The organism is Heyndrickxia sp. FW510-T9 (assembly GCF_058781025.1).
The window spans coordinates 129,665-217,551 of the sequence record NZ_JBYSWK010000002.1 but is presented as its reverse complement, the minus strand read 5'-3'; the positions used below and the strand labels follow the sequence as shown (position 1 = coordinate 217,551).

At 35.3% G+C, this 87,887-nt stretch carries 76 protein-coding genes, 1 tRNA gene, 1 pseudogene and 1 riboswitch; of the genes and pseudogenes, 61 read left to right on the top strand and 17 right to left on the bottom strand.

Annotated features, from left to right (window positions below; all coding sequences use genetic code 11):
- The first annotated feature begins 46 nt into the window (after window positions 1-46).
- Together AC3WJF_RS02345 and AC3WJF_RS02340 are read left to right on the top strand one after the other, a co-directional pair.
- On the top strand, window positions 47-1,495 hold the full coding sequence (locus tag AC3WJF_RS02345; protein WP_492449485.1) for an ArnT family glycosyltransferase: 1,449 nt from the start codon (window positions 47-49) through the stop codon (window positions 1,493-1,495).
- Between the two features lie 308 nt (window positions 1,496-1,803).
- Complete coding sequence (locus AC3WJF_RS02340; RefSeq protein WP_492449484.1) at window positions 1,804-4,260, top strand: SH3 domain-containing protein; 2,457 nt, start codon at window positions 1,804-1,806, stop codon at window positions 4,258-4,260.
- Between the two features lie 144 nt (window positions 4,261-4,404).
- Here AC3WJF_RS02340 and AC3WJF_RS02335 read toward each other — a convergent pair whose 3' ends face one another.
- From AC3WJF_RS02335 to speG, 3 genes are all read right to left on the bottom strand, one after another.
- Window positions 4,405-5,724 (bottom strand): amino acid permease, encoded by a 1,320-nt coding sequence (locus tag AC3WJF_RS02335; RefSeq protein WP_492449500.1) that lies wholly within the window; start codon window positions 5,722-5,724, stop codon window positions 4,405-4,407.
- A 260-nt stretch (window positions 5,725-5,984) separates the two neighbouring features.
- Window positions 5,985-6,620 carry a LysE family transporter gene (locus AC3WJF_RS02330; RefSeq protein WP_492449483.1) on the bottom strand — a complete coding sequence of 212 codons (636 nt, stop codon included), beginning with the start codon at window positions 6,618-6,620 and terminating at the stop codon, window positions 5,985-5,987.
- Window positions 6,621-6,826: 206 nt separating this feature from the next.
- Window positions 6,827-7,342, bottom strand: coding sequence for a spermidine N1-acetyltransferase (gene speG / locus AC3WJF_RS02325; RefSeq protein ID WP_492449482.1), 516 nt, complete (start codon window positions 7,340-7,342; stop codon window positions 6,827-6,829).
- Window positions 7,343-7,513: 171 nt separating this feature from the next.
- On the opposite strand from speG, the gene AC3WJF_RS02320 reads away from it, so the two are divergent.
- Window positions 7,514-9,211: a methyl-accepting chemotaxis protein gene (locus AC3WJF_RS02320; protein ID WP_492449481.1), complete on the top strand. Its 1,698-nt coding sequence runs from the start codon at window positions 7,514-7,516 to the stop codon at window positions 9,209-9,211.
- Window positions 9,212-9,537: 326 nt separating this feature from the next.
- Here the strand turns inward: AC3WJF_RS02320 and AC3WJF_RS02315 are convergent, their stop codons facing one another.
- Both AC3WJF_RS02315 and AC3WJF_RS02310 read right to left on the bottom strand, forming a co-directional pair.
- Entirely contained in the window at window positions 9,538-10,857 is a 1,320-nt protein-coding gene (locus AC3WJF_RS02315) for a TrkH family potassium uptake protein (RefSeq protein WP_492449499.1), read from the bottom strand.
- 1 nt (window position 10,858) lies between these two features.
- Window positions 10,859-11,518: a potassium channel family protein gene (locus AC3WJF_RS02310; protein WP_492449480.1), complete on the bottom strand. Its 660-nt coding sequence runs from the start codon at window positions 11,516-11,518 to the stop codon at window positions 10,859-10,861.
- Window positions 11,519-11,803: 285 nt separating this feature from the next.
- On the opposite strand from AC3WJF_RS02310, the gene AC3WJF_RS02305 reads away from it, so the two are divergent.
- Window positions 11,804-13,081, top strand: coding sequence for an ArsB/NhaD family transporter (locus AC3WJF_RS02305; RefSeq protein ID WP_492449479.1), 1,278 nt, complete (start codon window positions 11,804-11,806; stop codon window positions 13,079-13,081).
- Window positions 13,082-13,146: 65 nt separating this feature from the next.
- On the opposite strand, the gene AC3WJF_RS02300 is transcribed toward AC3WJF_RS02305, so the two are convergent.
- Complete coding sequence (locus AC3WJF_RS02300; RefSeq protein ID WP_492449478.1) at window positions 13,147-13,497, bottom strand: DUF2680 domain-containing protein; 351 nt, start codon at window positions 13,495-13,497, stop codon at window positions 13,147-13,149.
- A gap of 188 nt (window positions 13,498-13,685) precedes the next feature.
- Window positions 13,686-13,769, top strand: a riboswitch (cyclic di-GMP riboswitch).
- A gap of 245 nt (window positions 13,770-14,014) precedes the next feature.
- Here AC3WJF_RS02300 and AC3WJF_RS02295 point away from each other — a divergent pair.
- Complete coding sequence (locus AC3WJF_RS02295) at window positions 14,015-14,977, top strand: sensor domain-containing diguanylate cyclase (protein ID WP_492449477.1); 963 nt, start codon at window positions 14,015-14,017, stop codon at window positions 14,975-14,977.
- An 80-nt stretch (window positions 14,978-15,057) separates the two neighbouring features.
- On the opposite strand, the gene AC3WJF_RS02290 is transcribed toward AC3WJF_RS02295, so the two are convergent.
- Complete coding sequence (locus tag AC3WJF_RS02290) at window positions 15,058-15,963, bottom strand: TetR/AcrR family transcriptional regulator (RefSeq protein WP_492449476.1); 906 nt, start codon at window positions 15,961-15,963, stop codon at window positions 15,058-15,060.
- 191 nt (window positions 15,964-16,154) lie between these two features.
- Between AC3WJF_RS02290 and AC3WJF_RS02285 the strand changes: the two genes are divergently transcribed.
- From AC3WJF_RS02285 to AC3WJF_RS02270, 4 genes are all read left to right on the top strand, one after another.
- Window positions 16,155-17,681: a DHA2 family efflux MFS transporter permease subunit gene (locus AC3WJF_RS02285; protein WP_492449475.1), complete on the top strand. Its 1,527-nt coding sequence runs from the start codon at window positions 16,155-16,157 to the stop codon at window positions 17,679-17,681.
- 772 nt (window positions 17,682-18,453) lie between these two features.
- A complete protein-coding gene (galU, locus tag AC3WJF_RS02280; protein WP_492449474.1) occupies window positions 18,454-19,341 on the top strand; it encodes a UTP--glucose-1-phosphate uridylyltransferase GalU in 888 nt (295 codons plus the stop codon).
- A 65-nt stretch (window positions 19,342-19,406) separates the two neighbouring features.
- Window positions 19,407-21,098, top strand: coding sequence for a DUF6044 family protein (locus tag AC3WJF_RS02275; protein WP_492449473.1), 1,692 nt, complete (start codon window positions 19,407-19,409; stop codon window positions 21,096-21,098).
- Between the two features lie 150 nt (window positions 21,099-21,248).
- The gene (locus tag AC3WJF_RS02270; protein WP_492449472.1) at window positions 21,249-21,551 is read left to right on the top strand and encodes an MGMT family protein; all 303 of its coding nucleotides are present in this window, start codon (window positions 21,249-21,251) and stop codon (window positions 21,549-21,551) included.
- A 151-nt stretch (window positions 21,552-21,702) separates the two neighbouring features.
- On the opposite strand, the gene AC3WJF_RS02265 is transcribed toward AC3WJF_RS02270, so the two are convergent.
- The gene (locus tag AC3WJF_RS02265; RefSeq protein ID WP_492449471.1) at window positions 21,703-22,023 is read right to left on the bottom strand and encodes an ArsR/SmtB family transcription factor; all 321 of its coding nucleotides are present in this window, start codon (window positions 22,021-22,023) and stop codon (window positions 21,703-21,705) included.
- 295 nt (window positions 22,024-22,318) lie between these two features.
- Between AC3WJF_RS02265 and AC3WJF_RS02260 the strand changes: the two genes are divergently transcribed.
- On the top strand, window positions 22,319-24,454 hold the full coding sequence (locus tag AC3WJF_RS02260) for a heavy metal translocating P-type ATPase (RefSeq protein ID WP_492449470.1): 2,136 nt from the start codon (window positions 22,319-22,321) through the stop codon (window positions 24,452-24,454).
- 38 nt (window positions 24,455-24,492) lie between these two features.
- Here AC3WJF_RS02260 and AC3WJF_RS02255 read toward each other — a convergent pair whose 3' ends face one another.
- A complete protein-coding gene (locus tag AC3WJF_RS02255) occupies window positions 24,493-24,918 on the bottom strand; it encodes a GtrA family protein (RefSeq protein ID WP_492449469.1) in 426 nt (141 codons plus the stop codon).
- Window positions 24,915-25,925, bottom strand: coding sequence for a glycosyltransferase family 2 protein (locus AC3WJF_RS02250; RefSeq protein WP_492449468.1), 1,011 nt, complete (start codon window positions 25,923-25,925; stop codon window positions 24,915-24,917). The genes AC3WJF_RS02255 and AC3WJF_RS02250 overlap by 4 nt, the downstream gene beginning before the upstream one ends.
- 269 nt (window positions 25,926-26,194) lie before the next feature.
- Here AC3WJF_RS02250 and AC3WJF_RS02245 point away from each other — a divergent pair, with 269 nt between their 5' ends.
- From AC3WJF_RS02245 to AC3WJF_RS02225, 5 genes are all read left to right on the top strand, one after another.
- Entirely contained in the window at window positions 26,195-26,797 is a 603-nt protein-coding gene (locus AC3WJF_RS02245; RefSeq protein WP_492449467.1) for an RNA polymerase sigma factor, read from the top strand.
- Entirely contained in the window at window positions 26,790-27,296 is a 507-nt protein-coding gene (locus AC3WJF_RS02240) for an anti-sigma factor family protein (RefSeq protein WP_492449466.1), read from the top strand. Before AC3WJF_RS02245 ends, AC3WJF_RS02240 begins: the two co-directional genes overlap by 8 nt.
- A gap of 12 nt (window positions 27,297-27,308) precedes the next feature.
- A complete protein-coding gene (locus AC3WJF_RS02235) occupies window positions 27,309-28,151 on the top strand; it encodes a bactofilin family protein (protein ID WP_492449465.1) in 843 nt (280 codons plus the stop codon).
- Between the two features lie 332 nt (window positions 28,152-28,483).
- Window positions 28,484-29,695, top strand: coding sequence for an MGDG synthase family glycosyltransferase (locus AC3WJF_RS02230; RefSeq protein ID WP_492449464.1), 1,212 nt, complete (start codon window positions 28,484-28,486; stop codon window positions 29,693-29,695).
- A 232-nt stretch (window positions 29,696-29,927) separates the two neighbouring features.
- Complete coding sequence (locus tag AC3WJF_RS02225; protein ID WP_492449463.1) at window positions 29,928-30,650, top strand: polysaccharide deacetylase family protein; 723 nt, start codon at window positions 29,928-29,930, stop codon at window positions 30,648-30,650.
- Between the two features lie 189 nt (window positions 30,651-30,839).
- Here AC3WJF_RS02225 and AC3WJF_RS02220 read toward each other — a convergent pair whose 3' ends face one another.
- Window positions 30,840-32,126, bottom strand: a complete 1,287-nt coding sequence (locus AC3WJF_RS02220) for a VTT domain-containing protein (protein ID WP_492449462.1) — start codon at window positions 32,124-32,126, stop codon at window positions 30,840-30,842.
- 313 nt (window positions 32,127-32,439) lie between these two features.
- Here AC3WJF_RS02220 and AC3WJF_RS02215 point away from each other — a divergent pair, with 313 nt between their 5' ends.
- Window positions 32,440-33,024 carry an undecaprenyl-diphosphatase gene (locus AC3WJF_RS02215; RefSeq protein WP_492449461.1) on the top strand — a complete coding sequence of 195 codons (585 nt, stop codon included), beginning with the start codon at window positions 32,440-32,442 and terminating at the stop codon, window positions 33,022-33,024.
- A gap of 171 nt (window positions 33,025-33,195) precedes the next feature.
- Here the strand turns inward: AC3WJF_RS02215 and AC3WJF_RS02210 are convergent, their stop codons facing one another.
- The 3 genes from AC3WJF_RS02210 to AC3WJF_RS02200 all read right to left on the bottom strand — a co-directional run bounded on the left by AC3WJF_RS02210 (window position 33,196) and on the right by AC3WJF_RS02200 (window position 34,727).
- Window positions 33,196-33,669 (bottom strand): DinB family protein, encoded by a 474-nt coding sequence (locus AC3WJF_RS02210; protein WP_492449460.1) that lies wholly within the window; start codon window positions 33,667-33,669, stop codon window positions 33,196-33,198.
- A 104-nt stretch (window positions 33,670-33,773) separates the two neighbouring features.
- Window positions 33,774-34,010: a ferredoxin family protein gene (locus AC3WJF_RS02205; RefSeq protein WP_492449459.1), complete on the bottom strand. Its 237-nt coding sequence runs from the start codon at window positions 34,008-34,010 to the stop codon at window positions 33,774-33,776.
- A 186-nt stretch (window positions 34,011-34,196) separates the two neighbouring features.
- Window positions 34,197-34,727 carry an NADPH-dependent FMN reductase gene (locus AC3WJF_RS02200; RefSeq protein ID WP_492449498.1) on the bottom strand — a complete coding sequence of 177 codons (531 nt, stop codon included), beginning with the start codon at window positions 34,725-34,727 and terminating at the stop codon, window positions 34,197-34,199.
- A gap of 271 nt (window positions 34,728-34,998) precedes the next feature.
- Between AC3WJF_RS02200 and AC3WJF_RS02195 the strand changes: the two genes are divergently transcribed.
- From AC3WJF_RS02195 to AC3WJF_RS02035, 33 genes are all read left to right on the top strand, one after another.
- A complete protein-coding gene (locus tag AC3WJF_RS02195) occupies window positions 34,999-35,613 on the top strand; it encodes a helix-turn-helix transcriptional regulator (RefSeq protein WP_492449458.1) in 615 nt (204 codons plus the stop codon).
- A gap of 204 nt (window positions 35,614-35,817) precedes the next feature.
- Window positions 35,818-36,513, top strand: coding sequence for a response regulator transcription factor (locus AC3WJF_RS02190; RefSeq protein WP_492449457.1), 696 nt, complete (start codon window positions 35,818-35,820; stop codon window positions 36,511-36,513).
- Window positions 36,514-36,515: 2 nt separating this feature from the next.
- A complete protein-coding gene (pnpS, locus tag AC3WJF_RS02185; protein WP_492449456.1) occupies window positions 36,516-38,288 on the top strand; it encodes a two-component system histidine kinase PnpS in 1,773 nt (590 codons plus the stop codon).
- A 281-nt stretch (window positions 38,289-38,569) separates the two neighbouring features.
- A complete protein-coding gene (locus tag AC3WJF_RS02180) occupies window positions 38,570-39,478 on the top strand; it encodes a phosphate ABC transporter substrate-binding protein PstS family protein (RefSeq protein ID WP_492449455.1) in 909 nt (302 codons plus the stop codon).
- Between the two features lie 275 nt (window positions 39,479-39,753).
- Window positions 39,754-40,701: a phosphate ABC transporter permease subunit PstC gene (gene pstC, locus AC3WJF_RS02175; protein WP_492449454.1), complete on the top strand. Its 948-nt coding sequence runs from the start codon at window positions 39,754-39,756 to the stop codon at window positions 40,699-40,701.
- Window positions 40,701-41,585 (top strand): phosphate ABC transporter permease PstA, encoded by an 885-nt coding sequence (pstA, locus tag AC3WJF_RS02170; protein WP_492449453.1) that lies wholly within the window; start codon window positions 40,701-40,703, stop codon window positions 41,583-41,585. Before pstC ends, pstA begins: the two co-directional genes overlap by 1 nt.
- Window positions 41,586-41,607: 22 nt before the next feature.
- Entirely contained in the window at window positions 41,608-42,438 is an 831-nt protein-coding gene (pstB, locus tag AC3WJF_RS02165) for a phosphate ABC transporter ATP-binding protein PstB (protein WP_492449452.1), read from the top strand.
- 25 nt (window positions 42,439-42,463) lie between these two features.
- Window positions 42,464-43,237: a phosphate ABC transporter ATP-binding protein PstB gene (gene pstB / locus AC3WJF_RS02160; protein ID WP_492449451.1), complete on the top strand. Its 774-nt coding sequence runs from the start codon at window positions 42,464-42,466 to the stop codon at window positions 43,235-43,237.
- A gap of 49 nt (window positions 43,238-43,286) precedes the next feature.
- A complete protein-coding gene (phoU, locus tag AC3WJF_RS02155; RefSeq protein WP_492449450.1) occupies window positions 43,287-43,943 on the top strand; it encodes a phosphate signaling complex protein PhoU in 657 nt (218 codons plus the stop codon).
- Window positions 43,944-44,269: 326 nt separating this feature from the next.
- Entirely contained in the window at window positions 44,270-44,914 is a 645-nt protein-coding gene (locus tag AC3WJF_RS02150) for an HD domain-containing protein (protein ID WP_492449449.1), read from the top strand.
- 66 nt (window positions 44,915-44,980) lie between these two features.
- Complete coding sequence (locus tag AC3WJF_RS02145; RefSeq protein WP_492449448.1) at window positions 44,981-45,229, top strand: CsbA family protein; 249 nt, start codon at window positions 44,981-44,983, stop codon at window positions 45,227-45,229.
- Between the two features lie 386 nt (window positions 45,230-45,615).
- A complete protein-coding gene (gene uvrB / locus AC3WJF_RS02140; protein ID WP_492449447.1) occupies window positions 45,616-47,595 on the top strand; it encodes an excinuclease ABC subunit UvrB in 1,980 nt (659 codons plus the stop codon).
- 7 nt (window positions 47,596-47,602) lie between these two features.
- Window positions 47,603-50,470 carry an excinuclease ABC subunit UvrA gene (gene uvrA / locus AC3WJF_RS02135; protein ID WP_492449446.1) on the top strand — a complete coding sequence of 956 codons (2,868 nt, stop codon included), beginning with the start codon at window positions 47,603-47,605 and terminating at the stop codon, window positions 50,468-50,470.
- Window positions 50,471-50,810: 340 nt separating this feature from the next.
- Window positions 50,811-51,209, top strand: a complete 399-nt coding sequence (tagD, locus tag AC3WJF_RS02130; protein ID WP_492449445.1) for a glycerol-3-phosphate cytidylyltransferase — start codon at window positions 50,811-50,813, stop codon at window positions 51,207-51,209.
- Window positions 51,210-51,402: 193 nt separating this feature from the next.
- Entirely contained in the window at window positions 51,403-53,541 is a 2,139-nt protein-coding gene (locus AC3WJF_RS02125; protein WP_492449444.1) for a CDP-glycerol glycerophosphotransferase family protein, read from the top strand.
- Window positions 53,542-53,856: 315 nt separating this feature from the next.
- Window positions 53,857-55,065, top strand: a complete 1,209-nt coding sequence (locus AC3WJF_RS02120; protein ID WP_492449443.1) for a CDP-glycerol glycerophosphotransferase family protein — start codon at window positions 53,857-53,859, stop codon at window positions 55,063-55,065.
- A gap of 233 nt (window positions 55,066-55,298) precedes the next feature.
- On the top strand, window positions 55,299-55,697 hold the full coding sequence (gene tagD, locus AC3WJF_RS02115) for a glycerol-3-phosphate cytidylyltransferase (protein WP_492449442.1): 399 nt from the start codon (window positions 55,299-55,301) through the stop codon (window positions 55,695-55,697).
- Between the two features lie 188 nt (window positions 55,698-55,885).
- Window positions 55,886-56,695, top strand: coding sequence for an ABC transporter permease (locus AC3WJF_RS02110; protein ID WP_492449441.1), 810 nt, complete (start codon window positions 55,886-55,888; stop codon window positions 56,693-56,695).
- 16 nt (window positions 56,696-56,711) lie between these two features.
- Window positions 56,712-57,521, top strand: coding sequence for a teichoic acids export ABC transporter ATP-binding subunit TagH (gene tagH / locus AC3WJF_RS02105; protein ID WP_492449440.1), 810 nt, complete (start codon window positions 56,712-56,714; stop codon window positions 57,519-57,521).
- A gap of 241 nt (window positions 57,522-57,762) precedes the next feature.
- Window positions 57,763-58,887 (top strand): DUF4097 family beta strand repeat-containing protein, encoded by a 1,125-nt coding sequence (locus tag AC3WJF_RS02100; protein WP_492449439.1) that lies wholly within the window; start codon window positions 57,763-57,765, stop codon window positions 58,885-58,887.
- A 33-nt stretch (window positions 58,888-58,920) separates the two neighbouring features.
- Window positions 58,921-59,277, top strand: a complete 357-nt coding sequence (locus AC3WJF_RS02095; RefSeq protein ID WP_492449438.1) for a phage holin family protein — start codon at window positions 58,921-58,923, stop codon at window positions 59,275-59,277.
- 272 nt (window positions 59,278-59,549) lie between these two features.
- Entirely contained in the window at window positions 59,550-60,485 is a 936-nt protein-coding gene (hprK, locus tag AC3WJF_RS02090; protein WP_492449437.1) for an HPr(Ser) kinase/phosphatase, read from the top strand.
- A gap of 65 nt (window positions 60,486-60,550) precedes the next feature.
- Complete coding sequence (gene lgt / locus AC3WJF_RS02085) at window positions 60,551-61,366, top strand: prolipoprotein diacylglyceryl transferase (protein ID WP_492449436.1); 816 nt, start codon at window positions 60,551-60,553, stop codon at window positions 61,364-61,366.
- A gap of 31 nt (window positions 61,367-61,397) precedes the next feature.
- Window positions 61,398-62,342 (top strand): nucleoside recognition domain-containing protein, encoded by a 945-nt coding sequence (locus AC3WJF_RS02080; protein ID WP_492449435.1) that lies wholly within the window; start codon window positions 61,398-61,400, stop codon window positions 62,340-62,342.
- A gap of 267 nt (window positions 62,343-62,609) precedes the next feature.
- A complete protein-coding gene (gene ppaX / locus AC3WJF_RS02075; RefSeq protein ID WP_492449434.1) occupies window positions 62,610-63,263 on the top strand; it encodes a pyrophosphatase PpaX in 654 nt (217 codons plus the stop codon).
- On the top strand, window positions 63,260-63,796 hold the full coding sequence (locus AC3WJF_RS02070) for an acyltransferase (protein ID WP_492449433.1): 537 nt from the start codon (window positions 63,260-63,262) through the stop codon (window positions 63,794-63,796). The genes ppaX and AC3WJF_RS02070 overlap by 4 nt, the downstream gene beginning before the upstream one ends.
- A 226-nt stretch (window positions 63,797-64,022) precedes the next feature.
- Window positions 64,023-65,540: a tetratricopeptide repeat protein gene (locus tag AC3WJF_RS02065; protein WP_492449432.1), complete on the top strand. Its 1,518-nt coding sequence runs from the start codon at window positions 64,023-64,025 to the stop codon at window positions 65,538-65,540.
- A gap of 245 nt (window positions 65,541-65,785) precedes the next feature.
- Window positions 65,786-66,724 (top strand): thioredoxin-disulfide reductase, encoded by a 939-nt coding sequence (trxB, locus tag AC3WJF_RS02060; RefSeq protein ID WP_492449431.1) that lies wholly within the window; start codon window positions 65,786-65,788, stop codon window positions 66,722-66,724.
- 607 nt (window positions 66,725-67,331) lie between these two features.
- The gene (locus AC3WJF_RS02055) at window positions 67,332-67,790 is read left to right on the top strand and encodes an NUDIX hydrolase (protein WP_492449430.1); all 459 of its coding nucleotides are present in this window, start codon (window positions 67,332-67,334) and stop codon (window positions 67,788-67,790) included.
- 145 nt (window positions 67,791-67,935) lie between these two features.
- Window positions 67,936-68,847 carry an RNase adapter RapZ gene (gene rapZ / locus AC3WJF_RS02050; RefSeq protein ID WP_492449429.1) on the top strand — a complete coding sequence of 304 codons (912 nt, stop codon included), beginning with the start codon at window positions 67,936-67,938 and terminating at the stop codon, window positions 68,845-68,847.
- The gene (locus AC3WJF_RS02045; RefSeq protein ID WP_492449428.1) at window positions 68,825-69,787 is read left to right on the top strand and encodes a gluconeogenesis factor YvcK family protein; all 963 of its coding nucleotides are present in this window, start codon (window positions 68,825-68,827) and stop codon (window positions 69,785-69,787) included. The genes rapZ and AC3WJF_RS02045 overlap by 23 nt, the downstream gene beginning before the upstream one ends.
- A 64-nt stretch (window positions 69,788-69,851) precedes the next feature.
- Complete coding sequence (gene whiA, locus AC3WJF_RS02040) at window positions 69,852-70,805, top strand: DNA-binding protein WhiA (protein ID WP_492449427.1); 954 nt, start codon at window positions 69,852-69,854, stop codon at window positions 70,803-70,805.
- A 19-nt stretch (window positions 70,806-70,824) separates the two neighbouring features.
- Window positions 70,825-71,082: an HPr family phosphocarrier protein gene (locus AC3WJF_RS02035; protein WP_492449426.1), complete on the top strand. Its 258-nt coding sequence runs from the start codon at window positions 70,825-70,827 to the stop codon at window positions 71,080-71,082.
- A 378-nt stretch (window positions 71,083-71,460) separates the two neighbouring features.
- Here the strand turns inward: AC3WJF_RS02035 and clpP are convergent, their stop codons facing one another.
- The gene (gene clpP, locus AC3WJF_RS02030) at window positions 71,461-72,060 is read right to left on the bottom strand and encodes an ATP-dependent Clp endopeptidase proteolytic subunit ClpP (RefSeq protein WP_492449425.1); all 600 of its coding nucleotides are present in this window, start codon (window positions 72,058-72,060) and stop codon (window positions 71,461-71,463) included.
- A 246-nt stretch (window positions 72,061-72,306) separates the two neighbouring features.
- On the opposite strand from clpP, the gene AC3WJF_RS02025 reads away from it, so the two are divergent.
- A tRNA-Arg gene (locus AC3WJF_RS02025) sits at window positions 72,307-72,378 on the top strand.
- Window positions 72,379-72,967: 589 nt separating this feature from the next.
- Window positions 72,968-73,585, top strand: a complete 618-nt coding sequence (locus AC3WJF_RS02020) for a hypothetical protein (protein WP_492449424.1) — start codon at window positions 72,968-72,970, stop codon at window positions 73,583-73,585.
- Window positions 73,586-73,988: 403 nt separating this feature from the next.
- Here AC3WJF_RS02020 and AC3WJF_RS02015 read toward each other — a convergent pair whose 3' ends face one another.
- Both AC3WJF_RS02015 and AC3WJF_RS02010 read right to left on the bottom strand, forming a co-directional pair.
- The gene (locus AC3WJF_RS02015; protein ID WP_492449423.1) at window positions 73,989-74,420 is read right to left on the bottom strand and encodes a hypothetical protein; all 432 of its coding nucleotides are present in this window, start codon (window positions 74,418-74,420) and stop codon (window positions 73,989-73,991) included.
- Between the two features lie 299 nt (window positions 74,421-74,719).
- The gene (locus AC3WJF_RS02010) at window positions 74,720-75,769 is read right to left on the bottom strand and encodes a phosphodiester glycosidase family protein (protein WP_492449422.1); all 1,050 of its coding nucleotides are present in this window, start codon (window positions 75,767-75,769) and stop codon (window positions 74,720-74,722) included.
- 193 nt (window positions 75,770-75,962) lie between these two features.
- On the opposite strand from AC3WJF_RS02010, the gene rpoN reads away from it, so the two are divergent.
- From rpoN to AC3WJF_RS01960, 10 genes and pseudogenes are all read left to right on the top strand, one after another.
- Complete coding sequence (rpoN, locus tag AC3WJF_RS02005; protein WP_492449421.1) at window positions 75,963-77,294, top strand: RNA polymerase factor sigma-54; 1,332 nt, start codon at window positions 75,963-75,965, stop codon at window positions 77,292-77,294.
- A gap of 345 nt (window positions 77,295-77,639) precedes the next feature.
- Entirely contained in the window at window positions 77,640-77,873 is a 234-nt protein-coding gene (locus AC3WJF_RS02000; RefSeq protein ID WP_492449420.1) for a glutaredoxin family protein, read from the top strand.
- Between the two features lie 248 nt (window positions 77,874-78,121).
- Window positions 78,122-79,153: a sugar-binding transcriptional regulator gene (locus tag AC3WJF_RS01995; protein ID WP_492449497.1), complete on the top strand. Its 1,032-nt coding sequence runs from the start codon at window positions 78,122-78,124 to the stop codon at window positions 79,151-79,153.
- 100 nt (window positions 79,154-79,253) lie between these two features.
- Window positions 79,254-80,261, top strand: coding sequence for a type I glyceraldehyde-3-phosphate dehydrogenase (gap, locus tag AC3WJF_RS01990; protein WP_492449419.1), 1,008 nt, complete (start codon window positions 79,254-79,256; stop codon window positions 80,259-80,261).
- A gap of 168 nt (window positions 80,262-80,429) precedes the next feature.
- A complete protein-coding gene (locus AC3WJF_RS01985; protein ID WP_492449418.1) occupies window positions 80,430-81,614 on the top strand; it encodes a phosphoglycerate kinase in 1,185 nt (394 codons plus the stop codon).
- 27 nt (window positions 81,615-81,641) lie between these two features.
- Window positions 81,642-82,403: a triose-phosphate isomerase gene (gene tpiA / locus AC3WJF_RS01980; RefSeq protein WP_492449417.1), complete on the top strand. Its 762-nt coding sequence runs from the start codon at window positions 81,642-81,644 to the stop codon at window positions 82,401-82,403.
- The gene (gene gpmI, locus AC3WJF_RS01975; RefSeq protein ID WP_492449416.1) at window positions 82,396-83,931 is read left to right on the top strand and encodes a 2,3-bisphosphoglycerate-independent phosphoglycerate mutase; all 1,536 of its coding nucleotides are present in this window, start codon (window positions 82,396-82,398) and stop codon (window positions 83,929-83,931) included. Before tpiA ends, gpmI begins: the two co-directional genes overlap by 8 nt.
- Window positions 83,932-83,958: 27 nt before the next feature.
- A complete protein-coding gene (gene eno / locus AC3WJF_RS01970) occupies window positions 83,959-85,251 on the top strand; it encodes a phosphopyruvate hydratase (RefSeq protein WP_492449415.1) in 1,293 nt (430 codons plus the stop codon).
- A 385-nt stretch (window positions 85,252-85,636) separates the two neighbouring features.
- Window positions 85,637-87,184, top strand: coding sequence for an immunoglobulin-like domain-containing protein (locus AC3WJF_RS01965; protein WP_492449414.1), 1,548 nt, complete (start codon window positions 85,637-85,639; stop codon window positions 87,182-87,184).
- 288 nt (window positions 87,185-87,472) lie between these two features.
- A pseudogene (locus tag AC3WJF_RS01960) lies at window positions 87,473-87,583 on the top strand (hypothetical protein); the annotation flags it as partial.
- Between the last annotated feature and the right edge of the window lie 304 nt (window positions 87,584-87,887).

Below are 87,887 nucleotides of genomic sequence, written 5' to 3'. Positions count from 1 at the left end.
ATTTAGTTTTTAACAATAGCAAAGTTTTACAACAAGGAGTACGAATATGTATCATTCTAAGCGAAAGATTGCCTTCATGTTTCTTGTTATAATAACCATTTTATTAGCTTTATCTACCTATAACATTTTTTATAATCTTGGTTCATTTTCTATATATAGTTGGGATGAGGCACGCCATGGAATTAGTGCTTATGAAATGATAAGAAATAGGAATTATATTGTAAATACATTTCAGTATGAAAATGATTATTGGAATTTAAAACCACCGCTTAGTTTTTGGTCGATTATGTTGGGTTATAAGTTGGTAGGCTTCAATGCATTAGGACTGAGGTTAATATCGGCAATATGTGCAATGCTGACTATTATCATGGTGACACTCTTTGTATATATAAGACATGGAAGGATCGCCTCTCTTTTATCCTTATTAACATTATCCACCTGCACTCAATTTTTAATTAATCATAGCTCAAGAACTGGTGACGCAGATTCTCTATTTGTCTTTTTATTTACATTGTCCATTTTATCTTTATTACTTTCAGAACAAAGTGATAGATGGCTCATATGTGCTGGGATTTCATTTTCATTGGCTTTTTTAACGAAAAGCTGGCATGCAGGTAATATAGCAGTCATTATGTGTTTGTATCTATTGCTTACTGAAAGGTACAAAAAAATCTCCTCCAAATTATGGATGCTTTTAGGTATCAGTATGTTTGGTCCCATTCTTATTTGGATGATAGTTAGATTTCATTATGATGGAATAGAGTTTCTTAAGACAATGATTGAATATGATTTACTAAAAAGATCAGCTGGTACCATTGAGGGACATGTCGGAAGTATTTTTTATTACGCTCAAGTATTAATTCGATTTTTCATCTTCTGGCTATTTCTTTTAGTAGGGTTGCTAGTCGTATGTATCCTAAATAAAAGCTTTTCCATTAAAGTTTTCAAGCATCCATATGTAATAGGGTTATGTTTATGGGTAATTATTCCATTGTTTTTATTTACTTTTTCCAAAACAAAAATAAGATGGTATATTACTCCTATTTATCCGCCGCTCTCAATCATGATAGGGATTTTAGCAAATAAGGTCTGGATCCAAGGGAAATGGGTGATAAGAAGTACGCTTTTGCTAACTTTTCTTTGTATTTCTACTTATTATGAAGAGAAGATTCATTCATTTATTAATGAGCCACGGAAAAATTTACAGCAGCATTTACTTGAAAAAACACGTGGAATGAGTGAAATGAAGGGGTATATTCTTTATATGTACAAACCAGACAAGCGCATCAAATGGGAACAAAATATTTTACTGACAGCAGAGTTAGTGAATGATTATAAGGTGGACGACGGAGACTTTTACTCATTTTTGAGTAATGAAAAGGCGGTTCTTTTAACAAAAAGAGAATGGGTTACGAATGAATTTATACAGTCACATCGTTTAAGGATTATCCAATCAAATAAATGGGGGTATCTATTAAAAAAAGAAGAGGAATAAAATCAGAAGCATCCGAAACTTTTTCGCATTAAAAGCGGAAAAGTTTTTTTGTTTTTGGTCAAAAAACCCCAGATTTTGTCGATATTAAAAATAAGATTATTACGTTATTATTAAATTATTAGTGAATTATTAAATTATTTTTAAATTATTAAGTTATTATTAAGTTATGATTATATCAAGAAAAGCAGAATCGCCTTGCTCATCCGCAAACCGATAGTCGATGGTGAAATTTGAAGTGCCAATTTCACTTGGAGTTAGACAAAATGGAAGTTTTATAGAATAGATGATAACTAGAGGGGACCGATCTAATGAAAAGTTTCAGTAAGGCTTTTGTTTTATCCGTTGGTATTTTTACTGGTGTTGCTTCCATGCCTTTAGGCGTTCTAGGAAGTACGAAAGTGGAGGCAAGTACTTCTATTAAACTAAATAATGTACAATTTCAAACGACCGATAATGTTTATTTACGCAGTGGTGCAGGTACACAATATAAATCGATATTAATCATTCCCAAAAATAAACTCATTAAAGTAACGGAACAAAAAGGCACTTGGTCGAAAGTGACGTATTCCTATAAATCTGGTAGTAAAACGATTACCAAAAAAGGATGGTCTGCGACTAGATATTTGAAGGAATATTATCAATACACCTCTATTAAAAGTTATTTTTTTACAAAAGCGAAGACAAAGCTCTATCCAACTCCAGATACAAAGCATAAGGAATCTTTTACTGTAGCAAGCAATGATGGTTTTTATTCCACGCAAAAAATCATCAACAGTACCGGACAAACTTGGTATCGTGTATCTTATAAAGGGAAAAATGTGTATGTAATAGGCAGTAATGTAAATACTAATTCTTTTACAAGCATCAAAACTGCCAAATATCAGGCTAAACGAAATACTTATTTGTACCAATCCTATGGCTCTGACTTTAAAACGGGCATCCAAATACCGGTAGGAGAAATATTGTCGTCTACCAAGCATATTGGGGATTGGTATGCAGTTACTTACAAAGGAACAGCAGGATATTTGTATATTGGTGATTTTTCCCCTTATAAGGACGTGCAATATCAATATATTGATACAAATCTAGACTACTATATTACTAATGGTATTACGATGTTATATTCTTCTCCAGATAGAAGTAAAACAGCTACGTTTACAGTTGGCGGCAATAATGGCTTTGCTTCCAATCAGAAGGTATTAAACAAACAAGGGGAAACATGGTATCGTGTAACATTTCAAGGACAAACAGTATATGTTAATAGCCAAGATGTTACTCTCAATTCTTTAACTAAATTGCCTGCTTCCAGTCTATTTAATACTAATTCAAATACTCCGGTATTTGCATCATTTGGACCTGATTTCGAGATCCTTACAAACATTCCTAAGGGAACAATAATAACAGCAACGGAAAAAATAGGCAATTGGTATGGTGTCACCTATAATGGAAAAAAAGGATATGTGAATAGTTCAAATATCACCGTATATCAGTCAATTGCTGAAACAGCTATAGATTCGGTAACATTTTTAACAAACTCAGTTGTCAGTCTTAATCAAGTCGCTAATGTTGCCTCTAACATAATAGCAACTATCCCTAATTCAACGGTGGTAGCGGTGACAGCAATAACCGCAAATGACTGGTATAAAGTCAGCTACAATGGAAAGATAGGATATGTTCCTAGCTCTAGCATCATGCAGGTAAAGACAGGTGATCCAATTACGAGCAGGGATAGCTATCAATTCATCGATTTACGTACACCATCACCTGTAACGGCAACGCAAATTAATGATTATGTAGCAAACTATGTAAAATCCAGCGGAAAACCGAGCGTTTTGACAGGGAAGGGCCAGGCTTTCATTGATGCAGGCAAAAAGTATGGAATAAATGCTCTCTATCTAGCTGCACATGCGATCCATGAGAGTGGCTTTGGAACTTCTGCTATTTCCATTGGCAAAAACAATTTATTTGGTTTTGGATCGTACGATATTACACCATTTGTCGCATCATACCGCTTTCCAACAGTGGATCTCTGTATTGAATATATTGCTAGTCAATTAAAATCTACTTATTTGAATCCGAGTAATTGGAAATACAATGGAGCATATCTAGGATTCTCTACAAAAACTATGGATAATACTCGAATTGATGCAAATAGTGAAGGAATGAATTTCTATTATGCCAGTGATCCAAATTGGGGCTATGCTATTGCAAATATCATGCAGAAAATTCTTCCATACGATAAGAACTATTATAGTAAAGCCAAAATTGATACAACACAACTACCGGTAGTACCGACACCTAATTGTAGCGATGTGTTTCCTCTTAATACGCAGGCTATTAGTAATACAGATATTGTATTAAACAGTGCTAAAGGTGCAAGTGATAAAGCTAAAACACTGAAAAAAGGCTCTATCTTTACACTGCTCGAAAAAACGAATGACTACTGGATAAAGGTACAGGTTGGCAATACTACTTATTGGACAAGTGCCATTAAGTTTGATAAGTATAATAACTATATGACAGTTAAAAACTTATTCCGAACAACTGCATCATTAAATATACGAAAGGACCCGTATAGTTCCGTTAATAATATTATTTCAGTTTTAAATATGAACGCTTATGTATCTGTCGTTGTAAAAGCAGATGGAACATTATCAATGGATTCCTCTAAGTCATGGTATCAAGTATATCTTCCTGATGGTTCTACTGGATGGGTAAGTGCAACATATGTTGTTCAAGAGCTGCAAAAGGCTGTAGGTAAATAATAAATATATTTGTAAAAGCGGGAAACCTTATGGTCCCGCTTTTTTTCTTTAACGAAAAAATTTATCATGTGAGCTGGTTATATACCTGTAATATCAAACTAGGAGAACCACCAACTCAATGCCACATAAAATAGGACAAAAATTTTAAGGGTGAGGTGAATACTTCTTTAATTTAATTATTATTAATGACACACAAACAATCACCAACGCAACTCCAATACTCAAGAATAAACCTGGCCTTATTTCATTTTCTAATATAGTGCCGGCTATAGCAGCTACAATAAAAATGCAGCCAATAACAGACAATATTTTTTCCCATATTTTTATTTTCAACAGCCGATATGCAGAAATAATGATAAAGAACCAATTGAACAACAGTAATATGCCTGCAGCGGTAGTAATATACTCATATATTTTCCCAGGTAATAGTAAAGCAGTTACTATAGAAACTAGAAGTCCGATTGCAGCAATACCGAGTGAAGGAAAAGGGAGGTCCTTCCACTTTTTCATTTTTATTGCGAAAATAGCTGGTGCATCTCCCTCGTTAGCTAATGTAACTAGAAGTTGGGTAACGCCAAATAGAGACGCCGTCATTGTAGAAAATCCTGCAATAATAATCACACTGTTAAACACATGTGGGAAGAAGGGAAGATGATAGTCTTCCATTACTTTTACAAATGGACTTTCTTCCTCATTAAAGGCTTGATAGGATTCCATACAGACAGCAAGTCCTAATGAAAGCACATAGATTATTGAAAGAACCATCAACATAATTGTTCCTGCTTTTGGTGCTTCCGCTTTCTTTTTTAGCTGCATCGCCATTAGTCCTATGACTTCGATTCCGCCAAATGCATAAAAAGCATAAATAAGTGCAGCGCCAAAGCCTTTCCACCCATGGGGAAAGAAGGCTTCTGTAGAACGTGGAAAGCTTGGATGATCTCCATTTCCATTTATCCACCCGAAAAGAGCAGCTCCTGCTAATATAATAAACATGATAATAGCTGCTGTTTTTAGAATAGCTGATATATTTTCAATTTTGTCAAAGCCCTTTGTTCCTAATAAGACTACGATGACAGAAAGAATTGCATATCCTGCTGAAAATAACCATAATGGAACCTGATTGAACCAAAATCTGGAAAGAATCGATAAAGCAGTTAATTGGCTACCCATAATGAGGATATTCGAACACCAATAATTCCAACCGCATGAAAATCCAGCCCAATTTCCATATGCTTTTTTCGCATAATAACAGAAGGAACCTGGATGCGGATCTTCAGCCGTCATTTTAGCTAGCAGATTGAAAACAATATAGGTGCCAATTGCCGCTAATATAAAAGAAATGACTATGGATGGACCCGTTGTTTTAATACCAATGCTGGAACCGAGAAAATATCCTGTTCCAATCGTACAGCCGACACCAATTAAAGATAGCTGCCACCAAGCTAAATCTCCGTGCTGATCCATCTTGTCCCCATTCGTTGCTTGTATGCTCTTTTTCCGCAATCAAAAACCTCCTTATTTCTAGTATTACTGTTTGCAAAAGGAGGTTTGCTTATGTAAGAAAGGCTGATTTTGTATAAGTGTTACTTTTCGTACTTTGTATAAATTCCTAATAGTTTCGGGGCATCTTTCCATAAATAGATGTCCCATTCTTAGCTAAATGAAATAACTTATAAGATTTACGATTACAAAATCAACAAAGATTAAGCTTTAAAACACTCACTTTAGAAAACTAATGCTTTTATCCCTTGACTTCCAAAATAGATTCCAAATGCAATCATGGAAATACCGGACAAATAAGAGATAATCTTGAGGAAGCGTGTATGCAAAAATTTCCTTGATCCACTGGAAAGAATAGCGATAACAACATCCCAAAGTGTTAAGCCTAGAAAAATCATGCTTGTACAAATGACAGTTTCAACCGGCCTATATTTGGTGACTATTTTGGCGAGGACTGAGCCGTATATTCCAATCCAAAACATGATCGTTAATGGATTGGTAATGGACATGAAGAAGCCTGTTAAAAAACACTTAAATAAAGAATCTTTATTCCGATTAAGGTCGAATGTTAACTTATTTCCACTTATGATGCCTTCGATTCCTGTATAAATTAAAACGAATGCTCCGAAAAGCCATAAAAACACTTTGATAAACTGGATATTTAAGAAAAAGGAAAATCCTAAATAAACTGCGAGCATAAAAATACCATCAGCCATTACGGCTCCGGCTCCAACTATCCAAGCATGAAAAAATCCATTCTTAATTCCTTTATCTATTTGTGCAGAATTAACCGGACCTATTGGTGCCGCTAAAGTTAATCCTAAAAAGACATAACTAAGTAGTAACCCTCCGCTTAACAACAGAAATCCCCTCCGAGTGTGAACTTGTACATTTTATGTGAAAGGTTAAGTTTATAAAACAAATTTCTTGTTGGAAGGTTATGTTTATTAAGAGCCACTTGTTTACATATGAGTGTTTTTAATCGAATGATTATTAATAAACATGTGCATGAGGAGTGGTTCACTACCATCAACATATCTTTTAACAAAACCTAAGATTTTGAGAGCTAAGAAAGGTCTAAATAATCCTTCTGAAAAATACACATCCTAATTGCATTGTGGTATGTCCCATCCACGAAGAATTCATCTTGAAATTCCCCTTCTTCATGAAACCCAACTTTTTTATATATATGGATCGCCTTTTCATTAGACGAATCAACAATGAGATAAAGCTTGTGCATGTTTAACACGGAAAAAGCATAGTCCATCGCCATTTTAGTAGCAGTAAAGGAATAGCCGTGATTTTGATGTTTTGGATCAATAATAATCTGAAATTCCGCCCGTCTATGTATATAATCTATTTCCACTAATTCCACGAGCCCAATCATTTCATCCTCTTTCTCTAAAATAAATCTTCGTTCACCCTGATCATGTATATGCTTGTCATAAAGATCCTGAAGCTCAACAAAAGCTTCATACGGTTCTTCAAACCAATAAGACATGATTTTTGCATTGTTATTGAGTTTATGAATAAATTCTAGATCTTCTCTTTCTAGCGGTCTTAGTCTAATGTCAATGCTCATTCCATTAATCCTCCATTTGCACGAGTTACGATAACATTAATATGACATAAACCGTTAATTCCAATACATTATGTTTCTTTCAAAAAGTATCTGCTAAACATTTCTCGAAATATGTCGAAATAATGGATAAGAGATATTTTATACTATATTTAACAAGGAGATATGCACTTCATGAGATGGACCATTCAAAAAAGGATATTATCGGGTTTTATAGGGGTTTTGATATTACTTGTAATATTAGCAGGAATTTCCTATTACGAATTGTCAGCTGTAGATAAAACGTATAGCGACTTATTAACAGAAAAATCCCAACAAGTCGATTTAGCGGATCGTCTGGAAACGCAGTATTTTAAGCAAAGCGCGAGTATTCGAGGTTACCTGCTAACAAGTAGTCCTACATATTACAATCAATATCAAGTTGCAGACGGTGATTTCGAAGACACCATGAAAAAGCTAAGCAATTATATTAAAAGTTCTCTTGGAAAACAACTTTATAGTAAAGTAGCAGATACAGATGATCAGTTTACTGCAGCAGTGGAGCATCAAGTACAATTAAAAAATGAAAATAAATTAGACGAACTTACTTTGTACACGACAAGTACAGTAAAGGATATAACATTATCCTTTCAACAAAGTATTGAAGCACTTGCGAAATACCAACATGATGAACTATTGAAGACTAATAGAGAAACAACTGAAAAAGTCCATAAAATTCAAATGTTGCTTATCACCATATCCGTTATTACTTTCATCATTGCGATTATTATCGCTATTATTATGGGGCAAATGATTTCTAGGCCAATTAAAAAAGTGTCTGAAAAAATGAAAGTCGTTGCAAATGGCGATTTAAGTGTGGATCCGTTAAAGATAAAATCTAAGAATGAACTTGGTGACTTAGCAAATTCTTTCAACAAAATGGTTCAAGATCTTTCAACCGTTGTCCGCAATGTCGCCGACTCTAGTTTGCAGGTTGCTTCAAGCTCAGAACAGCTTACTGCTAGTGCTCAACAAAGTACAAGTGCTGCAGAGCAAGTGACTCGTGTTATTACAGAAAATGCGGAAGGGACGGAGACTCAGCTAAGAACCTTCAAAGAAATGACTGCCTCGGTAAACGAAATGGCGGAGGGCATGGATCAAATTGCTGATGCAAGTGAGGAAATGCTACATTCTGCAGAAGAAACTCGGGCACTTTCCAACCAAGGTGCAGAATCAATTGCAAATGTGGTCACGCAAATGAATGAAATCCATGTTTCGGTTAAAGAAGCAACAACAATTATTCACACACTAGGAAAGCGTTCTGATGAAATTAGAAGGATTACCGATATTATCACTGGGATTGCCGAACAAACCAATCTTTTGGCATTAAACGCAGCTATTGAAGCAGCTCGCGCTGGTGAACAAGGAAAAGGATTTGCAGTCGTTGCCGATGAAGTTCGAAAATTAGCAGAGGAATCAAGCAGATCTTCAGACCAAATTTCCAAAATGATTACAATCATTCAAGAGGAAACGAACAATGCTGTATTATCGATGGAGTCTGGAAATGAAAAAGTGCAAACAGGCTTATCCTATACGAACGAAGCGAATGATTCATTTACTAGAATTGCGAAATCAATTGATAATGTAACGGGCAAGGTAACAGATGTATCAGCATCTGTGGAGGAAATCCAAGCTATCACCACACAAATTGTTTCCGCAATGCAAAATGCCAAGGGAGTTACCGAGCAGGTTGCAGCTGGCAGTCAGGAAAATGCAGCGGCTTCCGAGGAACAGTTAGCAACAATGCAAGAAATCACAAGTTCTGCCGAATCCCTATCCCATTTAGCGGATGAACTGCAGGTTGTTATATCAAAGTTCAAATTAAGTAAATAAAAAGTGCATCAAAAGGTCGTTGTTTTTGGCAGCGACCTTTTGCGCACTCTTTTTGAAAAGGTAAGAAAGTATAAATTTTTTATCATATAGATTGTTTTATTAGTGTTGTCTCTGTCTAGCTCCAGCGCCTATCGGCTAGCGGATTTCTCCGTCTCCTCCCTACGATAAGTCAACATCAGGTGAAATTGGAAGTACAAATTTCACTCGGTGAAAATGGTAGTTCAATTTTCAATAGCTCGTGAACTACCTCAGCACGGTTTCCTTTATCTCAGTCGAAGACTACGAAATCCGTACGCTAGAGCTGCGGCGCTTGCGCTTTTCTTAGTTCAACCTGTTAAAATGTCTTCGTTCGGATAGCGAATGCTTGATGGTTCCGATTTTGCGATGGATACAGCAAGGGTTAATGGTCCGAGTTTGCCCATAAACATCATCATCACAATAATAAGCTTACCGATTATAGTTAGCTTAGTAGTTAATCCCATTGTAAGACCAACTGTTCCAAATGCCGAAATAACTTCGAATAGAATCACAAGAAATGATGCTTTTTCCGTTAGACACAATATAAACACGGACAGTAAAATGCCAAGTATTGCAATGCTAGAAATCGCTAATGACTTTAATAATATTGCATTTGTAATAGAACGTTTCGCTATTACAATATCCTTTTTTCCTTTTATAAAAGTCATAACAGCAACGACAATGACGATGAAAGTGGTTAATTTAATCCCACCTCCCGTTGATGCACTGCCCGCTCCTACAAACATTAGCAATAAGAATAATAATGCAGTAGGTTGTTTTAAACCACTAAGATCGATGGTTTCAAATCCAGCAGTTCTTGTTGTTACCGCTTGGAAATAGGAACCCCATATTTTATCTGGAGTAGATAGATGACCTAATGTAAGTGGATTATGATACTCCAGAATAAAAATAATTATTGTTGCGAGTAAATTTGTCGCAATTGTCCCGATAATCATGATCTTCGAGTGCAGACTGAGTTTCCGGAAGCTTTTTTTATACCAAATATCAGAAATGACAGTAAACCCAATTCCACCAAGGATTATGAGAGCGGTAATGCCAATATTTACGATTGGATCGCCAACATACCCGATTAAATTATTTGACCATTGTGCAAATCCCGCATTATTAAATGCAGATATGGAATGGAAAAAACTATAAAAGGCACCTTTCCACAATCCGTACTCCGGGATCCATCTAATAGATAAAAACAACATGAAGATAAATTCAATCCCGAAGGAAAACAGAAAAAGGTTGCGAACAAGCTTAATGACACCACCTATCGATGTTTGGTTTAAGCTTTGCTGGATGAGAATGCGTTCTTTTAAGCCAATCTTTTTTCCGAGCATGATAAAAATTAACAATGCAAATGAAACGATTCCTAAACCGCCCAGTTGAATTAAGCTTATAATGACAAATTGACCAAACAATGTATATTCCTTTGCAGAATCAATTGTAGAAAGACCAGTCACCGTCATTGCAGATGTTGCGGTAAATAAAGCATCCACCCATCGAACGTAATGGAAGGATGCAATCGGTAATTTTAAAAGACAAGTTCCTATAAGAATTGCTGTAAAAAATACTAAAATGAGTAGCTGGGCAGGGTTAAGGTGAATAACTCTTGCATTTATTTTAGACACCTTCTTCCTCTAACCTCGTTATATCATCGTTTTTGCCAATAACAATCAATACATCCCCTCTATAAATCTTGTCATCTGCCATAGGAGAAACAACTATTTCCGTACCTCTTTTAATAGCGACAATATTACATCCATATTTCGCTCGGACATCGAGTTCGGCTAATGTGCGAAGATTGATTTTCTCGGTTGCCATGATTTCAACAATGCCATATTCCTTCGAAAGTTCGATATAATCTAATATTTTTTCTGAAACAATATGATGGGCAATTCTTTTTGCCATATCTCTTTCGGGATTAATGATTCTATCAACACCGATTTTCTCTAATACTTTTTCATGATACGCATTTTGAGCCTTTGCCCAAACTTCTTTGACCCCCATATCTTTTAATAATAATGAAGTAAGAATACTTGCTTCAATATCATCCCCAAAGGATACAAAAACTAAGTCAAAATTGCGGACTCCTAAGTTTTTTAAAGTTATCTCATCAATTGTATTTGCTTGCACTACAGCAGTTGCAAATTGTGCAAGCTCATTCACTTTATCAATATCTTTATCTACAGCGAGTACTTCAGTTGATAATTTGTTAAACTCCCTCACTAAATTTCCGCCAAAGCGACCTAATCCAAAAACAGCAAATTGTTTTTTCTTCATTTCTAATCCTCTCCTGATTATCAACAATTTTTATGTATTTTTCCCTTTTGCTTAATTCTTATGAAAATGGGATAACCTTCTAGTGTATCCAACTTTAACAATATCATATATGAATGGTTAATTGTTGCAAAAAGTGGAATTTTTTGATACCATTAATGATAATTGAATATGAACGTGTAATATTGGAGGAGCCTGTCATATAGGGCTCCTTTTTGCGTTTTTTAGGAATGATTTTATTTTATTGATAAAAAATAACATTGTATTTAGTAAGAAAAGGGGATGTATATGCCTAACGAAGCGATTTTTGCTGTTATTATTTTTCTATTAACTTACGGGTTAATTATTTCAGAAAAGATTCATCGAACCATTATTGCCATGATTGGTGGCGGATTAATGGTTTTACTTGGGATCGTGGATCAAGAATCTGCTATTCATCATATTGATTTTAATACAATCGGTTTGTTAATTGGGATGATGATTATTGTTTCGATTACAGCTGAAACAGGAGTCTTTAAATTTATTGCCATTTGGTCCGCCAAAAAAGTAAAAGGAAGACCGCTTTCCATTTTAATTGTTTTATCAATCATCACAGCGGTCGGTTCGGCGTTTCTAGATAATGTAACGACGGTGCTCCTCATGGTTCCCATAACATTTAGTATCACAAGACAGCTTAGTATTAATCCGATGCCATTTCTTATTTCGGAAATACTGATGTCTAATATTGGTGGAACGGCAACGATGATCGGAGATCCGCCAAATATAATGATCGGTAGCGCTGTTGAATCGATCACCTTTATGGATTTCATTACAAATTTGGCTCCTATCGTGATGCTGATCATGGTAGTTACCATGATATTATTGATACTCTTTTATCGAAAGGGGCTTCATGTCACAGATGAGATAAGAGAGAGGATTATGCAGCTTAATGAAAGAGATGAAATTACGGATAGAACGCTCATGATAAAATCGTTAGCGGTAATGGGACTAACGATCATAGGTTTCTTTATACACCAAATAATCGGTGTTGAATCAGCAACAATTGCTTTAATGGGTGCATTTCTTTTATTAATAATGGCGGGAGAAAGTTATCTTGAAAATGCATTAACTAAAGTGGAATGGACTACTATTTTCTTCTTTATCGGGCTCTTTGTCCTTGTTTCAGGTCTTGTCGAGACGGGAGTTATTGCAAAGGTTGCTTCGTATGCAATTAATTTAACTGGTGGACAGGAGACGGCTACATCCTTTCTGATTCTTTGGTTAAGTGCGATAGCATCAGCATTTGTGGACAATATTCCCTTTGTTGCAACCATGATTCCGCTAATTGAACAAATGGGGACCCTTGGCATTCATGATTTGGAGCCGATTTGGTGGAGCTTAGCTTTAGGCGCATGCCTTGGAGGCAATGGAACATTAATTGGTGCGAGCGCCAACCTCATTGTTGCCGGTATGGCTGGGAAGGAAGGCTATAAGATTTCCTTTATCAAATTTGCCCTCATCGGACTACCAATTATGTTCATCAGTGTCGCGATTTCCATGGTCTATATTTATATCAGATATCTTTAATAGTGCTAGACACCCGAAAAATAAAAAAACCAATGAAACATTGGTTTTTTTTGTAAGTCTATTCATTAATCGTCATCATCATCATGGTCGTGATCGTGATGATGGTGGTGATGCATTTTATCCCAGTGAGTGAGAGGACCATGTTCTTTTATTTCTTTAGAATGCTCATCTATCATTTCAAGGATCTTATTGCCCTTTTCTTTTGGCAGAACACCGTATTCCATATACTTTATAATAAGCTGTTTTTTCTTACTTAGTATATCAAGATGCATTTTAGTTAATTCTGCTTGTTGTTGCTTTGTTAGCTTAACAGCCTGTTTTTGGTGATCAGCATTTAGTGGTTCTGCATGAACAGGAAGCCCTAAAATGAGTAAGAATAGTGGCACTATTAATAATGCCTTCATTTTGATTAACACGTAGTTCATCTCCTTTTCTAATAGAATATTTATATACTCTGCAATTTTTATAAAATGATGCATTTTTTGTAAAAAAATATGGAAAAAAATTTATAATCCTAAAGTACTATAAAATGTGCATTATTTTGGTAAAAAAATTGATAATTTTTCCTAAAAAGTATATAATTAAAATATACTAATAATTAAAATAACGATAATGGCAAACTTATTGAAAAATAAGGACGCAAAGCTACGGGCCTAAGGTAAATTACTATGGTAGCCGGGTTACCGAAAAATGAGAAAATACTTTAAGAGGTAGTTTCGTTTTCGGACTACCTCTTTTCTATTTATAAGGATCTTTTCTTAAACTTTATTGTTTTTGTATATAGAAGCCTCTGGTATTGACTATATTTTTTTAAATGAATACATTTTTTTAGAAAAGATGCCCCGAAAGGTAAACCTTGTTAAGAATTTAAAACAAATTACGAAAAGTACCATTTAATAAGTAATGCCATTAAACAATCTTGGGGGAGAAGGCATGATAGGCTTTGGTATTGGCATTGTTGGACTTATCATCGGAGTGATTTATTCAGAACCGTTAAAAAGAAAGGTATTGAAAAGATTTTACGAGAATACAGAAAATGAAAAACGGATCTACAATCTAGTGGAAAGTTCAAAAGACATTATTTATTATTGCGATGTAAAACCACAGCTGAAATATCGATATATAAGTCCTGCATTAGATGATATGTTGCGACCTAATCTTGTAAAAGATAGTATAAAAAATCCTTACACAGTCTTCGAAATTATTCATCCTGATGACTCTCATATTTTAAAGAAAAAAGTATCTGGAGAAATTGATTTTAATAAACCGATTGTTATGCGATGGAAGGATCAACATGGTATGTACAAATGGTTTGAGGAATATTCAACCCCGATATACATGAACGGCGAAATCGTTGCCATTCAGGGGATTATTCGAAATATCGATGAAAAAGTACTCTTACAACAGGAACTAGAATATAAAATTGAACATGATGCAATTACAGGTATATATAATCGTACTTTTTTTGAAAAGCAGAAGAGAATTTATAATGAAGAAACAGATGAATCCGTTGCTATCATATTATGTGATCTGGATGAATTGAAATGGATGAATGATAATTATGGGCACCAAATGGGTGATAAATTGATCATTCAAACATCGAAACTACTTGATAGTTTTTCCAATGAAACGGTTCTGCTTTCAAGAATCGGAGGAGATGAATTTGCCTTTCTGTTAACGAAAATCGATCTTATTTCTTTGTGCGATTTTACAGAAAATTTACGAAAAGAAGTTGCAAACTACAATATGAAACATCCTAATTTCATGATTAAAATTTCAATTGGTTATGCTTATGAAGTCTCATCTATTGGGAAGATGGATGAACTATTTATTAGGGCTGATCAAAACATGTATAAAGAGAAAAATATTCGTAAACCGGTTGAGATTAAAGCTTGAATAAGAAAGGCAGCTTGTAGCGAACAAGCTGCCTTTCGATCTGATTAACATGGAAATTACAAGGAATCCATTCGATAGAATTAGAGATTCGCTTGACTAAAATAAGCATGAATAAACTTTCTCAACCTGTTATACTCCTTCGAAATCGGCTCTGCTTTCTCATTTGCTAAAGAATCGAGAGCACTTTCAACCAAATAGTGGCGAGGGTGCCTAGATTGCAGCATTTCTTCCTGAACAAAGTCCAGTAATTCTATCCACTTCAACTGTTGCTGCTCCACATGAAGATCTTTTCTAATCATTATTTTTAAATCATTAATTGATTGTTCAAGAGTATTTCTGAAGTTTCTAAGGTCATCGTTAGAAGTAGGAAACCAAGCTGCCATTAGCTCAGGGTCATATAATTGATCCCCGTTAGATGCTACTTCTTCAACCATGTTTGAAAGACGGTTCATACAGTAACGGATCACTTGATGAATGGTAAGTCCTGGTTGTTTTTGCTTAAAGAAATAATGAAAATAATGATGTAGCATACCTGTAAACATGATAGTGCAATCTAACAAGTATGGCCTCTTACTTTCTCCAAAAATATCAACAAGACGATGAAAAGTCCAATTAAGCTGTGATGATTGCGCTTTTTTTAAAAAATCCTTAAAATCAACGTCATTTGATACAAATACTTCTTCAAATAAAGCAAACAGCTTACTTTGTTTATTTAATTTTATTTGCAGCTCGAGTTGTTTAATAAATATATCAATATTCGATCGTTCTTTCCCAATCAAAAGTTTATTTCGTTCTATTTCTAATTTTTCTTGAACGGAATGAAAAATAGCCATAAGTAATTCATTTTTTGAAGAAAAATAATTATAAAAAGTGCCTTTTGAAATACCACTATATTCTAAAATATCCTGTATAGATGTAGATTGAAATCCTTTTTCGATAAATAGCTGATGAGCTAATTTGATGACATGCTGCTTTCGATCATTCATTTAAATCACCTTAAAATAAAATTAGACTCATGGTCTAACTTAATACTATCGTAAATGAATATTGAAAACAAACCTAATAAATGACAGGAATTTTTAGTTGCAAAAATAGAACGATGGGTTTAATATATTCATTATGCTTTAACGATTTGTATAAAAAAATGGACTATTGGTTCATTGAGGGGAGATAAGAAGTGGAAACAACTTTAGAGACGAAAAAACCTCCATATGGGATTATTGTCATTCTTTTAATTGGAGCGTTTATTTCTATATTAAATGAAACACTATTAAATATTGCACTACCGTCTATTAGGAAAAGCTTTGATGTTACCATGCCAACAGTACAATGGCTTGCTACAGGTTACATGCTTGTGAATGGGGTCTTGATCCCCGCAACAGCATTTCTTATTCAAAGGTATTCAGTCCGTAGACTATTTTTAGTCGCAATGAGTTTATTTACGATAGGTACAATTGTAGCTGGTTTTTCACCAGAATTTTGGGTTCTTCTTGTTGGACGTCTTGTTCAAGCATCAGGTTCAGCTATTATGATGCCATTATTAATGAATGTGATGTTAACTTCATTCCCTATTGAAAAAAGGGGAGCTGCAATGGGGTTATTTGGATTAGTAATGGTTTTTGCTCCGGCAATTGGACCTACTTTGTCTGGATGGATTGTAGAGCACTACTCTTGGAGAACACTTTTCCATGTCGTGATGCCAATAGCTATTTTGGTTGTAATCCTTGCCTTCTTCCTTTTAAAAGATAAAAAGGAAAAAGTGAATATTAACCTTGATCCATTATCGTTTATTTTATCATCGATCGGATTTGGAGGAATTCTTTACGGATTTAGCTCCGCTGGTGATAAAGCTTGGAGTTCTCCAGAAGTGTATGTAACACTAATTGTTGGTGGAATTTCATTAATTTGCTTTATATGTCGTCAATTTATGATTCCAACACCTATGTTGGAGTTTAGGGTATATAAATATCCGATGTTCTTATTATCATCAGCTATTTCTGTGGTGCTAATGATGGCGATGTTCTCAGCCATGCTATTATTGCCAATGTATATTCAAACTATCAGAGGAATCTCACCACTCAAATCAGGTTTAATGATGCTACCCGGGGCACTATTAATGGGAATCATGTCCCCAATTACAGGGAAGCTGTTTGATAAATTTGGTGGTAGAGTTTTAGCGATTACTGGATTAGGAATCACTATTATTACAACTTATTTCTTCAGTACCTTAACATTAACCACTACGTATACGGAATTAATATTACTTTATACTGCTCGTATGTTTGGAATGTCGATGGTAATGATGCCAGTTATGACAAATGGATTAAATCAATTACCACAACACCTAAATCCACACGGTACGGCAATGAACAATACGTTACAGCAAGTATCCGGTGCAATTGGTTCAGCACTATTGATAACAGTAATGTCAAATCGTGCTAAAACACATATTCATGACTTAGGCGCTGCAGCTATGAAAAAACTAACTAGTCAACCTGATGCTGCACAAATGGCTGCAATGAACAAACATATTGCTTTGCAAGGAATGGTAGAAGGCATAAATGATTCCTTCAAAATATCGATTTGTATCGCTTTAGTTGCCTTTATTCTTGCCTTCTTTATGAAGCGTGTGAAACCAGCGGGTGTAGTAACGCAAGATAAGGATGCAAAACAAACATTTACGAAACAAGCAACAGAAAATTAAGAGATGCTAAGAACAGACAATTTTAATAACGTTGTCATTTTAGAACTATTAACAATCAAATAATATAGTAAAACACACTGGTTTTCACACTTGAAATCGCAGTGTGTTTTTTTTATTGCAATAGCCTGGATAGGTGATCGAAAATGCGCTTCGTTTGAGCCTTCATTACGGTAACTAAAAGTCTGGTTAAAATACCGGAAATGCGTTTGCACCTCCATTAGGGTCCCCAAAAGCCTGGATAGGTGACCGAAAATGCGCTTGCACCTCCATTAAGGTAACCAAAAGCCTGGATAGGTGACCGAAAATGCGCTTGCACCTCCATTAAGGTAACCAAAAGCCTAGTTAGGATACCGAAAATGCGCTTGCACCTCCACTACGGTCCCCAAATGCTTCGATAGGTTACCCAAAATGTTCGATTAAACTAATTTTAGTCGTCAAGCCTATATGTGATTTGTCATGAAAATTTTGTGGGTTAGGACTCTGCTAAATGAGTCAGTTATTTTTCCTGTTTTTTCTCATTTCACCATAAAAGTGCCCGTTGCTTGATATGATTGTTTTTAACGAAGTACCTAGCATCCGTTTGAACTTTCTTCCTCTATTACCAGTCCATTCATTAAAAGAAATATCCTATACATAAAAAAGTTGAGATAATCAGGAAAAAACAAGTGAAAAAATGGTCATAATGGCGAATAACCACCTAATGAAAAAAAAGACTAAATGACAAGTACCCATCAATATATATAATAAAGTCCGTTTTTTGGAGGAGAAATGCGTGAAAAAACAAATAAAGAAAGCAATCATCCCTGCAGCGGGTCTTGGGACACGATTTTTGCCTGCAACAAAAGCAATGCCAAAGGAAATGCTTCCGATTGTTGATAAGCCTACGATTCAATATATTGTTGAAGAAGCATTTCAATCAGGTATTGAGGATATTATTATTGTCACTGGAAAGGGAAAACGTGCGATTGAAGATCATTTCGACCATGCGGCAGAATTAGAATTAACATTGTTAAAAAGAGGAAAACTGGATCTATTAGAAAGTGTACAAAGACCCTCTAAATTAGCAAATATTCATTATATAAGGCAAATGGAACCGAAAGGATTGGGCCATGCCATTTGGTGTGCTAGAAAGTTTATTGGGGATGAACCATTTGCTGTTTTATTAGGGGATGATGTAGTCCAATCGGAGGTTCCTTGCACAAAACAATTAATGGGAGTATATGAGCAAACAGGATTTAGTGTTGTAGGGGTGAAGCAAGTTCCGAAAAATGAAACAAATCGTTATGGAATTATTGCACCTTTAAGTAAACATGGCAAGCTTTATGATGTAAATTATTTTGTAGAAAAACCAGACATCGAAAAAGCACCATCGAATTTAGCGATTATGGGGCGCTATATATTAACACCTGAAATTTTTTCGATTTTAGAAAAGCAAAAAAGCGGAGTGCAAGGTGAAATTCAGCTTACTGATGCAATTATGGAATTAAGTCAAAGCAAAAAGGTGCTTGCATATGCATTTGACGGCATGAGGTATGACGTTGGGGAAAAACTAGGATTTATCTTAACAAATATTGAATTTGCCTTGAAGCAGCCTGAACTCAAAGAAACTTTAATGAAAAAAATGCGTGAATTAATGGAGTCGGTTGAAGAAACTCTATAAAAATATGTTTGAAGATAAGTATGTTACTACAGCTTCAAAAAAAGGATTGGTGTGTGGATTAAGGAATGAATGTAGAAACAGCTTCAAATTGGATGAAGGAAAAGAAGTTATTAGTCATTGCAACAATAATTTTAATAGTGTTTATCTCTCCTATATTTATTTTAGGGGAGAATAGCCATATACGTGTTCATGATAATATGGATTCCAATATTGCCTGGTATAAAGTATTGAGGGAAAGCGGGCAGCTTTTTGGTCCGCTTAATTCGATCATCCCGCAAATCATGAACGGCTTGCCAAGGAATTCCTTTGGTACAGAATTTAGCGGAATACAGTGGCTTTATGAAACACTTCCACCGATAACAGCATATGGAATTAGCCAAGCATTAATACGGATCTTTGCCTTCATCGGGATGTATCTTTTGTTAAGAAGGCATTTTATCCGAGCAGAAGATGCTTACCCAATTCGGGTATGGGTCTCATTAGCCTTTGCCTTAACTCCTGTTTGGCCATCTGGAATGTTAAGCACACTTGGACTGCCACTCGCTTTATGGGCTTTTTTAACGATTCGTGAACGAAAAGGAACATGGAGGGAATGGCTAACCTTAACGCTATTACCATTCTACTCCAGCTTCGTGCTAGGATTTTTCTTTTTCTTAGTAGCAATGGGGTTCCTTTGGATTCGTGATTTGCTTGTTAAGCGTGATTGGAACTTTAAATTTTTCGGAAGTATTACCTATATGACATTGCTATATTTAGTAATTGAATACCGACTTGTCTACTCGTTAGTGTTCCCAACCGAACCGACTAGCAGAGATGAATTTGTCAGTTCTACGCTCGGGTTTTGGCATTCTATTCGTTTAACCTTTAAAAATTATTTCCTAGGACATACCCATGTGATGACGCTTCATACATTGGTGATTGTTCCTCTTTCGTTTATCGTCCTTTGGAAATTATGGAAAGACAAGAACTTTAGGTCAGAAAAACGATATATTTATATTTTTATTCTTAATTTCGTTCTGTCTTTATGGTATGCATTCTGGTTTTATAAAGGCTGGGAGCCATTTAAAGCAAGAATCAATTTATTGAATACCTTTAATTTTGCTCGTTTTCATTTTTTGCGTCCGCTTATAATCTATATGATGTTTGCAATTGGCTCCTATATTTTGTGGAAAAATGGCCGTAACTGGCGGGAATTTGTAAAGATATGCTTAGTCATGCAGATTATTGTTTTATGTGCTTCCAATCCGGAAATTTATTATCGTGTAGCAGGAACACCATCCTTTAAACAATTTTATGCAGTTCATGAGTTTAAAGAAATCAGTGATTATATCGGAAAGCCTAAGGAATCATATCGGGTAGCAAGCATTGGTCTTCATCCCGCAATCGCACAATATAATGGATTCTACACGATTGATACATATAATAATTTTTATCCGTTATCTTATAAGCATCAATTCCGAAAAATCATAGCAGGAGAGCTTAATAAAAGCCCTACCTTAAAGAAATATTTTGATACATGGGGAGGAAGATGCTATATTTTTGTTGCGGAACTAGGAAAAAAATACGATTTTCGAAAAGACTCAAAGAAAAAAATCCATCATCTTGACTTAAATATTGATGCCTTCAAGAAGCTTAGGGGGCAATACATTTTGTCTTCTGTCCCGATATTGAATGCGGAACAGGATGGACTTCATTTTCTTAAATCATTCGATGACAAAGACGCTGTATGGAAAATTTATTTATATGAAGCGAAATAACTTGTTGGAAGTACTTTAAGGTACTTCCGTTTTTATGATATGTTTAGTCTATGGCTAGCTCCAGGCACCTATCTGCTAGCGGATTTCTAGGTAACGTCGGTGGCAAGGAGCTTACGCTTTTCGATTAACAAGCGGAGAAAGGGATGAAAGATGACACCATTTACAGAGCAAGTTATCAGGATTATTCGTATGATTCCAGAGGGAAAGGTGATGACCTATGGCCAAATTGCTGCACTTGCTGGTAGTCCAAGAGGAGCAAGACAAGTAGCTAGGATTCTTCACTCCATGAGCAAAAAGCATAAGCTACCATGGCATCGAGTTATTAGTTCAAAAGGAGAGATCTCGTTAAAAGATGACGAACAAAAAATGGCATTACAATTTGAAGACGTTGAAGTAACGAACTGGTCGATTAATTTGTTACGCTATCAATATCATCCTGATAAAGAATATTAATGCCTAACATTTTAAAAATAGTTAGGCATTATTGTTTATTATCGAAATTTTAAAATTCAACCATGTGGATAACTTTTAGGAAAATTGTCTATGTCTAGCTACAGGTGAAATTTGTACTTCAATTTCAATAGCGCCTATCGGCTAGCGAATTTCAAGTATGATAAGAGTGTTCAATTGCTTTTCTTAATAATTCCATAACATGTTCATCATCATGGGCGTAGTAAATGGTTGTGCCTTCTCTGCGAAATTTCACGAGTCTAACATTTTTTAAAAAACGCAATTGGTGCGAAACCGTTGATTGGAGCAATCCAAGAGAGTCAGCGATTTCGTTTACCGAATGTTCACCAGAAAATAATAAATTTAAAATTCGTAAGCGTGTTGGGTCCGATAATGCTTTAAATGTTTGGGAAACCATAAACAATGTTTCTTCATCAAGGTCATAACTTTCGATTGGTTCATTTTCCTCGTTCATATTTATCACCTCTGAAAGTTCATTTATATTAGTATAAAAAAATCCTTCCTATAAAACAACGAATTTTCATTACAGTAATTTGAAAAAAAGAAAATTTCATAAAAAAAAGGGCGATGTTTTTCTATATTGTATTGACACCATTTAGATTAGTTACATATAATAAAAACAAATATATTATATGAGTAAGTGTTCATATATGCATTTTGCCTATAATATTTCAATCAATATATATTCATACTATCAATAAAAAACCTTTTTAACGTTGCTATTCCAAGGTGGGGGAGAATGAGAAACGATGGAAGCACTACAAAAGAAAATGATAAAAAAAGAATTCACACTTGAGGGATTGGATTGTGCAAATTGTGCCATGAAAATTGAAAAAGGGGTTCGAGATATTTCTGGTGTACATTCCAGCACAGTAAACTTTGCTACAAAAACCCTTTCTTTAGAAGTGGAAGAACTACAAATAGACAAGATAATAAGTGATACGATGGCAAAAGTAAAAAGATTAGAACCTCATATTCATGCTAAAGAAAAAGGTGAGCATGAGCATCATGATCATACACATGAAAGTTTTAACCGAAAGATATTAATTCGATTAGGCATAGGTGCGGTTTTAACTGGAATCGGGATGTTCGCTCCTGTAAAAGGATATACAGAGCTAGCGTTGTTTATTATCGCATACCTTATTGTAGGTGGAGATATCGTTTTACGTGCAGTTACAAATATTATTCGAGGTCAAGTATTTGATGAACACTTTCTAATGGCATTGGCGACGATTGGTGCCTTTCTCGTGAAGCAATATCCAGAAGGTGTTGCTGTTATGCTCTTTTATCAAATAGGAGAGCTCTTCCAAGGAATGGCTGTCAATCGCTCGAGAAAATCCATCCAATCTTTAATGAATATTCGACCTGATTACGCAAATGTGATGGTAAGCGGTAATCTAATCAAAAAATCTCCTGAAGATGTGAAAATCGGCGAAATACTAGTAATTAGACCAGGTGAAAAGGTGCCATTAGATGGAATAGTTATAGAAGGAAGCTCAATGGTTGATACCTCTGCCCTAACTGGAGAATCTATTCCTCGTGAAATCAAAGTGGGAAGTGAAATTTTAAGTGGGTTTATGAATCAAAATGGCCTACTAACAGTAAAGGTTACAAAAATATATGGAGAATCTACTGTTGCTAAGATCTTGGATCTTGTGGAAAATGCCAGCAGTAGAAAAGCACCGACAGAGAATTTTATTACTAAATTTTCTCGGTACTATACCCCTGTTGTTGTAATCGTTGCCCTAGTGTTAGCGTTCATTCCACCGCTACTTTTGAGTGGAGCAACTTTTTCAGATTGGATTTATCGTGCTCTCGTCTTTTTAGTTATTTCTTGTCCATGTGCTTTAGTGGTTTCCATTCCACTTGGTTTTTTCGGAGGAATTGGCGCAGCATCCAAAGCGGGAATTTTAGTTAAAGGTAGTAACTATTTAGAAGCATTAAACGATGTTAAATATGTTGTATTTGATAAAACAGGGACACTTACAAAAGGTGTTTTTCAGGTTACGAAAATACAAACGGCAAACAATGTTTCAGAAGAAAGTTTATTAAAGTATGCTGCTTATGCAGAGTCACATTCCAATCATCCAATTGCGGAATCTATTCGAAATGTGTTTAAAGAAAAGATAAATAATGAATTCATTACTGATTTTGAAGAAATATCAGGTTTTGGTGTAAAGGTAGTCGTGGATGGAAAAGAAATACTTGCAGGAAACGCAAAATTAATGAAAAAACTACAAATTCCTTTTGAGAAGCCATCTGAGGTAGGCACCATTGTCCACATTGCTATCGATAAAATGTATGCTGGATATATAGTAATTTCTGATGAAGTGAAAGAGGATGCAAAAAATACGATTCAGTCCTTAAAGAAACTAGGAATAAAGAAGACAGTTATGCTCACAGGTGATGTGCAAAAGGTAGGAGAAACAATCGGCGCTACACTTGGAATTGATGAAGTACATGCAGAATTATTGCCTCAAAACAAAGTCGAAGAAATAGAAAAATTAGATAGTCAAAAGTTATTGAAAGAAAAGATAGTTTTTATTGGAGATGGAATTAATGATACACCTGTTTTAACAAGAGCAGATGTAGGTATGGCAATGGGGGGACTTGGGTCGGATGCAGCCATTGAAGTAGCAGATATTGTTATCATGACTGATGAACCATCTAAAATAGTAACTGCGATTAAAATAGCGAAACGAACAAGAAAAATAGTGTGGCAGAATATTCTCTTTGCCCTTGGAATTAAGGCTGTTTTTCTTCTGTTAGGTGCTTTCGGGATTGCAACGATGTGGGAGGCAGTCTTTTCCGATGTCGGAGTTACGCTGCTTGCGGTATTAAATGCGATGCGAGTTCTCCGAACAAATAATCTTGCAACACAATAAGGCAGCCTTGGGCTGCCTTTCGTCAATTTTTGATGAAATTAATGATTGCATTCTTTCACAACTGTTTCCGGTTTAAACACAAAATACTTTTGCCCGAAATAATTGCTAATGGTGTATATCCCAGTTCCAAATAAAACGGCTGCATCTTTTGTATAAGTAATCGGCATAAAAGATAGCTGTGTAAAGATAAGAAAGGCAAGCTTCTCGCCGACAAAATAGGAAAAGAAGTAACAAATTAGAATGACTACAATAAAGCGGAATACACTACTTCCGAAAGCTTTCTCACTTTTAAATGTAAAGGATCTGTTTAAAAAATAACTAACACAGCAACCGATTGTATTTCCTGAAAAAGTGGAAAGCCAGTATGAAAAATGAACAATATGAAGAAAGATATACATGGTAGTTAAACCGACAATGGTATTTATTACTCCGACTAATAAAAAGCGAAAAAAAGAGTAGTTCACCCTTTTTTCCTCCGAATCATGTTGAATCTTGCTCCAACTTCATTTTGAACGATTTCATTTGTATATAAATCCGTTTCAATGGAAAATCGTGGTCGCCTTTTTGTCTCCTCATATATCTTTCCAATATATTCTCCTATTAGTCCGACACTCATTAATAATAGTCCGCCAAGAAACCATATGGATACCATGAGCGAAGTCCATCCAGTGTTTGCATGTCCCATCAATTTAATTACGATTGCATAAAGGCCAACACAGCTGCTAATTAAAAATGATAATAAGCCAATAAAAGTGATGAAACGAATTGGCGCTACACTAAATGATGTAATCCCATCAAATGCAAAGGAAAGCATTTTTTTTAATGGATATTTTGACTCACCAGCAAATCTTTCTTTTCTGTCGTAATAGACTTCAGTAGTTTTTAGTCCAATTAATGAAACAATTCCCCGCAAAAACAAATTTTGCTCTTTGTAGCGGCTTAATTCATCCAGTGCTCGTTTACTCATTAACCGATAATCAGCATGATTATAGACTACCTTTACTCCCATTTTTTGCATGAAACGGTAGAAGCCTTGGGCAGTCGCTCTTTTAAAGAGCGTATCGGTTTCTCTGCTTTTACGCACACCATAGACGACTTCATAACCATCGTGATATTTTAAAATAAAATCTTTCATAATAGAAATATCATCCTGTAAATCTGCGTCAATGGAAATTACACAGTCCGAATTTTTCCCTGCGATTTCTAGTCCGGCTAATAACGCCTTTTGATGTCCCACATTGTGAGCTAATTTTAGTCCGGTTACAAAAGGGTGAACTCCATTTAGCTCTTGGATGATAGACCATGTTCGATCCTTGCTGCCATCGTCAACATACAATATTTTACTTTCTTCCATTATGAGTTTTTCTTTTATCAATAGAGAAATCATTTCCGATAATTGTTTCGTTGTTTCATGAAGTACTTCTTCTTCATTGTAGCAAGGTACAACAATGGTAAGTACTGGACTATTCATGTTAATTTCTCCTTTAAAAACGGTAATATTATACTAAACTAAATATTATTTATGTAAATAGACGGTTAGTATTTAGGAAAAAGTTCAATGTGGTGAAAATTTCTTTTGAAATACATAAAACATTGTTTACCACCTATACTATTTTTTGTAAGATTATACGAAATTATACTTCTTCAATAGGTAAATTTTTAAAAACGATTTGAACTTTTTAAGATATTCGAAGGTCTTTTAATATAACATTCCATGAATAATCGGACTGTAGGAAACGAATGGATGTATCGGCCTTAGCTGATTGGCTTTCGCTTTTCTTTCAAGGAGTTGAAGCTGTGGACCAAGACTTAACAATATTAATAAAAGAAGCAAGGGGTGGAAGTGAAGAGGCATTTTCAGCACTCGTTTCAATGTACAAGGGTCAAGTGTTTCGCCATGCATATGCGATGATACACGACCGGCAGGAGGCTGAGGATGTTGCCCAAGAAGCTTTTGTAAAGGCGTATTACTCATTAAGTAAGTTGGATAATGATTTTGCCTTTGTTTCTTGGTTAACAAGGATCGTTTCCAATCTATGTTTTGATAGGTTGAAGAAAAGTAAAAAAAATAAAACTGTTCAAATGGAAAATTTAGAGCAAAATTCAATCCACCATTCTTCCTCTCCAATCGATAAAACTAATACGAAACTTGTTATTCAGGAGAGTATGAAAAAATTATCCTTCGAGCATCGTACTGCGCTCGTTCTTCGTGATGTACAAGGATATTCATATGAGGAGATTAGCGGGATATTAAAAATTCCAATTGGAACGGTAAAATCCCGAATTAACACAGCTAGGGGCATGTTAAAGAAAGAACTTTCCAGAGGTGATGAATATGAATGAACATGTTGATGAACTCCTCTCAGCTTATTTAGACGATGAATTGAGCGAAATAGAATATATGAAAGTAAAAAATCATCTGGCTACTTGTAATAGATGTAGTCATGCATTACAGGATTTGCACGACATGAAAGAGGAGATCTCCTTATTATATAGTTCTATCGAGATTCCTGATTTTCAATTTGAAAATGCCGTGATGACTAGAATAAAGGAGCTTGGTTCTAAAAATTCTATCTATTATAGATGGGTTGTCGGATTGCCAACATTATTTATAGCAATCATCATTGCTATTTGTTTATTTGCTTTCAGTGATATTGTATTTGTTGGAGTAACAGTCGTTTCGGAAATGATTAAAATTGCAGTTAGCTTATCACATACCCTCGTTTCCGTGTTATCGTCCATTCCGTTTTTATTAGAGGCTTTTGTTATTACCACGATCATTATCGTTGGATTATCCGTTTGGTCCGTGCGCTACTTATTACGGACAAAAACAGTAGAATAAGGGGATGTACGGATGAAAGGATTTAAGATTATAGTTAGTTGCTTTGTTATGTTATTCGTTTCTTCCCTTCTACTTGCGCCAGTGTTGGCTGCGGAAAAAAATATTGTGAATCAAAAGGAAACAGTCATACCCAAAAAAGAGAAAGTAGAAAGTGTGATTGTCCTTGGTGATAATGCAACGATCGATGGGGAAGTTAGAGTAGCGGTTGTTGTTATTAATGGAAACTTGCAAATTAATAAAACAGCCAATATAAAAGGGCCAGTACTTGTTATTGGTGGACAAATTAATCAAGAAACTGGCGCAAGAGTGACAGAACCAATTATTTCGTTGAATCTGAATGATCAAACAAAAAATAGTTTTATCCTTGGTGGCTTACTGTTTTTGGCATATTGGATTGTCCGAATTGCTCTAAGTATCCTTTTGGTTCTGATTACGGTCTTAGTAGGAGTAGCAACCAAGCATAAACTTTCAACTCTTCCGGAAGGTCTCAATATGAAGCCGGGAAGAATGATTATTACCGGTTTTATTTCAAGCTTAGCGCTGCTTGCGATATGTGTCCTTTTAACCATCTTAATTATCGGAATTCCGGTCGTCATTCTTATTTTATTTGGAGTCCTTCTCTCTCTTATAATGGGACTTGTATATATGAGCAGTCAATTAGGAAATCAATTACGTATGTTTGATGGAAAACCAAAATGGTTGGTGCTTTTAGCTGGGGCAACAGTAATTATTGCATCGATTAATTTTCCACTTTTCGGAGGAGTAATCCTTTTAGTTATTACATGGTTTTCCTTAGGTATGTCGGTGACGTGGCTGTATAATAAACTTTCGAATCGGAAGAAAATTTTAAACTAATACCCTTAGCAATATGTTAAGGGTATTTTTTACTTTTAAGAGATGAACTTTTTTTTTATTAGCAAAGTCTATTAATAAGAATCCGTTAAAATTCAAAGGATAATACCAAAGAATATATTCTCCTTTAATCGATTCTATCCATTAAGGTTGTTTTCGTACAAATTGTTTTAAATCGCTTATTATGAGAAAACTATAACAGTATAGTTTTGGGCATCTTTTCTTTAAAATTCATCATTTTTATAATGTGCAGGAAATTTTATTAGGATCTTGCTTAAAAAAGCAGCAAAGTTTAAGAAAAGAGCCTTTATTAAAGGCTAATAAGGAGAATTCATATGGTCATGAAAAAGAAGGAAAAAATCTTGATTTTATCAGGAACATTTGGACAAGGGCATCAACAAGTTGCACATGCTATTCAAGAAGCTACTGAACTTCGCCTGCAGAACTTCGAGTCCATTGTAGTGGATTTCATGGCGTGGGCACATCCTAATGTTTATCCGATTAGTCATTTTGTATATATGAAAAGTATTCAAAAACTACCGCAACTTTACGGTTATTTATATCAAAAAACACATGATCGAAATGCACTTTCAATTAGCTTAAATACAATCATGTCTACTGGAATGGGTAAAATGCTGAAGCTTTTACAACAAATTAAGCCGACTGTTGTAGTATGTACATTTCCATTTGCGGCAGGAATTGTTTCGAAATTAAAAAAATATGGTCTTACGAATGTTCCGCTCGTGACTGTGATAACCGACCATTCTACACATAGTTATTGGATTCATCCATTTACTGATCATTATATTGTAGGCTCAAATGGTGTCAAAGAGGAAATAATTCAATTAGGTATTGCCAGCGAACATATTTCCTGTACAGGTATACCGATCCGTACAAAATTCCTGCAACCAATGAAACGGGAAACATTGATTCAAAAACATGGTTTACATCTAGATCTTCCTACAATTTTAATAATGGGGGGCGGAGATGGATTAATGGGAGAAGGACTTTTAACTGCGGAAACATTGGATTCCTTGCCTTTTAAGGCCCAATTTATGATATTGTGTGGACACAATGAAGAATTACGGAAACAGTTAGAAGGGGAATTAAATTCTTCCAAACATCATATTATTTTATTTAAATATATTGAACATGTCCAAGAATTAATGTCATTATCTGACTTGATCGTAACGAAACCAGGGGGAGTCACGACTTCAGAAGCAATTGCGATGGAATTACCAATGATTTTGTACAAATCTCTTCTTGGTCAAGAACAAGATAACGCCTTATTTTTAACGAAGGCAGGTGTTGCGGTTCAGGCGAAGGATTCGGTTTCACTAATTACAACGATTTCAACCTTGTTAAATAATCATCAAACAATATCAAATATGAAAGAAAATGCCAGAAGACTTCAGAAAAAAGAAGCTGCTTTTGATGCACTCGACATTATTACAGAGTCTATGATGAACCAAAGACCATTTTTCGAAGCAGAGTTATCACGAATGACTATATGGAGAACAAATCGATTAGTGAGGATGTTCGTATAGAATGTTGGTTTTCGCTAAGGGTTATTAATCCTAATGTAGACTAGTTTCTGGCATCTTTTCTTAAAAAGGATACCTTTCTTAAATCGAATGAAAAAGTTTATAGGATGCTCTCTTACAAAAAAAACAATGTTTAAGAATAGAGCCTTTATTGAAAAGAGCAGGAGCCTTCTATAGTTATATTTAAAAAGAAAAATGGAAATGGACACATTAGATTAGAGAGGGATGCTGGCTGATGAGATTAATTTTTTTACTCCTTACCATTATTCTTTTATATACGGCCGTCCCCTATATCTTATCCTTTTGGATGGGCTTAGGAGTTCTACGGAAGGACAAAGCAAAGTCTGGACTTGCATTTACTTTTGATGATGGTCCTGATCCACGATATACGGGACAACTTCTAGATTTATTAAAAAAACATCGAATCAAAGCTACATTTTTTGTCGTTGGTTCGAAAGCTGAGAAACATCCAGATTTGATTTTAAGAATGCATAATGAAGGTCATTTAATTGGGATTCATAATTATGTACATCGTTCTAATTGGCTTATGATGCCTTGGACAATCAGACGTGATCTAGAGAAATCAGCTACCATTATTGAGGAAATTACAGGTGGAAGACCAATTTACTACCGTCCACCATGGGGCCTAATGAATTTCTTTGATTTCTTCTTAATCAATAAATTTGGATTAATATTATGGTCCATGATGGTTGGAGACTGGCGCAGTAAAGGTGGAAGCGAAAAAATCATCCGTGGTATTCTGGATAAAGTAAAGCCCGGAGATATTATATTATTGCATGATAGCGGACAAACGTTGGGAGCAAATGAAGAAGCCCCGGCTAATACAATTGAGGCATTAAAGCATGTATTTACAGTCTTACAAAAGCAAGGATATCACTTTACACGAATAGATGAGATGTTGGCAAATAAGATTCATATTGAACAATCACATATTTAACCTTTTAGGAGGACCGATCTTTTGTTCGGTCTATTTTTTTTCCTTTTGGCTTTGTTAAATAATATTGTTGTGATTAATACAGCCTTACGTGTACACATAAGGCTGAAAATCAACAAAAATCATTAACAAAGCCTTCATTGCAAAGAAAATATATAAAAAGAACCCGGAATTCTCTCCCAATTTCTTATTTTACTGCTGATGTAGTTTAATTAAATTCAGTAGTCTTGATAGTTCGTTTAATAAAATTACTAAGCAAATCCAAACTCCGCCAAACGTATACCCTGCAACAAGGTCACTTGGACGCTGGTACCCTAAATAAATATTGCTGGCAGTAATCACAAGTAAAATTATTATTTCCAAACTAACTATAATGGTATTAAGCAAGCTATTCTTACTATGACGGACGATAACGTACATAAAAAACGCAAAAATTACAATCGAAAGCAATGTCTCTTCACTAGGGAAGTTCTTACTTACTACACTACCTTGTGTAATTAATTTAAATAGTCGCGGCAACCCTTTGCTTAATAAAACACCGCCAATAATTCCGATTCCAAAATATTGATACTCTAATAATTTATTCTTTCCTTTAAATGCTATCCAAATGACTGTTAGAATACCAACCATTAAAAGAGATTTCCAAGACGTTAATTTGCTGAAAAGTTTCATTAAGTGCGTCCAATTTTGATTGAAAATGGATAACACAATCGTATTTGCAATGGCATTGAACTGCTGGAACTCGTTTGCCATAAAATCTTGAATTAATCCAATCATTAGACTGAATAACGCAATAAATATAACGGTTATGAAAAAAATAAGCAACTTTATTTTAAGAAAGCTTTTAAAACGTTTAAAGGTATACTCAAATAATAAAATAAGATTTTGCTTTATTTTTTCTTTATTTGTTTTAATTAGGTAGTACAGCAGATAAATGATCCCGATAATGACACAACCAATAATGACATATATCTTTGCCTGCTGATGAAATTGCTCCCATTTTGGACCAAAAATATTTCCTAATGTGATAATGGTTCCAACCCATAGAAAGACGCCAATATAAGCAAAAATCGCATATGACTTAAAGGAAATTCTTGTTACTCCAGAAAAGATACTCGTAATATGGCGAACACCGGGAATAAAATAAGAAAACAATAATAATCTTTTTCCATACTTTCGATTCCAATTCGCCATTCTATCCATTTTGTCTGGACCCATATGGATTTTAGTCCCATATTTATTGAAAAAAGGTGCACCTAATTTATATCCAATCCAATAGGAAATGGTAACTCCAATGATACCGCCTAGTCCGCCGAAAAGAATAGTTAATAATAAATTCATCTTTCCTTGATATACGCGATACCCGACATAACTCATCAGTATTTCGTTTGGTATTGGGACGATAATAAGTTCTAGCATAAGTGAAAAAAACAATACTATATAACCGTACTGGTCTATTAAATGAATAAGTAAATTCACTTTTTATTCCTCCATGCCTAAAAACAATTTACGATTAAAATGACAAGTTTTTCAACGGAAAAGTTCGAGAAAAATGTAGTTTTATTTGTTTTTCTTTTGTAAAATAATATGTATTCTACTATTAGTGTGGATTTATAAAACATAACCTAAACACAAATGTTATTTGGTAATTTTCACACTATTATTTTATATGAACTTTCTGTTTAATAGTAGAGTCTCTTATCTTGAACAAACAGTTTTATGAAACATATAAAATTATTTCCGTCTAAAGATGTAACGGGATTAAAATAAAAAGAAAGTAGGAATTATTGGAATGAATTATCAACTATTTCAAGCTATCCACAATCTATCAGGTCATTCTGCTATTTTAGATAACTTGATGATTTTCTTCACGAACTATGCACTTGTGATTTATGCACTTGTCCTCCTTGCAATCTGGTTTTTAGGTGGCAATAAAAGTAAGAGGACAGCACTATATGGGTTAGGGACAGGAATTCTGGCTTTAGTAGTGAACGTAGTAATTTCTAAAATTTATTATGAAAATCGTCCTTTTGTTGACCACCCTACCGTCCATACGTTAATTCATCATGCTCAAGATGCATCCTTCCCAAGTGATCATGCAACTGGATCTTTCGCTATTGCTTTTGCGCTATGGGCTCGCAATCGAAAAATTGGGGTACCTATGATTATTTTAGCGATTATTACAGGATTTTCCCGTGTGTGGGTAGGGGTTCACTATCCGTTTGACATAGTAGGAAGTATTATCGTAGCTTTAATTGTTACCTTCATCGTATTGAAATTAGAAAGATTTCTAAATCCAATTTTGGATGCTATTATTAAGTTTTATAATTCATTATTTGGCCGAAAATCGAAAGGGAAATCCAAAAGGTCTATTTAACGATTGAAATCCTAAACTTTTGTTTAGGATTTTTTTGATGGTTTTAACTTTCACCATTATTAAAATTTTCAACAAGCATATATACAAAAGGAATTGATGGGGGCTGCTTTAACAAACAATGGTTTAGTGTCATTTGAATCATTATTTTATTTAAAAGAGGGTGATTAATAGTCACCCTTGCAATCCTCTACCAATCAAATTTGCAGAAACAGGCTTGCTACCTATTTCTCTTGCCCAAACAGACAATTGGCCAATATGGTGGATTTCATGAGCTATGACATGGCGGAGGATTTCTCCGACCGTAAAGTTTTGGATTGATCCATCTCCTCTTTCCGTTGGCACAACCCTTTTTTCCATTTCTTCTGTTAATGTTAGCAAATAGCTTTCCACTTCATGATGAAATTCAGAAGATAATTTCATCACTTTATCTAAGGATTGATAATTTTCGAACGGCTCTTCAAATTCGCCTTTTCCTTGTAAATGTTGGATCCAGCTATATTCCACATCTACAATATGGAACAAGGTATGTAGAATTCCTCCAATACCACCAGTTCGTGCTTTCAACAGTTCTTCTTTTGGTATAGCTTTACACCATTCAAACCATTCTTCTCTTACTTGCCAGTTATACCGAAACAAAGTCAGCATGTGGAAACACTCCTTTCTAACTTAATTATTCGGTGTTTTTAGTGATTTTCCTGCAAAAAATAAAACGCCCAACTTTCTCAAGTTGAGCGACTGTCATATGAATATTATGAGCTAAAGTATTGACGAGCCTTTTCCAAGAATGGTACATCCTCATCGAGTAATTCTTCTTCATGGAAGATTGCATCAACTGGACAAACTGCTTGGCATGCACCGCAATCGATACAAATATCTGGATCAATATAAAATTGATCTTTTCCTTCTGCAATACAATCGACCGGGCAGACTTCTACACACTCAGCTGCTTTTTCACCTTGACATGGGGATACAATGACATATGCCATATTGAAATAACCACCTTTTCCTTGCACCTATTGATGAAATTCAGCATAGGTGAATTTCTAAATTAGGTAAAATATTTTAACGAGATATGATTTTGACATACCCCATAGATTATCCTTCTATATATTATCATATTTTAATGTGCCTAAATTAATCTTAACTTATTTTTCTAATTCATAATAGGAGTTTTAGAAACTTTTTTGCATCATTATTACTTGTTTAGCAAGAATATCAATTCTATTCAATACATTTGGATCTATGATTTCATAATTACCATTAAAATGTTCATCATGGGCATACACATAGTTTGGAGCCACATAAGATCGGAAAAAGCCAGCAATCGGCTTTAATTGATTTTCGATCACTAAATAATGCTGATATGTTCCGCCGTTTGCAATAAAGCCAATCACCTTCCCAGTAAAGGCCGAAACGGGTACGAGGTCAAATAAATTCTTCAATGCCCCAGTCATCGATGCTTGATAAATAGGTGTTCCGATAATAAAGGCATCTGCAGAGGTAACAATATCGATTACTTTTTTTGTATCGCCTGTATAGTCTGCAGGGTTTCTCCCGTCACAAAATTGAACATTATAGTCTTTTAAATCCAACAGTTCGGTGGTTATTTCTGGATATTGCTCCTTAGCTGACTGTAATACTTTTTCTACGATAATTCGTGTTTTTCTACCTGAAACTGAGCCGGAAATACCAAGTAATTTCATCATAATCTCCTCATAGCAAATATGTTTTTTCCTGATGTGTACCTATATTGTCTATCTTCAAAGCGCATGCACTTTTCTTATAGGCTTTGCTTAATTGTGTTGTTGGCTGATAATTAATAATAAATCATTAATAGAGCCTTTTTATAAAATATGCTATTACATTATTTTTATTGAATATTTTTATACATTTTTGTATAAAAAGTTGATATAATAAATGTACCAAAAAGATTTTAGTAATTCAATTGAAAAATATTTAGCGGAGGTGATGGATTTGTCTACAAAAGATGAAATCATGCATCTGATAAAAAAATATAAAAAATTATCCGTATCTGAATTAGAAACTCATCTTGGCATTACTGGGATGGCAGTACGACGTCATTTAAATCAGCTTGAAACAGATGCCTATATTCACTCTGAAACAATTCGAAAAAATATGGGACGTCCTGTTCAACTCTATTCACTAACAAGAAACGGTGAGGAGTGGTTCCCAAAAAATTACTCGACGATGACCGTTGATTTCCTCCGTGATATCGAAGAATTAAGTGGACCAGAAATGGTCGATGCCCTTTTCAAAAAAAGAGAAGCACGATTAGAGGAAAAATATAAAGCAAGAATAGAGGACAAGGGCCTAAAGGAAAGGGTTGCCGTTCTCGCTGATATCCAAAATGAAAATGGCTACATGGTAGAATGGAATGAGAATGAAAAAGGAGATTTTGAATTTGTTGAATATAATTGCCCTATATTTAAAGTAGCAAGCAATTATCATAAAGCATGTTCATGTGAACATTCCCTGTTCCAAAAAGTATTGCAAACTGATAAGGTCGAGCAAGTATACTGCATGGCTAAAGGCGGGGATTGCTGCAAATATATAATTAAATCGAGTTAATGAATAGCGGGGAGATCCTCGCTATTTTTTTTATGCTTTGGAAATAAATAAAATTTAATACTAAGGGTAACCTTTTATAAAAGTTATCTACGTCTAGTTCAAATGACTTGCATATTTGTTCTTTTTCATAAATTACTTTCCATTTTTAATGACTGCATTGTAGAATGTAATCGAATAGGTCTATTCGAAAGAGGGGAAATTGTAATGACGAAAATATTAGTTGTGGATGATGAACCATCTATTGTAACATTGCTGAAATTTAATTTGGAGCAGTCAGGTTTTACCGTAATTACAGCGCATAATGGAAAGGAAGGCTACACAATTGCAACCGAGGAAACGCTTGATCTTATTGTGTTAGACTTAATGCTTCCAGGAATGGATGGAATGGAAATTTGCAAGTCATTACGTCAAGAGAAAATAAATACTCCTATATTAATGTTAACAGCGAAAGATGATGAATTAGATAAAATTCTTGGCCTTGAGCTTGGTGCCGACGATTATTTAACGAAACCTTTTAGTCCAAGAGAAGTAGTTGCGAGGGTGAAAGCAATCCTCCGCAGAACTAGAACAAGCGAGGAAATAGAACCAACTAGTGAAAAATTATTAAAGATTGGTGATCTTCTTATTCTGCCTGAGCAATTTGAAGCACGTTTTAAAGAGGAAAAACTAGAATTAACTCCAAAAGAATTTGAATTATTATTATATTTAGCTCAGCATTCAGGAAAAGTATTAAGTAGAGATCAATTATTAAATGCAGTCTGGGATTATGATTATGCCGGTGATACACGTATCGTCGATGTGCATATTAGCCATCTTCGTGAAAAAATTGAAGAAGATACAAAACAACCCCAGTATATTAAAACGATAAGAGGTTTCGGTTATAAAATGGAAGGTAATTAATTATGAAAAAGCTTTGGCTTCGTATTTCACTAACATTTTTAATCTTATTGTTTTTTGTTTTACTCGGAATGGGATTTTTTATTGCGGATATGATGAAAAAAACATATATGGACATGACGAGGCAACAATTGCTACAGGATGCTAATTTAGTATCGAAGGTGATTGATGTGTCTACGTTATCTAGCAATAATCCATCTATGCAGCAAACAATCCAGCGTTTTTACGCGAAAAATCAACCACGTATCACCATCATTGATACTTCTGGTCAGGTTTTAGCAGATTCCGAAGATGATCCGAAAGATATGGAAAATCACTCAAATCGGCCAGAGTTTAAAAATGTTGTAAAAAAACATAAATCATTTGGAGAATCCGTCAGATTTAGTCATACGTTAGGCTTTAATATGATGTACGTAGCCATCCCCATTCACCAGAATCATAAGATTATTGGGGTAATTCGTGCAGCATATACACTAGGGAAAATCGAACAAGCTATTGTGAAGCTTTGGATAAGCCTTGGATTAGCCATGGGTGTCACGCTCATTTTATCCAGTATGATCGGAATAAAATTAGCAAAGGGCATTTCACGACCAATTGAAGAAATCATCTATGTTGCCAGGCGCTTATCGGAAAAAGATTATAGCAGTAGAGTCCGCTTAAAAACATCGGGTGAAATTGAACAACTATCAAATGCTATAAATGTTCTAGCGATTAGCTTGCAAAAACAAATGGATGAGATTCAAGAAAATCAACAGAGATTATCCGGCGTCTTAACCAATATGGTTAGCGGCGTGATGTTGATTCAGCCAAATGGAAGAATTGCGCTTGTCAATCCAGCAATGGAACAAATCATTGGCACGGAAAGCTCTGAACTGAAAGGAAAATTACATATTGAAGCGGGTAAAAACTTTGGGTTAAGTCAATTAATCGAGCGATCCTTAAAAGAAGGCATGAAACTCCATGAGGAAGTATATATTTATTTTCCTAAGGAAAGAATTTTGGATGCCCATCTCGCACCGCTAGTAGGTGTTAATGGAGATATTAATGGGGTCATTACAGTTCTTCATGACATTACGGAAATAAGACGTCTTGAAAAAATGCGCAGTGAATTTGTGGCGAATGTTTCCCATGAACTGAAAACACCTGTGACATCATTAAAGGGATTTGCCGAAACATTGCTGGATGGAGCGATGTACGATGAAAATTTATGCAGATCCTTTTTGCAAATCATTTATGACGAAAGTGATCGTTTACATCGCTTAATTGCGGATATTTTACATTTATCAAAAATTGAACAGCATCGACTTCCATTACATCCGGAAGCGTTAAATATTATCGAGGTAATAGAGGAAACAGTGGCAACATTGCAGGAAAAAGTGTATAAAAAAGAGATTATCTTAATCCTTCCAGAGCGCAGGATGCTGTTCTTAGAAGCTGAGAAGGATCGAATCCGACAAATTATTTTAAATCTAGTCGCCAATGCCATAACTTACACACCTGAGCATGGGACTATTGAGATAAAAGTGGATGAAACAGATACAAATGTAAAGCTTGTTGTTAAAGATACAGGGATTGGGATTGCAGAGAAAGACTTGCCAAGAATTTTTGAACGTTTCTACAGAGTCGATAAGGCACGATCACGTGATTTAGGAGGTACTGGACTTGGCTTAGCGATAGTAAAGCATCTTGTTGAATCCCATCACGGCTCGATTGCTGTGAATAGTAAAGAAGGAAAAGGAACCGAGTTTATTATTACATTACCGAAAAAACAACCATGAAGGCTGTCTAAATTAGGCAGTCTTTTTTGGTGGGGAATATAGTTCTTTAGTCCTAAAACGTGCCGTTTAGGATCAATTTCGGGCTATTTAATACTAATTTCGGACTGTTTCATCTTCATTACGTGCCATTCATCATAATATTTGTGCCATTCAAAGAATGCCTCTCTTGAAAATTTATTAAAACCTATCTTTACAAACTCTTAACAATTCATTAATACCAAGTTAACACCCTAGTATTATCTTAATCTTGTAAGAAAAAATAACTAGGGGGCACTAATAAAATGAGAAAAAGGTTAGTAGCAATGCTAGGAATGTTATTAATGTTTGCTTTTATAGCAGCAGGATGTGGAAACGACGATTCTTCAAAATCTAATGCTTCAACTACAAATGATAAAAATGATAATCAAGCAGTTAGCGGTTCAATTACTGCGGTTGGATCTACTGCGTTACAACCACTTGTAGAAGAAGCAGCTAGTCAATATATGGGTGAAAATGCCGGAACTACTGTAAACGTTCAAGGTGGCGGTAGTGGAACTGGTTTAAGTAAAGTTGTCGAAGGTGCCGTTGATATCGGTAACTCAGATTTATTTGCAGAAGAAAAAGATGTAGATGCAAGTAAAGTTGTTGACCATAAAGTAGCAGTAGTTGGTATGGGACCAGTTGTAAACAAAGGTGTAGGTGTTACAGATATTAAGAAGCAACAATTAATCGATATCTTTACTGGAAAAATCACGAACTGGAAAGAAGTTGGCGGTAAAGATCAAAAAATCGTCATCATCAACCGTAATGAAGGCTCTGGTACAAGAGCAGTATTTGAAAAAATGGCATTAGATGGCGCAACTCCAGTAAAAGCACAAGAACAAGAATCATCTGGGACAGTTCAAAAAATTGTGAGCGAAACTCCAGGAGCGATTAGTTATCTAGCATTCTCATATTTCAATGATTCAATTCAAGCGTTAAAAGTCGACGGAGTAGAGCCAACACAAGAAAACGTGGAAACAAATGACTGGAAGATTTGGGCTTATGAGCATATGTATACAAATGGCGAACCGAATGGACTTGCTAAAGATTTCTTAGATTACATGTTAAGTCCTAGCATCCAAACAAAACTTATTCCACAGCTTGGATATATTCCAATGACAGGAATGAAAGTTGAACGTGATGCACAAGGAAATGTAACTCCAAAATAAGGTAAGATTAGACCCCTTCATCGAATAATGATGAATGGGTCTGATGTTCTTTAAATGTCTAGCTCCAAGTGAAATTGGCACTTCAAATTTCACCAGCGCCTATCGGCTAGCGGATTTCTACGTCTCCTCCCTACGATAAGTCAACATCAGGTGAAAATGGTAGTTCAATTTTCAATAGCTCGTGAACTACCGAGCACGGTTTCCTTTATCTCAGTCGAAGACTACGAAATCCGTACGCTAGAGCTGCGGCGCTTGCGCTTTTCTAATAACCTCTAATGAAAGGGGAAAGCATGTTGGAAGTAAAAGAAGTAAAAATGGCAGAAAAAAGCTGGAACACAACAACTAAGCTTTGGACAGAACGACGAGGCAGAATTCTTACTTTTTCGTCTGTCTTTATCATGATATTAGTCGCTATTTCCATCATTTCTTTCGTGGCTACAAAGGGTCTTAGTACATTTTTTGTGAACCACGGAAGTTTTATTGATTTTATTACAGGAAAGGATTGGTCACCGGGGAAAGTGGATGAATTAGGAAAACCATTAATCGGTGCACTTCCTTTAATAATAGGATCTTTTGCAGTTACTTTTTTAGCCGCACTTATTTGTGCCCCTTTATCTATAGGTGCTGCTGTCTTTATGACAGAGATTTCACCGAAATTCGGCAAAAAAATTCTGCAGCCGGTGATTGAGCTTTTAGTTGGGATACCTTCAGTAGTTTATGGATTTGTAGGTTTGTCTATTGTAGTTCCTTTTCTAAGAAATGCTTTTTCTGGTAGTGGATTTGGAATTTTAGCAGGAACGATTGTATTATCAGTCATGATTCTACCAACGATTACAAGTCTTTCCGTTGATGCTATTCAAGGGGTGCCTAATTCATTGCGTGAAGCATCGCTATCTTTAGGAGCGACGCGCTGGCAAACTATTTATCGTGTTATTTTAAGAACAGCCCGACCAGGATTACTGACAGCAATTGTATTCGGAATGGCAAGAGCTTTTGGTGAAGCATTAGCTGTTCAAATGGTTATTGGTAATGCGGCTATTTTGCCTCATTCATTAGTAGAGCCTGCCTCAACCTTAACAAGTATTTTAACGATGGGGATGGGAAGTTCCATTATGGGTCAAGTTGAAAATAATGCTCTTTGGTCTCTAGCTCTCGTTTTACTATTTATGTCTTTATTCTTTATTTTAATCGTTCGAATGATAGGCAGAGGGAGGTCCATTTAATGAATGCAAAATTAGCAGACCGTATTGCAACTGCAGCCTTTTATTTAATCGCTGCGTTCATTGTTATCCTTCTAGCGGGGTTGCTTGGATATATTGTTATAAGAGGAGTCGCACATATAAATTGGCATTTTATTACTTCTCCGCCACAGGCAGTGCAGGCAGGAGGAGGAATTGGACCTCAATTATTTAATTCCTTTTATCTCTTGGTGTTAACAATGGTTATCAGCATCCCTCTTTCATTAGGTGCAGGGATTTATATGGCTGAGTATGCGAAGAAAAACGCTTTTACAACAATCTTAAGAACTGCTATAGAGGTTCTTTCCTCGTTACCATCCATTGTTGTAGGACTTTTTGGATTTTTGTTTTTCGTTATGTATATGGGCTGGGGATTTTCCATCCTTTCTGGGGCACTTGCTTTAACCGTGTTCAACCTTCCACTTATGGTACGGGTAGTAGAGGATTCTATTAGATCAATACCAGGTACACAAAGAGAAGCAGGGTTAGCATTAGGTGTTTCACGCTGGGAAGCCATTAAGCATGTACTAGTTCCGGCCGCTATACCAGGTATTGTGACTGGGGTTGTTTTAGCATCAGGTAGGGTTTTTGGTGAAGCTGCTGCTCTAATTTATACAGCCGGAATGAGTTCGCCTATGCTAGATTTTACAAATTGGAATCCATTAAGTCCTGCATCACCACTCAATCCATTAAGACCTGCAGAAACACTTGCTGTTCATATTTGGAAAATTAACGGTGAAGGAATTATGCCCGATGTTGCTGCTGTTTCAAGTGGTGCAGCCGCACTTCTAGTAATTGTCATCTTAGTCTTTAATATAGGTGCACGTTGGTTTGGAAAATTACTATATAAACGGATGACATCCTCATAATGGTAGGAAGGAGAACGATATTATGGTTTCCACAGTATTAAAAAAGGAAAAGAAATCTTCAATATATATAGTGGATGAAAATCCAATAGAAAAACCAAAAGAGTTAGCAATCGGAACGGAAAATATTAATGTTTTTTATGGAAAGAACCAAGCAATTCATAATGTTTCACTGCCTTTCTATAAAAATCAGGTTACTGCACTTATTGGACCTTCAGGTTGCGGTAAATCAACTTTTTTACGAAGCATCAATCGAATGAATGACGAAATTCAAGGCTGTCGTATCGAAGGGGAAATTCTCTATAACGGAATAAATCTAAATGACCCAAAAGTAAATATATTTGAAGTTCGAAAAAATATTGGGATGGTTTTTCAAAGACCGAATCCATTTCCTAAGTCCATTTTTGAAAATGTTGCATTTGGACCAAGGCACCATGGTGAAAAAAATAAACGAGTCCTTCAAGAGATTGTTGAAAAAAGCTTAAAGAAGGCAGCACTTTGGGATGAGGTAAAGGATCGTTTACATCGTTCAGCCTTAAATCTATCTGGTGGCCAACAGCAGCGTTTATGCATTGCTAGAGCTATTGCCATGGAACCAGATGTCCTACTTTTAGATGAACCAGCATCAGCCCTTGATCCAATTTCAACAGGGAAAATAGAAGAACTAATTACAGAGCTTAAAAATGATTTTACGGTTGCTATTGTTACACACAGCATGCATCAAGCAGCTCGGATTTCAGACCATACAGCCTTTTTCTACATGGGAGAACTAATTGAATTTGGTGCAACAAAGGATATTTTTACGAATCCAATGCAAAAACAAACTGAAGATTATGTCTCAGGGAATTTTGGATAACTTCTAAAAGTAGGTGAAGAGAAAAATGACAGTATCAGCCTCCGCAACTTCGATTATTCAAACAGATTCGGTAAATGTTTATTATGATAATTTTAAAGCGTTAAAAGATATTCAATTAAATATTAAAGAAAAGGCAGTTACAGCTTTGATAGGTCCGTCTGGATGTGGGAAGTCTACATTCTTAAGAACCTTGAATCGCATGAATGATTTAATTTCTGGATTTCGTGTAGAAGGAAATATTTTCATAAAAAATGAAAATATATATGATTCCAAAGTAGATGCGGTTGATTTGCGTAAGCAGGTTGGTATGGTTTTTCAACGGCCAAATCCATTCCCAATGTCTATCTACGATAATGTTGCATATGGTCCGCGGATTCATGGAACAAAGAACAAGAGGATCTTAGATGAAATTGTGGAAAAAAGCTTAAAAGCTGCTGCCCTTTGGGATGAAGTGAAAGATCGCTTGAATACCTCTGCAATGGGATTATCAGGGGGCCAGCAACAGCGTCTAGTTATTGCAAGAGTTTTAGCTATACAGCCGGAAGTAATATTGATGGATGAACCGGCATCAGCACTTGATCCTATTTCAACATCAAAAATAGAGCAGCTTATTTTGGATTTGAAAGAGAAATATACGATCGTGATTGTTACTCACAGTATGCAGCAAGCTGCCCGTGTATCAGATGAAACAGCCTTTTTCTTAAATGGTGAAGTAGTGGAATTTGATGAAACAAAGACGATTTTTACAAATCCGCAAAAACAACAAACAGAGGATTACATTACTGGTCGTTTTGGTTAAGTAAGGGGAAAAACAAATCACACGTTTTCAGTCGAAGGGAGAAATGACGGTGGCTAGACGTATTTTTGAGGATCTATTAACAGAGCTACATGAAAATTTATTAAAGATGGGTCTTTTAGTGGAGGAAGCAATTTATAAGGCAATTAAATCTTTAGTGGAAAAGGATCCTGACCTTGCCTTAGAAGTAGTTTTGGATGACCAAAATATAAATGAACTTGAATTGAAAATAGAGCAAAAATGCTTTGAATTAATTGCTACGCAGCAGCCGGTAGGGACAGATTTACGCAGGATTGCGACGATGCTCAAAGTATCAGCAGATTTGGAACGAATGGGTGACCACGCAGTAAGTATTGCGAAATCAACTATCCGTCTAAAAGATGAAACGTATATAAAGCCATTAATTGATATACCGAGGATGGCTGAATTGGTCAAAGAAATTGTTCATGATGCGCTTAACTCCTATGTAGAATTAGATCGCGATGCAGCCATTGCAGTTTCGCAAAAAGATGATCGCATTGATCAATATTATGCAGAAATATTCATAGAATTAGTGGATATTATGAAAGAAAATCCGGCTTGGGTTAACCAGGCTACCCATCTTTTATTAGTTGCACAGCATTTAGAAAGAATCGGGGATTATGTAACGAATATTTGCGAGTGGATCGTCTATTTAAAAACAGGCTCTTTAATAGATCTAAATAAATAAAACAAACTGGTATGTAAATGTTGGCAGACCTACTGAAGCAAGCATATATGAGAGACGAATAGCAACGAAAGACGAGCAGGTGGCTTGTTTGGCCAGCGAATGTAGTTCATTAAAGTTTTTGTTGTTTTTATAGTACTTTAGTCCTGATTCGTGCAGTTCATTAACCATTTCATGCGGTTAAAAATTGAATTCGTACAGTTCAAACATAATTTCGTGCAGTTCATCTATTTTTGACACATAATAAAAGTTAACCTCATCAACACTTGATGAGGTTATATTATTTTTGATACAATCACTAGAAATATTTATAGATAGGAATGATATAAATGGGTGTTCATCAATATTTTAAAAGCTTATCGGATCTTGAAAAGCTATACCGCTGTCCAGGAAAATTTAAATTTCAGGATCATTCTGTTGCTAGTCATTCCTTCAAAGTAACAAAAATTGCTCAATTTTTTGGTACAGTTGAGGAACAAGCGGGAAACCAGGTAGATTGGAAGTCTTTATATGAAAAAGCTTTAAATCATGATTATAATGAACTCTTTACAGGTGATATAAAAACTCCTGTTAAATATGCCTCTAAAGAATTGCGGGACTTATTTAGCCAAGTAGAGGAGCAAATGTCTAAAAAGTTTGTTTTAAGAGAGTTTCCGCAGGAACTGCAATCCATTTATTTAGAGCGCTTTAAGGAAGGGAAGGATAACACGTTAGAAGGGAAAATATTATCTGTTGCCGATAAGGTTGATTTACTTTATGAATCCTTTGGTGAAATCCAAAAAAGCAATCCAGAAAGCTTATTTCAAGAAATCTATGAAGAATCGTTAATGACTATTCTACAGTTTAAAGAAATGATAAGTGTCCAATATTTTTTAAAAGAAATTTTACCTGACATGCTGAATGAAAAGTTTATTGAGCATAGTGAATTGAATAGCATTACTAAAAAAATCATAAAAGCTAGCTTATCCGACTAAATTCCGCTTTTACATTAACCATTTTTTCGTTATGATAATAAAAGTGAATTATATGGAGGAATGAATATGATCGGAAAAATTATTGCTGCCATTTTCTTGCCGGGAATATTAGTAGTCTTTTTTGCTAGGGTTACTTATAGTAAGATTATTGGTCTTCTATTAACGGTAGCTTTAATAGTTGCGTCTGTCTACAAGGGGTATACTCATACAGAGGCATTGTATATTATAGATGCAGCCTCGTTAACCGCCGGCTATTTCTTTTCTGCCAAAATGGGCCCAAGAAAACAAAAAAAACATCCAAATCAAAACGCTTAATGCTTTAATTCTTTTTTTGCATTAAGCGTTTTTTTGCTTTCCTACTGAACAGCCTCTATTCATTGAAAGTTCTACTCACTTTCTCCACCTGAAAAAATAAAACCGAAAATTTGTTCGCTTTTTTGTGGTTAAAAACTTCATGTTTGTGGTAAAATAAGTACTATGATTATTAATGGAAAATTCACAAGGTTGTTTTCGCATAGATTGTTAAATTTCGAATAATTGCCTAATCCGTTCTAAATATATTGACGGGGCATCTTTTCGAAAAACTCAATTCAAATTACTTGGTAAATTTATTTTAGACTATTAATTTTAGTTTGAAATATTACCAGGTCGAAAAGAGCCTTTAAATAGATATATTTCTAGTATGGATGGGAGGCTTTGGCATGAAGGAACAATTTGAGCTTGTTTCAAAATATTCACCACAGGGAGATCAGCCGGAAGCGATAAAGCAAATCGTCGAGGGAATTCAAGCTGGTAAAAGGTATCAAACATTGCTTGGAGCAACTGGGACAGGAAAAACATTTACGATCTCGAATGTGATTAAAGAAATAAATCGGCCAACATTAATCATTGCTCATAATAAAACATTAGCTGGTCAATTATATAGTGAATTTAAAGAGTTTTTTCCTAATAATGCCGTCGAATATTTTGTTAGCTACTATGATTATTATCAACCTGAGGCATATGTTCCACAAACGGATACATATATCGAAAAGGACTCCAGCGTAAATGATGAAATAGATAAACTGCGGCATTCCGCTACATCTTCATTATTCGAAAGAAATGATGTAGTGATTATTGCCAGTGTTTCTTGTATATATGGTTTGGGTTCGCCTGAGGAATATCGGGAAATGGTGCTTTCCTTACGAACCGGAATGGAAATAGAACGAAATCAATTGCTCCGGAAGCTTGTGGATATTCAGTATGCAAGAAATGATATCGATTTTCAACGGGGAACATTTCGAGTCAGAGGAGATGTAGTTGAAATTTTTCCGGCATCCCGTGATGAACATTGCATGCGTGTCGAGTTTTTCGGTGATGAAATTGACCGCATTCGCGAGGTGGATGCCCTAACAGGTGAAATTATCGGAGACCGGGATCATGTTGCTATATTTCCGGCATCCCACTTCGTTACTCGTGAGGAGAAAATGCGCATTGCGATTGAAAACATCGAAAAGGAATTGGAAGAACGGTTAAAAGAATACCATGAGAATAACAGATTATTAGAAGCGCAACGACTGGAGCAACGAACAAGATACGATCTTGAAATGATGAGAGAGATGGGTTTTTGCTCGGGAATTGAAAACTATTCCAGACACTTAACATTACGCCCGGCAGGATCTACGCCTTACACCTTAATGGACTATTTTCCGAAAGACATGTTGATAGTTATAGATGAATCACACGTGACACTCCCGCAAATTCGCGGAATGTATAATGGGGACCAAGCGCGAAAATCAGTGCTTGTAGACCATGGATTTCGTTTACCATCAGCACTAGATAATCGTCCGCTTACATTTGCTGAGTTTGAGGATCATGTGAATCAAATTGTGTTTGTTTCTGCAACTCCTGGTCCATATGAATTAGAGCATACACCTGAAATGGTCGAGCAAATTATTCGACCAACAGGATTACTTGACCCAAATATCGTTGTCCGACCAATTGAAGGACAAATTGATGATCTGTTGGGAGAAATAAATGATCGTGTTAAACGGAATGAACGGGTTCTTGTTACAACCCTAACGAAGAAAATGTCTGAAGACTTAACGGATTACTTGAAGGAAGTTGGTATCAAGGTTCAATATTTACATTCAGAAGTAAAGACGTTAGAACGAATTGAAATCATTCGCGATCTTCGTCTTGGAAAATATGATGTATTGGTAGGTATCAATCTTCTTCGGGAAGGCTTGGATATTCCGGAAGTATCATTAGTAACCATTCTTGATGCTGATAAAGAAGGATTTTTACGATCTGAGCGCTCTCTTATTCAAACCATAGGCCGTGCTGCTCGAAATGCAAACGGTCAAGTAATTATGTACGCAGATCGAATGACGGATTCGATGGTAAAAGCGATTGAGGAAACAAAACGCAGGCGTTCCGTTCAAGAAGAATATAATGAGAAGTACGGCATTACGCCTAAAACGATTCAAAAGGATATTCGTGATGTGATACGTGCGACACACGCAGCAGAGGAGCAAGAAGAATATACTCCTAAGGAAAAATCAAGGAAGCTTACAAAGCAAGAACGTGAAACATTAATTGCAAGTCTTGAAAGAGAAATGAAGGAAGCAGCAAAAGCTCTTGATTTTGAACGGGCAGCCCAGCTTCGCGATACATTATTAGAGCTAAAAGCGGAAGGATGATGCCCAAATGGCAAAAGATAAAATCATTGTGCAGGGAGCAAGGGCACATAATCTAAAAAATATAGATGTAACGATACCGCGTGATCAGCTTGTTGTAGTAACAGGCCTTTCTGGCTCAGGAAAATCATCCTTGGCATTTGATACAATTTATGCGGAAGGACAAAGGCGATATGTAGAATCGTTATCAGCCTATGCAAGGCAGTTTTTAGGACAAATGGATAAGCCTGATGTGGATGCAATTGAAGGCTTATCCCCGGCAATTTCTATCGATCAAAAAACAACCAGCCGTAACCCGCGCTCTACGGTTGGAACTGTTACGGAAATTTATGACTATTTACGTCTATTATTTGCCCGTGTTGGTAGACCGATTTGCCCGAATCATGGGATTGAAATTACATCACAAACGGTGGAGCAAATGGTGGACAGAATCATGGTATACCCAGAAAGGACGAAACTTCAAGTCTTAGCCCCAATCGTGTCGGGTAGAAAGGGTACTCATGTAAAAGTATTTGAAGATATTAAAAAACAGGGCTTTGTTAGAGTGCGGGTTGACGGAGAGCTGCGTGATCTTGGGGAAGAAATTGACCTTGAGAAAAATAAAAAGCATTCCATCGAAGTGGTAATTGACCGTGTAGTAGTGAAAGATGGGGTTGAAGCCCGACTTGCTGATTCATTAGAAACAGCATTACGACTAGCGGATGGGAAAGTGATTATCGATGTGATTGGCAAAGATGAGCTACTTTTCAGTGAGCATCTTGCTTGTCCGCATTGTGGTTTTTCTATCGACAAAATGGAGCCACGCATGTTTTCCTTCAATAGCCCATTTGGTGCGTGTCCCGAATGTGACGGCTTAGGGACTAAACTTGAGGTCGATATAGAACTTGTTATTCCTAATAAAGAATTATCATTAAAAGAAAACGCAATTGCACCTTGGGAGCCTGTTAGTTCGCAGTATTACCCGCAACTACTAGAAGCAGTCTGCAAACACTATGGAATTGATATGGAAATACCAGTGAAAGATATCCCGAAACATCAGATGGATATACTTTTATATGGTTCTGGAAATGACTCCATCTATTTCCGTTATGAGAATGATTTTGGTCAAATACGAGAAGGAAATATACGTTTTGAAGGGGTAATTCCTAATGTAGAACGTCGCTATAAAGAAACAAGCTCCGATTATATCCGGGAGCAGATGGAAAAATATATGGCACAGCAAGCATGTCCGAAATGTAAAGGTTATCGCTTAAAAGAGGAAACACTTGCAGTCAAAATTAATCAAAAGCATATCGGGGAAGTAACTGAATTTTCAATTGAAAATGCCGATCAATTTTTCAATAGTCTTGATCTGACGGAAAAGGAAATGAAAATAGCAAATCTTATTCTCCGTGAGATAAAGGAAAGGCTCGGATTTTTGGTGAATGTTGGATTGGAATATTTATCATTAAGTAGAGCTGCAGGAACCTTATCTGGCGGTGAAGCCCAGCGAATTCGGCTAGCCACGCAAATTGGTTCCAGGTTAACAGGTGTTCTCTATATTTTAGATGAACCATCCATCGGGTTACATCAGCGTGATAACGATCGTCTAATTAGTACATTGAAAAATATGCGAGACATTGGCAATACACTCATCGTCGTAGAACACGATGAAGATACAATGCTTGCTGCAGATTACTTAATTGATATTGGTCCTGGAGCGGGTATTCATGGAGGAGAGGTCATTTCCGCTGGTACTCCAGAACAAGTGATGAATGATTCAAATTCCTTAACAGGTCTATATTTATCAGGTAAGAAATTCATTCCTCTACCTGTTGAAAGAAGAAAACCTGACGGACGCTTTATTGAAATTAAAGGTGCGAAGGAAAATAATTTAAAAAATGTGAACGTAAAAATTCCACTTGGAACATTTGTTGCCGTTACTGGTGTATCTGGTTCAGGTAAAAGTACGCTTATAAATGAGATTCTGTATAAATCACTTGCTCAAAAGCTTTATCGTTCCAAAAGCAAGCCCGGTGAACATAAGGACATCAAAGGAATAGAGTATCTTGAAAAGGTAATTGATATTGACCAATCACCAATCGGAAGAACACCGCGTTCAAATCCTGCTACTTACACGGGTGTGTTTGATGATATAAGAGATGTATATGCTACAACAAACGAAGCGAAAATTCGCGGGTATAAAAAGGGGCGATTTAGCTTTAATGTAAAAGGTGGAAGATGCGAAGCATGTCGCGGAGACGGGATTATCAAAATCGAAATGCACTTCCTTCCTGATGTGTATGTACCATGCGAGGTATGTCACGGAAAACGATATAATCGTGAGACTCTAGAAGTAAAATACAAGGGAAAAAGTATTGCGGAAGTATTGGATATGACTGTTGAAAATGCCCTTGAATTTTTTGAGAACATCCCAAAAATTAAACGGAAGCTCCAAACGATTGCAGATGTAGGACTAGGCTATATACAGCTTGGGCAACCTGCAACCACCTTATCTGGTGGAGAAGCACAAAGGGTGAAGCTTGCATCTGAACTACATCGCCGCTCAACAGGTAAGTCGTTTTATATATTGGATGAACCTACTACAGGCCTACATGTAGATGATATTGCAAGACTTCTTGATGTCTTACAGAGACTTGTAGAAAATGGTGATACCGTTCTTGTTATTGAACATAATCTAGATGTTATCAAAACCGTTGACTATATTATAGATCTTGGTCCCGAAGGTGGTTCAAACGGTGGAACGATTGTAGCTACTGGAACTCCTGAGAAAATTGCTGTGGTGCAGGAATCCTATACCGGGAAATATTTAAAGCCTATCTTAGAACGAGATGCTGCTAGAATGAATAATAAAATTAAGATGATAGTGAATCAATAGAAAAAATCTATTCCGGATATTATTTCGGAATAGATTTTTTTCGTTCTACCCTCTAGTAAACAATTTATAAGGAAAACTATAAGCATAATGAAATAAACTCGTTTGTAGAGATTCATTATTCTATTAGTTAAAAATATATGGTCTCTTGTCGAATATTTAAATAAAATGCAGTTTCATTACAGTCCTTCACCTTTATTGTCGATTATGTTACATTTCCTTTATAAGAATTGAATTAAATTGTAAATTACATTATAATTTTCAATATGTTTTTGGGAAATTAGTTAGCTGTCACTCTTACAATAAAAAAATAAAATAATATATTGATAAGGAGTTTGTTACAGTGAAAAAAATACTAACATATGGAACTTTTGATTTATTACATTGGGGACATATAAACCTATTAAAAAGAGCAAGAGATTTAGGTGATTATCTAGTAGTAGCTTTATCATCTGATCAATTTAATGAAATAAAAAATAAGAAATCGTATCACAGTTATGAGAATAGAAAAATGATATTAGAATCTATAAGATATGTTGACGAGGTAATTCCAGAAAATAATTGGGATCAAAAAATACAAGATGTAATCGACCACAATATTGATGTCTTTGTAATGGGTGATGATTGGAAAGGACATTTTGACTTTTTAAAAGAGTATTGTGAAGTAATTTATCTACCTCGAACAGTAGGCATTTCTACTACAAAGATAAAGAAAGATTTATTTAGTGTGAAAAATAGTTAAGAAGTAGAGGGATCAATCGATCCTTCTTCTTTTTTATTTCAAACCTAAGCAGACTAATGAAAACATGATATAATAATTAAAGTTTTTATTAAGAAATGAATAAGTTTATTTGATTAAAATGACAATAAAAATATACGATGAAGAAATGAATGACTTCTTTGTTAGGTAAGCTGAAAGGAAGGGAGAACACCAGATGGTGACTCAAAATGGACAAAAGAGTATTTTGCATAGAATAAGTTATCAAGGTGATAATTTAGTATTAGAATTACACCATCATCTAAGTCCTAATGAAAAAGCAGATTCTATTAAGGAATTCATTTTAGTAGAGCGACATTCTGAAAGGCAAATCTCTTTCTCCTTAGAACAAGTTGGTTTCAATGGTGAAACATTGTTTTTAAAATCAGTATTGCCTAGCTCTATTTTTGCGGATTTAATAAATAATGGTTTATATTGGGATGCATATATTCAAATTGAGAACAAAGATATAGAAGAAGGATTTCAGCGACTTCGGATTAGAAGCAGTATTCAAGAGTTAGAATTATTATTTTATTATGATAAGCAAAGAGAAAAACTATTAATCCCTTATACGACTAACAAAGGGAGTCTTTCTATAAAGATTAAAGAATTAATGATTATTGCGAGAGTAGAAAAAGCGACTCTTTCCAAAGATGGAATTATGGTTGTAGAGGGCTATAGTTATCATCCGGATTATGATGGCAGAGAACTAGCATTAAAGAGACAATTTGTATTAAAAGACAAAGATGACACGATCAAGGCAAGCTATAATGTTACAGATGTTAATAGGAAAGATTTAAATGCAACCTACGGACATCATGGATATGATTTTGAACAATCCGGATTCCGTGTAGAAATTAATGTACACGATTTATTGAAGGAGCATTTTGAAAATATTTCTTTGACAGCTACCATGGAATATGTATTAAACGATTTTGAAAAAAGTATTGCGGAAAGCTTTTCATTAAAATTCAATGCATTAGAAGACGACTTTACCCCATCGGCTAACATTGTTAAGTTTGGAAATAGAAAACAAAAAATCCGGTTATCACGGACAAAATCAGTAGGAATACTATTTGTATCTTCTCGTGAGTATATTTTGAAGCAAGAGGTCAAAAGAAAGATAAAGAATGCTCTATATAAAATTAAAAAATGTTCCATAACACAAGAAATATACAAAAATCTTTTTCTAATTATTGGAATGTTTCCAGCTAAAAAGAACTTAATTATATTCGAAAGCTATCTTGGAAAGCAATACAGTTGTAATCCACGTGCTATTTATGAATACATTAAAGAAAATTACCCTGAGTATGAGATGTATTGGGGGATTGATAACCGATTCATTGGTAATTTTATCAATAAAGATGTAAATTATTTGAAACGTTTTTCTATTCCTTGGTTATTTAAAATGGCTCGAGCGAAATATTGGGTTGTCAACAGTCGATTGCCATTATGGATTCCAAAACCAAAGCATACGGTATATTTACAAACATGGCATGGGACGCCACTAAAAAAATTAGCAGCTGATATGGATGAAGTTCATATGCCTGGAACAACAACAACGAAATATAAACGAAATTTTATTTTTGAGGCTGGCAGATGGGATTATTTAATTTCTCCTAACTCGTACTCTACGGAGATTTTTGAACGCGCCTTTATGTTTGGAAAAAAAATAATTGAGTCTGGATACCCTAGAAATGACTTCTTATTTCAGGCAAACAATCCCGAATCTATTCGTAAATTGAAAGAAAAATACGGAATTCCTTTAGATAAAAAAATCATATTATATGCTCCAACCTGGAGAGATAATCAATTTTCTGGAAAAGGAAAATATAAGTTTGATTTGGAACTAGACATAAACGATATGCAAGAGAGACTTGGAAATGAATATATTCTTATTCTTAGAATGCACTATCTTGTATCTGAGAACCTAGATATTTCCTCATATGAAGGTTTTGCATATGATTACTCTCAGCATGAGGATATTAGAGAATTATATTTAATTTCCGATATTTTGATTACAGATTACTCTTCCGTATTTTTTGATTATGGTAATTTAAAACGACCAATGCTTTTCTTTGTATATGATATTGATTCCTATCGCGATAATTTAAGGGGCTTCTATTTTGATTTTGAAAAACAGGCACCAGGCCCATTGCTTAAAACGACAGAAGAAATCATCTCTTCAATAAAGCAGATTGAAAAAGACGGATTCTCATTATCCCCTTCTTATCAAGCTTTCTATGATAAATTTTGTTATTTAGAATCGGGACAATCTTCTAAGAGAGTAGTCGAAGAAGTGTTTAATAAGAAATAGCTTCACCAAGTATTTTTTAACAATAAAAGGGAAGGGCTTCCTTCCCTTGTTTTATTATTGCTCTTTTTTTACAATGTTTAATTATACAAAATTATTTAATTATTAAAAGAAGTGTAATAATATTTAATTAAATAAAATTATTCTGAGCTCTCCTTCATAATCAGGTATGTATTTGTTGGCCTAGCTGCTTTCACTTCGCTTTTAGTCGGCACATCTAAGGCTTGTAGAAATTTGAGGAGCTAATTTCACTTGGTCAAGCACATCGACCAATAATCTATTTTTTACACATAAAAAGCAAATTAAGGTGATTTTGTTATGAAAAAAAAATGTAAAGACCTCTTTATATGGTTATATTTATTTGGTTTTAAAGTGTTTTTTAATATTTTTAATATACTTCCGGTAAAAAATCGGTACACCTTTATTATTTCATTTGGGGATAATTGCGATTATATATATGAAGAATTAAGAAAAAGAAATGAAAATTCGGAAATTGTATTTTTATATAAGAATTCCTGTAGCTTAAACATGGACAAGTACAAGGATATTAGGAAGATAAAGTTTGAAACTGCTAATATTATTTCTACTATACAATCCATTTATTATCTGGCTACATCTAAATTTGTTATTGTAGATAATTACTTTGCTTTTTTATCATGTGTCGATTTTAAAAAAGAAGTAGAATGCATTCAAGTTTGGCATGCAGTAGGAGCCTACAAGAAATTTGGTTTAGAGGATCGAACGATCACAAATAGGAGTGAAGGTGATCGGAAAAGGTTTATTGAGGTATACAAACGATTTCATAAAGTGGTAGTAGGGTCGGAAAGTATGGCAGAAATATTTGTAAAAGCATTTAAGCTTCCTGAGGAAAACATTTTAAGAAGTGGAGTTCCGAGAACGGATTTTTTCTTTGATGAAGAAAGAAAGCAGAAAGTGATCCAACAATTGCATGATAATAATCTAGAATTAAAAAATAAAAAGATTATTTTATATGCACCTACCTATCGTGATGGACAGCTTCATTCTTTTGATTTAAATATAGATCTTAATTTATTGTATAAAGAACTAGGTGAGGAATATGTTCTTATTCTTCGCCTTCACCCTGCGGTAAAAAACCATTTGGACATTGATGCATCCTATAAAGGATTTATTTATGATTATTCTTCCTACAAGGATGTAAATGAATTATTATTAATAACGGATATTTTAATTACAGACTATTCTTCTATACCATTCGAATATGCAATCTTAAATAGACCAATCATTTTTTATGCTTATGATTTACTGGAATACGAACAGGAGCGAGGTCTCTGGTACAAATATAAAGAAACCATTCCTGGGCCAGTTGCTTATCAAACAAGCGATATTATTAACCAAGTAAAAACAAATTCATTTGATTTTGAGTTGATTAAGCAATTTGCACAAAACTGGAATGAATATTCAAATGGAAATTCAAGTGAAAACTTAGTAAATTATTTACAAAATGTCGAAACAGAAAAAGCTGTAAAAATGGTAATAACAAAGTAAAAGTTTGAGAAGAGTATGTTTAACACAAAAGATAATAAAATAAATTTAAACAATTACTAGTGGGTAAAACGGAAATGAATTTATAATAATCACATCGGACGGAATAAATTCTGTCATAATATGTATTTGAAAGTACTTGAAATTCGTTTATAATATATAGGATGGTTTTGTCTAAGTTGCAAACTAATTAAAATGAATTTCTCTTTGCCGTCAAACCAAGAGGAGAGGTTGAAATGAAAAAAGTAATTACATATGGAACCTTTGATCTACTTCATTGGGGACATATCAACATTTTAAAACGAGCAAAAGAACTTGGTGACTATTTAATTGTTGCGTTATCTACAGATGAATTTAATAAATTGAAAGATAAAAAATCCTATCACAGCTACGAAAACCGAAAGTTCATTTTGGAATCTATTCGTTATGTGGATGAAGTAATTCCAGAAAACGACTGGGAACAGAAGGTGTCCGATGTTATCGACCATGATGTGGACATTTTTGTGATGGGTGACGATTGGAAAGGTCGTTTTGACTTTTTAAAGGAATATTGCGAAGTAGTGTATTTGCCAAGAACAATGGGGATATCTACAACAAAGATAAAAAAAGATTTAATTAATATAAAGAATGGCTAGTTATTAATATTATGGTTAATTAGGGGGGTGGAGATTGCCCTCTTAAATTTCTTCTAAACATAATATCCTTAATTTTCATAAATGCATCTTACATATAAAGATTGTTATCTCACTACATTTTAACCTGAACTGAGAATTTTATAACAATCTTCATATAAGTTGCTTTTGTTTGTAGGAAGGACAATTACATGAGATCTATTTTTACTGTTATCAAGGAACAAATTTCAAGTTTTTACCTTATTAGCAGATTATCTGCATATGAAGTGAAAAGTAACAATAAAAATCATTACTTAGGGATTATGTGGGAAGTAATCAATCCGATGATCCAAATTACGGTGTATTGGTTTGTTTTTGGTCATGCAATAGGGAGAAAAGGTGAATGGGGTGTAGAATATTTTCCTTGGTTAATTTCCGGGTTTGTTGCGTGGTATTTTATTAATCCAGCTATTTTGCAAGGAACAAGATCGATTTTTTCACGTATAAAAATGGTTGCTAAAATGAGTTTTCCATTAAGTGTAATAACATCATATGTTATTATCGCAAAATTCTATCAGCATTTAATGTTATTGGTTGTTATTATTATATTGCTTTGGTTTTATGGATATCCTATATCTATTCATTATGTAGAATTGCCTTATTATATGTTTGCAGCAATTGCTCTTACTTTTTCGATATCTTTAATCACCTCTACACTTGCAACGATTGTAAGGGACGTACAGATGATTGTCCAAGCAGTTATGCGTATGATGATTTATTTAGCACCGGTCCTGTGGGCACCATCTTCACACAGTTTAGGAAATTTAACAACTAGTGTGCTAAAGATTAATCCTATCTTTTATGTTATTGAAGGGTACAGAAATTCATTACTTGGTAAAAGATGGTATCTTATAAGCGAATGGCATTACACTCTATATTTTTGGGCGGTAGTTGCTGTATTATTTTCAATTGGTGCTGTATTACATGTTAAATTTAGAAACCGATTTGTAGACTTTTTATAATACGGATGTGAGAAATATGGAAAAAACGGTTATCCTCCATAATGTGGCCAAGAAGTATAAAATGTATAAACGCACATCTGATAAAGTGTTAGATATTCTTTTGCCGAACGGTTATGGTGAGGATTTCTATGCCCTTAGAAATATAAGCTTTGAAGCTGAAGAGGGCGATGTTATTGGAATACTAGGAGTTAACGGCTCAGGGAAATCAACCTTGTCCAATATTATTTCTGGAATTATTCCTCCTACAAGAGGAAGTATTGAGATTAAAGGAGAAGTAGCATTAATTGCTATTAATTCCGGGTTAGATAGCCAATTAACAGGTAGAGAGAACATTGAATTAAAATGTTTAATGCTTGGCTTTAATAAGAAACAAATTAAAGAATTAGAACCTGAAATTATAGAATTCGCAGAACTTGGAAAATTCATTGACCAGCCTGTCAAAAATTATTCAAGTGGAATGAAATCCCGTCTCGGTTTTGCCATTTCAATCAACATTAACCCAGATGTATTAATAATTGACGAAGCATTATCGGTTGGAGATAAAATTTTTGCAGATAAATGTGAAGAAAAAATGAATGAATTTAAAGAAAAGGGGAAAACCATTTTCTTTATCAGCCACTCCATTAAACAAATCAAGAGTTTTTGTGATAAAGCATTGTGGATTGAATATGGGGAAGTCAAAGCTTTTGGAACGATTGAGGATGTTGTACCAAAATACGAAAAGTTTCTAAAAGATTTTAAAAAAATGTCCGATACAGAAAGAAAAAACTATCGGGAAAAAGTTATGAAAAAAAGAAGCAGTCTCTACGAACTTTCGGAAGCGTAAAAAAGACGAATCACTATTACATATCAGTGATTCGTCTTTTTTTAGGCTGTTTTCGTATAGAATGTTGCTTTTCAGGTCGGCCGCTAGTCCTTTATCAAAATAAATATTATGACTAGAATAATTCCATCCTAAGACGGAGGAAGAAAATGTGAGGGTATGCGAGAATATAAATAAGCAATATTAAACAATTTATGAATCCATCTTTAGCATATACATTTTTAAAATAAAGGAGGAGCAAAAGATGAAAATGGAAAGAAAACGTATTTTAGAAATGGTAAAGGAAGGAAAGCTTTCAACGGAGGAGGCTCTAACTCTTTTAGAAGCATTAGGGAATGAAAGTAAAGATAAAGTGAAGCCAGCAGAAGATATAAAGCATGAAATCGATTCGGCTACGAAAGATCAAGAACATAAAGATAATGACGAAGAAGAGGAGGAGGAAACTTTCCAATTCTCTGGAGCTCGTGATAAAATTATGGACTTCGTTAATTCTGCAGTAAAAAAAATTAAAGAGTTTGAATTTAATTTTAACCAGTCGGTTGAATTTCCCCATGTTTTTCAACAGGCCGAGGCGGATTTTACTCATATTGATATCGATGTAGCTAACGGTCATGTTGAAATAAAACCCTGGGATCAACCGGATATACGTATCGAGTGCCAAGCTAAAGTGTATCGAAAAGACGGGCGCGAAGATGCCCGAAGTTTTTTTATTGAAAACAGTTATTTTTCCGTCGAAAATAAACGCTTACGTTTCTCTACACAATCTAAATGGATGAAAGTAGATACGATTATATTTGTTCCAAGGGACTCCTATGAAAAAGCGGTCATTCGCACATTCAATGGAAAAATTAGTGCAGAAAAAATGAACGTTCAAGATTTTAAAACAAAGACTGCAAACGGAAAAATCACTTTACATGAAATGAATACCGAAAAATTAGAAGCGGAAACAGCAAATGGAAAAATTTTGATTCAAAACGGAAAAGCAAAGAAACTTGCTGCTGAAACAATGAATGGTCAAATAGATGTTGTGGGATCCTATGACACAGTTGATTTACAATCATTTAATGGAAATGTTAACTGCACAATAGAAAATCAGTCAGATACCATTCATGTAAAAGCTGTAACGGGCAATATTCATCTTTTCCTTCCTGATGGAACAGGTGTAGAAGGAGAATGTAAATCCAATTTTGGTAATATTAAAATTGAGCTTGATAATGTGGAAACAATTGTAGAAAAGAAAGAAATTGCTCAAAAGCAAATAAATTTCAAAAAAGCTGGTGAAAAAGAGGGAATCACCAGAGTGTTTGCCGATACAAAAACAGGATCTGTTAATATTAAAAAATCCGAGAAAAAAGAGGTTGTTTACTAAAAGTTACCTACTTAGAAAGAGGTATTATTATTAATGAGATGGTTAATTAGTATATTTATCAATGCAGTAATATTTGTTGCAATAGCTGGTTTTTTTCCAGGTTTTGAAGTTTCTAGTTTTGGAGCAGCTCTTGGCGCCAGCTTTATCTTATCAATATTAAATGTTTTGGTCCGTCCTATCCTAATCATATTAACTTTACCGATTACTATTTTGACATTAGGGATATTCTTAATAGTCATTAATGCCATTACATTAATGTTAACTGATAAGATAATGGGAGCCAGCTTTGAAATTCACAGCTTTGGAATGGCATTCCTGATGGCAGTTATAATGTCCATTGCAAATATAATCCTCCAAAATACAATATTAAAGAAAAACAAAAGGGACTAGTCATGGACGGTCCTTTTTGTTGTTAGGGAAATTATAAAATTTAACCCAATGGATAATTTTTTTACAAATTGTCTACTTCTAGCTTCAACGCCTATGCCGTACATAAGAAATACGTTTACTCGTTTGCAACCTTTAAAGGGTAGTCTTCTTCTACCTTGTAATGCTACAATAAAGAAAGCTTTTACTATTAACTTGAAAGAAAATTTGCTTATTGCTTGTCTACATGATTATAAGAAGACCTGCTGCAGACTTAATGCAAGGAGGAAAGAACATTGGCAAAGGTTCGTGTGGAGGATATAATAAAAAAGTTTAATTTAGAATTGATTAGTGGGGAAGAAGGAATCCATCGTCCGATTACGACAAGCGATATTTCACGTCCAGGCCTAGAGCTATCAGGTTTTTTTAACTATTATCCTGCTGACAGGATTCAGCTGCTAGGAATGACTGAGATTACCTTTAGTGAGCGCTTAGATAAAGAAGAAAGAATAAATCGAATGGAACAGCTATGTAGTGATTTAACACCTGGTATTATTATTTCGAGAGGATTAGAAATACCGGAAGAATTAATCGAAGCATCAAACGAGCATTCTGTTCCAGTTATGCGCACAAATATGAAAACAACAAGGTTTTCAAGTCACTTAACGAATTATTTAGAATTTAAATTAGCTCCAACAACTGCGGTCCATGGCGTGCTCGTTGATATTTATGGAGTAGGGGTTTTAATTACAGGGAAAAGCGGTGTAGGTAAAAGTGAAGCTGCACTGGAATTAGTGAAAAGGGGACATCGCCTAGTGGCGGATGATTGTGTAGAGATTCGCCAAGAAGATACCGATTCACTTGTGGGGAATGCACCAGACTTAATTGAACATTTACTTGAGATTCGCGGACTCGGAATTATAAATGTAATGACGCTATTCGGAGCTGGGGCGGTTCGGAGTCATAAACGAATCACGATGGTTGTTAACTTGGAGCTTTGGGATCAAATGAAACAATATGACCGGCTTGGGCTGGACGAGGAAAAGATAAAAATTATTGATACAGAAATACCAAAGCTTACGATCCCTGTTCGCCCAGGCAGAAACTTAGCCATTATTATTGAAGTTGCAGCGATGAATTATCGTCTGAAAAAAATGGGGGTAAACGCAGCACAACAATTTACAGAACGACTAGCAGATGTAATTGAAGATGGAGAAAACGACGAGAAGTAAATTCTCCTATTAATATAAATGCTGCTCATTATTATTTATGATGTCTAGATAAAGGAGTAATGAATATGGATACTATAAAACCACTGAATCCGATTGCTTTGCATTTAGGTTCTTTTGAAGTTCATTGGTATGGAATTATTATAGGGTGTGGTATTGCCCTTGGTTTATTCATAGCTATTCGCGAAGGGGAAAAACTAGGGGTTGATAAGGATCTATTTGCTGATTTAATGATATGGGCAATACCTATCTCGATTATATGTGCCCGAATCTATTATGTTATTTTTGAGTGGGGCTATTATTCTACCCATCCAGGAGATATTATCAAGATTTGGAATGGCGGGATCGCTATTCATGGTGGTTTAATCGGTGCAGTGCTAACGGCAATTATTTTTTCAAAAGCAAAAAATGTGTCCTTCTGGAAGCTGGCAGACATATGTGCTCCTAGCATTATTCTAGGTCAAGCAATCGGTCGCTGGGGTAATTTTATGAATCAAGAAGCTCATGGAAAAGAAGTAAGTCGTACATTCTTGGAGCACTTACATTTACCTGATTTTATTATTAATCAAATGTATATCAATGGACATTATTATCACCCTACTTTTTTATATGAATCTATGTGGGATCTTGTTGGTTTCATCATTCTTATTGTATTGAGAAAAGTAAATTTACGAAGAGGGGAAATGTTCTTAAGCTATATAATCTGGTATTCCATTGGAAGATTCTTTATTGAAGGCATGAGAACAGATAGTTTAATGTTAACAAGTAATTTACGGATGGCACAGATGATTTCGATTGTATTAATTGTGGTAGGTATCATTTTATGGATTTTCAGAAGAAAAGCAGGCTATTCTGCCATACAATATCGGGAAATATCCGATTAATAGGTTTAAGTATTTTAGGGAGATATGGAAAATGCTACAAACGCTAAAAACAGGCATCTTATCGGGGCTTAAAACAACTTGGACACTAGGAAAAGTGATTTTTCCAATTACATTAGTCATTACTATATTACAATTCACACCGATTTTACCTTGGATTATTAAAGTAATTACGCCTTTGATGAAGCTAATTGGTTTATCTGGTGATGCAGCCATCCCAATTGTACTAGGGAATTTTTTGAATTTGTATGCAGGTATTGCAGGTATATTGTCTGTTGATTTGACAGTTAAAGAAGTATTCATTATCGCTGTCATGCTGAGCTTTGCCCATAATCTTTTTATTGAATCAAGTGTCGCTGTCAAAGTAGGTGTGAAAATATGGGTAATGATTCTCGTTCGGGTTGGCTTAGCCATACTTTCCGCTATCCTCATTAATGTATGCTGGCATGGTGGGCATACTCCAGCCCATTATGGAATGATAGCACCTGTTCAAGATAAAATATCCGGTGTTTGGCCGATTATTTGGAATGGAATTGAAAAAGCCGCACTCGGCGTGTATCAGCTTGCCAAAATTGTCATCCCTTTGATGATTGGTATTCAAATTTTGAAGGATTTACATTTGTTGAAAATCTTTTCACGTTGGATGGCTCCTATTACACGGCTTTTAGGGATGAAAGAAAATACGTCTACAACGCTTGCAGCAGGTTTATTCTTCGGCTTAGCATATGGCGCTGGGGTTATGATACAAGCGGTAAAAGAAGATGGTGTTAGTATGAAAGATGCTACGCTAGCATTTATTTTTCTTTGCGGCTGTCATGCAGTTGTCGAAGATACCCTAATCTTTGTTCCTCTAGGGATTCCTGTCCTTTATCTTTTACTCGTTAGACTTGTTACAGCCTTTATCTTAACGTTAATTATCGGCTTGATATGGAACCGCAAGAAGTTCTCAAATAAGACCTCGACAACTCTTGAGGGTTAAAATAAGAAACTGGTAACCGCCAGTTTCTTTTCATTTGTTTTAAAAAGCTTTATCATTACAATAGGCTCTTATCTTAAACTTTGATGTTTTTGTTTTCACAAACCTCATAAATTTTTACATTCAACTTCAGAATGGTTAATCTATTAAGAAAAGATGCCCAGAAACTAACGAAAAGCAACAAGTTAAAAACGGCTTTTGGATTTTAACAATTTATACGAAACACCTTATAATAAAAAAATATATCAAGCAGCAGAAAGGGTAGCAAATATGCAAAAACAAATTACGACCGTACTATTTGATTTAGACGGAACATTAATTGACACGAATGAATTAATTATCGCTTCTTTCTTACATACGTTAAATCATTACTATCCAGGAAAGTACACTAGAGAAGATGTATTGCCATTCATAGGACCATCATTAAAGGAAACCATGTCCTCCATTGATCCCGAGCGGATAGATGAAATGATTAAAAGATATCGCACACATAATTTAGCGCATCACGATCTTCTTGTAAAAGAGTTCGATGGTGTATATGAAACAGTAAAAACCTTAAAGGAAAATGGATATAAGCTTGCGATTGTTTCAACTAAAATGTCTGCTACCGTGAAAAAAGGACTTAAGCTGACGAATTTAGATTCATTTTTTGAAGTAATTGTTGCCATTGATGATGTTCAGAATGTGAAGCCAGACCCTGAACCAATTGAAAAAGCATTACAACATCTTGGATCTACTCCGCAGGAAGCTATCATGGTAGGAGATAATTACCATGATATATTAGGAGCGAAAAATGCAGGAACTTTATCTGCTGGTGTCTCATGGTCAGCAAAAGGGCGTGCCTATATAGAAAAATATGAACCTGATTTCATTCTTGATAATATGCGTGATCTTCTGAAAATCGTCGGGGCAAGAAATGAATGAGAAGAACAGAGCGTTTCCCGGTTTCGAGTGCAAACTCTTTATGGCATGTGTATAAAACCGTCCCGTTTTGGAAGGTAGTAAAAAACTTTTTGGTTATCCAATTGGCAAGATATACTCCATTTCTTGGAATGAAAAATTGGTTGTATCGTGTCTTTTTAAACATGGAAATTGGTAATCAAACATCCTTTGCATTAATGGTCATGCTTGATGTAATGTTCCCAGAAAAAATCTCAGTAGGTCAAAACACGGTCATTGGCTATAATACGACTATTCTTGCTCATGAATACTTAATTAAAGAATATAGACTCGGAAATGTAGAAATTGGTAGTGAGGTAATGATTGGTGCTAATACAACCATTTTGCCTGGGGTGACTATAGGAGATGGTGCTATCATTTCAGCAGGGACTCTTGTCCATAAAGACGTTCCAGCAGGCGCATTTGTCGGTGGAAATCCTATGAGAGTCATTTACACGAAGGAGCAATTACAAGAAAGATGGGCATCAGATCCGATATATGGAATAAAGGAAAAATAATAGGTACCTGGTGACGGGTACCTTAAATTAGGAGTTAATCCTGATACTTATATATGTTATACTACAGTAGTTATGGTTGTTTTCGCATATTTTGTTGTTTTTTTGATAAATGCCTTGTTCGTACACGAGGCAACTTTTCTTATCAAATGATTCATGTAGTATTAAAACACAACAAAGTTTACGAAAAGAGCCATCGTTAACTTTGTAAGATTTGAGAGGGACCTTAATGGCAAAAGACGTAAATGTTAGACAGGAGCAAGGGGTTGTCCTGTCTTTTATACCAACAGGTGAATATTATTTTAATAAAGGAATAAATGCCTATCATAGACATGATTTAAAAAAAGCGAAGAAGTACTTGCAGCGTGCCATGCAACTTGAACCTTATGAACCATTGATTACTTGTCAGCTTGGCTTAGTCTGTATGGAATTAGATGAATTTCAGCAATCTAATGAGCTTTTTACAAATATTTTGGATGAATTAGATCCGAGCATGACAGAATGCCACTATTTTCTAGCAAATAACTATGCAGAGCTTGGGCTTTTTTATGAAGCATATAAACATGCGAACAAGTATTTAGAAATTGACCCATACGGTGAATTTGCGGAGGAAGCCGAAGATTTAATTTACGTCATCAATACGGAAGAAACAGATTTAGAAGATTCCTTGTATATGCAGGATGAACTCATCGTGAAACAAGAAAAGGCAAGACAGCTTCTCGAATCTGGGAATTTTCAAATGGCTATCAAAAATTTAAAAGAAATAATTGAAAAATACCCTGATTTTTGGTCAGCCTATAATAATCTAGCTCTCGGTTATTTTTATTTAGGGGAAATGGAGAAAGCTGCAAATGTGTTGAAAGAGCTTTTAGAAAAAAATCCGGGAAACCTTCACGCTCTTTGCAATTTAGCTGTATTTTTGTATCATCAGCACCGTGATGTAGAGTTGCAAGAATTATTGGACGGACTAGAAAAAATCCAACCGATTCTTATTGAACATCAATATAAATTAGGCGCTACTTTTGCATTGCTTGGAAATCACGCAAAAGCCTTTTATTGGTTGAATAAACTAAAAAAACAAGGTTTTGATGGAGATGCGAGCTTCTATTATTGGCTTTCACATGTTGCATATTCAACTGGACATGAGCAAACATCTAAAACAGCCTGGAAGCAATTATTGGAAATAAGTCCTGAAAAAGAAGGTTCGGAGCCTTGGAATAATAACGAACAATTGAATGAGGCTGGCTTCGAAAATCATGTTTCAACCATACTAAGTAAATTAAAAAGTGATTACTTAGAGGAACGTCTTTTTGGAATATTTCTGATTTCCATCTCAAATAAAAGGCAAGAAATCATCTCTCATTCTGAATTTAAAAGCTTAGATGATTTTACGATAACGGAAAAAATATACTTGGCAAACGTATTGGATGCAGGAATGAAAGAACAATTTGACCCCGAAGGTATGATTGGAATGGGACATGGTATCGCTTCATTGCTATATAAAAATCATCAGCCCATTTATCCAAAAACAACTGGTTTATTTCATATGTGGTTTGCTATTTTTATTAATGGATTAAAAGAAGGGGCCATATTTACAAACCAACAGGCTTATGCTGCTGCAGTAGACTATATGTGGAGCAAGCTTAATGAAGAAAAGAAATCACAAGCAGAGATTGCCAAATCATATAATATTTCACCTTCAACATTGCAAAAATATGTGAAGTTAATTAACCAATATTATCAGTAGGCATATATTTGGACGTATGAAGAACATTCTTTTAAGATAAGAGTAATGATTTCCGAAGATTTGTTTCATGAAGCATGTGTCAATCGGCACATCTTTTCTTCTATCATTAAACATTGTCCATTTCGGGAATGATAATACAAGAATTCATGTAAAGATATAGAATAATGGGTGTGAGTGAAATTTAAAGTGTAATTTCACCTATTGAAATTGCCACTTCAAATTTCAACCGTAAGGAGTGTTGAGATATGGATGAAAAAATTTATGATCTTATCATAATTGGTGCTGGCCCTGCTGGTATGACAGCTGCTGTTTATGCTTCACGTGCAAATTTATCTACTTTAATGATTGAGCGTGGTGTTCCTGGTGGACAAATGGCAAATACAGAAGATGTCGAAAATTACCCAGGTTATGAAAGCATTTTAGGACCTGAGCTTTCAAATAAAATGTTTGAGCATGCTAAGAAATTTGGTGCAGAATATGCTTATGGTGACATAAAAGAAATCATCGATGGGGATGAGTATAAAACACTTAAAGCAGGCTCAAAGGAATTCAAAGCACGAGCGATTATTATTGCAACAGGTGCAGAGTATAAGAAAATAGGTGTTCCAGGTGAAAAAGAATTAGGTGGACGAGGAGTTTCCTATTGTGCAGTTTGTGATGGCGCATTCTTTAAGAGCAAGAATTTAGTTGTTGTCGGTGGAGGAGACTCTGCAGTAGAAGAGGGTGTATATTTGACACGCTTTGCTGACAAGGTAACGATTGTTCATCGTCGTTCTGAATTAAGAGCGCAAAAAATTCTACAAGACCGGGCATTCGCAAATGAAAAAGTTGATTTTATTTGGAATCATACAGTGAAGGAAATCAATGAAAAAGATGGTAAGGTAGGCTCTGTTACCCTTGTTTCAACAGAGGATGGCAAAGAAACAGAATTTGAAGCGGATGGCGTGTTTATTTATATTGGATTAGTCCCTTTAACAAAACCATTCCAAAGCCTTGGTATCGTAAGTGAATCAGGCTATATCGAAACGAATGAAGAAATGGAAACGAAAATACCAGGTATTTATGCCGCTGGGGATGTTCGTGAAAAGACCCTTCGTCAAATTGTAACTGCTACGGGAGACGGAAGTATTGCGGCACAAAGTGCACAACATTATATTGAGGAATTAAAAGAAAAGGTAAAATAATTAGGGTCAATCCCTTAGTCATTTACAGAGATATTTCAAAAATGGTGTTTGCGAATAAATTGTTCTTTTCGTACTTTGATTAAACTTCTAATAAGATATAGCTTCGGGGCATCTTTTCTTAAAAAGATTACCCGTTCTAAAACTAAACGAGCAATTACATGAGATTTACGATTATAGTAAGAGCAAAGTGTAAGAAAAGAGCCTTTGTAAAAGTAATTTTGATTTAATTTTCCTGTAATCATTGTGAAACATTAATCATGTATGATTAAGACAAATGAAATTGACCCCCTTTTTAATAAGACCCCTTGATAAGCCCAGGCATTGCCTGAGCTTTTTTCTTATGCGAAAAGTTGCTTAAAGCTTCCGTTTTCTGTTTGTTAGGAAGTTCGATAAATAGTATAATAAAATGAATAAATATGCTTTAATTCTTTTTTCTTAAATCATACATTTTTTATCTCAAAACTTATAGAAAATTATTTGACTACTTGAATTGGTATAACTTATAAGAAAAAATGCCTCGAAACTAAGTCTGATAAGTATTTATTTATAACAAATGCCGAAAAACAACAATCAGCACGAAAACAGCCTAATAAATGAGGTGAGGGTTATGCAGCGTGTTACGAATTGTGTTTTAGTGAAGGACGGCGAGGTTTTGCTGTTGCAAAAGCCTAGGCGCAATTGGTGGGTGGCACCTGGTGGCAAAATGGAGCAGGGTGAATCCATACGCGAATCCGTCATACGTGAATTTAGAGAAGAAACAGGAATTTATATAAAACAGCCAACATTAAAGGGAGTTTTCACCTTTATTATTGTTGAAAAAGAAAATGTAGTTTCAGAGTGGATGATGTTTTCCTTTGTAGCGAACGACTATGATGGTGTACAACTATTGAAATCAGAGGAAGGGAACTTAGCCTGGCATCCAATAGACAGCATAAAGACCTTACCTATGGCAGAAGGGGATTATCACATTCTCGATTATCTCGCTCATGGAAAAGGAATTATTTATGGTCAATTTACATATACATCTGACTTTGAACTGATTTCATATCGAATAGATCCAAGCTAAAATGAATAAGAAGAATTAATAAGAGGTTAGTTATTAATGGATGTTCGAATAGAAAATTCTACATCGCTAACTGCCTTTTAATTTGTTAGTAAAAGACTATCCATCATATCTTCAGAAGGGTCATTATATACGGGAGGAAATGATCATGAGCACAGGTGCAAATAACGTTCAACTAGTTATCATTACAGGTATGTCTGGTGCAGGAAAAACAGTAGCAATCCAAAGCTTTGAGGATTTAGGTTTCTATTGTGTTGATAATCTTCCTCCAACATTACTGCCAAAATTTTTGGAGCTTATGAAGGATTCAAATAATAAAATGAATAAAGTTGCGCTTGGAATGGACCTTCGCGGAAGGGAATTTTTTGATTCTTTATTCAAAGCGTTAGATGAATTAGCAGAAATTTCATGGGTCTCTCCACAAATTCTATTTCTTAATGCAGATGACTCTGTATTGGTAAGAAGATATAAAGAGACACGGAGACTCCATCCTTTATCACCGACAGGGCTGCCATTAGAGGGAATAGCTCAAGAAAGGATGTTATTAGAAGAGTTAAAGGGACGTGCCCAAATTATATATAATACATCGAATATGTCGCCAAGAGAATTAAGGGAAAAGATATTAACAGAGTTCTCTCTTAATAAGCAAGCAACCTTTAATGTTAATGTCATGTCATTTGGATTTAAACACGGAATTCCAATTGATGCAGACTTGGTTTTTGATGTTCGCTTTTTGCCAAATCCATATTATGTACAACATATGCGTCCGAAGACAGGATTAGATCAGGAAGTATATGACTATGTATTGAAATGGAATGAGACCCATAAGTTTCTCGAAAAAATAACCGACTTGCTTTCATTTATGCTCCCACACTATAAGCGTGAGGGGAAAAGTCAATTAATTATTGCAATTGGTTGTACAGGTGGACAACATCGTTCTGTGGCATTAACGGAGTATATTGGTCATTATTTTGAAGAGGACTATCATACGTGCATTTCCCATAGGGATATTAAACATAGAGAAGGGAAAAATCAGCATGACAACGGAAAAAAATTCTAAAATAGTTATAATAGGTGGAGGGACCGGATTACCTGTATTATTAAGGGGACTGAAAAAATATCCGGTAGATATTACTGCTATTGTAACGGTAGCAGATGATGGTGGCAGCTCCGGAAGATTACGAGAAGAAATGGATATGCCATCACCTGGAGATATTAGAAATGTACTGGCGGCTTTGTCCGATGTAGAGCCATTAGTGGAGCAAATGTTTCAACACCGTTTTAAGACCGATAATGAATTGTCGGGTCATTCGTTAGGCAACTTAATTATTGCAGCTTTAACATCTATTACAGGCAATTTTGTCCATGCTGTACAAGAAATGAGCAAAGTATTGAATGTGAATGGAAAAGTTTTACCTGCAGCAAATCAAAGTGTTGTCCTTCATGCAGAAATGACAGATGGTACTGTTGTTTCTGGCGAGTCAAAAATACCTTTTTCCGGAAAAAAGATAAAGCGCGTATTTTTGACCCCAGAAGTTATTTATCCGCTTTCAGAAACAATAAAGGAAATACGTCAAGCAGATTTAATTATCATCGGCCCAGGTAGCCTATATACAAGTGTATTGCCAAATCTAATTGTTCCTCAGCTAGGGGAGGAAGTTTGTAAGTCTAAAGCAAAGAAAGTATATATATGTAATCTAATGACACAGGCCGGAGAAACTCTTGACTACACGGCCAGTAACCATGTAGATGCCATTTATCAGCATATGGGATGTAAATTTATTGACACTATTCTAGTAAATAATGAGGAAATTCCACAGAATATACAAGAACGTTATAAAGAGGAATTGGCAAAACCAGTTGTCTATGACGTCGACAAATTAATTGATTTAGGCTTAAATGTTATATACGATCAAATTCTAACGTATGAAGGTGGATTAATTCGCCACGATACAGATAAAGTAGCACGAATTTTATATAATATGTTGCCAAATGGTTAAAATGGATTTTAAGTGAAGTAGGAATTAAATTTCTCTCTCTTTCACTTCAATGGAGGTTATGGGGTTGTCATTTGCTTCAGAAACGAAAAAAGAATTAACTAATTTACAAGTAAAGGATTGTTGTGTAAAAGCTGAGCTTTCAGCACTCATTAGAATGAATGGGGCGCTATCCTTTTCAAATAAACTGTTAGTAGTGAATGTACAAACAGAAAATGCTGCTATCGCACGCCGCATATATATTTTAATCAAAAAAATATATGATACCCCAGTAGAATTACTTGTACGAAAAAAAATGCGCTTAAAAAAGAATAATGTTTACATTGTCCGTTTGAAAAGCATGGCTAAAGATATTCTAGAAGATTTGCAGATATTGGGTGAAGGCTTTACTTTTGAACACCACATATCTCCAAATTTAATTAAGAAAAAATGCTGCAGACGCTCCTATTTAAGAGGAGCATTTCTTGCAGGGGGATCTGTTAATAATCCTGAAACATCTTCTTATCATTTAGAAATCTTTTCTCTATATAAAGAGCATAATGAATCACTTTGTGAATTAATGAATTCGTTTGGGTTAAATAGTAAGACACTTGAAAGAAAAAAAGGCTTTATTACGTACTTAAAAGAAGCAGAAAAAATTACAGAATTTCTGAATGTAGTTGGCGCACACAATGCGTTGTTACGTTTCGAAGACGTTCGCATCGTTCGAGATATGCGCAACTCAGTGAACAGGCTGGTCAATTGCGAAACGGCTAACTTGAATAAAACAATTGGAGCATCCATAAGGCAAGTTGAAAATATTCGCTACATCGAATCATCAGTAGGATTACAAGTATTGCCCGAAAAATTAAGGGAAATTGCAGAGCTTCGAGTCTCCTACCAGGATGTAACATTGAAAGAACTTGGCGAAATGGTATCAGGAGGTACCATTAGCAAATCCGGCATCAACCACCGGCTAAGAAAAATTGATGAAATTGCGGAAAAGCTCCGTGCAGGAGATTTCTCCGCTGCTAATAAATAAGAGAATAGGGGAGTTTGAGATGGAAGAGAGACAAGTAGAAGTAAAACGAAAATCAGGACTTCAAGCACGACCTGCTGCATTATTCGTACAAGAAGCAAATCGCTTTTCGTCTGAAGTATTTTTAGAAAAGGACGGAAAGAAAGTCAATGCAAAAAGTATTATGGGATTAATGAGCCTTGCCGCCGGAGCAGGTGCAGTCGTAACATTAAGTGCAACTGGACATGACGAAAAAGAAGCAATAGAAGGATTAACGAAATTTATAGAAGACGAAAATTAAACGTTTCTATTTAAATGGACTGAAGGACAAAAACCGTTGAAGGAAAGACTAAAGTGTCCTTCATAAAGGTGATGAAGGACAAAAACGGTTGAGAGAAAGTGCAAAGTGTCCTTCATAAAGGTGATGAAGGACAAAATCCGTTGAGAGAAAGTGCAAAGTGTCCTTCATAAAGGCGATGAAGGACAAAAACGGTTGAAGGAAAGCCCAAAGAGTCCTTCATAAAAGGACTGAGGGCTCCATAGGTCCGTCAATTCTTTTTAAGTTTACAATCTTTGAACATAAAAAAAGCCTTTCAAATAGAAAGGCTTTTTTGCTGCTCTTAATTAGTTTCATTTAATTTTCACTAAAAAGAAATTTATTTAGCTTTTAGTGCTTATATTATTTTTTTGTATCTAACTCATTACGAGTTATAATTTTATCAACTAATCCATATTCCATGGCCTTTTCAGCGGTCATAAAGTTATCACGATCCGTATCTCGGCTGATAACGTCAAGCGGCTGTCCAGTACGTTCGGAAAGAATGGTATTTAGTTTTTCACGTAAAAACAGAATACGTTTTGCGGCAATTTCGATTTCCGTTGCTTGCCCTTGAGCACCGCCAAGTGGTTGATGAATCATAACCTCACTGTTCGGTAATGCAATACGTTTTCCTTTTGCTCCTGCAGCTAGTAGGAATGCACCCATCGATGCAGCCATACCAATACAAATAGTTTGTACATCCGATTTAATGTACTGCATTGTATCATAAATAGCCATACCTGCAGTTATACTTCCCCCTGGACTATTGATATAAATGGATATATCTTTCTCCGGATTTTCAGCATCTAAAAACAATAACTGGGCAACAATGGAGTTCGCCACTTGATCATCAATGGCACTGCCAAGCATAATGATGCGATCTTTTAATAGGCGAGAATAAATATCATAGGCACGTTCACCACGATTGGTTTGTTCAATAACTGTAGGGATTAAGTTCATACTTTCTCCTCCTAACACTTTTTATTAATTCAGGACAATACAAACCCGAATGGTTTTTAAGGAAAATAAATCCTTATGTACTTTCCATCATACACTAATGGTCAATAAAGGTCAAACGAAAGCCTTATATTTCTCAAAAAAATATCCTTTATTCATAATTGACCAAAAGTCATTATTTTAAACCTCAAAAAAGCTTGCAATAAAACGTTTTCTAGACTATAATTAAAAACCGTACAGTTCCATTATGCCCTCGTGGTGCAACGGATAGCACGTAAGATTCCGGTTCTTGAAATGGGGGTTCGATTCCCTCCGAGGGCGCTAAAAAAAGTCAATGAGTTCCTATGTTTGTATGAGTTTATATACAGGCATGGGAACTTTTTTGTTGAGTGCTTTTTTATTGCAGTTACCACGCAATGAAAAACACGTAATAGAGGGAATTTATTATGTCGAAAAGAAATAGCGCAACAAGTATTATAGCACTTGAAAAATTGAATCAATAAAAGGTACAGTCTGCAAAAAGCTTTATAGATCTTCACATGCAGAGTATCGCTAGTTATGTATTGAGAAGGGGGAGAAGTTCTTTTACTCTATTCAAAACTTCAACTTTTCCAATTATATGTCCCGAAACTTGTCCATAGAGATTCGACTCTTCCGTATACGCGCCTGATTATTAACGATCATTGCTTAAATCAACTTCAAGATTAGCCCCCCTTTTGTTCAATAAAAACATAAGGACGTGACTGTTTCCGATACCTATTTTCTTCAATGTTTTATACTTACCCACGCAACTTGCACACCTATTGCATTAGATATTATTGGGACACTAGAAGAATGCCAAAAACCGTATCAACTGAAGTGTTAAGAATAGGTTCAGAGACTGTATTAATTAAAAAAGGGGAAAAGAACAGTGCATAGTATAGATAAGGATAAAAATAAAGATCCAAATAGTATTGAGCATGTCTATCGTATTTCTAGCTTTGAGCATGCCTATCGTATTCCCATATTTTTAAGCACGACAACGCATTTAAATAATAAACAAAAAAAGTTTTTAAACCGTCTTATATTAGAGATTGAGAATACTTTGCTGTTTCCACGTACATTACCTTTAAGCGAAAGTTATCCCGAACCTATTTTAACTGATATTCGTCGGTTGATTTCATCTAGCTATGGAATGTTGGCAATGAACTTTCGTCGTTATTTCGTTGAGGTAGTTGACACTAATGTCGGTAAGCCCCCATCAACCATTCCGTTCTGGGAAGGGTCAGTTTATTCACAAGTAGAACCTTCAATGGCTTTTCAATTTGGTCTACCCTTATTATTAGTAAGGGAAGATAGTACTGATGAAAATAATGGAATTTGGGCAGGAGGAATTGCCCCACTCAACACATTTATAGTTTGGGATTCTGAAACTCAAACTGTTGATGAATTCTTTAGCACTGTTGAATGGAGAGAAGCTTTTGCAAATTGGAGTGCAGAGGTAAGAAATGCTTATTATATTCAGACTGAGCCAAAGTTCAAGTATTGATGTGAACGATAAACTGGAATTGTAGCATCAACTAAAATATCTTTGAAAAGTCGAAAATATACAAGATTTAATTAACTTCTGGATTCGGTATCTTTGTTGTAAGGGTTAACATGCATTGAGAAAAACTCAAATATAACGACGCCTAACGGCTTTTTGAACCAATGGTGGTCCAACGGATAGCACGTTCGGTTTTGAAGAACAAAAATCGAATTAGCAGTGCTTTTCGCACAGAAATACGCACTAGGATTAGCAGGTACATTAGCAGTAAAATTAGCGTGAAAAAAGCTCAGAACATTATGCACTGAGCTTTTTTTATATTAGTGAATTGTTGTACATAAGCAGATTATTGATCTATATCTATAAATTTCTGAGTACCTAAAAATCTACCAGAATAAAATTATATTCAATTATTTCTATTTCTACACAAAATCCGATTAATAAATACCAAAGTAGATAATAACACTATTGCCGAGACCCAAAAATAAAAGCCAAGGTTATGTTCCGTAACAATGGATGTATGTCCTGCCTCATCTAGCATCATTACCATTGGGAAAAATGCTTTTATAGCCAGTAATAACATAAATAAATGACTAATGCCAGTTTTTTTTCCTCTAAACGTTTGAACCGAAATGTAAATGAAAAACAGGTTTGCAATCCAACTAGCAGCAGACATCATCCCCGCAAATACGCCTAACCAACCTATTAACAATATATTAAGTCCGCCAAATTTATCCCCGCTAGCTGTTGTGAAAGCGGGTAGCATTAACGAGATACAATACAAAGCCCAAATTACTATTAGAGCAATCGTATTAAGCTTTTTGAAATCCTTTCTCATTAATGTTATTCCTCCTTAGCATTAATCGTCCTAGAAATATGATTGAATCGATTGCGCTTTCTTTTTAATCTATGGTTCTTCTTCACCTAACATGCACCGTTTGTTGAATTCATCCTGCTAAAAGGGGTAGGAATTCAAGTGCTAAAACACCTTTATATTTATGTGAAACCTTGATATATCAACAAAAAGATGCAGTCCATTTTAGTTGCGAATTGGACTGCTAATTTGTGTGCGAATTATGTTTTTGTACTCAAAAACCGAACCCGTTACTATTTTTGAAAGGTGTGTTTTTATATACTTTAATTCGGAATTACGACCCACCCATTTGGTAAGTAGCGCATGCCAACAGCCGTATCAGTTGCAGGTTTTAAAAGCAATTCCCCATTATATATCATTGTTGTAGAACCGCCGCCATCCATCGCAATGGCATTGGTTACTCCATATTTTTCAAACATATGAGCCATATCTGACATAGATGCACCTCGATGTGTCTTATTCCAATAGAAGCGACCATCGGTGATAATCATCACTACTTTCCCGTCTTTTTCTTGACCAATAGCAGTTCGTGGCGCCCAACCCCATGCTCCATCAATTTCAGGTGTTACGCGTGTAACTCCATCCACGATTAATTGTGGGCCAAAACTAACTGCATCAGATATACCTAGGTTTAACAATTGATTAACGGAATATTTTCCTGTAATAAATTGACCATCTTTTAGAAAGCCTCCAACGAGAAGTGGTAAATTTCGATTATCTCCTGGAACAGTGAGAACATTTCCTCGACTTATGACAATTCCGGTCGCTTTGCCACCAGAACCTGTTCCACCTTTATCCACAAATCCTCCACCATTTATGCCGGCAATACCTTGATTTTCTTTAATTAAATCAGATAGTGCCTGCCCCTTATCACTAAATCTTGATTGAACAAGATGAACGGTCGTTGGATCGGAAATGATCAGAACTTTTGCTGTGTAGTTTGCCGTTTCGATTGTATCCACATGAATGTCCAGCTTTTTATCATCATTTTTGTCCGAATGATCAATAGTAGCCACGGTTGTTTGTACCGTTGGCGGGTGATGAAATGCATTCATTAATTTATCAATCTCTGATTTAGGGAGTAAAAACCCTAAGTATTTGACATATTGAGCATGCTGTGAAGACAATACCGTTCCAACTAGCATTTTTCTAAATTGAAACCCCTTATTTGTACCATATAAAAATCCAACTCCTAATAAAAGAAGTGTTAAACAGCTAATTAAAAAAACTCGCAAAAAACGTCTTTTCTTTCCATTCTTTGGATTTCGAAGATGGCGAGAGCTTGGCACGAAATCTTTTGTAATTGTGTCCATACAGATTCTCCTTACGAAGTATGAAAATAAATCAAATATATTAGTATATTGTACCTATAAAACAACCAATCTGCCAATCTACTTTTTGGAAAAAAAATATTTGTTTCTTCCTGCATTAGTCCTTAAATAAGAAAAATCAATATACGAAAAAACTATTCTAGTGTAAAATAAACCTAGAAAGGGGATGTATTTAATGGATTTACAAGTAGGGTTATGGCAGCAACAATCTTTAAAATTGACCATGACACAAGAATTAAAACAAGCAATTCAACTTTTACAATATTCTGCACAGGAATTGTCCTCTTTTTTAGAAACAAAGGCTTTGGAGAATCCCCTCATTCATTTAGAACATTCCAATATTAAATTAATGGACCCTCATTTTGACTATACAAAGAAAAGTAAATTCAGGCATATTGAAAGGGACGATAAAGACTGGATACAGCAAATTGCTCAAAAGCATAGATCGTTACAAGAATATTTACTTTTTCAAGCGCATTTGAAAGCGCTAACAAAGGATGAAAAAAGAATAATTCATTTTCTCATTCATAATCTTGATTCAAATGGCTATTTATCCATGGAGAAAAAAGAATTAATGGAAATGCTCGGAGTTGATGATGACACATTAACTAAGGGGATTCAATTTCTTCAATCACTTGAACCGGCTGGTATCGGTGCTAGGAACTTACAAGAGTGTTTATTGATCCAAGCACAAAAAAAGGAAAGCTGTCCAAATATAGTAAGTGAGATTCTTCAAAACCACTTTATCGAATTTGCAGAAAAGAAGTGGAAAATAATTGCGAAAAAGCTCGATATCGGACTCCAAAGTATTCAAGAGGCGGCGGATTTTATTCAAACATTCGATCCACGGCCTGGGTCTCGTTTTATAATAGAACACCCTCAATATGTTCTTCCGGATTTGATTGTTACTGGCGAACAACATACACTTGATATTCATCTTTTTGAAAAGCATTTACCAAATGTGCAATTTCAAAAGGAATATTATACTATGATGTCAGCTTATAAAGATGGGCAAGTTAAACAGTTTTTAAAGGATAAAAACTACGACTTTCAATGGCTTATGAAAGGCTTGGAGCAGCGCAAAGAAACACTTTTGAAAGTAGGCTTTGCTATAATGCAAAAGCAAAAGGATTTCTTTGTAAATGGAAAGGGATACTTGAAGCCGCTAACAATGAAGGAAGTCGCAGAAGAAATAGGGACACATGAATCAACGGTTTCAAGAGCGGTTCGTGAAAAATATATCCAGACTCCTTTTGGAACATTTGAGCTCAAGTATTTTTTCTCAAGTGCACTAACCAGTACGGATGATTCGAATACGTCAGCTGTTCATGTCAAAGATAGAATAGTTCATTTAATACAAAATGAAGACAAGATAAAACCTCTCTCCGATCAGGCGATCGTCGAGATCTTAGAAAATGAAGGAATAATGGTTTCAAGAAGAACAGTTGCAAAATATCGTGACCAATTGAAGATATTACCTTCTTCAAAACGAAGGCGTTTTAATTAAGGCTCTTTTCTTATACTTTGTATAAAATCCAAAAGCCGATTTTAACCTGTTGCTATTAAATATGAGTAAAAATCGGCAGTAGGATTTTTACGGTAATTTTCTACTATCAAATGAAAAACGGAATGTAGAAAAGAGCGCGAATCCTATCCATTTCAAGGATTATATACTTATACGAAAAGCAACAATCTTTGCGAAAACAACCTTTCATAAACTCTGCTACTTGTAATACTGAACCCAAAACAAGTAAAGTTATATAGAATTTCCGAAAAGATGCCACAACGTCATATTAATCGTGGCTAGGCGTTTATTCGAAAATAGCCTTACGTATGGAAAGGAGATAATTTGGTGCAGCAAGTTGTATTATATACAAGACGTGAGTGCCATCTATGTAAAGATGCAAAGCAGGTTTTGCTGGATTTGCAGGATGATTATTCATTTAAAATTGTTGAAAAAGATATTGAAAAAAGTGACGAATTAACGCAAGAATTTGGATTGATGATACCTGTCATTGAAATCGAAGGAGAAATCGTTCAATACGGACAAATTGATCATTTTACGATAAGTAATCGATTAAAGTAGATTTTTATAAGTAATGGATGACAGTTCAAAATATAGCGCTACTTTACTATGTTACTCGTCTATTTTGTAAGTAGAGCCATCAATAATTTATTTTACTTTTAAAAAAGTTAATGCAATATAGTTGAATTATGAAAATACCCTTGCTAAAATAATAAGTGTAGCAAGGGTATTTTTTTTCGAGTGGATGGGACATAATATGTCTATGTGGGACTTTTTTTGACCCAAACATAAAAAAGGGGAAATTTATGATGTACTCATTGATTGAGGTTCAAAAAAAATTATTGCCCGATTTACTTTCTATTATGCAAAACCGATATCAAATCCTAAGGTCTATTCATTTTATGGAACCTGTCGGCAGGAGATCTTTAGCGGGGGAGTTAGGCCACTCTGAGCGTGTCCTTCGCAGTGAAGTTGAATTCTTAAAAGATCAAAAGCTGATTACCATTCAATCCTCTGGCATGAGTGTAACAAAGGAAGGGATAAGATTATTACAGGATTTGGAAGGTATGATGAGAGAAATAACGGGTATTAATGAAATGGAAGAACAATTAAAAAAGATATTGAACCTTCAGGAAGTTGTCATCATAGCTGGAAACAGTGACGAAACCCCATGGGTAAAAGGTGAACTCGGCAGGGCATGTGCACTTAGAATGAAAGTACATCTTGATGGGAAGAATATCATAGCTGTAACAGGTGGGACAACAATGGCGACTGTTGCTGATATGTTGACATCGGACTTTGCAGAGAAAGACATCGTATTCGTACCAGCAAGGGGCGGTATTGGCGAGGATGTTAAAAATCAAGCTAATACGATTTGTGCCAAAATGGCAGAAAATACCGGTTCCCAGCATCGTGTCCTCTATGTGCCAGATCAAGTTAGCAAAGTAGTTTATGAGTCTATTGTGAAGGAACCAGTAATCAAAGAGGTTCTTAGTCTTATAAAAAATGCCAACATGGTATTACACGGTATTGGGGAAGCCAATACTATGGCGAAACGGCGCAATACAATAGAAGAGGATATGAGAAAAATAACGGATGGCCATGCTGTTGGAGAAGCATTTGGTTATTATTTTAATGAAGATGGAGAAATCGTTCATAAAGTACCTACAATCGGTCTTCAATTAAAGGATTTACCAAATGTTAGGAACGTGTTTGCTGTCGCCGGTGGAACATCAAAAGCGAAGGCCATTAAAGCATTTATGAAAGCTACTACTAAATCAACTGTTTTAATAACGGATGAGGGTGCGGCTAATGAAATATTACGCTTATCCCAAATGTAGCGGAAACTAATCAAAGCTTCACACTTAATTATTTTCTTTTAAAAGGGACTACCCTTTTGAAATATACTACAAGGTTTATTATCCAAAGGAGGAAATATAAATGGCAGTAAAAGTTGGTATTAATGGGTTTGGTCGTATCGGACGTAACGTTTTTCGTGCAGCATTAAAAAATCCTAATGTAGAAATCGTAGCAGTGAATGATTTAACAGATGCAGATATGCTTGCACATCTTTTACAATATGACACTGTTCACGGAACACTTGCAGAAAAAGTAACTGTGGATGGAGATAGCTTAGTAGTTGGTGGCCATAAAGTAAAGGTTCTTGCTGAACGTGATCCAGCACAGCTTGGCTGGGGAGATCTTGGTGTAGATATCGTTGTAGAATCAACTGGTCGTTTCACAAAACGTTCAGATGCAGCAAAACATTTAGAAGCAGGAGCTAAAAAAGTAATTATCTCTGCTCCAGCATCAGATGAAGACATTACAATTGTTATGGGTGTGAACGAAGATAAATATGATGCGCAAAATCATAATGTAATCTCTAATGCATCTTGTACTACAAACTGTCTTGCTCCATTTGCAAAAGTATTAAATGAAAAATTCGGAATCAAACGCGGTATGATGACAACTGTTCACTCATACACAAATGATCAACAAATTCTTGATTTACCACATAAAGATTATCGTCGTGCACGTGCAGCTGCAGAAAATATTATTCCTACAACTACTGGTGCTGCAAAAGCGGTTGCCCTAGTATTACCTGAATTAAAAGGTAAATTAAATGGGATGGCAATGCGTGTTCCGACATCAAATGTTTCTGTTGTAGATTTAGTTGCGGAGCTTGACAAAACTGTTACAGCAGAAGAAGTAAATACAGCATTAAGAGAAGCTGCAGAAGGTGACTTGAAGGGAATATTAGCATACAATGATCTTCCATTAGTTTCTACAGATTATAATGGTTCTACTGTTTCTTCTACTGTAGATGGATTATCGACAATGGTGCTAGACAATAATATGGTAAAAGTTCTATCTTGGTATGATAACGAAACAGGTTATTCTAATCGAGTTGTAGACTTAGCTGATTATATTGCTCAAAAAGGATTATAATATCTATAAATATGACACGTTAATTTGTTATATGTGTTATACTTTATAAAAATCCAATGGATATTTATGGTCCCGACATCTATAATAAAAAGGGAGCATCAGGGGAGCGGGGAACATTCCCCACTCCCTTTTTTATAATGCTGGGTGGAGCTAAAGGAGGCGCTATCAATGAATAAGAAGACAATTAAAGACATCGATTTATCAGGAAAACGTGTGTTTTGTCGAGTTGATTTCAATGTTCCGCTTGAAAATGGAAATGTTACAGATGATACACGGATTCGCGCAGCCTTGCCAACGATTCAATATTTAATCGATCAAGGGGCTAAAGTAATTTTGGCTAGTCATTTAGGTCGTCCAAAAGGAAAAGTAGTAGAGGAACTACGACTGACTCCTGTAGCTAAGCGATTGAGCGAGCTTCTGAAAAAAGATATTCGTAAATCGAATGAAGCTCATGGTGAAATTGCTAAAAGTGATGTAGATAAACTTGCTGAAGGCGATATTTTATTACTAGAAAATGTACGTTTCTATCCAGGCGAAGAAAAAAATGACCCTGAATTAGCACGTGCTTTTGCTGATCTTGCTGATGTTTATGTAAATGACGCATTTGGTGCTGCTCACCGTGCACACGCTTCTACAGAAGGAATCGCACAATATTTGCCGGCTGTATGTGGTTTTCTAATAGAAAAAGAATTAGATGTACTTGGCAAGGCATTATCAAATCCGGAAAGACCTTTTACAGCCATCATTGGTGGCGCAAAAGTAAAAGACAAAATCGGTGTCATTGATAACCTACTTGAGAAAGTTGACAATTTAATCATTGGCGGCGGTTTAGCTTATACGTTTGTAAAGGCAAATGGGTTTGAAGTAGGAAAATCCTTGCTGGAAGAAGATAAAATTGATTTAGCAAAATCGTTCATGGAGAAAGCGAAAGAAAAAAATGTGAATTTCTATATGCCTGTTGATGTAATTGTAGCAGATGATTTCTCCGATGCTGCTAATAAAAAGGTGGTTTCTATTGAAGAAATTCCATCTGATTGGGAAGCTTTAGACATTGGTCCAAAAACGGTAGAATTATATAAAGATGTTATTCAAAAGTCCAAACTTGTCATCTGGAATGGACCGATGGGAGTATTTGAATTGGATTCTTTTGCGGGTGGTACAAAAGGTGTGGCCCAAGCATTAGCGGATGCTGAACATACATATTCAGTGATCGGCGGTGGAGATTCAGCTGCAGCAGTTGAAAAATTCCACTTAGCTGATAAAATGGACCATATTTCTACAGGTGGTGGAGCATCACTTGAATTCATGGAAGGAAAAACCCTACCTGGTGTTGCTGCCTTGAATGATAAGTAATTTCGTACGAGAAAGGAAGAATGAAAAATGCGCAAACCGATTATCGCAGGAAATTGGAAAATGTTTAAAACATTGCCAGAAGCAGCTTCTTTTGCCCAAGAGGTAAAAGGTCTCGTGCCAAGCAATGATGTAGTCGATTCAGTTATTTGTTCACCAGCTTTGTTTCTCGAACGTTTAGTGGAAGCAACAAAGGATTATGATGTGAAAATTGGTGCCCAAAATATGCATTTTGAGGAAAGTGGCGCCTATACAGGTGAGATTAGCCCGAAAGCATTAGAAGATTTAGGGGTTGATTATGTAATTCTAGGCCATTCTGAGCGCCGCGAGATGTTTAATGAAACAGACGAAGCAGTCAATAAGAAAGTATTATCTGCTTTTAAATATCATTTAACACCAATCGTTTGTGTAGGGGAAACACTAGCACAAAGAGAAAACAATGAAACTAAAGAACTAGTTGGTTCTCAAGTGAAAAAAGCGTTAACTGGGTTAACGGAAGAACAAGTAAAGCAAACGGTAATTGCTTATGAACCAATTTGGGCAATCGGTACCGGAAAATCTTCAACTGCTGAAGATGCAAATGAAGTTTGTTCCCATATCCGCAGCGTTGTTGCAGAAAACTTTTCGCAAGATACAGCAAATGCAATTCGCATTCAATATGGCGGCAGTGTAAAGCCTGCCAATATTAAAGAATATATGTCACAACCGGATATAGATGGAGCATTAGTTGGTGGTGCAAGCCTTGAACCACAATCATTTTTACAGCTTTTGGAGGCGGTAAGCCATGAGTAAAGCACCAGTCGCACTCATCATTTTAGATGGGTTTGGCCTCCGTAATGAAACAAAGGGCAATGCGGTAACTCACGCTAAAAAGCCGAATTTTGACCGCTTTTGGAATGAGTATCCACATAATACGCTTACAGCGAGTGGAGAGGCTGTTGGGTTACCTGAAGGGCAAATGGGGAACTCAGAAGTTGGGCATCTTAATATAGGTGCTGGACGCATTGTCTATCAAAGTTTAACAAGAGTGAATGTTGCTATCCGTGAAGGTGAGTTTGAGAAGAACTCAACACTTGTAGATGCGGTAGTGCATGCGAAAAAGAACGGAACTGCACTTCACCTATTTGGTCTTCTATCTGACGGCGGTGTTCATAGCCATATTAATCATATGTTTTCTTTATTGAAATTAGCTGCTGATGAAGGTCTTGATAAAGTTTATGTTCATGCTTTCTTAGACGGTCGTGATGTTGGTCCGAAAACAGCTGCTAAATATATTAAAGAAACTGAAGAAAAGTTCAAAGAAATTGGCGTTGGTGAGTTTGCTACTATTTCTGGACGCTATTATTCGATGGATCGCGATAAGCGTTGGGAACGTGTGGAAAAATCATATCGTGCAATGGCATATGGTGAAGGTCCTACTTACACAGATCCATTGCAGCTAGTAGAGGATTCTTATGAGCATGGTATCTTCGATGAATTCATTATTCCTTCCGTTATTACAAAGGAAAATGGAGAACCTGTAGCTACGATTCAGGATAATGATTCAGTTATTTTCTATAATTTCCGTCCTGACCGTGCAATTCAAATCTCAAACACCTTTACGAATGAGGATTTCCGTTCGTTTGATCGCGGACCAAAACATCCTAAAAACTTATATTTTGTATGTATGACTCTATTCTCTGAATCAGTGGATGGATATGTTGCGTTTAAACCAGTCAATTTGGATAATACACTCGGTGAAGTTTTATCACAGAATGGTTTAAAACAACTGCGTATTGCAGAAACAGAGAAATATCCGCATGTTACCTTCTTTATGAGCGGCGGTCGTGAAGCGGAGTTTCCTGGTGAAACAAGAATACTTATTAATTCACCAAAGGTTGCTACGTATGATTTAAAGCCGGAAATGAGTGCATATGAGGTAACAGAGGCACTACTAGAGCAAATTCAAAACGACAAGCAAGACGCAATCATATTGAATTTCGCTAATCCGGATATGGTTGGCCATTCAGGAATGTTGGAACCAACAGTAAAAGCAATTGAAGCTGTAGATGAATGTCTAGGAAAAATCGTTGATTTGATTGTTGAAAAGGGTGGAACTGCCATCATTACTGCAGACCATGGGAATGCTGATGAAGTGATTACTTTAGAGGGACAGCCAATGACCGCCCACACAACAAATCCAGTACCTGTCATTGTCACAAAACACGGAATTGACTTGCGTGAAGGTGGGATTCTAGGAGATTTAGCACCAACAATGCTGGATTTATTAAATATCCAAAAACCGAAAGAAATGACAGGAAATAGTTTAATTAAACAATAATTTTTTATAAAAAGGAGATTGAAAATAATGCCACTTATTACAGAAGTATATGCACGTGAAGTATTAGATTCACGCGGAAATCCAACTGTTGAAGTTGAGGTTTATACACAATCAGGAGCATTTGGCCGTGCGTTAGTGCCAAGCGGTGCATCAACAGGTGAATACGAAGCAGTTGAGCTTCGCGATGGTGACAAAGATCGCTACTTAGGCAAGGGTGTAGAAAAAGCTGTATCACATGTGAATGAAGTGATTGCTGAAGCAATTATCGGATATGACGTAGTAGAACAAGTATTAATTGATAAAGTACTTATCGAATTAGATGGTACTGAAAACAAAGGGAAATTAGGTGCAAATGCAATACTTGGCGTTTCCATGGCTGTTGCACGTGCAGCTGCAGACTTCCTTGGAATTGAATTATATCAATATCTTGGCGGCTTCAACGCAAAACAATTGCCAACACCTATGATGAACATCGTAAACGGTGGCGAACATGCTGACAACAACGTGGATATACAAGAATTTATGATCATGCCTGTAGGTGCTCCTACTTTTAAAGAAGCGCTTCGTATGGGTGCAGAAATATTCCATAACTTAAAATCCGTTCTTAAAGCAAAAGGCTTAAACACAGCTGTTGGTGATGAAGGTGGCTTTGCACCTAACCTAGGATCAAATGAAGAAGCGCTTCAAACAATCATTGAAGCAATCGAAAAAGCTGGCTACAAACCTGGTGAAGACATTATGCTTGCAATGGACGCGGCATCTTCTGAGTTTTACAATAAAGAAGACGGAAAATACCATTTAGCTGGTGAAGGTGTTGTGAAAACATCTGCTGAAATGGTTGATTGGTATGAAGAGCTTGCTTCTAAATATCCTATCATCTCCATCGAAGACGGTTTAGATGAAAATGACTGGGAAGGCCACAAGTTACTTACAGAACGCCTTGGCAAAAAAGTACAGTTAGTAGGTGACGATTTATTCGTTACTAATACGAAAAAATTATCTGAGGGTATTAAAAACGGTGTTGGTAACTCGATTCTTATTAAAGTTAACCAAATCGGTACATTAACTGAAACTTTTGATGCGATTGAAATGGCAAAACGTGCTGGTTACACAGCTGTTGTATCTCACCGTTCTGGTGAAACAGAAGATACAACAATCGCTGACATTGCTGTTGCTACTAATGCTGGTCAAATCAAAACAGGTGCACCATCCCGTACAGACCGTGTTGCAAAATACAATCAATTGCTTCGTATCGAAGATCAATTAGGGGAAACTTCTCAATACAACGGGATTAAGTCATTCTATAACTTAAGCAAATAATTATTAGAATGATTAATCCGTTGAATGAAGTAGTATAAGGCAAATTGGTGTGGCTTCAATTGTGTGATACAAAAACATGAATTTAGTCATACAAGGTTATTATTTAAAACCTCCTATTTATGTGTGATAATTCCACATTTATAGGAGGTTTTTTTGTATGTTAATGACAGATTTGTTGGAAGAAATTACACATGTGCTTCAGAATATAATGGGCTTTTTATGTAAAAATAATCGATTTTTATCCTGGAATAAATTCAATAAAATTCGCAATATTAACCATCTCAAATAAATTCAAAATAATCGAAAATATATCCATTGAAATGCAACTGTGATTTGGTTAAATGTGTTATTATTAGGGTACTATAACCTAATTGGAGGAGTGTAAATGATTAATATTAAAAAGATTGGTAGTTTAATAGCTTTATCAATTATGGTTTTAATATTCTGTGGTCAAACAGCTAAAGCCGAAACACCTTATGGCTCAATAAAAGGGCAAATAGAAAAAGATAAGCTCCAAAGTGTTCAAACGGGGAAAATTAGTAAATTTGAAAATTTTAAGATTGATAAAATCCTAAAATCACAAGTTCAATCTAAAAGTGGTTACAAAACCCAAGCGTTAACTGGAAATACATTCTATGAGACGGAGCCAAATGATTACATTTACAATGCAAACATACTGCCTAGAGGGGACATGGTTGTAGGTACATTTGGAAGATATGACGTTGATACTTATAAAATAACTATTTCACAACCTAGTTACATAGTTGTTTCGGGTGTCATGGATATTTACTCATTATCTGATATTTCATTTATCCTTGTAGATCCAAATGATAATCTGATTTATTCGGATAAAATAGTGCAAAATGACCACCTGATTTCAAAAGGATACATTCTTCCAGCTGGAGTTTATTACATACATGCTTTAAACGTAGGTCCTTATGTTACAAATGACATTTATGGCTTGGCATGGGATATTATAGATATAACCCCACCCCCTGCGCCAATAGTGAATAGTTTTAATGATAATGATACTACTTTAAAAGGACTGGCTGAAGCAGGTTCAACGATTACAGTATATGCAAGAGCTAGTATAGTAGGTACAGCAGTAGCTAAAGAAAATGGGACTTTCTCAGTTCCTATTGGTTTACAAAATGCAGGAACAATATTAACTGTAACAGCAACAGATGATGCAGGAAATGAGAGTGAAGCGACGGTAGTAACCGTAAAAGATACCAAAAAACCAATAATTAATGGCGCAGTAAATAAAACTATTAATGTTGGAGAAGTATTTGATGCATTAAAAGGAGTAACTGCTATTGACAATTTAGATGGTAATATTACATCGAAAATTATTGTAACTGGAAAAATTGATAATAAAAAACCAGGTATATATACATTGACTTATAATGTAAAAGATAGTTCAGGGAATATAACAACTGTGATAAGAAAAATAACCGTAATAGATAAGGTTAAACCAGTAATATCAGGGGCAACCAATAAGACAATTAATATTAATACAACATTTAATCCCAAAGCAGGTGTAACAGCAAAAGATAATGTGGATGGTAATTTGACAAGTGCAATTAAAATCACAGGAACGGTAGATACAAGGAAAAAGGGCGTTTATACTCTTACGTACAAAGTTAAAGATAGTTCAGGGAATATAACAACTGTGATAAGAAAAATAACTGTAATAGATAAGGTTAAACCAGTAATATCAGGGGCAACCAATAAGACAATAAAACTTAAATCTGTATTTAATCCAAAAACAGGTGTAAAAGCAATAGATAACGTAGATGGCAATTTAACAAGTAAAATAAAAGTAACAGGAACAGTAAATACAAAGAAAAAAGGAACATATAAATTAACGTATACTGTTACAGATAAATCAGGAAATAAGGCAGTGGTTACGAGAAAAATAACCGTTAAATAAATCTTACTTAGCTAATATCTATGGAGTAAAAAAACTACATGTAAAACCACAGAAAATACTTTTTATTAACGGCATTTTCTGTGGTGTTGAAGTTTAAAGGAGAAATTCTTAATTCGTAATATGTTCCGCTTCCTTTATAAACATTTTTTATGCTAGTATTAAAATATGTCATACATTACTTTAGTTATAGGATAGTGTACTATATGAACTTTTTAATACAATCACATATAAATAGGAAGAAATAAGATAAATAACGTTGATTTATTTATGTTCTAATAAAAATCACAATCTCGTACAGACCGTGTTGCAAAATACAATCAATTGCTTCGTATCGAAGATCAATTAGGTGAAACTGCTCAATACTTAGGAAAAAATTCATTCTATAACCTATCTAAATAAAATGCTTGTGAACTGTCAGGTCTAAGGATCTGGCAGTTTTTTTATGAATATTTGTTCAAGCCTCATAATATAGGCTGCGATTTACTGAATTGTTTTGCTGAAAATTAATAATCCCAGAAATTCAGAGACACGGTCACATTCAGTGAACGAACGTGCCCGATGTCATGGAAAAATAAGAGTCATGGTCACATTCGGTGAACGAACGTGCCCGATGTCATGGAAAAATAAGAGTAACGGTCACATTCATGGCCTGAACGTGCCCGATGAGGTGGGAAAATAAGAGTAACGGTCACATTCATGGCCT

What these genes read in the sequence shown, in the direction of transcription:
- AC3WJF_RS02345 (WP_492449485.1), top strand. Translation starts at nt 47, where the DNA reads ATGTATCATTCTAAGCGAAAGATTGCCTTCATGTTTCTTGTTATAATA.
- AC3WJF_RS02340 (WP_492449484.1), top strand. Translation starts at nt 1,804, where the DNA reads ATGAAAAGTTTCAGTAAGGCTTTTGTTTTATCCGTTGGTATTTTTACT.
- AC3WJF_RS02335 (WP_492449500.1), bottom strand. Translation starts at nt 5,724, where the DNA reads ATGGATCAGCACGGAGATTTAGCTTGGTGGCAGCTATCTTTAATTGGT.
- speG (WP_492449482.1), bottom strand. Translation starts at nt 7,342, where the DNA reads ATGAGCATTGACATTAGACTAAGACCGCTAGAAAGAGAAGATCTAGAA.
- AC3WJF_RS02320 (WP_492449481.1), top strand. Translation starts at nt 7,514, where the DNA reads ATGAGATGGACCATTCAAAAAAGGATATTATCGGGTTTTATAGGGGTT.
- AC3WJF_RS02310 (WP_492449480.1), bottom strand. Translation starts at nt 11,518, where the DNA reads ATGAAGAAAAAACAATTTGCTGTTTTTGGATTAGGTCGCTTTGGCGGA.
- AC3WJF_RS02305 (WP_492449479.1), top strand. Translation starts at nt 11,804, where the DNA reads ATGCCTAACGAAGCGATTTTTGCTGTTATTATTTTTCTATTAACTTAC.
- AC3WJF_RS02295 (WP_492449477.1), top strand. Translation starts at nt 14,015, where the DNA reads ATGATAGGCTTTGGTATTGGCATTGTTGGACTTATCATCGGAGTGATT.
- AC3WJF_RS02290 (WP_492449476.1), bottom strand. Translation starts at nt 15,963, where the DNA reads ATGAATGATCGAAAGCAGCATGTCATCAAATTAGCTCATCAGCTATTT.
- AC3WJF_RS02275 (WP_492449473.1), top strand. Translation starts at nt 19,407, where the DNA reads ATGAATGTAGAAACAGCTTCAAATTGGATGAAGGAAAAGAAGTTATTA.
- AC3WJF_RS02270 (WP_492449472.1), top strand. Translation starts at nt 21,249, where the DNA reads ATGACACCATTTACAGAGCAAGTTATCAGGATTATTCGTATGATTCCA.
- AC3WJF_RS02265 (WP_492449471.1), bottom strand. Translation starts at nt 22,023, where the DNA reads ATGAACGAGGAAAATGAACCAATCGAAAGTTATGACCTTGATGAAGAA.
- AC3WJF_RS02260 (WP_492449470.1), top strand. Translation starts at nt 22,319, where the DNA reads ATGGAAGCACTACAAAAGAAAATGATAAAAAAAGAATTCACACTTGAG.
- AC3WJF_RS02250 (WP_492449468.1), bottom strand. Translation starts at nt 25,925, where the DNA reads ATGAATAGTCCAGTACTTACCATTGTTGTACCTTGCTACAATGAAGAA.
- AC3WJF_RS02245 (WP_492449467.1), top strand. Translation starts at nt 26,195, where the DNA reads ATGGATGTATCGGCCTTAGCTGATTGGCTTTCGCTTTTCTTTCAAGGA.
- AC3WJF_RS02240 (WP_492449466.1), top strand. Translation starts at nt 26,790, where the DNA reads ATGAATGAACATGTTGATGAACTCCTCTCAGCTTATTTAGACGATGAA.
- AC3WJF_RS02235 (WP_492449465.1), top strand. Translation starts at nt 27,309, where the DNA reads ATGAAAGGATTTAAGATTATAGTTAGTTGCTTTGTTATGTTATTCGTT.
- AC3WJF_RS02230 (WP_492449464.1), top strand. Translation starts at nt 28,484, where the DNA reads ATGGTCATGAAAAAGAAGGAAAAAATCTTGATTTTATCAGGAACATTT.
- AC3WJF_RS02225 (WP_492449463.1), top strand. Translation starts at nt 29,928, where the DNA reads ATGAGATTAATTTTTTTACTCCTTACCATTATTCTTTTATATACGGCC.
- AC3WJF_RS02215 (WP_492449461.1), top strand. Translation starts at nt 32,440, where the DNA reads ATGAATTATCAACTATTTCAAGCTATCCACAATCTATCAGGTCATTCT.
- AC3WJF_RS02210 (WP_492449460.1), bottom strand. Translation starts at nt 33,669, where the DNA reads ATGCTGACTTTGTTTCGGTATAACTGGCAAGTAAGAGAAGAATGGTTT.
- AC3WJF_RS02205 (WP_492449459.1), bottom strand. Translation starts at nt 34,010, where the DNA reads ATGGCATATGTCATTGTATCCCCATGTCAAGGTGAAAAAGCAGCTGAG.
- AC3WJF_RS02200 (WP_492449498.1), bottom strand. Translation starts at nt 34,727, where the DNA reads ATGAAATTACTTGGTATTTCCGGCTCAGTTTCAGGTAGAAAAACACGA.
- AC3WJF_RS02190 (WP_492449457.1), top strand. Translation starts at nt 35,818, where the DNA reads ATGACGAAAATATTAGTTGTGGATGATGAACCATCTATTGTAACATTG.
- pnpS (WP_492449456.1), top strand. Translation starts at nt 36,516, where the DNA reads ATGAAAAAGCTTTGGCTTCGTATTTCACTAACATTTTTAATCTTATTG.
- AC3WJF_RS02180 (WP_492449455.1), top strand. Translation starts at nt 38,570, where the DNA reads ATGAGAAAAAGGTTAGTAGCAATGCTAGGAATGTTATTAATGTTTGCT.
- pstC (WP_492449454.1), top strand. Translation starts at nt 39,754, where the DNA reads ATGAAAGGGGAAAGCATGTTGGAAGTAAAAGAAGTAAAAATGGCAGAA.
- pstA (WP_492449453.1), top strand. Translation starts at nt 40,701, where the DNA reads ATGAATGCAAAATTAGCAGACCGTATTGCAACTGCAGCCTTTTATTTA.
- pstB (WP_492449452.1), top strand. Translation starts at nt 41,608, where the DNA reads ATGGTTTCCACAGTATTAAAAAAGGAAAAGAAATCTTCAATATATATA.
- pstB (WP_492449451.1), top strand. Translation starts at nt 42,464, where the DNA reads ATGACAGTATCAGCCTCCGCAACTTCGATTATTCAAACAGATTCGGTA.
- AC3WJF_RS02150 (WP_492449449.1), top strand. Translation starts at nt 44,270, where the DNA reads ATGGGTGTTCATCAATATTTTAAAAGCTTATCGGATCTTGAAAAGCTA.
- AC3WJF_RS02145 (WP_492449448.1), top strand. Translation starts at nt 44,981, where the DNA reads ATGATCGGAAAAATTATTGCTGCCATTTTCTTGCCGGGAATATTAGTA.
- uvrB (WP_492449447.1), top strand. Translation starts at nt 45,616, where the DNA reads ATGAAGGAACAATTTGAGCTTGTTTCAAAATATTCACCACAGGGAGAT.
- uvrA (WP_492449446.1), top strand. Translation starts at nt 47,603, where the DNA reads ATGGCAAAAGATAAAATCATTGTGCAGGGAGCAAGGGCACATAATCTA.
- AC3WJF_RS02125 (WP_492449444.1), top strand. Translation starts at nt 51,403, where the DNA reads ATGGTGACTCAAAATGGACAAAAGAGTATTTTGCATAGAATAAGTTAT.
- AC3WJF_RS02120 (WP_492449443.1), top strand. Translation starts at nt 53,857, where the DNA reads ATGAAAAAAAAATGTAAAGACCTCTTTATATGGTTATATTTATTTGGT.
- tagD (WP_492449442.1), top strand. Translation starts at nt 55,299, where the DNA reads ATGAAAAAAGTAATTACATATGGAACCTTTGATCTACTTCATTGGGGA.
- AC3WJF_RS02110 (WP_492449441.1), top strand. Translation starts at nt 55,886, where the DNA reads ATGAGATCTATTTTTACTGTTATCAAGGAACAAATTTCAAGTTTTTAC.
- tagH (WP_492449440.1), top strand. Translation starts at nt 56,712, where the DNA reads ATGGAAAAAACGGTTATCCTCCATAATGTGGCCAAGAAGTATAAAATG.
- AC3WJF_RS02100 (WP_492449439.1), top strand. Translation starts at nt 57,763, where the DNA reads ATGAAAATGGAAAGAAAACGTATTTTAGAAATGGTAAAGGAAGGAAAG.
- AC3WJF_RS02095 (WP_492449438.1), top strand. Translation starts at nt 58,921, where the DNA reads ATGAGATGGTTAATTAGTATATTTATCAATGCAGTAATATTTGTTGCA.
- lgt (WP_492449436.1), top strand. Translation starts at nt 60,551, where the DNA reads ATGGATACTATAAAACCACTGAATCCGATTGCTTTGCATTTAGGTTCT.
- AC3WJF_RS02080 (WP_492449435.1), top strand. Translation starts at nt 61,398, where the DNA reads ATGCTACAAACGCTAAAAACAGGCATCTTATCGGGGCTTAAAACAACT.
- ppaX (WP_492449434.1), top strand. Translation starts at nt 62,610, where the DNA reads ATGCAAAAACAAATTACGACCGTACTATTTGATTTAGACGGAACATTA.
- AC3WJF_RS02070 (WP_492449433.1), top strand. Translation starts at nt 63,260, where the DNA reads ATGAGAAGAACAGAGCGTTTCCCGGTTTCGAGTGCAAACTCTTTATGG.
- AC3WJF_RS02065 (WP_492449432.1), top strand. Translation starts at nt 64,023, where the DNA reads ATGGCAAAAGACGTAAATGTTAGACAGGAGCAAGGGGTTGTCCTGTCT.
- trxB (WP_492449431.1), top strand. Translation starts at nt 65,786, where the DNA reads ATGGATGAAAAAATTTATGATCTTATCATAATTGGTGCTGGCCCTGCT.
- AC3WJF_RS02055 (WP_492449430.1), top strand. Translation starts at nt 67,332, where the DNA reads ATGCAGCGTGTTACGAATTGTGTTTTAGTGAAGGACGGCGAGGTTTTG.
- rapZ (WP_492449429.1), top strand. Translation starts at nt 67,936, where the DNA reads ATGAGCACAGGTGCAAATAACGTTCAACTAGTTATCATTACAGGTATG.
- AC3WJF_RS02045 (WP_492449428.1), top strand. Translation starts at nt 68,825, where the DNA reads ATGACAACGGAAAAAAATTCTAAAATAGTTATAATAGGTGGAGGGACC.
- AC3WJF_RS02035 (WP_492449426.1), top strand. Translation starts at nt 70,825, where the DNA reads ATGGAAGAGAGACAAGTAGAAGTAAAACGAAAATCAGGACTTCAAGCA.
- clpP (WP_492449425.1), bottom strand. Translation starts at nt 72,060, where the DNA reads ATGAACTTAATCCCTACAGTTATTGAACAAACCAATCGTGGTGAACGT.
- AC3WJF_RS02015 (WP_492449423.1), bottom strand. Translation starts at nt 74,420, where the DNA reads ATGAGAAAGGATTTCAAAAAGCTTAATACGATTGCTCTAATAGTAATT.
- AC3WJF_RS02010 (WP_492449422.1), bottom strand. Translation starts at nt 75,769, where the DNA reads ATGGACACAATTACAAAAGATTTCGTGCCAAGCTCTCGCCATCTTCGA.
- rpoN (WP_492449421.1), top strand. Translation starts at nt 75,963, where the DNA reads ATGGATTTACAAGTAGGGTTATGGCAGCAACAATCTTTAAAATTGACC.
- AC3WJF_RS01995 (WP_492449497.1), top strand. Translation starts at nt 78,122, where the DNA reads ATGTACTCATTGATTGAGGTTCAAAAAAAATTATTGCCCGATTTACTT.
- gap (WP_492449419.1), top strand. Translation starts at nt 79,254, where the DNA reads ATGGCAGTAAAAGTTGGTATTAATGGGTTTGGTCGTATCGGACGTAAC.
- AC3WJF_RS01985 (WP_492449418.1), top strand. Translation starts at nt 80,430, where the DNA reads ATGAATAAGAAGACAATTAAAGACATCGATTTATCAGGAAAACGTGTG.
- tpiA (WP_492449417.1), top strand. Translation starts at nt 81,642, where the DNA reads ATGCGCAAACCGATTATCGCAGGAAATTGGAAAATGTTTAAAACATTG.
- gpmI (WP_492449416.1), top strand. Translation starts at nt 82,396, where the DNA reads ATGAGTAAAGCACCAGTCGCACTCATCATTTTAGATGGGTTTGGCCTC.
- eno (WP_492449415.1), top strand. Translation starts at nt 83,959, where the DNA reads ATGCCACTTATTACAGAAGTATATGCACGTGAAGTATTAGATTCACGC.
- AC3WJF_RS01965 (WP_492449414.1), top strand. Translation starts at nt 85,637, where the DNA reads ATGATTAATATTAAAAAGATTGGTAGTTTAATAGCTTTATCAATTATG.